Annotated in this window: 104 protein-coding genes, 2 tRNA genes, 1 other RNA gene and 1 pseudogene (2 of these 108 cut by a window edge); 43 read left to right on the forward strand and 65 right to left on the reverse strand. The window is 65.5% G+C overall.

Annotated features, from left to right (window positions below; translation table 11 throughout):
• Together ACFQZZ_RS10775 and ACFQZZ_RS10780 are read left to right on the forward strand one after the other, a co-directional pair.
• Positions 1-77, forward strand: the final stretch of a protein-coding gene (locus tag ACFQZZ_RS10775) for an SRPBCC family protein (RefSeq protein ID WP_378677566.1). 382 nt of this gene lie to the left of the window's left edge; only the last 77 of its 459 coding nucleotides appear in the window; its start codon lies beyond the left edge, outside the window; it ends in the stop codon at positions 75-77.
• 105 nt (positions 78-182) lie between these two features.
• Positions 183-1,394: a low temperature requirement protein A gene (locus ACFQZZ_RS10780; protein WP_378678385.1), complete on the forward strand. Its 1,212-nt coding sequence runs from the start codon at positions 183-185 to the stop codon at positions 1,392-1,394.
• On the opposite strand, the gene ACFQZZ_RS10785 is transcribed toward ACFQZZ_RS10780, so the two are convergent.
• The 5 genes from ACFQZZ_RS10785 to ACFQZZ_RS10805 form a co-directional block, all read right to left on the reverse strand.
• On the reverse strand, positions 1,372-2,217 hold the full coding sequence (locus ACFQZZ_RS10785) for an ion transporter (RefSeq protein WP_378677569.1): 846 nt from the start codon (positions 2,215-2,217) through the stop codon (positions 1,372-1,374). The genes ACFQZZ_RS10780 and ACFQZZ_RS10785 overlap by 23 nt on opposite strands.
• A gap of 119 nt (positions 2,218-2,336) precedes the next feature.
• A complete protein-coding gene (locus tag ACFQZZ_RS10790; RefSeq protein WP_378677572.1) occupies positions 2,337-3,956 on the reverse strand; it encodes a GMC oxidoreductase in 1,620 nt (539 codons plus the stop codon).
• 58 nt (positions 3,957-4,014) lie between these two features.
• Positions 4,015-5,595, reverse strand: coding sequence for an alpha/beta hydrolase (locus tag ACFQZZ_RS10795; RefSeq protein WP_378677574.1), 1,581 nt, complete (start codon positions 5,593-5,595; stop codon positions 4,015-4,017).
• 75 nt (positions 5,596-5,670) lie between these two features.
• On the reverse strand, positions 5,671-5,853 hold the full coding sequence (locus tag ACFQZZ_RS10800) for a DUF1272 domain-containing protein (protein ID WP_378677575.1): 183 nt from the start codon (positions 5,851-5,853) through the stop codon (positions 5,671-5,673).
• A gap of 63 nt (positions 5,854-5,916) precedes the next feature.
• Positions 5,917-6,684 carry a sulfite exporter TauE/SafE family protein gene (locus ACFQZZ_RS10805; RefSeq protein WP_378677577.1) on the reverse strand — a complete coding sequence of 256 codons (768 nt, stop codon included), beginning with the start codon at positions 6,682-6,684 and terminating at the stop codon, positions 5,917-5,919.
• A 272-nt stretch (positions 6,685-6,956) separates the two neighbouring features.
• Here ACFQZZ_RS10805 and leuA point away from each other — a divergent pair, with 272 nt between their 5' ends.
• Positions 6,957-8,750: a 2-isopropylmalate synthase gene (gene leuA, locus ACFQZZ_RS10810; protein ID WP_378677579.1), complete on the forward strand. Its 1,794-nt coding sequence runs from the start codon at positions 6,957-6,959 to the stop codon at positions 8,748-8,750.
• Positions 8,751-9,274: 524 nt separating this feature from the next.
• Positions 9,275-10,840, forward strand: coding sequence for an AAA family ATPase (locus ACFQZZ_RS10815; protein WP_378678387.1), 1,566 nt, complete (start codon positions 9,275-9,277; stop codon positions 10,838-10,840).
• 78 nt (positions 10,841-10,918) lie between these two features.
• Here ACFQZZ_RS10815 and ACFQZZ_RS10820 read toward each other — a convergent pair whose 3' ends face one another.
• Positions 10,919-11,815, reverse strand: a complete 897-nt coding sequence (locus ACFQZZ_RS10820; protein ID WP_378678389.1) for a LysR family transcriptional regulator — start codon at positions 11,813-11,815, stop codon at positions 10,919-10,921.
• 108 nt (positions 11,816-11,923) lie between these two features.
• Between ACFQZZ_RS10820 and ACFQZZ_RS10825 the strand changes: the two genes are divergently transcribed.
• The 5 genes from ACFQZZ_RS10825 (at position 11,924) to ACFQZZ_RS10845 (ending at position 17,649) form a co-directional block, all read left to right on the forward strand.
• Positions 11,924-12,904, forward strand: coding sequence for an EamA family transporter (locus ACFQZZ_RS10825; RefSeq protein WP_378677581.1), 981 nt, complete (start codon positions 11,924-11,926; stop codon positions 12,902-12,904).
• Positions 12,905-13,127: 223 nt separating this feature from the next.
• A complete protein-coding gene (locus ACFQZZ_RS10830; RefSeq protein ID WP_378677584.1) occupies positions 13,128-14,903 on the forward strand; it encodes an FAD-dependent oxidoreductase in 1,776 nt (591 codons plus the stop codon).
• Between the two features lie 82 nt (positions 14,904-14,985).
• Positions 14,986-15,627: a pyridoxamine 5'-phosphate oxidase family protein gene (locus tag ACFQZZ_RS10835; protein WP_378677586.1), complete on the forward strand. Its 642-nt coding sequence runs from the start codon at positions 14,986-14,988 to the stop codon at positions 15,625-15,627.
• A 38-nt stretch (positions 15,628-15,665) separates the two neighbouring features.
• Positions 15,666-16,904 (forward strand): MurT ligase domain-containing protein, encoded by a 1,239-nt coding sequence (locus ACFQZZ_RS10840; RefSeq protein WP_378677589.1) that lies wholly within the window; start codon positions 15,666-15,668, stop codon positions 16,902-16,904.
• Positions 16,905-16,938: 34 nt separating this feature from the next.
• Complete coding sequence (locus ACFQZZ_RS10845) at positions 16,939-17,649, forward strand: type 1 glutamine amidotransferase (RefSeq protein WP_378677592.1); 711 nt, start codon at positions 16,939-16,941, stop codon at positions 17,647-17,649.
• A 2-nt stretch (positions 17,650-17,651) separates the two neighbouring features.
• Here the strand turns inward: ACFQZZ_RS10845 and ACFQZZ_RS10850 are convergent, their stop codons facing one another.
• The 6 genes from ACFQZZ_RS10850 to ACFQZZ_RS10875 all read right to left on the reverse strand — a co-directional run bounded on the left by ACFQZZ_RS10850 (position 17,652) and on the right by ACFQZZ_RS10875 (position 26,829).
• Positions 17,652-18,026 (reverse strand): type II toxin-antitoxin system VapC family toxin, encoded by a 375-nt coding sequence (locus ACFQZZ_RS10850; RefSeq protein WP_378677594.1) that lies wholly within the window; start codon positions 18,024-18,026, stop codon positions 17,652-17,654.
• The gene (locus ACFQZZ_RS10855; RefSeq protein ID WP_378677597.1) at positions 18,023-18,280 is read right to left on the reverse strand and encodes a type II toxin-antitoxin system Phd/YefM family antitoxin; all 258 of its coding nucleotides are present in this window, start codon (positions 18,278-18,280) and stop codon (positions 18,023-18,025) included. Before ACFQZZ_RS10855 ends, ACFQZZ_RS10850 begins: the two co-directional genes overlap by 4 nt.
• Before the next feature lie 86 nt (positions 18,281-18,366).
• Positions 18,367-19,488: a putative zinc-binding metallopeptidase gene (locus ACFQZZ_RS10860; protein WP_378677600.1), complete on the reverse strand. Its 1,122-nt coding sequence runs from the start codon at positions 19,486-19,488 to the stop codon at positions 18,367-18,369.
• A gap of 4 nt (positions 19,489-19,492) precedes the next feature.
• The gene (locus tag ACFQZZ_RS10865) at positions 19,493-20,407 is read right to left on the reverse strand and encodes a transglutaminase N-terminal domain-containing protein (protein WP_378677603.1); all 915 of its coding nucleotides are present in this window, start codon (positions 20,405-20,407) and stop codon (positions 19,493-19,495) included.
• Positions 20,404-23,202, reverse strand: a complete 2,799-nt coding sequence (locus ACFQZZ_RS10870; protein ID WP_378678392.1) for a circularly permuted type 2 ATP-grasp protein — start codon at positions 23,200-23,202, stop codon at positions 20,404-20,406. The genes ACFQZZ_RS10865 and ACFQZZ_RS10870 overlap by 4 nt, the downstream gene beginning before the upstream one ends.
• A gap of 69 nt (positions 23,203-23,271) precedes the next feature.
• Complete coding sequence (locus ACFQZZ_RS10875) at positions 23,272-26,829, reverse strand: DUF2126 domain-containing protein (protein WP_378677606.1); 3,558 nt, start codon at positions 26,827-26,829, stop codon at positions 23,272-23,274.
• A 418-nt stretch (positions 26,830-27,247) separates the two neighbouring features.
• Here ACFQZZ_RS10875 and ACFQZZ_RS10880 point away from each other — a divergent pair, with 418 nt between their 5' ends.
• Positions 27,248-27,892, forward strand: a complete 645-nt coding sequence (locus ACFQZZ_RS10880; RefSeq protein WP_378677608.1) for a hypothetical protein — start codon at positions 27,248-27,250, stop codon at positions 27,890-27,892.
• A 33-nt stretch (positions 27,893-27,925) separates the two neighbouring features.
• Here the strand turns inward: ACFQZZ_RS10880 and ACFQZZ_RS10885 are convergent, their stop codons facing one another.
• From ACFQZZ_RS10885 to ACFQZZ_RS10895, 3 genes are read right to left on the reverse strand one after another with little or no spacing between them, the layout of a single operon-like run.
• A complete protein-coding gene (locus ACFQZZ_RS10885; protein WP_378677611.1) occupies positions 27,926-28,549 on the reverse strand; it encodes a LysE family translocator in 624 nt (207 codons plus the stop codon).
• A gap of 57 nt (positions 28,550-28,606) precedes the next feature.
• Positions 28,607-29,215, reverse strand: a complete 609-nt coding sequence (gene recR / locus ACFQZZ_RS10890) for a recombination mediator RecR (RefSeq protein WP_328408274.1) — start codon at positions 29,213-29,215, stop codon at positions 28,607-28,609.
• A 16-nt stretch (positions 29,216-29,231) separates the two neighbouring features.
• Positions 29,232-29,564 carry a YbaB/EbfC family nucleoid-associated protein gene (locus ACFQZZ_RS10895; protein ID WP_378677613.1) on the reverse strand — a complete coding sequence of 111 codons (333 nt, stop codon included), beginning with the start codon at positions 29,562-29,564 and terminating at the stop codon, positions 29,232-29,234.
• A gap of 203 nt (positions 29,565-29,767) precedes the next feature.
• Between ACFQZZ_RS10895 and ACFQZZ_RS10900 the strand changes: the two genes are divergently transcribed.
• The 4 genes from ACFQZZ_RS10900 (at position 29,768) to ACFQZZ_RS10915 (ending at position 32,342) form a co-directional block, all read left to right on the forward strand.
• On the forward strand, positions 29,768-30,343 hold the full coding sequence (locus ACFQZZ_RS10900; RefSeq protein ID WP_378677616.1) for a hypothetical protein: 576 nt from the start codon (positions 29,768-29,770) through the stop codon (positions 30,341-30,343).
• A gap of 162 nt (positions 30,344-30,505) precedes the next feature.
• A complete protein-coding gene (locus tag ACFQZZ_RS10905; protein WP_378677618.1) occupies positions 30,506-31,108 on the forward strand; it encodes a hypothetical protein in 603 nt (200 codons plus the stop codon).
• 53 nt (positions 31,109-31,161) lie between these two features.
• The gene (locus ACFQZZ_RS10910; protein ID WP_378677620.1) at positions 31,162-31,977 is read left to right on the forward strand and encodes a MerR family transcriptional regulator; all 816 of its coding nucleotides are present in this window, start codon (positions 31,162-31,164) and stop codon (positions 31,975-31,977) included.
• 14 nt (positions 31,978-31,991) lie between these two features.
• Complete coding sequence (locus ACFQZZ_RS10915) at positions 31,992-32,342, forward strand: VOC family protein (RefSeq protein ID WP_378677622.1); 351 nt, start codon at positions 31,992-31,994, stop codon at positions 32,340-32,342.
• A 52-nt stretch (positions 32,343-32,394) separates the two neighbouring features.
• Here ACFQZZ_RS10915 and ACFQZZ_RS10920 read toward each other — a convergent pair whose 3' ends face one another.
• Entirely contained in the window at positions 32,395-32,829 is a 435-nt protein-coding gene (locus tag ACFQZZ_RS10920) for an SRPBCC family protein (RefSeq protein WP_378677625.1), read from the reverse strand.
• A gap of 284 nt (positions 32,830-33,113) precedes the next feature.
• Between ACFQZZ_RS10920 and ACFQZZ_RS10925 the strand changes: the two genes are divergently transcribed.
• A complete protein-coding gene (locus ACFQZZ_RS10925; RefSeq protein WP_378678394.1) occupies positions 33,114-34,553 on the forward strand; it encodes an FAD-binding oxidoreductase in 1,440 nt (479 codons plus the stop codon).
• Positions 34,550-35,866: a class I SAM-dependent methyltransferase gene (locus ACFQZZ_RS10930; protein WP_378677628.1), complete on the forward strand. Its 1,317-nt coding sequence runs from the start codon at positions 34,550-34,552 to the stop codon at positions 35,864-35,866. The genes ACFQZZ_RS10925 and ACFQZZ_RS10930 overlap by 4 nt, the downstream gene beginning before the upstream one ends.
• Before the next feature lie 23 nt (positions 35,867-35,889).
• Here the strand turns inward: ACFQZZ_RS10930 and ACFQZZ_RS10935 are convergent, their stop codons facing one another.
• The 3 genes from ACFQZZ_RS10935 to ACFQZZ_RS10945 all read right to left on the reverse strand — a co-directional run bounded on the left by ACFQZZ_RS10935 (position 35,890) and on the right by ACFQZZ_RS10945 (position 40,846).
• Positions 35,890-39,453: a protein kinase gene (locus tag ACFQZZ_RS10935; RefSeq protein ID WP_378678397.1), complete on the reverse strand. Its 3,564-nt coding sequence runs from the start codon at positions 39,451-39,453 to the stop codon at positions 35,890-35,892.
• Between the two features lie 189 nt (positions 39,454-39,642).
• Positions 39,643-40,305, reverse strand: coding sequence for an SgcJ/EcaC family oxidoreductase (locus ACFQZZ_RS10940; protein ID WP_378677630.1), 663 nt, complete (start codon positions 40,303-40,305; stop codon positions 39,643-39,645).
• A 58-nt stretch (positions 40,306-40,363) separates the two neighbouring features.
• Positions 40,364-40,846, reverse strand: a complete 483-nt coding sequence (locus tag ACFQZZ_RS10945; protein ID WP_378677633.1) for an SgcJ/EcaC family oxidoreductase — start codon at positions 40,844-40,846, stop codon at positions 40,364-40,366.
• A gap of 93 nt (positions 40,847-40,939) precedes the next feature.
• Here ACFQZZ_RS10945 and ACFQZZ_RS10950 point away from each other — a divergent pair, with 93 nt between their 5' ends.
• Positions 40,940-41,392: a MarR family winged helix-turn-helix transcriptional regulator gene (locus ACFQZZ_RS10950; protein WP_378677635.1), complete on the forward strand. Its 453-nt coding sequence runs from the start codon at positions 40,940-40,942 to the stop codon at positions 41,390-41,392.
• A 76-nt stretch (positions 41,393-41,468) separates the two neighbouring features.
• Here ACFQZZ_RS10950 and ACFQZZ_RS10955 read toward each other — a convergent pair whose 3' ends face one another.
• The 3 genes from ACFQZZ_RS10955 to ACFQZZ_RS10965 all read right to left on the reverse strand — a co-directional run bounded on the left by ACFQZZ_RS10955 (position 41,469) and on the right by ACFQZZ_RS10965 (position 48,157).
• The gene (locus ACFQZZ_RS10955; RefSeq protein ID WP_378677638.1) at positions 41,469-43,619 is read right to left on the reverse strand and encodes a 3-hydroxyacyl-CoA dehydrogenase NAD-binding domain-containing protein; all 2,151 of its coding nucleotides are present in this window, start codon (positions 43,617-43,619) and stop codon (positions 41,469-41,471) included.
• Between the two features lie 41 nt (positions 43,620-43,660).
• A complete protein-coding gene (locus ACFQZZ_RS10960) occupies positions 43,661-44,875 on the reverse strand; it encodes an acetyl-CoA C-acetyltransferase (RefSeq protein ID WP_378677641.1) in 1,215 nt (404 codons plus the stop codon).
• A gap of 291 nt (positions 44,876-45,166) precedes the next feature.
• A complete protein-coding gene (locus ACFQZZ_RS10965; RefSeq protein ID WP_378677643.1) occupies positions 45,167-48,157 on the reverse strand; it encodes a DNA polymerase III subunit gamma and tau in 2,991 nt (996 codons plus the stop codon).
• Between the two features lie 459 nt (positions 48,158-48,616).
• Here ACFQZZ_RS10965 and ACFQZZ_RS10970 point away from each other — a divergent pair, with 459 nt between their 5' ends.
• On the forward strand, positions 48,617-49,441 hold the full coding sequence (locus ACFQZZ_RS10970; RefSeq protein ID WP_378677646.1) for a hypothetical protein: 825 nt from the start codon (positions 48,617-48,619) through the stop codon (positions 49,439-49,441).
• 102 nt (positions 49,442-49,543) lie between these two features.
• Positions 49,544-50,851, forward strand: coding sequence for an ammonium transporter (locus tag ACFQZZ_RS10975; RefSeq protein WP_378677649.1), 1,308 nt, complete (start codon positions 49,544-49,546; stop codon positions 50,849-50,851).
• A gap of 238 nt (positions 50,852-51,089) precedes the next feature.
• On the opposite strand, the gene ACFQZZ_RS10980 is transcribed toward ACFQZZ_RS10975, so the two are convergent.
• Positions 51,090-52,016 carry a neutral zinc metallopeptidase gene (locus tag ACFQZZ_RS10980; protein WP_378677651.1) on the reverse strand — a complete coding sequence of 309 codons (927 nt, stop codon included), beginning with the start codon at positions 52,014-52,016 and terminating at the stop codon, positions 51,090-51,092.
• Positions 52,017-52,331: 315 nt separating this feature from the next.
• On the opposite strand from ACFQZZ_RS10980, the gene ACFQZZ_RS10985 reads away from it, so the two are divergent.
• Complete coding sequence (locus ACFQZZ_RS10985) at positions 52,332-53,999, forward strand: DUF2207 family protein (RefSeq protein ID WP_378677654.1); 1,668 nt, start codon at positions 52,332-52,334, stop codon at positions 53,997-53,999.
• Positions 54,000-55,214: 1,215 nt separating this feature from the next.
• On the opposite strand, the gene ACFQZZ_RS10990 is transcribed toward ACFQZZ_RS10985, so the two are convergent.
• The 6 genes from ACFQZZ_RS10990 to ACFQZZ_RS11015 form a co-directional block, all read right to left on the reverse strand.
• A complete protein-coding gene (locus tag ACFQZZ_RS10990) occupies positions 55,215-56,492 on the reverse strand; it encodes an ROK family protein (protein ID WP_378677657.1) in 1,278 nt (425 codons plus the stop codon).
• A gap of 389 nt (positions 56,493-56,881) precedes the next feature.
• Positions 56,882-58,315 carry an MFS transporter gene (locus ACFQZZ_RS10995; protein ID WP_378678400.1) on the reverse strand — a complete coding sequence of 478 codons (1,434 nt, stop codon included), beginning with the start codon at positions 58,313-58,315 and terminating at the stop codon, positions 56,882-56,884.
• 175 nt (positions 58,316-58,490) lie between these two features.
• On the reverse strand, positions 58,491-59,225 hold the full coding sequence (locus ACFQZZ_RS11000; protein WP_378677659.1) for a hypothetical protein: 735 nt from the start codon (positions 59,223-59,225) through the stop codon (positions 58,491-58,493).
• Positions 59,226-59,350: 125 nt separating this feature from the next.
• The gene (locus ACFQZZ_RS11005) at positions 59,351-59,926 is read right to left on the reverse strand and encodes an HhH-GPD-type base excision DNA repair protein (RefSeq protein WP_378677662.1); all 576 of its coding nucleotides are present in this window, start codon (positions 59,924-59,926) and stop codon (positions 59,351-59,353) included.
• Positions 59,927-60,008: 82 nt separating this feature from the next.
• Entirely contained in the window at positions 60,009-60,485 is a 477-nt protein-coding gene (locus ACFQZZ_RS11010) for a DUF488 family protein (protein ID WP_378677665.1), read from the reverse strand.
• Positions 60,486-60,561: 76 nt separating this feature from the next.
• Positions 60,562-60,915, reverse strand: coding sequence for a RidA family protein (locus ACFQZZ_RS11015; RefSeq protein WP_378678403.1), 354 nt, complete (start codon positions 60,913-60,915; stop codon positions 60,562-60,564).
• A gap of 175 nt (positions 60,916-61,090) precedes the next feature.
• Here ACFQZZ_RS11015 and ACFQZZ_RS11020 point away from each other — a divergent pair, with 175 nt between their 5' ends.
• Positions 61,091-62,065, forward strand: coding sequence for a helix-turn-helix transcriptional regulator (locus ACFQZZ_RS11020; protein WP_378677668.1), 975 nt, complete (start codon positions 61,091-61,093; stop codon positions 62,063-62,065).
• Between the two features lie 151 nt (positions 62,066-62,216).
• On the forward strand, positions 62,217-63,023 hold the full coding sequence (locus ACFQZZ_RS11025) for a methyltransferase domain-containing protein (RefSeq protein ID WP_378677670.1): 807 nt from the start codon (positions 62,217-62,219) through the stop codon (positions 63,021-63,023).
• Positions 63,024-63,088: 65 nt separating this feature from the next.
• Here the strand turns inward: ACFQZZ_RS11025 and ACFQZZ_RS11030 are convergent, their stop codons facing one another.
• Together ACFQZZ_RS11030 and ffs are read right to left on the reverse strand one after the other, a co-directional pair.
• Entirely contained in the window at positions 63,089-64,378 is a 1,290-nt protein-coding gene (locus ACFQZZ_RS11030; RefSeq protein ID WP_378677672.1) for an aminotransferase class I/II-fold pyridoxal phosphate-dependent enzyme, read from the reverse strand.
• Between the two features lie 155 nt (positions 64,379-64,533).
• Positions 64,534-64,628: signal recognition particle sRNA small type (gene ffs, locus ACFQZZ_RS11035), an RNA gene on the reverse strand.
• Between the two features lie 121 nt (positions 64,629-64,749).
• On the opposite strand from ffs, the gene ACFQZZ_RS11040 reads away from it, so the two are divergent.
• From ACFQZZ_RS11040 to ACFQZZ_RS11050, 3 genes are all read left to right on the forward strand, one after another.
• Entirely contained in the window at positions 64,750-65,733 is a 984-nt protein-coding gene (locus tag ACFQZZ_RS11040; protein WP_378677674.1) for a hypothetical protein, read from the forward strand.
• A gap of 55 nt (positions 65,734-65,788) precedes the next feature.
• Positions 65,789-65,876: transfer RNA gene (locus tag ACFQZZ_RS11045), tRNA-Ser, on the forward strand.
• 995 nt (positions 65,877-66,871) lie between these two features.
• Entirely contained in the window at positions 66,872-67,945 is a 1,074-nt protein-coding gene (locus ACFQZZ_RS11050) for a hypothetical protein (RefSeq protein WP_378677677.1), read from the forward strand.
• A 56-nt stretch (positions 67,946-68,001) separates the two neighbouring features.
• On the opposite strand, the gene ACFQZZ_RS11055 is transcribed toward ACFQZZ_RS11050, so the two are convergent.
• From ACFQZZ_RS11055 to ACFQZZ_RS11075, 5 genes are all read right to left on the reverse strand, one after another.
• On the reverse strand, positions 68,002-68,259 hold the full coding sequence (locus ACFQZZ_RS11055) for a DUF3558 family protein (protein WP_378677679.1): 258 nt from the start codon (positions 68,257-68,259) through the stop codon (positions 68,002-68,004).
• An 819-nt stretch (positions 68,260-69,078) separates the two neighbouring features.
• Positions 69,079-69,681: a hypothetical protein gene (locus tag ACFQZZ_RS11060; protein ID WP_378677681.1), complete on the reverse strand. Its 603-nt coding sequence runs from the start codon at positions 69,679-69,681 to the stop codon at positions 69,079-69,081.
• Positions 69,666-70,511, reverse strand: coding sequence for a hypothetical protein (locus ACFQZZ_RS11065; protein WP_378677683.1), 846 nt, complete (start codon positions 70,509-70,511; stop codon positions 69,666-69,668). The genes ACFQZZ_RS11060 and ACFQZZ_RS11065 overlap by 16 nt, the downstream gene beginning before the upstream one ends.
• The gene (locus ACFQZZ_RS11070; protein ID WP_378677686.1) at positions 70,508-70,825 is read right to left on the reverse strand and encodes a hypothetical protein; all 318 of its coding nucleotides are present in this window, start codon (positions 70,823-70,825) and stop codon (positions 70,508-70,510) included. Before ACFQZZ_RS11070 ends, ACFQZZ_RS11065 begins: the two co-directional genes overlap by 4 nt.
• Complete coding sequence (locus ACFQZZ_RS11075) at positions 70,825-71,397, reverse strand: hypothetical protein (protein WP_378677689.1); 573 nt, start codon at positions 71,395-71,397, stop codon at positions 70,825-70,827. The genes ACFQZZ_RS11070 and ACFQZZ_RS11075 overlap by 1 nt, the downstream gene beginning before the upstream one ends.
• Positions 71,398-72,390: 993 nt before the next feature.
• Between ACFQZZ_RS11075 and ACFQZZ_RS11080 the strand changes: the two genes are divergently transcribed.
• Complete coding sequence (locus ACFQZZ_RS11080; protein ID WP_378677691.1) at positions 72,391-72,981, forward strand: GNAT family N-acetyltransferase; 591 nt, start codon at positions 72,391-72,393, stop codon at positions 72,979-72,981.
• 219 nt (positions 72,982-73,200) lie between these two features.
• Positions 73,201-74,166, forward strand: a complete 966-nt coding sequence (locus tag ACFQZZ_RS11085; RefSeq protein WP_378677694.1) for a GNAT family N-acetyltransferase — start codon at positions 73,201-73,203, stop codon at positions 74,164-74,166.
• 117 nt (positions 74,167-74,283) lie between these two features.
• On the opposite strand, the gene ACFQZZ_RS11090 is transcribed toward ACFQZZ_RS11085, so the two are convergent.
• Genes ACFQZZ_RS11090 through ACFQZZ_RS11115 form a run of 6 tightly spaced genes read right to left on the reverse strand, consistent with a single transcriptional unit; the run spans position 74,284 to position 78,557 of the window.
• Positions 74,284-75,105 carry a phosphotransferase gene (locus ACFQZZ_RS11090; RefSeq protein WP_378677697.1) on the reverse strand — a complete coding sequence of 274 codons (822 nt, stop codon included), beginning with the start codon at positions 75,103-75,105 and terminating at the stop codon, positions 74,284-74,286.
• Between the two features lie 60 nt (positions 75,106-75,165).
• Positions 75,166-76,779, reverse strand: a complete 1,614-nt coding sequence (locus ACFQZZ_RS11095) for an FAD-dependent monooxygenase (protein ID WP_378677699.1) — start codon at positions 76,777-76,779, stop codon at positions 75,166-75,168.
• A gap of 23 nt (positions 76,780-76,802) precedes the next feature.
• The gene (locus tag ACFQZZ_RS11100) at positions 76,803-77,132 is read right to left on the reverse strand and encodes a ScnB (protein ID WP_378677702.1); all 330 of its coding nucleotides are present in this window, start codon (positions 77,130-77,132) and stop codon (positions 76,803-76,805) included.
• Positions 77,129-77,839: a thiocyanate hydrolase subunit gamma gene (scnC, locus tag ACFQZZ_RS11105; RefSeq protein WP_378677704.1), complete on the reverse strand. Its 711-nt coding sequence runs from the start codon at positions 77,837-77,839 to the stop codon at positions 77,129-77,131. Before scnC ends, ACFQZZ_RS11100 begins: the two co-directional genes overlap by 4 nt.
• Positions 77,836-78,135, reverse strand: a complete 300-nt coding sequence (locus tag ACFQZZ_RS11110) for an SH3-like domain-containing protein (protein ID WP_378677707.1) — start codon at positions 78,133-78,135, stop codon at positions 77,836-77,838. The genes scnC and ACFQZZ_RS11110 overlap by 4 nt, the downstream gene beginning before the upstream one ends.
• The gene (locus tag ACFQZZ_RS11115) at positions 78,132-78,557 is read right to left on the reverse strand and encodes a hypothetical protein (RefSeq protein ID WP_378677709.1); all 426 of its coding nucleotides are present in this window, start codon (positions 78,555-78,557) and stop codon (positions 78,132-78,134) included. Before ACFQZZ_RS11115 ends, ACFQZZ_RS11110 begins: the two co-directional genes overlap by 4 nt.
• Before the next feature lie 504 nt (positions 78,558-79,061).
• On the opposite strand from ACFQZZ_RS11115, the pseudogene ACFQZZ_RS11120 reads away from it, so the two are divergent.
• A pseudogene (locus ACFQZZ_RS11120) lies at positions 79,062-79,718 on the forward strand (dienelactone hydrolase family protein); the annotation flags it as partial.
• Here the strand turns inward: ACFQZZ_RS11120 and ACFQZZ_RS11125 are convergent.
• Positions 79,699-80,820, reverse strand: coding sequence for a CapA family protein (locus tag ACFQZZ_RS11125; RefSeq protein WP_378677711.1), 1,122 nt, complete (start codon positions 80,818-80,820; stop codon positions 79,699-79,701). The pseudogene ACFQZZ_RS11120 and the gene ACFQZZ_RS11125 overlap by 20 nt on opposite strands.
• Positions 80,821-80,946: 126 nt before the next feature.
• Between ACFQZZ_RS11125 and ACFQZZ_RS11130 the strand changes: the two genes are divergently transcribed.
• Positions 80,947-81,306 (forward strand): hypothetical protein, encoded by a 360-nt coding sequence (locus ACFQZZ_RS11130; protein WP_378677714.1) that lies wholly within the window; start codon positions 80,947-80,949, stop codon positions 81,304-81,306.
• A 57-nt stretch (positions 81,307-81,363) separates the two neighbouring features.
• Here ACFQZZ_RS11130 and ACFQZZ_RS11135 read toward each other — a convergent pair whose 3' ends face one another.
• Together ACFQZZ_RS11135 and ACFQZZ_RS11140 are read right to left on the reverse strand one after the other, a co-directional pair.
• Positions 81,364-82,206, reverse strand: a complete 843-nt coding sequence (locus tag ACFQZZ_RS11135) for a hypothetical protein (RefSeq protein WP_378677716.1) — start codon at positions 82,204-82,206, stop codon at positions 81,364-81,366.
• Positions 82,207-82,379: 173 nt separating this feature from the next.
• Positions 82,380-82,826 carry a TetR/AcrR family transcriptional regulator C-terminal domain-containing protein gene (locus tag ACFQZZ_RS11140; protein ID WP_378677718.1) on the reverse strand — a complete coding sequence of 149 codons (447 nt, stop codon included), beginning with the start codon at positions 82,824-82,826 and terminating at the stop codon, positions 82,380-82,382.
• 73 nt (positions 82,827-82,899) lie between these two features.
• On the opposite strand from ACFQZZ_RS11140, the gene ACFQZZ_RS11145 reads away from it, so the two are divergent.
• From ACFQZZ_RS11145 to ACFQZZ_RS11155, 3 genes are all read left to right on the forward strand, one after another.
• Positions 82,900-83,580, forward strand: coding sequence for an alpha/beta hydrolase (locus ACFQZZ_RS11145; protein ID WP_378677721.1), 681 nt, complete (start codon positions 82,900-82,902; stop codon positions 83,578-83,580).
• A 137-nt stretch (positions 83,581-83,717) separates the two neighbouring features.
• Complete coding sequence (locus ACFQZZ_RS11150) at positions 83,718-84,686, forward strand: amidohydrolase family protein (RefSeq protein WP_378677723.1); 969 nt, start codon at positions 83,718-83,720, stop codon at positions 84,684-84,686.
• Between the two features lie 2 nt (positions 84,687-84,688).
• Positions 84,689-85,267 carry a TetR family transcriptional regulator gene (locus ACFQZZ_RS11155; protein ID WP_378677725.1) on the forward strand — a complete coding sequence of 193 codons (579 nt, stop codon included), beginning with the start codon at positions 84,689-84,691 and terminating at the stop codon, positions 85,265-85,267.
• A 12-nt stretch (positions 85,268-85,279) separates the two neighbouring features.
• Here the strand turns inward: ACFQZZ_RS11155 and ACFQZZ_RS11160 are convergent, their stop codons facing one another.
• The 3 genes from ACFQZZ_RS11160 to ACFQZZ_RS11170 form a co-directional block, all read right to left on the reverse strand.
• Positions 85,280-85,447, reverse strand: coding sequence for a winged helix-turn-helix transcriptional regulator (locus ACFQZZ_RS11160; RefSeq protein WP_378677727.1), 168 nt, complete (start codon positions 85,445-85,447; stop codon positions 85,280-85,282).
• A gap of 186 nt (positions 85,448-85,633) precedes the next feature.
• The gene (locus ACFQZZ_RS11165; RefSeq protein ID WP_378677728.1) at positions 85,634-86,446 is read right to left on the reverse strand and encodes a hypothetical protein; all 813 of its coding nucleotides are present in this window, start codon (positions 86,444-86,446) and stop codon (positions 85,634-85,636) included.
• 249 nt (positions 86,447-86,695) lie between these two features.
• A complete protein-coding gene (locus ACFQZZ_RS11170) occupies positions 86,696-88,117 on the reverse strand; it encodes a hypothetical protein (RefSeq protein WP_378677730.1) in 1,422 nt (473 codons plus the stop codon).
• A gap of 142 nt (positions 88,118-88,259) precedes the next feature.
• Here ACFQZZ_RS11170 and ACFQZZ_RS11175 point away from each other — a divergent pair, with 142 nt between their 5' ends.
• Complete coding sequence (locus tag ACFQZZ_RS11175) at positions 88,260-89,912, forward strand: cytochrome bc complex cytochrome b subunit (RefSeq protein ID WP_378677733.1); 1,653 nt, start codon at positions 88,260-88,262, stop codon at positions 89,910-89,912.
• A 102-nt stretch (positions 89,913-90,014) separates the two neighbouring features.
• On the opposite strand, the gene ACFQZZ_RS11180 is transcribed toward ACFQZZ_RS11175, so the two are convergent.
• Positions 90,015-90,224 carry a DUF397 domain-containing protein gene (locus ACFQZZ_RS11180; protein WP_378677736.1) on the reverse strand — a complete coding sequence of 70 codons (210 nt, stop codon included), beginning with the start codon at positions 90,222-90,224 and terminating at the stop codon, positions 90,015-90,017.
• Positions 90,225-90,640: 416 nt separating this feature from the next.
• On the opposite strand from ACFQZZ_RS11180, the gene ACFQZZ_RS11185 reads away from it, so the two are divergent.
• Genes ACFQZZ_RS11185 through ACFQZZ_RS11195 form a run of 3 tightly spaced genes read left to right on the forward strand, consistent with a single transcriptional unit; the run spans position 90,641 to position 92,852 of the window.
• Positions 90,641-91,138 (forward strand): DUF309 domain-containing protein, encoded by a 498-nt coding sequence (locus ACFQZZ_RS11185; protein ID WP_378677739.1) that lies wholly within the window; start codon positions 90,641-90,643, stop codon positions 91,136-91,138.
• Positions 91,139-91,152: 14 nt separating this feature from the next.
• The gene (gluQRS, locus tag ACFQZZ_RS11190) at positions 91,153-92,091 is read left to right on the forward strand and encodes a tRNA glutamyl-Q(34) synthetase GluQRS (protein WP_378677742.1); all 939 of its coding nucleotides are present in this window, start codon (positions 91,153-91,155) and stop codon (positions 92,089-92,091) included.
• 44 nt (positions 92,092-92,135) lie between these two features.
• Entirely contained in the window at positions 92,136-92,852 is a 717-nt protein-coding gene (locus ACFQZZ_RS11195) for an RDD family protein (protein WP_378677745.1), read from the forward strand.
• An 81-nt stretch (positions 92,853-92,933) separates the two neighbouring features.
• Here ACFQZZ_RS11195 and ACFQZZ_RS11200 read toward each other — a convergent pair whose 3' ends face one another.
• Positions 92,934-93,497, reverse strand: coding sequence for a DUF4190 domain-containing protein (locus tag ACFQZZ_RS11200; RefSeq protein ID WP_378677748.1), 564 nt, complete (start codon positions 93,495-93,497; stop codon positions 92,934-92,936).
• Positions 93,498-93,571: 74 nt separating this feature from the next.
• Between ACFQZZ_RS11200 and ACFQZZ_RS11205 the strand changes: the two genes are divergently transcribed.
• Entirely contained in the window at positions 93,572-94,354 is a 783-nt protein-coding gene (locus ACFQZZ_RS11205) for a queuosine precursor transporter (protein ID WP_378677751.1), read from the forward strand.
• 46 nt (positions 94,355-94,400) lie between these two features.
• Here the strand turns inward: ACFQZZ_RS11205 and tgt are convergent, their stop codons facing one another.
• The 5 genes from tgt to ACFQZZ_RS11230 form a co-directional block, all read right to left on the reverse strand.
• Positions 94,401-95,648, reverse strand: a complete 1,248-nt coding sequence (tgt, locus tag ACFQZZ_RS11210) for a tRNA guanosine(34) transglycosylase Tgt (protein WP_378677754.1) — start codon at positions 95,646-95,648, stop codon at positions 94,401-94,403.
• A gap of 43 nt (positions 95,649-95,691) precedes the next feature.
• Positions 95,692-97,605 (reverse strand): ABC transporter ATP-binding protein, encoded by a 1,914-nt coding sequence (locus ACFQZZ_RS11215; protein ID WP_378677757.1) that lies wholly within the window; start codon positions 97,603-97,605, stop codon positions 95,692-95,694.
• The gene (locus tag ACFQZZ_RS11220) at positions 97,602-99,335 is read right to left on the reverse strand and encodes an ABC transporter ATP-binding protein (protein WP_378677760.1); all 1,734 of its coding nucleotides are present in this window, start codon (positions 99,333-99,335) and stop codon (positions 97,602-97,604) included. The genes ACFQZZ_RS11215 and ACFQZZ_RS11220 overlap by 4 nt, the downstream gene beginning before the upstream one ends.
• Before the next feature lie 80 nt (positions 99,336-99,415).
• Positions 99,416-99,955, reverse strand: coding sequence for an RrF2 family transcriptional regulator (locus ACFQZZ_RS11225; RefSeq protein ID WP_378678406.1), 540 nt, complete (start codon positions 99,953-99,955; stop codon positions 99,416-99,418).
• 40 nt (positions 99,956-99,995) lie between these two features.
• Positions 99,996-100,589, reverse strand: a complete 594-nt coding sequence (locus tag ACFQZZ_RS11230) for a TetR/AcrR family transcriptional regulator (protein WP_378677763.1) — start codon at positions 100,587-100,589, stop codon at positions 99,996-99,998.
• 201 nt (positions 100,590-100,790) lie between these two features.
• On the opposite strand from ACFQZZ_RS11230, the gene ACFQZZ_RS11235 reads away from it, so the two are divergent.
• The 3 genes from ACFQZZ_RS11235 to ACFQZZ_RS11245 all read left to right on the forward strand — a co-directional run bounded on the left by ACFQZZ_RS11235 (position 100,791) and on the right by ACFQZZ_RS11245 (position 107,394).
• A complete protein-coding gene (locus ACFQZZ_RS11235; protein ID WP_378677766.1) occupies positions 100,791-103,088 on the forward strand; it encodes an MMPL family transporter in 2,298 nt (765 codons plus the stop codon).
• Positions 103,089-103,298: 210 nt separating this feature from the next.
• On the forward strand, positions 103,299-105,602 hold the full coding sequence (locus ACFQZZ_RS11240; protein WP_378677768.1) for an MMPL family transporter: 2,304 nt from the start codon (positions 103,299-103,301) through the stop codon (positions 105,600-105,602).
• Between the two features lie 793 nt (positions 105,603-106,395).
• Positions 106,396-107,394: a DMT family transporter gene (locus ACFQZZ_RS11245; protein ID WP_378677771.1), complete on the forward strand. Its 999-nt coding sequence runs from the start codon at positions 106,396-106,398 to the stop codon at positions 107,392-107,394.
• A 99-nt stretch (positions 107,395-107,493) separates the two neighbouring features.
• Here ACFQZZ_RS11245 and ACFQZZ_RS11250 read toward each other — a convergent pair whose 3' ends face one another.
• Both ACFQZZ_RS11250 and ACFQZZ_RS11255 read right to left on the reverse strand, forming a co-directional pair.
• Positions 107,494-107,694: a hypothetical protein gene (locus tag ACFQZZ_RS11250; protein WP_378677774.1), complete on the reverse strand. Its 201-nt coding sequence runs from the start codon at positions 107,692-107,694 to the stop codon at positions 107,494-107,496.
• Between the two features lie 236 nt (positions 107,695-107,930).
• A complete protein-coding gene (locus ACFQZZ_RS11255) occupies positions 107,931-108,146 on the reverse strand; it encodes a hypothetical protein (protein ID WP_378677777.1) in 216 nt (71 codons plus the stop codon).
• A 143-nt stretch (positions 108,147-108,289) separates the two neighbouring features.
• On the opposite strand from ACFQZZ_RS11255, the gene ACFQZZ_RS11260 reads away from it, so the two are divergent.
• Both ACFQZZ_RS11260 and ACFQZZ_RS11265 read left to right on the forward strand, forming a co-directional pair.
• Positions 108,290-108,601 (forward strand): DUF6191 domain-containing protein, encoded by a 312-nt coding sequence (locus ACFQZZ_RS11260; protein ID WP_378677780.1) that lies wholly within the window; start codon positions 108,290-108,292, stop codon positions 108,599-108,601.
• A gap of 111 nt (positions 108,602-108,712) precedes the next feature.
• Positions 108,713-109,471, forward strand: coding sequence for an SDR family oxidoreductase (locus ACFQZZ_RS11265; protein WP_378677783.1), 759 nt, complete (start codon positions 108,713-108,715; stop codon positions 109,469-109,471).
• Positions 109,472-109,529: 58 nt separating this feature from the next.
• Here the strand turns inward: ACFQZZ_RS11265 and ACFQZZ_RS11270 are convergent, their stop codons facing one another.
• The 6 genes from ACFQZZ_RS11270 to ACFQZZ_RS11295 all read right to left on the reverse strand — a co-directional run bounded on the left by ACFQZZ_RS11270 (position 109,530) and on the right by ACFQZZ_RS11295 (position 113,074).
• The gene (locus ACFQZZ_RS11270; RefSeq protein WP_378677785.1) at positions 109,530-110,645 is read right to left on the reverse strand and encodes a helix-turn-helix domain-containing protein; all 1,116 of its coding nucleotides are present in this window, start codon (positions 110,643-110,645) and stop codon (positions 109,530-109,532) included.
• Positions 110,646-110,902: 257 nt separating this feature from the next.
• A complete protein-coding gene (locus tag ACFQZZ_RS11275; protein ID WP_378677788.1) occupies positions 110,903-111,316 on the reverse strand; it encodes a type II toxin-antitoxin system VapC family toxin in 414 nt (137 codons plus the stop codon).
• Entirely contained in the window at positions 111,309-111,560 is a 252-nt protein-coding gene (locus ACFQZZ_RS11280) for a type II toxin-antitoxin system Phd/YefM family antitoxin (RefSeq protein ID WP_378677791.1), read from the reverse strand. Before ACFQZZ_RS11280 ends, ACFQZZ_RS11275 begins: the two co-directional genes overlap by 8 nt.
• 270 nt (positions 111,561-111,830) lie before the next feature.
• Positions 111,831-111,921: transfer RNA gene (locus ACFQZZ_RS11285), tRNA-Ser, on the reverse strand.
• Between the two features lie 131 nt (positions 111,922-112,052).
• Positions 112,053-112,487 (reverse strand): nucleoside deaminase, encoded by a 435-nt coding sequence (locus ACFQZZ_RS11290; protein WP_378678409.1) that lies wholly within the window; start codon positions 112,485-112,487, stop codon positions 112,053-112,055.
• Between the two features lie 47 nt (positions 112,488-112,534).
• Entirely contained in the window at positions 112,535-113,074 is a 540-nt protein-coding gene (locus ACFQZZ_RS11295; RefSeq protein WP_378677794.1) for a tRNA adenosine deaminase-associated protein, read from the reverse strand.
• Positions 113,075-113,132: 58 nt separating this feature from the next.
• On the opposite strand from ACFQZZ_RS11295, the gene ACFQZZ_RS11300 reads away from it, so the two are divergent.
• Positions 113,133-114,083, forward strand: a complete 951-nt coding sequence (locus ACFQZZ_RS11300) for a prephenate dehydrogenase (RefSeq protein WP_378677797.1) — start codon at positions 113,133-113,135, stop codon at positions 114,081-114,083.
• A 39-nt stretch (positions 114,084-114,122) separates the two neighbouring features.
• On the opposite strand, the gene ACFQZZ_RS11305 is transcribed toward ACFQZZ_RS11300, so the two are convergent.
• Both ACFQZZ_RS11305 and ACFQZZ_RS11310 read right to left on the reverse strand, forming a co-directional pair.
• The gene (locus ACFQZZ_RS11305) at positions 114,123-114,725 is read right to left on the reverse strand and encodes a putative glycolipid-binding domain-containing protein (protein WP_378677800.1); all 603 of its coding nucleotides are present in this window, start codon (positions 114,723-114,725) and stop codon (positions 114,123-114,125) included.
• 36 nt (positions 114,726-114,761) lie between these two features.
• Positions 114,762-114,813: the end of an ABC transporter ATP-binding protein gene (locus ACFQZZ_RS11310; protein WP_378677803.1), read on the reverse strand. The gene runs 1,997 nt beyond the window's last position; only the last 52 of its 2,049 coding nucleotides appear in the window; the start codon falls outside the window, past its right edge; its stop codon occupies positions 114,762-114,764.

Raw genomic sequence — 114,813 nt, forward strand, 5'->3', positions numbered from 1 at the left:
CGAACGAGGAGGTGGTGGCGAACTTCATCGATTTCGCCGAGCGATTTCCGGAGAACGAAACCTTCGAGAAGGTATAGCGACGGCGTATAAATCCCAGCTCACCGAGGTAGAGCGCGAATCAGCCGACGCACGGCGGATCCGACGGCGCGCACCTGTCGCACAGAGGTGCGAACATGTGCACCATGATCGGTTCCAAAAGGATTCGGCTGCGGCAGGTATCCGAAGGTGATTCGGTAACTCAGCTCGAATTGTTCTTCGACCTCGTTCTCGTCTTCGCGTTCACCATGGTCACCGACCTGGCCGCCGAGGAGACCAGCGCCAAGAACCTGCTACGCGCGACGCTGGTGCTCGGTGTGATGTGGTGGGTCTGGATCGCCTACTCCTGGCTCGGCAATGTCCTGCGCGCCGACGAGGGCATCACCCGGGTAGCCATGTTCGCCGCCATGGGCGGGGTGTTCCTGGCGGCGCTCACCATTCCGGAGGCGTTCCGCGACCTGACAGGCGGTTGGCACGGCCCGCTCGTTTTCGCGATCGCGTATCTGGTCGTGCGACTGGTGCATCTGGTCATGTTCTGGCTGGCCAGCGCCGAGGACGCGCAATTACGCAGGCAGGCGATGAAGTGGGGGGCAGGTTCGATCACCATCGGCACCACCCTGCTGGTGATTGCCGCGACGACCGAGGGGGGCGTGCAGATCGGGCTGTGGATAGCGGCGATCGCGGGCGACATGCTGTGGACCTTCCTCGCGGGTGAGGACTGGCGGGTGAATTCGGCCAGTCATTTCTCCGAGCGGTATGGGCTGATCATCATCGTCGCGCTGGGCGAATCGATCGTCTCCATCGGTATCGGCGTGGCCGGACTGCCCATCTCGTGGCCGATCGCGGTCGGCTCCCTGCTCGGCCTCGGGATCTCGGGGCTGCTGTGGTGGGCATATTTCGATGTCGCCGCACTGTCGGTGGAACACGCACTCGCACAAGCCGAGGGCGAGCGGCAGATCAAGATCGCCCGGAATTGCTACACGTTCTGGCATTTCCCGATGATCGTGGGAATCATCGCGTTATCGCTCGGGCTCAAGAAAGTCCTCTACTACGTGGGGGACGCATCGCACCACACCCTGAAAGACGCGTTGTACGGGGTTCCACTGTTCTGCTTGTACGGCGGCGTGGTGGTCTATCTGCTCGCGCTGGTCGGGTTCAAGCACTATGCGACGGGCAAAGTCACGGTGGTGCGGTTGGTTGCCGCGGTGGTACTGCTCGCGCTGATCCCGCTCGCCGCCGCACTCCCGGCGCTCGCGTCACTGTCGATACTGTGCGCGGTGCTGCTCGCGCTGATCCTCTGGGAGACGACCAGATACGCGCAGCCGCGGCACGAGATCAGGCACGCGGTACACGAGTGAGGTGATGGCGCACCGACGCCTCGGGGCGGCTCGGGCCGTAGACGGACGGCTCGACGCGCACACCGTGGTGCACCGCCTCCCTGATCTGATCGATGTTCTCGCGCAACATATCCGAGACGAGTTCGTCGGTCCGCGGGTCCTCCAGCACCTGGAAGAAGATGCGGAATGTGGTGTCGGCGATCAGCCGGATGATGTCGTCGTGGAACGGGATGAAGCGGACCCGCCCGGCGTGCGGGTCCTTCTTGATGAGCTCGAGGATCATCTCGTCCATTTCGACGCGGTTTTCCTCCAGCGCCGCCGCGATATTGCGGGTGTAATGACCCGAACGCAGCACGTGCGCGACCTCGTCGAGCACGGCGATGGTCATCGGGCGCTTGATGACGTCGACGATGGTTTTCACGAACCGGTTCACCACGGCGGCGGTCACCCGATCGCCCAGCGCCCGATCGGCGACACGGGCGACGCGGACCACGATCACCACGATCCGCAGCAACCGGAACCCGCGGAAGAACGGGCTGGTCACCGGAATCATGCCAAGCACCTCGTACCAGTAGACGAGCGGGAACGTCCACGGCCAGCCGGCCCGGCGCCAGCGCCACAGGAACTCGGCGGCGAAGATCCCACATATCGAGTAGTCGATGATCACGATCACCCGATAGGTCTGCCCGGCAACCGAGAAGAAGGTGATCCAGACGACCAGCGCCACCGAGACGATCGCCAGGGCCAGCATCACGAGGTCGCTCCACAGCGCGGGCGGCTTGCGTGGAAAGTGGTCCGGCTCCGGAGTTTCGTCGATACCCGAGACGGTGGTCGGAGCTGCCACGTGAGGAATCCCTTCGACGCCGAACGATCCCGCCGAGAGTAATCGGCATCGGCCGCGCGCACCGCCCACACAGGCAACGGCTTGATCACCTTCTCGGCGAAGACCCCGCCGAAACGGGGTTATTTCCCGGCGCGAACGATGGCTTCGATGTTCCGCTCGGCCAGCGCCGCGATGGTGAGCGACGGGTTGACCGTGCCGGTGCTGCCGGGAATGGCGGCACCGTCCATCACGTAGAGACCTGGGTGGCCATGCACGCGGCCGTGGCCGTCGGTAGCCCTGCCGAGCACCGCGCCGCCCAATGGGTGGGCGGTGAACTGCGCGTTCGCGTCGTAGCCGAGCGCGCCGTATTGGACGAGAGCATTGGATCGTTCGGCGATGCGCTGGTCGACCGCGCGGGCGACGGCAACCGTTTCGTCCCGATTCTGGGTCGACCAGGACAGCCCGACGCGATTGCTCGCCCGGTCGTAACCGAAGCGGGCCCGTGCTGGATCGAGCACCATGCCGAGCGAGCCGAGCGCGCCGGTCTCGAACGGAATGCCTGGGATGTACCAACTTTCGAGGGTGAGCGGCACCGTCGATTCATCGAAGATCCGACTGACGCTCGGCACCGCCTGGCCGAGGCCGGCCAGCTCGCTCGCGCCGCGGGCGAGCACTACGTCGCCGTTGGTGCCCCAGCCGTCGCCGATGTGCTCGTTGAGGTTCGGCAGTGCTCCGGTGGCCTGAGCACGAACGAGCAGTTCCGAGGTGCCGATGGAGCCGGCACCGAGGAATAGCCGATCACAGGTGAGGGTGCGGGTGCCGAGCACCTCGCCGGTCGGTGCGAGTTTGGTGACGGTGACCGAATACCGCCCGCCGGATTCCTGCGCGATGGCGTCGACCCGGTGGCCAGGGAACACCCCGGACCTGCCGGTACCCTGCGCGTACCGCAGATAGTTCTGGTTGAGGTCGAACTTCGCCCCGTTGGAGTTGCCGAGGTTGCTGCGGGCCGCGATCGCCGATGGGCGGGTGCCACCCGCGAGTTCGCCGCGCAGGATGTCCCAGTTGAATATCGAGTCGTTGGCCAGCGGTTCATAGCCGGCCCTGCGCACCTGCTCGTCCCAGGAGCGGGAGTGGCTGAACGGCGCAGCGCCATAGAGGTCCGCTGGAACCGGGCTGAGCCGCAACATCTCTCGCACCCGCGGGTAGTAGACGCGATCCATCTGGCCGTAGTCGACGGTGCCACCGAAGACGTGGTCGAAGAACCGGCGTTCCGGTGCGACCATCGCGCCGGTGAAGATCACCGAGCCACCGCCGACGGCCGCCGCACGCCACACATCGATACCCGGGTACTCGGTGCAGTCGAGCACACCGCCGAATCTGGCGAACTGCACCGGCACCTTGGTGACGCCGGTGAAATTGGTGCGATGCCAGAAGCCGCGGCCGTCCGGCAGGTCGTCGCCGGTGAAGACCTCCCGCCATGGGTCGTTCGGCCAGCGCGAGCCGCGTTCCAGCACTGTGTTCGCGATGCCGGCTTCGGCAAGGCGCAACGCGGTGACCGCGGCCCCGAAACCGGAGCCGATCACGATAGCGGGCGAGTGCGCGGGCGGATCTGGAAGTGGCGCAAAGATTTCCGGCACCCAGGCCCGAAACAGTCCGTGCCAGACCGGATCCGCCGCGGCAGTCCCCGCACTCAGTGTCGCGCCCGCGGCGCCCAGCAATGCGGCTGTACCAGCTGCCTTGAAGAAGGCACGTCTCTGCACCCAGCCACCTCCTCATCACGCATGGCCGAGCGCAGATTACACCGCTATGACCGCCACGTCACCCGCCGAACGGCGCCCGATCGGCCTTGCAGGAGGTAGCGGGATCCGGGAGCCGCAGGTCGATCAGATAGCGCTCTTGTAGCCGGCGGGTGCAGTCACCGGTCGGATCGTGCCCGTAGCCGTCGACGACGACCAGCTGGGCATTGCCCAACTCCTGCTGCGCACGCTTCGCGAACGTCAGCGGGGTCACCGGGTCGAACCGGTTGTTGATCAGCAGGGCAGGAACCTCCGACCGCAGTGTCCACGGGCCGGTGTATCGCTGCGGATAGCCGCCCCGCGGTGCGGCCCACGAGGCGCACGGCTGCCGCATGTACAGCCAGAACGCGGCGTAAGTCGGTGCGTTGCCGGAGAATTCGCGCGCCAGCGCGGGCCACTGATCCGGCCGCTCGGGAACATTGCTGTCCGCACACGTGATCGCGGTGAAGGAGTCGAGGAAGTCCAAGGTGAAGGGGGCGGCGGCCAGCACCTCGTGCACGACAACGGGATTGCCGTCGGCGCCACGCTCGAGTTCGGCGAGCAACTCGGCGAGCGCGGGCCAGCCCTGCTGCGAGTCGTAGAGCATCATCGCGTGCGCCTGGACGACCTCGTCGTAGTTCACCCGTACGGCGGTATTACCGCGCCCGACCTCGATCGGCCCCTGCCGCAACCGATCCAGCAGCGCGCGGTCACGGGCCCGTACATCCTCGCCCGCGAACGCGCACCTCGGTTGACCCGCCTGTGTGCACAGCCGGACGAACTCGCTGAGCACTTCCTCGGTGCCGATCGCGGTGTCGGCGATCGCGGCGCTGGAGTCGTTCGTGTAGGCGTCCGGATCGATCATCGCGTTGAGCTGCAGCGCGCGGACCCGGTCGCCGAACAGCGCGCCGTAGACCTCGCCCAGATAGCTCGCGTAGGAGCCGCCCGCATAGGTGAGCTTCGCGTCGCCGACCGCGCGGCGCAGCAGATCGATGTCGCGGGCGGCGTCGACGGTCGTGAGATGCGGCAGCAAAGCACCACTGTGCGCGGCGCAGCCGGCCGCCAGCTCGCGACTGCCGCGCTCGGCGGCGCGCTCCTGCTCGGAATTCGCGGGCGGCTGCGGTGAGTTAGACCAGAACCGTTGCTGCGCATCGGGATCGGCGAAGCAGCGCACCTGCGAGCTACGCCCGACCCCGCGCTGATCGAAGATGACAACATCGAATCGACGGCTCACCTCGCCGGGAAAGAGTTCCCCCGTGCGAGCCCGATCGAATCCCGATCCGCCGGGTCCTCCGGCCGCGGTGAACAGCGTGCCGACGCGAGCGGCCCGGTCGCCTGCGGGCTGACGGATGACCGCGAGCGGGATCGTCGGCCCGTTCGGTTGCGCGTAGTCGAGCGGAACGGCCGCGACCGCACACTGGTACCTGCTCAGCTCGGGTTCCGCACACGGCGCCCAGTCCAGGCGTGGTGTCGGTGCGGCATCGGCTTGCGCGATCAGTTCGGCCGCTCTCGACTGCTGCTGCTTCGACTCCTGCTCGGCGGACGTGCCGCAGCCGCCCAACGCGGGCAACAGTGCGATCAGCACACCGAATACGACGATCCTCGACTTACCCACAGCGATCATCCTCTGCCCACACCATTGCCGCGTCGTCCTCCTTTGTGACGAAATCGGCTGTGCCGCAGCATTCGACGAGGTCGGTCAGGCGGTTGCCACCCGCCTCGGCCGTGCCACCAACTCGCCGCCACAGTTCGGGCACACCCCGTCCATGGCCCGACTGCATGGTTCGCAGAACGTGCACTCGTACGAACAGATTCGAGCAGGGCCGTCCGCCGTCAGCGCGACATCGCAGCGTTCGCACACCGTGCGCATCTCGAGAGCCATGCTTCTACCTCCAACATTCACATCCAACTGGAAATCGACCCACCCCGAGGTGGCAACGCCGGATTACGTCATCAGCAGTCGGACGACAGCGATGCTCCCGACAACGACGATCACCCCGCGCAGCACGTTGGGCGGCAACCGCCTGCCCATCTTGGCCCCGAGCTGTCCGCCGATGACCGAGCCGACCGCAATGAGCGCGACCACCCGCCAGTCCACGTCGGCAACCGCCGTGAAGACGACCGCGGACACGGCGTTCACCAGCAGGCCGAGCACATTCTTGACCCCGTTCAGGCGCTGGATGTCCTCGTGCACGAATACCCCGAGCAGCCCGATCAACAGCACACCCTGGGCGGCGCCGAAGTAGCCGCCGTAGATGCCCGCCGCGAAGACCGCGACGAACAAGATCAGTCCACCGTGCTCGGGTTCCGGGCCGGTGTCGGTCTCCCTGCGCTGCTTCACCCACCGTGCCAGCCTCGGCTGAACCACCACAAGAACCAGCGCGGCGATGATCAGCACCGGCACGATCGCCTTGAAGGCCGACGCCGGTAGCGTCAGCAACAGCACCGCGCCGGTGGTTCCGCCGAGCAGCGACGCGGTGCCGAGCCGGATCAGCCTGGCCCGCTGACCTTCGAGCTCACGCCGATACCCGATCGCACCGCTTATCCCGCCCGGGACCAGGCCGATCGTGTTCGACACGTTCGCCGTCACCGGCGGCAGTCCGAATGCGAGCAGCACCGGGAAGGTGATCAGGGTGCCCGATCCCACAATGGTGTTGATGCCGCCCGCCGCGATGCCCGCGCCGAAAACGGCCAGTTGTTCCAGCCAAGTCATATGAACAGTTCCTTCGACGTCCCGTCGGACCGAGTCCGTACAAGCGCTTGTATGCCCGGTCGGAACGCTATCGGCAACGTCGGATGACCGGACGACAGGACCGGGCTTTCGGGCCCGCGACGCGACACGGTAAACTGCCAGGCATCATGCAGCGGGCACTCCTTCTCAGCCGCCGCGACGGGGTCTGATCGGACCGGCCTCCCGTCGCGGGGTTCCGCCGCGCCGGTCGACCCCTATGAATGGGATCCACCACACCTCTCGGAGAAACCGCCATGTCCCCCGCTGACGCCTTCGTATCCGGCTCGCGCACCATCGTGCCCCCGTCGAAGCCTGCCCCGGCCGACCAGCCCGGCTGGAACACCCAGAAGAACTCCTCGATGCCGACCTTCCGGTACCGGCCCTTCGCCGAGGAGGTCGAACCGATCGCGGTGCCCGACCGCACCTGGCCGAACAAGATCATCGATCGCGCGCCCGGCTGGTGCGCCGTCGACCTGCGCGACGGCAACCAGGCACTGATCGACCCGATGAGCCCCGCCCGCAAGCGCCGCATGTTCGACCTGCTGGTGCGGATGGGTTACAAGGAGATCGAGGTCGGCTTCCCTTCGGCCAGCCAGACCGACTTCGACTTCGTCCGCGAGATCATCGAGGACGGCGCGATCCCCGACGACGTCACCATCCAGGTGCTGACCCAGTGCCGGGCCGAGCTGATCGAGCGCACCTTCGAGGCGTGCGCGGGTGCGGCGAACGTGATCGTGCACTTCTACAACTCGACCTCGGTCCTGCAGCGGCGTGTGGTGTTCCGTGCGGACCAGGCCGCGGTGCAGAAGATCGCCACCGATGCCGCGAAGCTGTGCCTGGAGATCGAGAAGCGTTACCCGGACACCAACTGGCGCTACGAGTACAGCCCGGAGTCCTACACCGGCACCGAGCTGTCCTATGCCAAGGAGGTCTGCGACGCGGTCACCGAGATCATCGCGCCGACCCCGGCCAAGCCGATGATCATCAACCTGCCCGCGACCGTCGAGATGGCGACCCCGAACGTCTACGCCGACTCGATCGAGTGGATGAGCCGCAACCTGGCCCGCCGCGATTCGATCGTGCTGTCGCTGCACCCGCACAACGACCGCGGCACCGCAGTGGCCGCCGCCGAGCTGGGCTACCAGGCGGGCGCGGACCGCATCGAAGGCTGTCTGTTCGGAAACGGTGAGCGCACCGGCAATGTCTGCCTGGTCACCCTGGGGATGAACCTGTTCTCCCGCGGCGTCGACCCGCAGATCAACTTCTCCGATATCGACGAGATCCGTCGCACCGTCGAATACTGCAATCAGCTGCCGGTTGCCGAGCGCCACCCCTACGGCGGCGACCTGGTCTACACCGCCTTCTCCGGCAGCCACCAGGACGCCATCAACAAGGGCCTGGACGCGATGAAGGCCGCGGCCGACGCGGCCGAGTCCGATGTGGACGACATCGTGTGGGAGGTGCCGTACCTGCCGATCGACCCGAAGGACGTCGGTCGCACCTACGAGGCCGTCATCCGGGTCAATTCGCAGTCCGGCAAGGGCGGCGTCGCCTACATCATGAAGACCGATCACGGGCTGGTGCTGCCGCGGCGGCTGCAGATCGAATTCTCCCAGGCGGTGCAGAAGATCACCGACGGCGAGGGCGGCGAGGTCACCCCGAAGGAGATGTGGGATGTCTTCTCCGACGAGTACCTGAGCCCGATCCTGCCGCTGGAGCGGATGCGGCAGCGGGTGACCGCGTCCGAAACCGACGGCGGCGTCGACGCTATTTCCGCGATCGTCAAGGTCGACGGCGTCGAGCAGGAGATCAACGGCAACGGCAACGGGCCGCTCGCCGCGTTCGTCGACGCGCTGTCGACCATCGGCTACGACGTGCGCGTGCTGGATTACTCCGAGCACGCGATGTCCGCGGGTGACGATGCCCAGGCCGCGGCCTATGTGGAGTGCGCGATCGGCGACACGGTGGTCTGGGGCGTCGGCATCGCCACCTCCATCACCACCGCGTCACTGCGTGCGGTGGTCTCTGCGGTGAACCGCGCCCACTGATCTCGGTGGGCGGAGTACGGTGAGAGCCGGACGCCTTGGCGCGCAACGTAAAAGTTGCCGAACCTGGGCGTCCGGCTCTCGATCTTGTTGGTAGAGACCGACAATCGGACCCACAATCGACGGCGTGTCCGCATGGCGCGTCCGCCGTACACACCGCGGCGCGGGGCACCGAACCCCGTGCTAGCGTTGATTTGCACTCAAGCGCCGAGCTTCTCTGCTCGAACTCCCGAGCAGATGGGGGAACTGTGACAACAAACGACCACAACCCGACGTCTCCGCCCTGGCTGCAGAGTCATTCGGTAGACACGGCCGACGTCACCACCGAGGCCAACGGACAGCACTCAGCGTCCGGCGAGGGGGGCGAATCTTCCGACGCCGACGCCGTGTCCGCGCCGTCCGGCGAGGCCGAAGCACAGGAGCCAGACGCGGATTCGGCGGACCAGCCCGATGCCGAGCTGCCGGAGGCTTCCCCACAGCCGGAGCCGGAGCAGCAGTTCGCCGGGTTCCCGCCGGGAGCTGGACCGATGGACCAGACCACCTCCTACGCGCAGGCCGCGCCGCAGCAGTCCTACGGTCCGCCAGAAGGATTCGCGCCGCCCGGTGCGCCGGAACAGTTCGCGCCGCAGCAGTCCTACGGTCCGCCCGAGGGATTCGCGCCGCCCGGTGCGCCGGAACAGTTCGCGCCGTACAGCACCGGCCAGTTCGCGCAGCCGGTTCCGTACGCGGCGGAGCCGTACCAGCCGGGTCCTTACCAGCCCGTTGCCCAGGTCGGTCCGACCGAGAGTGGTAGCCACCCGGTGCAACCGAATCCCGAGCAGCACAACTACGGCGAGTACCGACAGGAGATCGGCGCCGACGGGCTGGTCCGGCGGGTGCCACAGGACCAGGCCGCGGGACAGGCCGATCCGAGCGGGCCGATCTACAGCTGGGCGCCGCCGCCACCGCCGATGCATCAGCCCGCGCCGCCGCAGCAGCAACAGCCGATGTACCAGCAGCCAGGCCCGCCCGTCGGACAACCGCCGCTCGGGCAGGCCGGACCCATGGGCCAGATGCCGCCGCCCGGCTGGCAAGGCGAACACAACCCGCATCATCCACAGCAACCCTTTCAGCCGCAGCACATGCCGCAGCCGGGCCAGCCGGGGCATTCGGTCAACGACCTGAACCTGCTCAAGCGCGCCCGCAAGGCTCCGCGCAGCGGCTGGCGCCGGGCCATGCACAAGGCCACCGGCGGTATGGTCAATCCCGGCGAATCCGCAGCCGATGTCGTCCATCGCGACCTCGTCGACCGGGTGAATCAGCCGGTGCGCGGCGACTACCGGATCGCGATCCTCTCGCTCAAGGGTGGCGTCGGCAAGACCACGACCACGGTCGGACTCGGATCGACGTTCTCGACGTTGCGTGGTGATCGCGTGATCGCGATCGATGCCAACCCAGACCTCGGCACGCTCGGACACCGGGTGCCGCGCCAGACCCGCTCCACCGTGCGCAACCTGCTCGAAGACCAGCACATCACCAGGTACTCGGATGTCCGCGCGCACACCTCGCAGGCGCCGAGCCGGCTGGAAGTGCTTGCCAGCGAACAGGATCCGGCGGTCTCCGAGGCCTTCAGCGAGGCCGACTACCGCCAGGCCATCGCCATCCTGCAGTCGTTCTACAACATCATCCTCACCGACTGCGGCACCGGTCTGATGCACTCGGCCATGGCAGGCGTGCTGGACATGGCCAGCTCGCTGGTGCTCGTGACCTCGCCCGCCATCGACGGCGCGCGCAGCGCGTCGGCCACGCTGGACTGGCTCGACCACCACGGATACGGCAAACTCGTCGAGCGCACCGTCGTGGTGGTGAACGCCTCGCGCCGCGGTGCGTCCACGGTCGATCTGGACCAGCTGCGCAAGCTGTTCCTCGACCGCACCCGCGCGGTCCAGGTGGTGCCCTTCGACGACCATCTCGCCGAGGGCGCCGAAATCGACCTGGAATTGGTGAGCAAGCCGACCCGGCGCGCCCTGCTGGAACTCGCCGCGATGGTGGCCGACGATTTCGGCTACGTCGGCGCACAGCAGTACCGGCCCGGCCCGCACGGGCGGCACTAGAACTCGCGAACCCCAGCGGCCCGGCGGCATTACGCCGGGCCGCTTTCGTTCAACGGACGTTGTGTGTGCACGAAGGCACTATTCGGCAGTCACCTGCCGAGCGGCGGTTTCGAAGGCAGTCAGCACAGCGGCGATGGCGGGACGCTTCTCGGCGTGCGGGCGGGTGGCCAGTTCGTAGAGTCGCGCGGCACGAACGCCGGACAGGCGCAGGACCGCCAACTCGGGGTGGGCTACCGCGAAGCGGGGCATGAGGGCTACCGCGTAGTCGGCGGCGACGAGGGTTTCGATTACTCGGAAGTCGTTGAGGCGCTGTGCGATACGTGGCTGGACGCCGGTCATGGTCGCGATCGAGCGGAGCACGTCGTCGACGGGGAAGCCGCCACGGACGCTCAGCCAGGTCTCGTCGGCGAGCTCGGCCGGGGTCACCTCGGAGCGTCCGGCGAGCGGATGTGTCGGGGCGACAACGACATCGGTGGGTTCACGCATGAGCACCCGGGTGGTCACGCGCGGACCGGCGATCGAAGACGCACGCTCGTCGCGATGGGTGAGGACGATGTCGTAGTCCGCGAGCAGGCGCGGTACTTCGGTCGGCGGCAGGTCCACGTCACTGGCGATGACCTCGACGCCGCTGTCGACCATCGCGGGCAGCACATGCGGCAGCAGCAGCGCGGCGCCCGACGGGAACAACGCGACGCGGACCCGTCCGCGCGGCGAGCCACGGTAGTGCGCCATCTCGGCGACGGCCCGTTCCATCGCCGCGAGCACCTCGTCGGCGCGCAAGACAAGCGCATGACCCGCGTCGGTGAGCCGAACCCGGCGGCCGTCGGGCTCCAATAGCGCGACACCAGCCTCCTTGGCGAGCACCTTCAGTTGCTGCGACACCGCCGACGGGGTCATCGACAGCGCCGCCGCGACGGCCGCGATAGTGCCGCGGTCGGCGAATTCACGCAGCACGCGCAGGCGTTCGACCGTCATGGGCGGCCCGACCGGCGCGTTGCCAAGGGGAATCATTCAGGAATACTACATAAATAATGCATATTAATTCGATTGTTCTTATGAGTCTGGCTGCCCACGATAGAAGGCGTGACCAACCGTGACCGCCTGCTCGGCCTTACCGTCGTCCTGCTCTGGGGGCTGAACTTCATCGCCATCCGGGTCGGGCTCGACCATTTCCCACCCTTCTTCTTCGCCGCGCTGCGCTTCGCGGTCATGGCAGTGCCGGTGATCTTGTTCGTGCCCCGCCCGAATGTGCCGCTGCGCTGGCTGTTGCTGTACGGCATCGGGTTCGGCATCCTGCAATTCGCCTTCCTGTTCACCGCGATGCGTGCGGGGATGCCGACCGGATTGGCCTCGCTGGTGCTGCAGTCCTCCGCACCGTTCACGGTCGTCCTCGGCGCACTGTTCCTGCACGAACGGCTCCGGCCGGTCCAGCTCGCCGGCCTCGCGGTAGCAGTGGCGGGCATCGTGGTGATCGGTATCGACCGCACCCAGCAGGCCCCGCTGCTGCCGGTGCTGTTGACGCTCGCGGGCGGGCTCGGCTGGGCCTTCGGAAATATCGGGTCGAGGAAGGCCAGCGCAGGTGGGGGTGTCAACACCCTGCACCTCACGCTGTGGATGACCGTGATCCCACCGATCCCGCTGTTCGCCCTCTCCGCGCTCACCGAGGGCCCGACCACCGGCCTGCAAGCTCTGACCGAGGTCGCCACCCCGACCGGCTGGCCGTCCTTGGTCGCCCTCGCCTACATCGTGGTGCTCGGCACGGCCGCGGGCTCGGGCCTGTGGACCTACCTGATGAGCCGCTACCCAGCAGGCACAGTCGCTCCCCTATCGCTGCTGGTGCCCGTGGTCGGCATCGGCGCCGCGTGGGCCGCCCTGGACGAAACCCCCTCGCCACTGTCGCTGGTCGGCGGATTGATCGTGATCGCAGGAGCATTCGCGGCGACGACCGCCGGCCGGGCTGGCGCGAACAATAAAGCAACGGAACCGGTTTCGACTGACTCTTGCCCACCCGAAGACACACCGGTGCCCGCACCCGCCGGTCGGCTTCGACTGGCGGAGGCCTAGCGTTATTTACCCGGGGCCATCTGTACCGATCAGCAGGGTCATATCGCACGAATCGATCGGCCCACGTAGCACGGGTTCAGTCGTTCGCACCCGGCCTGGCAGGTCGCGGTTTACGGTTAGGCGGCGGTAACCGGGGTGGGGTAGCTGGATCCCGAATAGGCCGCTTTACAGTGTGCAGTGCGTGTTAGACAGGTCCCGAAAAGGCTGGGCAGCAGAGTTGCGCATGGCAGAACAACGATGGTCCGTGTCGCGAAGGACAGTGCTTCGTGGAACGGTTGCGGCGGGGGTAGCGGCAGCGGGGGCCTTGACGGCAGGTGTGCTGAGACCGGCGCCTGCCTCCGGTAGTCCGGGTGGCAGGCGGGTCGCGGTATTCGGTGGTGGGGTCGCGGGGTTGACCGCGGCGCACGAACTCGCCGAGCGTGGTTTCCAGGTCACCGTCTATGAGCGACGCGCGCTCGGCGGCAAAGCACGCAGTATTCCGGTGCCAGGCACCGGGTCGGAGGGACGGCCGGACCTGCCCGGCGAGCACGGGTTCCGTTTCTTTCCCGGCTTCTATCAACACATTCCGGACACGATGCGGCGGATTCCGTTCCCTGGCAATCCGAACGGCGTCTGGAACAACCTGATCGGTGTGCCGGAGGCGCGGTTCGCCAGGCGCGACGGCGACGACTTCCGGCTACCGCTCGGGCCGCGGGCCCGCACGGCATTCACTCCCGAGATGTTCCGGGAGACGGTCGGCGCGGCCATCGCCACGGCGCTGAAAATGCCCGCTGTCGAAGGCATGTACTTCGCCGATCGCCTGCTGGTCTTCAACTCCAGTTGCGACGCCCGCCGGTTCGGGCAGTGGGAACACATGTCCTGGCGCGACTACGTCGGCGGGCACGAGCGCTCCCACGAGTTCCGCGCGCTGCTCTCACGCACCCTGACCAGCATTATGGTCGCCGCCAAGGAAGACGTGGCCAGCGTCCGCACCATCGGCAATATGGGTGAACAGTTCCTCGGCAATCCCTTCGAGATCGGCAACGACGGTGCGCTGGACCGGGTGCTGAACGGTCCTACCAATGCGGTGTGGATCGACCCGTGGGTGCAGCGGTTGCGCGAACTCGGCGTGCAATTCGCGCTCGGCGCCGAGGTGCGCGGGCTAGAGGTGCGTGATCGCCGGATCGCCGGGGCCCGCGTCGTCGACGAGACCGGTGCGCAGCGCAGCGTCGAAGCCGACTATTTCGTGGTGGCGTTGTCCGCCGAGCGGGCCCGCGCGCTGTGGTCGCCGGACGTGCTCGCCGTCCGGTCGGAGCTGGCCGCGATGGACGGACTGTTCGTCGACTGGATGAACGGCATCCAGTTCTATCTGCGCAGGCCCGCGGACATCTCGCGCGGGCACACCGCCTTCATCGACGCGCCGTGGTCGCTCACCTCGATCACCCAGAATCAGCTGTGGACAAGGAAACTCACCGAGTTCGGCGATGGCACCGTGCAGGACTGCCTCTCGGTCGACATCTCCGACTGGAATACCCCGGGCGTGCTGTACGGCAAGACGGCCAAGGAGTGCACGCGCGAGGAGATCGCTCGCGAGGTGTGGGCGCAGATGACCGCGCACCTCAACGACCGCGGTGCGGTGCTGCGGGACGCCGATCTGCATTCGTGGTTCCTCGATCCAGGCATCACCTGGCAAGCAGACCAGCGGCGCAACGCCAACGCCGACCCGTTGCTCATCAATACCGCAGGGTCGTGGGAGTACCGACCGCAGCCGCACGGTGCGCTCGAGAATCTGTTCCTGGCAGGCGATTACGTGCGCACCAATGTCGATCTCGCGACCATGGAGGGCGCCAACGAATCTGCGCGCGCCGCGGTGAACGCGCTACTCGACGTGGCGGGCTCGAACGCCGAGCGCTGCCGCATGTTCACGCTGTATCGCGCCGCCGAGTTGGAGCCGTTGCGCCGGATCGACGCGGATCGCTACGCCGCGGGGCAGCCGAACCTGTTCGACATCCAGATCTGAGTGGCAACGGGTGTGATTGATCTTTCCTCGCCGGAACAGTATTCGATCGCGGGGGTGACGCTGCTGGTGTTTCAATCGAGGTATGCGCGAGATCATCGGCACGGACGAGATCACCAGCCCCACCGACCTCAGGCAGCTGCTCGGCGAAGTCATGCCGCGCGCCGCGAACAAGGAGCGCATCGCACTGCACCCGAGGGACCGCGAATGGATTGCGAATTCGCCGTTCCTGATCATGAGTACCAGCGACACCGACGGTAACTGTGACGCCTCCCCCAAGGGCGATCCAGCTGGTTTCGTGCGGGTACTCGACGATCGAACCCTCGCGATTCCCGAACGCCCCGGCAACCGCCGCGCTGACGGCTACCTCAATATCCTCGCCAACCCCCATATCGGCCTGCTGTTCCTGATCCCCGGCCGCCGCGAAACCCTGCGCATCAACGGCCGCGCCCGCCTGGTGCGCGAGGCACCCTACTTCGACGACATGGTGGTCAAGGGCCATCGCCCGATCCTCGCGGTCGAGGTCCAGATCGAGCAGATCTTTCTGCACTGCGCCAAGGCGTTCATCCGCAGCCACCTGTGGGAGCCGGAGCAGTGGCCGGCCGACACCCTGCCGAGCCCGGCCTGCCTGGTCAAAGAGGTCCACACCGACATCACCGAGTCGGTCGAGGAACTCGAGCGCTACTACTCGCCGGAGAACTACAACGCGAAGCTCTACCGCGACTGACCGGCACGGGCCCCGCACCCACCACATAGACTCGCGGCGTGGCAGATATTTCGGTGCGTGGGCGGCTCGCGCTGCGAGCGGCGGCCGCGGCGTCGTGGGCTTCACAGAAGGCCGGACGCGGCAAAGGCTCGATGATCGGCGGATTGATCGCGCTGAAGATCGATCCGACGGTCATGGATCAGCTCGGCCGTGGCAAGCGCACGGTGCTGGTGACCGGCACCAACGGCAAATCGACCACCACGCGGATGACGACGGCCGCGCTCGGCAGCCTCGGCGAGGTCGCCACACAGGCCGACGGCGCCAATATGGACGCTGGGATCGTTGCCGCGCTGAGCACCCACCTCGGCGCGCCGCTGGCCGCGATCGAGGTGGACGAGCTGCACCTGCCGCACGTCACCGACGCGCTGAACCCGGCCGCCGTCGTGCTGTTGAACCTCAGCCGCGACCAGTTGGATCGGGTCGGCGAGATCAACATGATCGAACGCAAGCTGCGAGCCGGGTTGGCGCGGCATCCCGACGCCGTGGTGATCGCCAATTGCGACGATGTGCTGGTGACGTCCATCGCCTACGACCATCCGAATGTGGTGTGGGTCGCGGCGGGCAGCGGCTGGGCGATGGACGCGACCAGCTGTCCGCGCAGCGGCGAGCCGATCGTGTGGGAGGGCACGCACTGGCGCAGTACCGGCACGGATTTCCAACGCCCGGAACCGGATTGGTGGCTCGACGGCGAAAAACTCTGCGGCCCCGATGAATTGCGATTGCCGCTGCGGCTTGCCCTGCCGGGGCGCGCCAATCGGGGCAATGCCGCGCAGGCGGTGGCCGCGGCGGTCGCGCTCGGCGCGAACCCGGCGACCGCGGCGACCGCGACCGGAACGGTGCGGGAGATCGCGGGCCGCTATCGGACCGTCCAGGTCGGCGAGCACACCGCTCGCCTGCTGCTGGCGAAGAATCCGGCGGGTTGGCAAGAGGCGCTTTCGATGATCGAGCCGACCGCGGCCGGGCTGGTGATCGCGGTGAACGGTCAGGTGCCCGACGGGGAGGATCTGTCCTGGCTGTGGGATGTGCGCTTCGAACACTTCGAGGGCGTACAGGTGGTGGCCGCGGGCGAGCGTGCCACCGATCTCGCGGTCCGCCTCACCTACGCCGGAGTCGAACACACCACGGTTCCGGATCCGTTGCGCGCCATCGCTTCCTGCCCGGCGGGCCGGGTCGAGGTGCTGGCGAACTACACCGCGTTCCGTGATCTCAACCGCGACTTGGAGGGGCGGAAGCCATGAGCGAGCATAGCGTCAGCGTCAGCGAGGTGCGGTCATGACCGAATCGACGGTGCGGATCGGGCTCGTGCTGCCCGATGTGATGGGCACCTACGGCGACGGCGGCAATGCACTGGTGTTGCGTCAGCGGCTGCGGATGCGTGGCCACGACGCCGAGATTGTCGAAATCACGCTGGCCGACCCGGTTCCCGAGTCGCTGGATATCTATACCCTCGGCGGAGCAGAGGATTCGGCACAGCGCCTGGCCACCCGGCATCTGCAGCGCTACCCCGGATTGCAGCAGGCCGCGGCGAAAGGCGCTCCGGTGCTTGCCATCTGCGCTGCCATCCAGGTGCTCGGCAACTGGTATGAGACCTCGTCGGGCGAACGCGTCGACGGTGTCGGCCTCATCGATGTCACCACCGCTCCCCAGCAGCAGCGCGCCATCGGCGAGGTGACCACAACGCCCATGCTCGCCGGTCTGACCGCACCGCTGACCGGGTTCGAAAACCACCGCGGCGGAACCACACTCGGCCCCGACGCGACCGGCCTCGCCCGCGTCACCCGCGGCGTCGGCAACGGGGTCGGCGATGGGCTGGAGGGTGTGGTCCAGGGCTCCACCCTCGGCACCTACATGCACGGCCCTGCCTTGGCCCGCAATCCCGAACTCGCCGACCTGCTGCTCGCTCGCGCCCTCGGTATATCGGAGCTCGCCCCGCTCGACCTCCCCGAGGTCGAACAACTCCGCCGCGAACGCCTGCGGGCCTGACGCTAGATCGCGAGAATGGCGACCTCGTATTTCTGGCAGTAGGGATTTCTTGTGGCCAGCGTGAGGCCTTCACACTTCGCTTGAGCTACGAGCATGCGGTCGAACGGATCCCGATGGATCAACGGGAGGCGCCCGGCCGCGATGGCGTGATCGTGGTTGATCGGCAGCGGAACGAATCCGCTGTCTCGGACACGTTCGGCCAGATCTGCAGGGCCCTGCAGCTTTCCACTTGCTTGCTTGATGGCGATTTCCCATATTGTCGCGGAGCTCAGATAGACATCCAGATCATGGTCGAGCCGTCCCTTCAGATCATCCGACAGCGCAGGGTCGTCGTTCAACCACCACAACACCACATGGGTGTCCAACAGCAAGCTCATGGCAGCACACCGAAGCCGTCGGCGATTGCGGCATTGGTCTCCTCGGAGTCCCAGTCCGGAGCGAGCACTAGTCGGCCGCGCAGCGAACCGCGGCCGGTGCGCTCGGCTCGGCGGACAAGCGGCACGACCTTGGCAACGGGGTGACCGGCACGGCAGATGACGATTTCCTCACCGCGTTCGACCCGCTCGATGATTCGCGACAGGTTTGTCTTGGCTTCGTGGATATTGAATTGTTCCGCCGCGTTACCCGACATGACGCCTCCTTAGCTAAGAGGTTAGTCCAGTATGCGTCGAGAATGCCAGAAAATACTGGCGGCGCCCCAAGGCCGGACCCGATCGGTCAGCTGACCGCGGCGCCACACAATTCGTGGACCAGGCGCATCTTCTCCAGAACCGGGTCGGGCAAGACGAAGGGGTAGAGGTCGGGGTGTCCCATGGAGCGGTTGACCAGGTTGAGGGCCCAGGCCAGTGGCAGCCAGAGGTCGATGATTTTGTCGAAGCCCGCGCGGCCCACTTGCGGGCGGTCGAGGGTAGCGCCCGCCGGCGCGAAGCCGAATGCCGCCGCGGTGTCGAGGGTGTCGCGGATGTGCAGGTAGTGGGCGAAGGTTTCGGCCCAGTCTTCGGCGGCGTGCATGGTGGCGTAGGAGGAGACGTACCTGGTGTCCCAGCCGGGCGGGGCGCCCTCGACGTAGTGGCGATCCAGCGCGGCCTGATAGTCGGCGAACGGGTCGCCGAAGAGATTCCGGAAGCGTTGCAGCGCATCGTCATCAGCGACGAGAACAGCGAAATAATAGTGGCCGATCTCGTGACGGAAGTGACCGAGCAGGGTGCGGTACGGCTCGTCCATTTCGATGCGCAGCTGCTCGCGATGCGGATCGTTGGCCTCGGCGAGGTCCAGCGTGATCACGCCGTTCTTGTGTCCGGTGGTGACCTTGTCGGTTGCGCTCGACAGCAGGTCGAAAGCCAGACCGGTGTGCGGGTTCTGGTCGCGGCCGACGATCGGCAGTCCGAGTTCCGCCAATTCCATGATCAACCGTCGCTTGGCCGCCTCGGCCTCGGCGAAGGCCTGCAGTCCCGCCGCGTCGTCGTCATTGGGACGGATGCGGGTCAGCCGACAGGACTCACAGAGCAAAGGACCACCTCTGCGGCGAAGCGGCGCGCCCGGCGATGCCGAATCCTGCTGCGAGGGCGAACCCCCGGCCTGGTCGCCGGAAGCAGACGGGTTGTCGGAGACTTGCACCAGCCAATTGCATTGCGCCACATGCAGGTTGTCGCACAGTTGGAAGATGCGGCCATCCACCGCACCAGCCGGATGACGGTTCGACTCCTCAGGGGTGGCAGCCGATATCACCAGTAGTGCGCGATCGGCGAGGCTGAAACCCAGTGGGCTGGAACAGGACAGGCACACCGAGTTCTCGAAGGCCAGCTGCTGGCCACAATTGGGGCAGGTGAAATCGCGCACGGCGCTACCCCGCTACCGGAGCGACATCGACCGAGACGGTAATGGAGCTCTCCTTGGCGTCGGTGTAGATGATGCCGCGCAGCGGTGGCACGTCGGCATAGTCGCGGCCCCACGCCACAGTGACATAGCGCTCGTCGGCGAGCTGATCGTTGGTGGGGTCGAAGGCGATCCAGCGACCGGTCCGGTCGTATGCGGCGTCACCGGGCACCCACACCGCCGACCAGGCATGCGTGGCATCGGCGCCGACCATCCGTTCCTTGCCCGGCGGCGGATCGGTTGCGAGATAACCCGATACGTATCGGGCGGCAAGGCCGTGCGAGCGCAGGCAGGCGACACCGATCCTGGCGAAGTCCTGACAGACACCCGCCCGCGCGGCGAACACGTCGGCGACCTTGGTGGAGACGGTCGTGGAGCCCGACTTGTAGGTGAAGTCGGCGTAGATGCGGCTGTTCAACTCTCGCACCGCTTCCAGCAGCGGCCTTTCGGGAGTCAGGGATTCGGCCGCGTACGCCGTGACCTCCGGGGTGATCTCGGGCGGTTGCAGGTCCAGGGTGAACTCGAACGCCAGCGGTCCGTTGGTGGCAGTCGGACGGGCGTTCTCCCATGGGTCGGCGGCCGGGCCGATATCGGTATGGTCCGGCCTGTCCACCTCGACCACGGATGCGCCGGTGACCACGAGAGCCCGATGTTCGGCCGTGACATGGAAATACGAGGTGGTGTTGCCGTAGACATCGGTCCCGATCGACCGATCCGACGGCACCGGATCAATGTCGATCTCATGCGAAAGCAGTCGCTGCCCTGGGTATTCCCGTGGCGTCAGATACGCGCGCCCATACGAACTGGTCACCTCGTCGGAGTACGAGTACGTGGTTCGATGCGCCACTCGATAGCGACGAGCGGAACCATTGCCGCTGATCATCCGACAACCCGTGTGCTGCCCCACAGCGGCTGTATACCCGCCGGCAGCGCCAATCTCGTGGTCTCGAACGATTCGGAAATTTTCCGCAGCCGCAAATGCACACCCTCCAGGAGCTCCGCCAATTCGGTCCGCTTACCGTCGGCATCGGTGACGTCCAACTCGTCCGGGTCGACCCGGCGCAGCATCCGCTGCGCGTCGGCAAGCAACCGTTGTGGCCGCGACGATCCGGACGTCGCGGGCAGCGCCTGGAAGTCCACCTCGAGTTGCTCCAGCTGATAGGCCAGCGATCGCGGATTGGCCTCGTCGAACAACAACAGCCCGGCGACCGCCGAGACGCGCACCGAATCCCGGTGCCGCCGACGGTAACTCACCGAGGACTCGGTGGATCGCAGCACCGCTTCGGTCACCATCCGCTCGGCCTCCGCCGGGTAGGTCTCGGTCAACGCCGCCGACAACAGCGCGGTGAGCGCTATTCCGCGTTCGATGCGCTTGCCGATATCCATGACGTACCAACCGGTGTCGCGCACCAGCGATTCGGCGCCGATCCCCGACAGCGACAGCAATGCCGCGAGCGACAATGAATGCACCGCCGACAGCGCGGTCTCCTGATCTCCCCCGGTGCCGCGGTACTCGTCCAACGCGCGATCGACCGCACTCAGAATCATCCAGGTGTCAGCGGACAATTGATCACGTACCGCCCGGGCCGCCGACCCGTACCGGTCGATCGCGAAGGCCAGCGAACCCGGGGTATTCCGATCGATGGTGAGCCGCACGAGGTAATCGTGCCCTTCTCGCGAGGCACCTGCGACCGCCGGCCGGCCGCCGGCCGCCGACTCCGCACTCACCGTCGGACTCGATGACGCCGACTGTTGTTGCACCGCAGAGCTGCTCGCTGCCTTCGGCTCTTCGGTCGAATCCGATTCCGCCCCTTCGGCATCGGAGAAGCCGTCGTCCGGGGCAAGCGTGCCCGTGGTCCGAGCCAGGGCAGACATGAGGGCGGGCACCGCGTCCGCACCTTCGAGCCACGGGCGGTAGCGGAAGTCCTGGTATTTGTCGTGGGTCGCGATGAGCAGGCGCACCACCGATTCGGCTCGTTCGCTGTAGCGGCCCATCCAGAAGAGGTCGTTGAGTACGCGGGGTGAGCTGACAGTTTCGAGGGCGGGGGCACGGCGCTCGCGTTCCTCGTGAACGGGCTCGGTGGCGATGGCAGCGACAGCGGTGGGGGCGGCGCGAACCCAAATGTCTTTGGCGGCAACCTTGATGACCACCCGCTCCGGCTGCAAGCGCTGGCGCAATTGACCGAGTCCGCCCGCCATCGCCGTATAGCCGCCGCGCCTGGCCAGCGAGAACAGCCGCATCCCGACCGGCGCCGAGGCGAGACCGCCGTAGCCCTGTACCGCGGGCGCCACCGAGAACTGGGCCGGGTCCTGGCCAACCCATTGCCAGCCACGGGCCTCGATCCGCGCCGCGAGTTCCGCGCGTTGCTCGGCGGAAAGTTCGGGACCGAACTTGGTGGACCCGTCGACGGCCGAGCGAATGATGAGGCGATCCAGGTTCGCGATCAGGTGCGATCGCTCGGCGTCGTCACCACCCCAGTACGACGGCGCACTGTCGAGCGTCAACTCTTCGCCGAGCAGTGCCCGCGAGATCCGCGGCAGGAATCCGGTCAACGCGGGATTCTCCAGCAGGCCGCTGCCGAGCGTGTTCACCACGGTCACCGCGCCTCTGCGCAACACCTCCACCAAGCCGACCACACCGAGCCGGGAATCGGGGCGCAGGTCGAGCGGATCGGAGAATTCGGCGTCCACGCGGCGCAACACCACATCGACTCGCTTCAATGTGCCGAGTGAGCGCATCCACAGCGCACCGTCACGCACCACCAGATCCGCGCTCTCGACCAGGGGAAAGCCCAATGTCGATGCGAGATAGGCCTGATCGAAGGCGGTTTCGGAGTGCACACCCGGACTCAGCACCACGACGACGGGGTCGTCCTCGCCGGTCGGGGCGGATTCGATCAGCATCAACCGCATCGCCCGCGCGAACGGGGTGAGTGGACGCGGATTGGAATGCTCGAACGCCTCCGGAATCGCGGTGGAGACCACCCGGCGATCCGCCAGCGCGTAGCCCGCGCCGGACGGCGCCTGCGCCCAGTCGGCGATAGCGCGGAACTGACCATCGCTCCACCTGCTGATATCGCAGGCATGCAGGAACAATTGATGCCGCCCAGGCACCGTGATGCCGTGCGCGGCTCGAACGTAGCCACTGTTGCCGAACACCACCTCGGGCGGCAGCAGGCCCGAGGTGATGGTGCGCCGTGCGCCGTAGATGTCGGTGAGCACCTCGTCGAGCACTCGCGAGCGCTGCACCAGGCCCGCCTCCAGCCGGGTCCAGTCATCCGCGGAGACCAGCAGCGGAATGGGGTCGAGCCGCCACGGTGTCGGCAGCGCCGGGTCCTGCGGCGAGATCACCTCGGTGTAGTAGATGCCGTCGTCGTCGATCAGCCTGCGCACCCGGCTGTCGAGCCTGCCGAGCCCGGTCGTGCCGAGCTCGACGAAGTCGGCCGAGAGCTCCGACCACATGCGCCGTACTCGGCCGTCGGCGTCGACGAGCTCGTCGTAGTAGCCGTTCATGGGTCGGCCGCATTCGTCGAATGCCGCGCTGTCCACACCCTCCGCGCGGTAGCGCGCGAACTGTTCGGCGATCTGTTCGCGCACGTCGAGCTGGTTGTCGTCGTGTGGCGGCTCCAGTCGAGCAGTATCCCCCTTGGCCTCCGCACGCTGCGCTTCGTCGCGCATTGTCACCGCGCCGACCTCACTTCCGCTGCCAGAGGTTGCCGTAGCACGCCGGGTGGACGCACATCCGACCTACCGATCGCTGACCAGTCCCCACACCGTCCGGGCCCGACGAAGGTCGAGAATGCCCGGCGCACCGATGTCGGTGGACTGTGCTGCCATCTTCGCACGTAGTTGCCCCGGATCGACCCGAGCTGTGGTGTGCCCGGCCGCCTCGAAGCGACGGTTGCGGCGCGATTGCGCGGCAACGGCGTTCACCGGCGGGTCGTCGAAGGCCATGCCACCGGGGTGCGCGACATGATAGGTGCAGCCGCCACGCGACAGCCCGGTCTCGGCGTCGATCAGGTCGAAGACCAGCGGCGCGTCGACGGTGATCGACGGATGCAGTGAGTTCGGCGGCTGCCAAGCCCGGTAGCGCACCCCGGCCACCTGCACATCGGCCTTGCCGGTGGCAAGCAGCGGTACCGGCATGCCGTTGCAGGTCACCACGTAGCGGTCGCGATCGGCACCGACCACTCGCACCTGCAACCGCTCCACCGAGGAGTCGACGTAACGGGAAGTGCCGGTGGCAGAGGTCTGCTCGCCGAGGGTGTGCCACGGTTCGATCGCGCCGCGCAGTTCGATCTCGACATCGCCGAGCACGACGGTGCCGATGCGCGGGAAACGGAATTCGGTGAACGGGTCGAGCCAGCTGGTGTCGAAATCGATGCCGTACTCGCGCAGGTCCGCGGCGACCTCGGCGATGTCGGCCATCAAGAAATGCGGAAGCAGGTAGCGGCCGTGCAGATTCGCGCCGTGTCGAATCAGCTTCGCCCGCAATGGTTGTGCCAAGAACCGGGCAACCAGGCCGCGCACCAGCAGCGACTGCACCATCGCCATCTGGAAATGCGGTGGCATCTCGAAGCCGCGCAACTCCACCAATCCGAGCCTGCCCCTTGCGGTTTCGGGGCTGTAGAGCTTATCGATGCAGAACTCGGCGCGGTGGGTGTTGCCGGTCAGGTCGGTGAGCAGGTGGCGCAGTGCGCGATCGACATACCAGGGCGGGGCGTCCTCGGACACGGAATCCTTGCTCAGCCGGGCTATTTCGGCGAACGCGATCTCCAGCTCGTACAGTGCGTCCTCACGACCCTCGTCCACGCGCGGGGCTTGCGAGGTGGGACCGACGAACCGGCCCGCGAACAGGTAGGACAACGCCGGGTGCCGCTGCCAGTAGGTGAGCATGGATACCAGCAGGTCGGGGCGGCGCAGCAGTGGCGAGCGAGCGGGCGTCACGCCGCCGAGGGTGATGTGGTTCCCGCCACCGGTGCCGCTGTGGCTGCCGTCGACATCGAACGACTCCGTGCTCAGCCTGGCCAGCCTGGCCTGCTCGTACAGCGTCGACAGCAGCTCGGACTGCTCGGCGAACGAGACCGTCGGCTGCACGTTCACCTCGATCACCCCGGGGTCCGGAGTCACCGACAAGGTGCGCAGCCGGGCATCGACCGGCGGTGCGTAACCCTCCAGCACCACCGGCTGACCGGACGGACCGAGCCCCGCGGCGGCGGTCTCGACACGTCGCACCAGATCGAGGAAGTCGTCGAGTTCCTCGAGCGGCGGCAGGAAAACATGCAGTCTGCCGTTGCGCACCTCGCCGACCAGTGCGGTGGTCGGTTCCCAGTCCGGGTCTTCGACCACCGCGGGCGGTTCGGCCCGTGCGATCTGCAGTGGTCCGACGAACAGCGGGTCACGGTCCGGACGCGTGCGCGGCGTGTGCCAGGAGACGGAATCCAGCGGCAGTCGCAGCCCGGCCGGAGAATCACCGTCGGACAACACGATTCGACCCTCGGGGTGCTCCGGCGACCCGCCCCGCCGCAACCGCCAGTCGCCGCTGGCCCACCCGGAGCCGTCCTCGCGGCGATACAGCGGCAGCACATATGCGGCGGGTTCGGTCACCGCGGCATCGAGCTTCGCGAGTAGCTCCCGGCGCGCCTGCGCCGAATCCTCATCCGGCTCGAGATCGTCGAAGGAGGCCACCGGGTCACCGACCGGCGCACGAACCACACCCGCCAGCCGAGCAAGCGGATCCTCGAAGGCCGGCCGGACCTGCGTATCCGGCAGACCGATACTCGCGGCGACATGAGCGATCAGCGCACGCGCCGAGCCGGGGTCGGCGGGTGCGGGAAATGGCGTGCGCCGAACCGCCACACGGTCAACGGACCTGTTCCCCGCGCACCCATCCGACTCCCCCGAACCCGCATCGAACACGACCGAGGTATCGACCACGCGCACTGCATTGCCCTCCAGCGCCACATGTTCGGCCATCGGCTCAATGCTCAGCACGACGCCTTCCCGCGACCGGTCGATGTGCCGCGGTGCCGACCACGGGTCGATGAGCAGATCGGGCCGGGTCCACACCGGCTCGTCGTCGGCGCGCCAGGCGACGGCGATCTCCCAGCGCGGCAACGGTTCTCCCGGGTACCACTTGCCCTGCCGATACTGGACGAGACCGGTCGGGGCGTAGATCCGGCGCAGCCGGTCGGCCAGATCGATTGCGCGTTCGCGCTTGTGCGTGCCGTCGGCCTCGGTCGTCCATTCCGGGCTGGTCTGGTCATCGATCGAGACGAAGGTCGGCTCGCCGCCGATGGTCAGACCGACCTGTTCGGCGGCCATCCGCGCGTCGACCGCAGCACCGGCCGCGGTGATCCGCTCCCACTGGGACCCGGTGTAGGGCAACGTGACTCGCGGGTCTTCATGGACCCGCCGGACGGTGTTGGCGAAGTCCATGGTCGCCTCGGTCGGTCCGGTCGCACCGGTGATCGCGGCCGACGAGGTCGGATGCGGTGTCGCGGCCAGCGGAATATGCCCCTCGCCCGCGAACAGACCCGAGGTGGGATCCAGCCCGACCCAGCCGGCACCGGGCAGATACGCCTCCGTCCACGCGTGCAGATCGGTGAAATCGGCGGGCGGACCCGACGGTCCGTCGAGTGCGGGAACGTCCTGGGCCAACTGCACCAGATACCCCGAGACGAACCGAGCGGCCAAGCCGAGTTCGCGCAGGACGGACACCAGCAGCCAGGCCGAATCGCGGCACGACCCGATCGCGCTGCGCAACGTGTGGTCGGGCGACTGCACCCCGGGTTCCATCCGGATCGTGTAGCCGACATCCTGACGCAACGCCTGATTGATCGCGACCAGGAAGTCGATGGTGCGCGGCTGATCGCTCGGCGCATGGGTGCGCACCCAGTCGCGAACCAACTCGCCTGGCCCCGAGCCCGGTCCCGATTCGTCCACCGGCCGCAGATACGGCTCCAGATCCGCGATCAGTTCCCTGTGGTAGCCGAACGGAAAGTGCTCGGCATAGTCCTCGATGAAGAAGTCGAACGGGTTGATGACCTCGAGGTCGGCGATCAGCCCGACGGTGATGGACAACTCGCGGGCCGGATTCGGAAAAACCAGCCGGGCAAGGAAATTGCCGAACGCGTCCTGCTGCCAGTTGCGGAAGTGGTCGGCGGGCGTCACCCGCATCGAGTAGGCGTCGATTCTGGTCCTGGAATGCGGCGCGGGCCGCAGCCGCACCACGTGGGGATGAATCTCCACGAGACGGTCGAAGCTGTAGGTGGTCCGGTGTTCGAGTGACACCTTGATGCCCATGCAGCAAGTTCACCACACCACGCCGCGCACGCGGAGGGACATGGATCGCCAGTGTCCGGACAGTCGCGTTCTCGATGCCGCAGCGCGACACGCAGCCGACCTCCCACCGCCCGACTCACATGGGTGCTATGACCGAATTACGAACCGATCTCGTCTGGAGGTCACATGCGCGCACTCACGTGTCGATCCTGCGAAACCGCCGTCGACCACTGCCACGGCACCCTCATCGTCCACCTGAGCCGGATCGCCGAATGCACTGATGAAAACTGCATCGATCCAGACCACGCCCGCCACACCTTCGTTGTCGACTGTGCCGATGTCGCGGGTGGTTGCGCGTGCGCGGCACCGGCCATCGACGCCACACGCTCCGCCTGAACGCGTGGGTGGCCCGCGATCCTCGCCCCCGTACCCTGGCCGGGTGAACTACGACCTCGTCTTGTTGCCATCCGGTGCCGCTTCGACGCTCGCGGAAGTGGACACCTACCTGTCCACCCAGCAGGGGCTGGCCGAGACGGACGTGGTCGCGATGCTGGCGGCGGAACTGAACAAACGCAATGCCGAATTACCCGAGGAAGACCATTTCCTCGGGGCGGATTCGGTCGGTGGCGCGGCAACCGGCGCGGTACTGCACGTGCCTTGCCCCTATGACGCGATCGGATATGTCCGCCAGCTGCTGTTCGCGCTCGCGACACCGCTGAACTACGCGATCTACGACCCCCAGCTCGCCTGGCTGATCGATCCGGCCGGGAGCGTTCCTGCCACGGTCACGCACGGCGGCGCTGGCGAATTCCCCTATCTCACCGAGGCACTCGCGCAGCTGTGGGTTTCCGAGCTCGCCCCGCCGAACCCCTATCTGATCGTCGAGCGCGCCGACCAGGTCTACATGCAGACCTACCGCGCCGAATCGGGGATATTCACCGTGGAGTACCGAGATGGCGCTCCCAACAAGCACTTCGGCACCACACTCAGCGACGCCTCGGCGGTCGCGGCCCTGATCTGGGAGTGGGCCACCGACGACCGCACCCGGCTGCAGACACTCCCCTGGACCCGAGTCGAGCTCTGATCCGAATACGCATTCCGGCACAGCGCCGGCGGCTCACTGATTTTGGACGGCGAGACGACCCGCAAGCGCGATGAAGGACGCGCCGAAGGCGCGCCGCATCCAGGTGACCACGATCGGGCGGGAGATGACGTGGTTGCGCACGGCCGCGGCGCAGGCGCCGTACACGGCGAACACGACGAACGTGGCGAGCATGAAGATCGCGCTCAGTTCGAGCATGCGCGCCAACGCATTCGGCGCACCGGTCGGCACGAACTGGGGCAAGAAGGCGAAGAAGAAGATCGTCAGCTTCGGGTTGAGGATATTGAGCAGCACCGCCGCCGTGATCACCTGGCGGGCCGACGGCGCGGTGCGCCCGGCGGGCGCATCCTCCGGTACGGCGAGAGCCCCCTTGTCACGGAAGGTGTTCCATGCCATATACAGCAGGTAGGCGACGCCGAGGTACTTCAACGTCTGGAAGGCGACCGCGCTCGCGTTGAGCAGTGCGGCCAGACCGGTCACCGCCGCGATCATGTGCGGGACGATGCCGAGCGTGCAGCCGAAGGCCGCGATCGCGCTGGCCCGTGCACCACGTGATAGCCCGGCAGCCAGCGTGAAAAGCACGCCGGTACCGGGTGTGGCAACGATGACGAGCGTGGTCAGCAGAAACTCGATGCTCATCCCCGACACAGTAACCCGCGTCCGGCGAAGCGCAACCCCTTCGAAGCACGGCTCGAACTACAGCGCGCGACGCCCCGACAGCGCGCGACCCAGCGTCAGCTCGTCCGCGAACTCCAGATCGCCGCCCATCGGCAGCCCGGAGGCCAGGCGGGTCACGCTGAGTCCGGGGAAATCGCGCAGCATCCGCACGAGGTAGGTGGCCGTCGCTTCGCCCTCGGTGTTCGGGTCGGTCGCGATGATCACCTCGGTGACGTCGATGCCGTCTTCCTGATTTCCGATGCGCGCCAACAGTTCTCGAATCCGCAGCTGGTCCGGACCGATGCCACTGAGCGGATCGAGCGCACCGCCGAGCACGTGGTAGCGGCCGCGGAACTCGCGGGTGCGCTCGATGGCCTGCACGTCCTTCGGCTCCTCGACCACGCAGATCATGGTGCGGTCACGGCGCGGGTCGGCGCAGATGCGGCACATTTCGTTATCGGAGACCGTGCCACAGACCACGCAGAACTGCACGCCGTCGCGCACCTTCTGCAACGCGGCCTGCAACCGGTCGATCTCCGGCGGCTCCACCTGCAAAAAGTGAAAGGCTATGCGCTGCGCGCTCTTCGGACCGATGCCGGGCAGTTTGCCGAGCTCATCGATCAGATCCTGAACCGGACCCTCGTACAACTGCTACGTCCCCGGATCAGAAGTCCGGCAGACCGGGCAGCGAGCCGCCACCCGCCAGCGGACCGAGCCGCTCGGACGCCATCTGCTGCGCATTGGCCATCGCGGCGTTGACCGCACCGATCACCAGGTCCTGCAGTCCCTCGATATCGTCGGGGTCGACGATCTTCGGATCGATGGTCAGCGAAATCACCTCGCCGGAGGCTTTGATCGTCACCTTGACCAGTCCACCGCCGGCTTGACCCTCCACTTCGGTCGCCGCTATCTCGGCCTGGGCCTCCATCACCGCCTGCTGCATCTGCTGCGCCTGAGCGAGTAACTGCTGCATGTCGAACTGACCACCGGGCTGCACGGCTTGTCCTCTCTGCGGAAGTGTCGCCGTCCAGCGTAGCCCCGGATCGATCGTGCCCCGGATCGGCATGGTGCTCGTCTTTCGCCGTCCCGCGTTCGCCCGCCTGGAGTCAGGTAACGGATTGGTTGCCAAAGGTCAGTCGCGAGGGTTGTCGGCCTACGATCGAGGCGGCCAGAGACCGGTGTGACAAGTCTGGAGGCAGCATGAGCACAAACCGAGCACTCATTCTGAGCATCCTCTCGCTTTCCCTGGGATTTTCCAGCGTATTCGCTGTTTCTTCGGCAACGGCGGACTCCGGAGTCGGAGGTGTATCCGACTATGGCGGAGGGTGCCTGCTCGATCCGGGCAATCGCGCAGCGACAATAGATTCGCTGCGATTTCGCTGCTCCGCCGATCAGCAGGATGCGATCTTCAATGACGCGCCACGCGGCGCGGTTCCGATGGGTGCGAAGAACGGCTGGGTCATCCGCCCGGTGGACATGCGGTCCTGGACCCCTGCCGTCTGGATCGGTAAGACCTTCTACACCAGCTCCGACGGCGGCTACCTGATGAACAGAATTACGGGTGCGGGCATCGAGGGCTGGCGCGCCGATGTGTACAGCGCCCCCGCGATCCTGGACGGCGGGCCGACCTGGGCGCTGAACTATGCCCCTTCCCCGACGCCGCAGGTCTACGACGAGATCCGGGAGATCACACCGGGCGTCTGGTTCGGTTACTCGTGGTGGCGCGAATCCGCCTCACCGAGGATGATGCTGAGCTTCGCCCTCGCGACGCCGTAACCGTCGCCCGCGACGTTGAACCCGGGCCCCGGCGAACAATTTTCGAGTTCATACAGATCTCGAGTTGGACACTCCTATCGGCGATCCCCGATCCAACCGGCAGCTCCGCCTTACCCTCGAACTGCGGCGGAGACCTGACGCGGTGAGTTTCTGGAGACAGCTGTGAGCACAAGCCGAGTAGTCCTGCTGAGCGCCCTGACATTTTCCCTGGGCTTTCCGAGTCTCTTCCTCGGGTTCGACTCCCCCGCAGCCTCGGCGGACTCCGGCGTCACAGCGGACTCCGACGTCGCGGCGGCGGCAGACTACGGCGGTGGCTGCGTCCTCTATCCCGACAACCGCGCCGCGACCATCGACTCGCTGCGGTCGCGCTGCGGGCCCGCGCAGCAAGACGCCATCTTCCGTGACGCGACGCAGGGCGAGGCCCCGATGGGTGTGAAGGACGGCTGGGTGATCAGACCACCTGCCGTGCAGTCGATCGCCCGCACGTTCTGGATCGGCAAGACCTTCTACACCGGCCCCGACGGCGGCTACCTGATGAACAGAATTACGGGTGCAGGCATCGAGGGCTGGCGCGCCGATGTGTACAGCGCCCCCGCCATCACCGACGGAATGCCGACCTGGGCCCTCAACTACACCCCATCCCCGACACCACCCGTCTACGACGAGATCCGTGAGGTCACCCCCGGCGTCTGGTTCGGCTACTCCTGGTGGCGCGGCGCCCTCCAGACCACACTGCTGCTGACCTTCGCTATCGCGACACCGTAAGCCGGACTGGGTCGCTTGACTCTCCCCTCACTGGAGGGTGTTCGCTGAGAGGCATGACAGCGACCGTCTCCATCGGGGAGTTCGCCAGGCTGACCTATTTCAGCGTGAAGACGCTCCGGTACTACCACGACATCGAGCTGCTCGAGCCCGTCGCGGTCGATCCTGGGTCCGGGTACCGGAGGTACTCGACCGATCAGGTCGCGCAGGCCCATTTGATCCGGCGACTGCGCGAATTGGATATGCCGCTACCCGAGATCAAGGGCCTACTGGCCGCCCCGGACGAGGGCGCCAGAAACGCCGCCCTGCGTGCGCACCTGGCACGAATGGAAGCGGAACTGCAGCGCACGAGAGACGTGGTCGCCTCGTTGCGATCGCTGCTCACACCCGCCGCGCCGATCGCCGTCGAATACCGTTCGATTCCGGCGGTGCCGGTCATCGCGTTCGTCGACACGGTCACCAGGGCGGCAATCGGCCCGTGGTGCGAGTCGGCATTCTCGCTGCTATACGAGACGCTCGAGGCCGCGAAGGTGGCGCCGGCCGGTATCGCGGGCGCCACCTACTCGATGGAGTTCTTCGCCGACGAAGAGGGCGAGGTCGTCGCCTTCGTCCCGGTCCCCGTGGGCACCCGGATAGACCTGCCGGAGGAACTCGCGCTCATCGAACTACCGGCCCGCCGATTCGCGGTCGCCGTGCACAACGGATCGTTCGACGATTTCGATCGCACCTACGGCGCGCTCGGCAGCCATGTCGCCGAAAACGACAGTGCGCTGGTCGAACCCGTCCGTGAGCTGTATGTGCTCGGCCCCGGCGATATCGACGATCCCCGTGCCTACCGAACCGAAGTCTGCTGGCCCATCGGCCTGCTCTGAATAGGAGAATCTCGATGACACTCGCACTCGGACACGTCACATTCGACTGTCACGACGCCGCCGCCCTTGCGGGCTTCTGGTCCGAACTGCTGGACAAGCCGGTGGATCCGGAGGCGAGCGTCCAGTTCGCCACGGTGGGCAGCGGCTCCGGTCTGTCGCCGATCCTGATGTTCATTCAGGTGCCGGACAAGACGCCCGGCAAGAACGTGATCCATCTCGACTTCCACGCCGCCGACTGGCGCGAGCAGATCGATCGGGCAATCAGCCTCGGCGCCAAGCACATCGGCGACTTCGACGAGTTCGGCGCGAAGTGGGCGACGCTGGCCGACCCGGAGGGCAACCTCTTCGATATCGGCGCGGCGTAATCCACGACCCGACACCGGAGCCCCGGCTTTTCGCCGGGGCCCTCGGTGTCTGTCAGGCCAGTTCGCGCTGCAGGTTGCCCAGCACCTCGGCCTGAATCTTCTTCAGGCCCAACGGCGCGAAGATTCCTTCGAAGATGCCGGCGACGCCGCCCGCACCCTTCCACGACGTGCGCAGCGTGACCTGCGAACCCGAACCGTCGGGGGTCACTGTCCAGGTGTTCACCATCGTCGAGTTCGAATCACGCTCGGTCACCATCGAATCCGACACCGAGACAACGGCATGTACGTTGCGGGTGCGCTTCTCGGTGGCCTTCAGCGTCCACTCGGCCACGGTGCCGGCACCCTTGCCGCCCTCGATGACCTTGTAGTCGCTGTAGTGCGGAGAGAGGATGCGGGGACGCACCGTCTCGTAGTCCGCAATGGCCTCGAGCACACGCTGCGGATCCGCCGAGACGGCGATCGAACTGCTGGCGCTGACCTGTCCCACAATGAGCTCCCTTGTCCGGATGCGGCGTATTTCGAGCGACCTGCAAAGCAGTCGCAAGTGGTGCCCACCCCATCCTGCCCTGTCCCGCTCCCCGCGCGCCGTTCAGGTTCGGCTGCGCCGCACCTGCAGCACTGCTAGGCTCCCGCCAGGTGCACCGGGAGGGTACCCGCCACTGTCGGCAGAGCCCCGGTATTCCCGATGCAACAGATGCGTGACATTTATCCCTCGTCAGCGGCCTCACGGTGGCTGAGCATTGAGGTGCGTACTAGCGTCGAGGGGTGGCAGTGAGTCTGTTGGGGAAGGCCGGACACGCATCGGCCGCACACGAATCAGGGTTCGCCGCGCATCGTGCGGGAGTCGACCGCCTACTGGCGAGTTACCGCGCGATACCCGACGCCGCGAACGTCAGGCTGGCGAAGAAGACATCGAATCTGTTTCGGGCCAGAGCCAAGAACCCCGCGCCCGGCCTCGACGTTTCCGGCTTGGCCAAGGTGATCGCGGTGGACCCCGTCGCGAAGACCGCCGACGTGGCCGGGATGACCACCTACGAGAATCTGGTCGCCGCCACCCTGCCGTATGGGCTGGCGCCGCTGGTGGTTCCGCAGCTCAAGACGATCACCCTCGGCGGCGCGGTCACCGGCCTCGGCATCGAGTCCACCTCGTTCCGCAACGGCCTGCCGCACGAGTCGGTGCTGGAAATGGACGTGCTGACCGGCGCGGGCGAGATCGTCACCGCGACACCGAACGGCGAGAATGCGGCGCTGTTCCGCGGCTTTCCGAACTCCTACGGCACGCTCGGCTACACCGTCCGTCTGAAGATCGAGCTCGAGACCGTCCAGCCGTACGTGGCGCTGCGGCACCTGCGCTTCCACGACCTGCGTGAGCTGGAAGCCACGCTGGCCGAGATCGTCACCGCGAAGACTTACGACGGCGAACGCGTCGACTACCTCGACGGTGTCGTGTTCACCGCCGAGGAGAGCTACCTGACCCTCGGCAGGCAGACCGACGAGCCGGGCCCGGTCAGCGACTACACCGATATGGACATCTACTACCGGTCCATCCAGCACGATTCCGCCGAGCCGAAGCATGACCGGCTGACCATCCACGACTACCTGTGGCGCTGGGACACCGACTGGTTCTGGTGCTCCCGCGCGTTCGGCGCGCAGAACCCGAAGTACCGCAGGTTCTGGCCGAAGCGCTACCGGCGCAGCAGCTTCTATTGGAAGCTCATCGCGCTCGACCACCGTTACCACATCGGCGACCGGATGGAGGCCCGCCAGGGCAACCTGCCGCGCGAGCGCGTCGTGCAGGATATCGAGGTGCCGGTCGAGCGGACCGCCGACTTCGTCGAGTGGTTCCTGCGCGAGATCCCGATCGAGCCGCTCTGGTTGTGCCCGCTGCGGCTGCGTGATACCGGCGAGGAGGCCAGGGCCGGGCGACCGTGGCCGCTGTACCCGCTGGAGCCGAACCGCACCTATGTGAACGTCGGATTCTGGTCGGCCGTTCCGACCATCGCGGGTCAGCCCGAGGGTGCGGCCAACCGCGCCATCGAACAGACGGTCACCGAGTTCGACGGCCATAAGTCCCTGTACTCGGATTCGTACTACGGCAAAGATGAATTCGCGGCCCTGTACGGCGGCGAGATGTACACCGAATTGAAGAAGCGCTACGACCCGGACCAGCGGCTGCTGGACCTGTACTCGAAGGCGGTGCAACGCAAATGACTACATTCAAGGACCGTTCCGATGTCTTCGCCGATCTCGGAACCAAGCTCAGCATTGCCGAGGTTTTCGAAACGCTGCTCGACGGCGACATCCCGATCCGCTTCACCGCCTACGACGGCAGTGCGACCGGCCCGGAGGACTCGGAGTTCGCTCTTGAAGTGAAGACCCCGCGCGGCATCAATTACCTGGCGACCGCCCCCGGCGATCTCGGTATGGCCCGCGCCTACATCTCCGGCGACATGACCGCCATCGGCGTGCATCCCGGCGATCCGTACGAGATCCTCAAAGCGATGGAAGCGCTGAAATTCCATCGTCCCTCGGCGCTGGCCCTGGTGACCATCGCCCGATCGCTCGGCTGGGAGCGGCTGCGCCCGATCGCGCCGCCGCCGCAGGAGACCCTGCCGCGCTGGCGTCGGATCGCGCTGGAGGGCCTGCGCCACTCCAAGACTCGCGACGCCGAGGCCATCCACCACCACTACGACGTCTCGAACACCTTTTACGAGTACGTCCTCGGCCCGTCGATGACCTACACCTGCGCGGTCTACGACGACGAGCAGTGGACGCTGGAGCAGGCGCAGGAGAATAAGTACCGCCTGGTGTTCGACAAGCTGCGCCTGAAGGCAGGCGACCGGCTGCTCGACATCGGCTGTGGCTGGGGCGGCATGGTCCGCTACGCGGCCAAGCGCGGCGTCAAGGTCATCGGCGCGACGCTCTCGGCCGAGCAGGCCGAGTGGGCACAGCAGAGGATCGCCGAGGATGGTCTGTCCGAGCTGGCCGAGGTTCGCCACTCCGACTACCGCGATATCCCCGAGGTCGGCTTCGACGCCGTGTCCTCGATCGGGTTGACCGAACACATCGGCGTGCACAACTACCCGTTCTACTTCGAATACATCCAGGGCAAGCTGCGTGACGGTGGCCTGTTCCTGAACCACTGCATCACCCGCCCCGACAACCTACGCAGCACCAAGGCGGGCGACTTCATCGACCGCTATGTGTTCCCGGACGGCGAGCTGATCGGTTCCGGCCGCATCATTTCCGAGATCCAGAACGTCGGGCTCGAGGTGGTGCACGAGGAGAACCTCCGCGAGCACTACGCGCTCACCCTGCATGAATGGTGTAAGAACCTGGTTGCCAACTGGGATGCGTGCGTCGAGGAAGTCGGCGAAGGCACCGCCAAGGTGTGGGGTCTGTACATGGCAGGCTGCCGACTCGGCTTCCAGCGCAACGTGGTTCAGCTACACCAGGTGCTCGGCGTGAAGCTGGGCCCGAACGGCGAGTCCGGCTTACCGCTGCGCCCTTGGTGGCAGGGATAGCATCACGACGCCCAGCTGCCCGCTCAGTCCAGGAGTTCATCCAGGAACAGAGCGGGCAGTGCCGTATCTTCGTATTGTGCAGAGCCCGAACGCATTTCGGTGCGCAGCACCCGCATGATGGCGAGGACCCCTGGGCCTGCGTCCAGTAGCGGCCGGGTCCAGCCGAGGTCCGCACAGGTGACGGCGGCGGGTAGCAGCAGTCCGGTGGCCTCGCCCACCCAGCCGGAGGCCGCGAGGCACTCGGCGAGCAACAGTGCGGTATCCAATTCCGCACGGGGACGGTGCTGTTCGACCATTCGGGCGTGCAGCGCGCGGGCCCTGCGCACCGAGCGATCGTCGGAGCGGAGCTGGCGTTGGGCGAGCAGCGCCCGGATGGCGGCGATCTCCTCCGCCTCGGCGGCCAGTGCGGCCGTACCTGTCATCCGGTGGGCGTGGTGAATGGTGCCGGAAGTATCGGACTCGTAGCCCGCCGAGTCGACCGCACGCCGGGCCGCGGTATCGGTGAGCAGGCCGAGCCGCAGCCGCTCGGCGCGAATGTGGGCAGCCAGCCGAGTCAGCCTGTTGTCGGCGGCAATCCGGTCGCCCTCATCGAGCCGGGCGGTGGCGGTGTACATATCGCCGAGTACCGCTTTGACCCTGGCGCCGATGACGAACGTCGAGATCAGGAAGTCGACCGGGCCGACCCGGGCGACCAGCTGATGGCTTTCGTCGAGCAGCCGATCGGCTGCCTCCAGATCGCCACGGCGGTAACATAATTCGCCGAGCAGTGCGGCAGCCACCCGCACCGCGTGCGAGCGCGGACCGGACCGGACGCTCGCGGTCTCGAAAGCCTGCTGGAAACATGCGGTCGCAGTGTCGATGTCGAGCTGTTCGTATGCCGTGGCGCCCTGCACGCAGAGTCCGAACACCGCACCGAGCGGGTCCTTCGATCGTTCGTGATACTCCGAGGCCCAATCCTGGATCTCGCGGACGCCATCGAAATCGAAGTCGCACAACCGCACGAACGAGGTCAGATTCGCCGCGGTCGACACTGTCCAGGCGTGCAGTTCATCCGGCTGCCGCAGGCAGTCGGCCACCTGGTCGAGCACGCCTTCGGTGTGGTCCCTCGCGACCGAATCCGCGGCGGCGAGTACCGCGGCCTCACAGCGCTGACGAATCACATCGGCGTCGGCGGACGACCCGCGGGCCAGCACATTGGACAGTCGTCCGAGCGCGGTGCGCGCCGCGCTGGACTGCTGCAGATTGACATTGGCGCGCGCGACCGCCATCAACAGCTTGGATCGCGAAGCGACCTGCTGCATAGGCAGTTTCGATACGGTGCCGAGCAGGGTGGCCAGCCGGGACTTGTCGATCAGATCCATGCCGCCGCCCTCGAGCAGGTCGAGCGCCATCTTCAGATCCGTTGCCGCCAGCGCATGATCGACCGACTTACGCAGCAACTGATGCTCGGCATACCAGCGAGATGCCTTGCGGTGCAAAGCCTTCAGCCGACCCGGGTTGGCACGCTCCAACCGGGCGCGCAGATGTTCGGCGAACAGCGGCTGCATCCGGAACCACTCCGGATCGTGCGCGATGCGCTGCACGAACAGCTCTCGCTGCTCCGCCTGCTCCAGCAGGTGTTCGCTCTCGGGATCCTCCGACAGCGCCGCGGCGAGCGAACCGCACACCCGCTCGGTCACCGAGATCGACATCAGGAAGTCGAGCATCTTGGGATCGAGTGTGTCGAGGACGTTCTCGGCCAGGTATTCCCTGATCCCGTGATTGCCTTCGGACAGGTTGGCGATCAGCTGGTCCGGATCGGCGTTGCCGCGCAACGAAAGACTCACCAATTGAATGGCGGCGGGCCAGCCGTCGGTAGCCGCGTGGATCTGTTCCACCTGTGCATCCGTGAGTGCGAAACCGTTGCGCTCCACCAAAATCTGCCTGGTCTCCGTGGCGGTCAGGCGCAGCGCCGACGACCCGATCTCGACCAGTTCGTCGTACACCCGCAGCCTGCTCGTCGGCAAGCCCGACTGCTCCCTGCTTGTCACCACGAAGCGCAAGTGGTGACATCCGTTGTCCAGCAATGCCTCCATCGCCCGGTGCGCGCCCGCGTCGGTGACCCGATGCCAGTCGTCGACGACCACCACGATGGTGGAGCCCGCCGCGTGGATCTCGTCGATCAGTGTCGCGATGACGAACGCGACGGCGTCGGCGGGCCGCTCCTCCAGCACCTGGTCGAGCCCATCGCCGATGTCCGGACGGACCCGGCGGATGGCCTCGATGAGGTGGGCGAGAAACCAGATCTCGTTGTCGTCGTCGCGATCGACGCCGATCCAGGCGACCGGGACACCGCCCTCGGTCAGCTCGGCGCGCCACTGTGCGGCCACCGTGCTCTTCCCGAACCCGGCGGGTGCATGGATCACCGCGAGCCTGCGTCGACCGCCCGCCCGCAGTGTGTCCAACAGCCGGGGACGTGGAACCGGGTCCCTGGCCGGAGTCGGCGGGCGAAACTTCGTGGCCGCCGTCGGCGGCAGCGTGGTCGTCGTCGGCCCGTTCGTCCCGGGGTACTGCGACACCGCGGGCCGCAGCGTCAACGGCCAGGTGCGCCGCGCGGTCACCGCGGGCCGGGCCACCGTCGACTCGGCGCCGTTGATGTCGACCGCGTCGGGCTCCACGACGGTATCCAGCAGCGCCATCTCGTCGGGCACTTGATCGTGCTCGCGTTGCACCGTGCGCAGCATTTCGCCGAGGTCGTAGGCCGAGTCGGGACGTCCGAGCGGGTCGGTGGACATCGCCTGCTCGATCGCGGCGGCCAGATCGGCCGGAATGTCCTGGGCGCGTAGGTCGGGCAGCGGTTGGGTGGTAATCCGCAGGAACTGCGCGACGACCTTCTCCCCTGCCTGCCTTTCGTAGGCGGCGTGTCCGGTGAGCAAGGCGAACAGCGTGGCGCCGAGTCCGTACACATCCGAGCGGATGGTCGGGTCCGCGCCCTTGAGTACCTCCGGCGCGGTGAACGCGGGCGAGCCGGTGATCAAACTGCTCGAGGTCTGAAAGCCGCCAGGAATCCTGGCGATCCCGAAATCGGTCAGCTGCGGTTCGCCATAGCCGCTGAGCAGCACGTTTGCAGGCTTCACGTCGCGGTGCAGGATCTGAGCGCGGTGCGCGCTCTCGATCGCGCCTGCCAGCTTCACCCCGGCGCGCAGTGAATCCGCCCAGGTGAGCGGTCCACGATCGCGGATGACCCGCTCCAGCGAACCGCGCGTGCAATAGGGCATGACGATGAACGGCAATCCGGTCGCGGTGACATCGACCTGCAGAATGTCGACAATGTTCGGGTGGCCGGACAACCGGCCCATGGCCTGCTCCTCACGCAGGAACCGTTCGCGACTCTCCTGGTCGATTTCCGACGACAGCACCTTCACCGCGACCACCCGGTCGAGCGCCTGCTGAATGCAGCGGTAGACCACCCCGAAGCCACCCCGGCCGATCTCGACAGCGCCGGACAGGCCCATTGCCTCCAACTCGTCGGCAATCCCGATGGGCGGATGTCGCTGCGTGTCCGATTCGGCCGGAGTCGATTCGGGGCTTACCTTGCCCGAACGCATCTGTGGATTCACGTGACCACCTCGAATTCACATCGAATCGGCGTCACCGGCGATCGTGCTGCGCGGACGTCGGACATCGCGAAGAGTTCTCGCGATGTCCGATATGTCTGCGCATACTCCAACGTAGCGCGGGATGACACCGAGTGGGTGGCTTTCGAAACGGCCGGGTCGGCCGCCGAACCGGTCGGCTCAGCGCTCGGCCGCGGGCCTGGTATCCGGGTCGTATAGAAACGAGATTCGCTCCATGACATTCTTACGCTGAGTGTTATGGAAAGCGGCGATCCGCCAGTGACCGTCCTGCCGAACCACGGTGTAGGTCTGGGCCTTGGACAAGTCTTCGGGACTTTTCCGATCGCCTTTGTAGGTGTCGCCACGACTCGTGACCACGGCGGTGTCCGAGCCGTAGAAGCGGATGCCGAGGATCGAGTCGGCCAGTTCGGTGCCCTTCACGAATCCGCCGAACAGGGCACGGTGACCCTCGGCGATATCGGTGCGGCCCTGGTAGTAGGTGCCCATATAGCTGGTGTAGGTAGCGTCCTCGGTGAACAGTGCGCCATAGGCGTCGGCGTCGCCGCGACCCCAGGCGGCGGTGAGCTCGTCGAGCAGATCGCAGATGTCCTGGACCGACTGTGGCGAGGGGACGGCACCGGAGGGAGTGACGGTGGTGCATGCGGTGGTGCCGAGGTTGTGCACGTCGGAGGTCCGGTCCAGCCACAAGTAGCCGCCACCCGCGGCGACGCCGATGGTGATGGCGGATGCGGCGAGGACACGGGACAGGATGCGACGGCGCGGGCGGGGCTTGTTCGCGGCGGTCGTGATCTCGGGAGTCGCGGTCGAGGTGTCGGGGTGCATAACGGTTCCTTCGAGTGGAAATGCTTGTGTGGGAAGAGATCTCAGCGCTGGGAAATGCTCAGCGCTCGGCGGCGGGCCGAGCTTCGGGGGTGAACAAATACGTAAAGCGTTCGAGCAGCTTCTTGCGCTTGGTGTTCTGGAAGGCGGCGATCAACCAGCGCCCGTCTCGGCGAACCAGCGTGTAGGTCTGCGTCTTGGACAGCTCGTGCGCCCGCTTCGGCCTGCCCTTGTAGGTGTCGCCTCGGCTGTTGACCACGGCCGTGTCGGGACCGTAGAAGCGGATGTCCAGCACGTCATCGGCGAGTTCGGTGCCCTTCAGCACCCCTCCGAACAGGGCACGGTGCGAGGTGACGATGTCGCCACGGCCGCGGTAGTAGGTGCCGAGGAAGCTCGTGTAGGTCGCGTCCTCGGTGAAGACCGCGCCATAGGCATCGGCATCGCCGCGCCCCCATGCGCCGGTCAGTTCCGCGATCACTTCCCGGATTTCCCGGCTCTGCACGCCGCCGGCGGCGGTATCCGAACTGGTGTCGTCGCTGCTCATGATGGTCCTCCGTGATAGATTCTCTTCTTAGGAGAGCTTTCTTCATTAAAGAAGTATCTTCGTTAAGGAAGAAATTAGAAGATGGAGGTATCCGTGTCAACACCATCGATGCGCCCCGACGCGAGCGAGGTCTACCGCCGCTATCTCAGCGCGGTCATGCTGCACGGACAGGCCGGCGCCCGCGCTGTCGACCTGGGTGCGACCGACCTCTACGCGCTCAACATCCTCGAGCTCACCGGGCCGATGACCCCCGGCGAACTCGGCGCCCGCAGCGGGCTGACCACCGGACCGACCACCCGACTGATCGACCGCCTCGAGGAAGCCGGCTATGTGCGCCGCGTACCGGTGCCCGGCGACCGGCGCAAGGTCACGGTCGAATTGGTCGACAAGCCAGCGGATCTCGATGAGATCCTCGCCCCCGCCCGACGCCGGATCAGCGACATCATCGCCGGGTATTCACCCGAACAGCGCGAGGTACTGTTCGACTACTTCACCCGCGCCGCCGACGCATATCGCGAGGCCGCACAGGAGCTGCGCACCTCTTGACGAACGCAAGAAACGACGAAGCCCGCCATCGCGAAAAGCGATGGCGGGCTTCGTCGTCAGTTCAGAGCACGGGCTCCTACTTGCGCAGCGAGGCCGGGACCTCGAAGCGCTCGCCGTAGGTCTTGGCGAGGTAGTCGGCGCGAGCCACGAAGGCCTCCTGGCCGCCCGGGTAGCCGACGATGAACTGGTGCACGCCACCGGTCCAAGCCGGGAAACCGATGCCGAAGATCGAGCCGATGTTGGCGTCGGCGGTGGTGATCAGCACGTTCTCGTCGAAGCACTTCTGAGTCTCGATCGCCTCGATGAAGAGCATGCGGTCGATCAGATCCTGCAGCGGGACAGTGAAGTCCGCCGTGGTCTTGAAGTGATCGCGCAGGCCCTGCCAGATGCCGGTGCGCTTGCCGTCTTCGTCGTACTCGTAGAAGCCGGCCTTCTCCAGACGACCCGGACGACCGTTCTCGACCAGGTAGTCGATGACATCCTGCGCCGGGTGACGCTTCTTGCCCAGGGTGGCGTCACCGTGCGCGGCAGCCTCGAGGGTCTCCTTGGCGATCTTCTGCATGAGCTTCAGGTTCAGCTCATCCGACAGCTGCAGCGGCGCGGCCGGGTAGCCCGCCTGCAGACCGGCCTGCTCGATGGTCGCGGGCTCGATGCCCTCGGTGAGCATGGAGATCGCTTCGTTGACGAAGGTACCGATCACGCGCGAGGTGAAGAAGCCACGGCTGTCGTTGACGACGATCGGGGTCTTCTTGATGGCGAGGGTGTAGTCGAACACCCGGGCCAGCGCCTCGTCGGAGGTCTTCTCACCCTTGATGATCTCCACCAGCGGCATCTTGTCGACCGGCGAGAAGAAGTGGATGCCGATGAAGTCCTCCTGGCGCTTCACGCCGGTCGCGAGACCGGTGATCGGCAGGGTGGAGGTGTTCGAGCCGAGCAGCGCGTCCGCGTCGACGATGTCCTCGATCTCCTGGAACACCTTGTGCTTGAGCTCGGTGTTCTCGAAGACGGCCTCGATGACGAAGTCGACACCGGCGAAGTCGGCCGCATCCGCGGACGGCTTGATCCGGTCCAGCAGCGCCTTCGACTTCTCCTCGGTGGTCTTGCCACGCGATAGGGCCTTGGCCTCGATCTTCTCGGAGTAGTTCTTGCCGCGCTCGGCCGCCTCGATGGTGACGTCCTTCAGCACGACCTCATAGCCGGCCTTGGCAGAAACGTAGGCAATGCCCGCGCCCATCATGCCCGCGCCGAGCACGCCGATCTTGCGGATCTCCTTCTTCGGGACATCCTTGGGCCGCGAACCACCGTTGTTGATCGACTGCAGGTCGAAGAAGAACGCCTGGATCATGTTCTTCGCGACCGGGCCGGTCAGCAGGTTGACGAAGTAGCGCGACTCGATGAGCGACGCGTTGTCGATATCGACCTGCGAGCCCTCGACCGCGGCGGACAGGATCGCCCGCGGGGCAGGCATGTTGGTGCCCTTGAGCTGCTTGCGCAGGTTGGCCGGGAACGCGGGCAGGTTCGCCGCGAAGGCCGGGGTGGAGGGGGTGCCGCCGGGGATCTTGAAGCCCTTCTTGTCCCAGGGCTGCACGCCGCCCTCGGGGTTGGCCTTGATCCACGCCTTGGCGGCGGGCACCAGCTCCTCGATCGAGCCGACGACCTCGTTGATCAGGCCGATTTCCTTGGCCTTGCCCGGGCGGTACTTGTTGCCCTGCAGCAGGACCTGCATGAGCGCGCCCTGCAGGCCAAGCATGCGCACGGTGCGGATGACACCGCCGCCGGCAGGCAGCAGGCCGAGGCTGACCTCGGGGAGGCCGAGCTGCACGCCGGGCACGTCCGCCGCGATGCGGTAGTGGGTGGCCAGGGTGATCTCCAGGCCGCCGCCGAGCGCGGCGCCGTTGATCGCGGAGACGACCGGCTTGCCGAGGGTCTCCAGACGACGCAGCGCACCCTTGATGGTGGCCAGCTCGTCCATGAGGGCCTGGCCGTCTTCGGGTCCGACCTTCATCATGTTCTTCAGGTCACCGCCGGCGAAGAAGGTCTTCTTCGCAGAGGTCAGCACCACGCCGGTGATGTTGTCCTTCTCGGCCTCGAGCCGGTCGACGGTCGCACTCATCGACGTCTTGTACAGCTCGTTCATCGTGTTGGCGCCCTGGTTCGGGTCGTCCATCGTCAGTACGACGATGCCGTCCGAATCCTGTTCCCAACCGATCATGTTGGTCTCGCTCACTGCTCTGTGTCTCCTTGTGGAATCTGAAGTCTCGGTTGGGGTTAGACGCGCTCGATGATGGTGGCAACGCCCATGCCGCCGCCGATGCACAGGGTGATCAGCGCGTAGCGGCCGTTGCGGCGCTCCAGCTCGTCGACCATGGTGCCGGTGATCATCGCGCCGGTGGCGCCCAGCGGGTGACCCATCGCGATGGCGCCGCCGTTGACGTTCAGCTTCTCGTCCGGGATGTTCAGGTCCTTCTGGAACTTCAGCACCACGGAGGCGAACGCCTCGTTGATCTCGACCAGGTCGATGTCGTCGAGGGTCAGGCCCGCCTTGGCCAGCGCCTTCTTGGCGGCCGGGGTCGGACCGGTCAGCATGATGGTGGAGTCGGCGCCGCTGGTCGCGGTGGCGACAACGCGCGCACGCGGGGTCAGGCCGGACGCCTTGCCCGCCTCTTCGGTGCCGACGAGCACGAGCGCGGCGCCGTCGACGATGCCCGAGCTGTTGCCACCGTGGTGGACGTGGTTGATCTTCTCGACGAAGTGGAACTTCTGCAGCGCGACAGCGTCGAAGCCACCCATCTCACCGACAACGGCGAAGGACGGGTTCAGCTTGGCCAGGTCCTCGGCGGTGGTGCCGGGACGCATGTGCTCGTCCTTGTCCAGCACGATGATGCCGTTCTGGTCCTTGACCGGGACGATCGACTTGGCGAAATAGCCGCCGGTGGTGGCAGCGGCGGCCAGTTCCTGCGAGCGCACCGCGTAGGCGTCGACATCGTCGCGGCTGAAGCCCTCGATGGTGGCGATCAGGTCGGCCGAAACACCCTGCGGGACAAAGTAGGTGTCGTAGTTGGTGGCCGGGTCGAGTGCCCACGCGCCACCGTCGGAGCCCATGGCGACACGGGACATGGACTCGACGCCACCGGCGATGACCAGGTCGTCGAAGCCCGAGCGGACCTTCTGTGCGGCCAGGTTCACGGCCTCGAGGCCGGAGGCGCAGAAGCGGTTGAGCTGGAAGCCGCCGACGGTGTCCGGCAGGCCCGCCACGGTCACGGCGGTGCGCGCGATGTCCATGCCCTGGTCGCCGACCGGGCTGACAACGCCGAGGATGAGATCGGAGATCCGGTCCTCTTCAAGGTTCGGGAAGCGGTTACGCAGCTCCTGGATCAGACCAACAGTCAGGTCGATCGGCTTCACCGAGTGCAGCGAACCGGTCTTCTTGCCGCGGCCACGTGGAGTGCGGATGGCCTCGTAGATGTAGGCCTCTGTGGTCATATCGGAGTGTTTCCTTCCTTGGGGTGCGAGGGCCGAACTTCCGTTCGTCCAAGCGCTCTCTGCGGTGGCGCCGCATATACGGCGCGGCCGCGGGTAACCTCGTCGACCGATCCTTCGACCGACCGTCCTGACGCTGTATAAAACTCGGCAAGCAGCGGCGGACGAACATTCCGGACGCCCAGACGCCTGGGCATACCATAGAACTTCGCCATACCGGAGCTCACGGCCACCCGTTCATATTACCGTGGTGTGCGAACTCCGGTTAACTTAACGTCGTCGAGGCGGTGCTTGTCAACCATCCAGCCGTGTGGCACCGAGCTCACTCCTGAGCAATTCCAGAGCGATCTCATCGGGGTCGCGCCGCTCGCCCGGGGCGACCGGCGTCGCGGACTCGGCCAGCATCTCTTGCTCTTCCTCCGGAGTCGCGGCCGGCGGCACTCCGTCCACCGGCGCATAGTCGACCGGCCCCGGGTCATCGGGTAGGTCGGGGAAGTCGGGCGGCGGAATGTCGTCCTCGGCCGCGCGCTGACGCACGTCCGGACTATCGCTCGGCCGGTGGCCACCCCCGCCCGCCGCGGGATCGGACGCCGCGCCACGAGCCTGGCTCGGCCGCGAGAATCGTGGCGGTGCAGCAGCATCCGAGCTACGGCCCGCCGCACCGCCGGGTTCACGTGTCGACGCGCTCCCGGATTCGCGACCGCCCGCACCTCGCGTGCGACCTGCCCCGGAAGCGGTGGCCGCGGGGCGCGGCGCGGGCGCTCCCGCCTCCCACCGCACCTCGTGATCGCGGCCGAGCACGGCCCGCACCGCGGATCGGACCGCCTCCAGATTCCGCGGGTCGGAAAGTCGCTGCGCCAACGGCGCATGCTGATGGGCGAACACGATCACGTTCCCCTCCAGCCGCGACACCGACGCCCCGGACAGCAGGGCCTGCACGGTGGGCCCGAACTCCCGGACCTTCGCGCGAATGTCCGCCCAGGCCGCCTCCACCGCCCGCAGCAGGTCCGCCTCCTGCTGGGCGGGAGCCGCCACCGGAGCAGGGGCAGGGGATTCCGACTCGACCACCGGACGACCCGCTGCCGGTTGCGGCGAAATCGATTGCGCTGCAGCCGATTCCGAATATCCCGTACTCGAGGCACCCGTGGCCCGTTCAGCGGCCGCGATCGGTTCGCTGACAGCGCTCGACTCGGCGGCCGAAGCCTGCCCTGCGCCCGGAGCACGCTCAGCAGTATCGGCACCCGAGGCCTGTCCAGGGGCATGCCCAGCAGCCGGGGCACGCTCAACGACCGGCTCCTGCCCAGAGACACGCTCGGCAGCCGCAGCACGCCCAGTGACCTGAGCACGCTCAACAACAGCAGCACGCTCAGCAGCCGGGCCCTGTCCAGGGGCATGCCCAGCAGCCGGGGCACGCTCAACGACTGGCTCCTGCCCAGAGACACGCTCGGCAGCCGCAGCACGCCCAGTGACCTGAGCACGCTCAGCAACAGCAGCATGCTCAGCAGCCGGGCCCTGCTCAGGGACACGCTCAGCAGCCATTGCCTGCCCGGCGACCTGAGCGCTCTCGGCGGCCGAGGCGTTCTCGGCAACAGGAGGCTGTTCAGCGATCGGCGATCGGTCGGACACCGAGCCTTGCCCCGCGGCCGGGGCACGCTCGGTAGCCGGGGCCTGCCCAGAGGCCAGGACCTGCCCATCTTCGGGAGCGCGCCCTACAACTGGAGACGAGCCGGGGATAGGAGCACGCTCGGCGACGGAAGCCGACTGCGGAGCCGCGCTCGCCTGAGGGGCCGCACCTGTCTGAGAGGCCGCGCTCGCCTGAGGGGCCACGCCCGTCTGAGAGGCCGCGCTCGCCTGAGGGGCCGCGCCCGTCTGAGAGGCCGCGCTCGCCTGAGGGGCCACGCCCGTCTGAGAAGTCGTGCCCGTCTGAGAAGCCACGTTCGCCTGAGAGGCTGCGCTCGGATCTGGGACCGCGCCCGCGCCTGCAGCACGCGTCTCCCGGCGTGCCGCCGCCAGCAGCTCCGCCCCACGCCGACGTGGGGCTTCGGCGGCCGAGCCAGGAGCCGCTGCCTGGGCACCTTGCGCCGAGGCGGGCGCAGCGGCGACCGCACCGGTGGCTCGCGGAACCACGCCACCGGCGATGCCGCGTTCGAGTTGCTCGATGCGCTGCAGCGTCGCCGATTCCGCATCCGAGACCGAGGGCAACAGCATTCTGGCGCAGACGATTTCGAGGAGCAGCCGAGGAGCGGTCGCGCCGCGCATTTCGCCGAGGCCCTCGTGCAGCAGTTCGGCATGGCGGGCCAGGGTCGCGGGGCCGAGGCGCTGCGCCTGGTCGCGCATCCGCTCGAGGACGTCGCCGGGGCCGGAGACCAGGCCGCGGTCGGCGGCATCGGGGACGGCGCGCAGCAGGATCAGGTCGCGGAGCCGTTCCAGCAGGTCAACGGCGAAGCGGCGGGGGTCGTGGCCCGCCTCCATGACCCGATCGATGGTGCCGAACAGCGCGGCGCCGTCACCGGTCGCGAGGGCATCGATCGCATCATCGATCAGCGCGACGTCCGTGACACCGAGCAGGGAAACGGCCCTCGGATACGTGACGCCTTCGGGGCCCGCGCCTGCCAGCAGCTGGTCGAGCACGCTGAGACTGTCACGCGGTGAGCCGCCGCCCGCGCGAATCACCAGCGGATACACCGCCTCGTCGACCGGGACGTTCTCCTGCTCACAGATCTTGCCGAGGAGCCCACGCATGGTCGCGGGCGGCAGCAGCCGGAACGGGTAGTGGTGGGTCCGTGAGCGGATGGTCGGCAGCACCTTGTCCGGCTCGGTAGTGGCGAAGATGAAGATCAGGTGCGCGGGCGGCTCCTCGACGATCTTCAGCAGCGCGTTGAAGCCAGCGGTGGTGACCATATGCGCTTCGTCGACGATGAATACCCGGTACCTGGACTCGGCGGGCGCGTAGAAAGCTCGGTCACGCAGCTCGCGAGTGTCGTCGACACCGCCGTGGCTCGCGGCGTCCAACTCGATCACATCGAGGTTCCCCGGCCCGCCGGGGCCGAGCGCCACGCAGGACGGGCACACGCCACACGGCTTCGAGGTCGGGCCATGCACACAGTTCAGCGAACGGGCGAGAATGCGAGCCGACGAAGTCTTGCCACATCCACGCGGGCCGGAAAATAGGTAGGCATGACTGATCCGGCCGGTGTCGAGGGCGATGCTCAGTGGGTCGGTGACGTGCTCCTGGCCCACCACCTCAGCGAATGTTGCCGGTCGGTACTTCCGGTACAGAGCCACGGCCAGAGGTTACCGGCGTGCACCGACAAAGAACATTCCCGCAGGCGCACGCACCCGGCGCGGCGCGGCACCTGCCGATTCACAGCCATAAATGTGACGTAGATCACTAGCTGCACGGAGACTATTTCGCCCCCACCGATCAGCGGCGAAGGCGGCAACGCGAGAGCAATCGCATGCGTAAGGGGGGTTGAACCCAGGATCTTGTCGTTTGACCACCCCCCTTGGCATGGGTTAATTGAACTCACACCCTGGTTCGCCGCCTATATGTGGAGATAACGAAAGGATCAACGGAAGTGACATCTACGCAATCGGCTGGCTACCGTGGTTATCGGCAACTTCGGTAGCCAAACCTTCATCAGGTTGGTGGCCCCGGCCGGTCCCTCATCCCGACCGGGGCACAACCTGGACCTCACAGGCAATCTTCGCCGAACACATCTTCCACCGGAGGGCCGTTCTACCGTGCCGTCTTGTGACGACATCGCCGCCGCCTGGCTTTCGAGCACCGACTTCGCCGACGACCACGCCGCCGTCGACCTGCTGAGTCGCGCGATCAGCCCACAGGATTTCGCGATCAAACGCGACTCGCTGCCGGTGGCCGCTGCCGCCGATCCGGCGACCGCCGCGGCGATTCTGGAACTACTCGAGCGCGGCCAGGTGCCGACCATGGCCGCCATCCGGACCCTCACCGCACAGAACGAGATGCGGCGCGAGGCCGAGCGCATCGAGCGTCTCGGCCGCCGCGCCCAGCGCAGCATCGACGATTTCGGCCGTGTCCTCGCCCAGCTGGCCCACGACCACTGGACCGAACACGGCACCGGCCCCATCCGCCGCGACGTGCTGCAGTCCGAACCGGTGATGACCCTGATCAGGGAGCGGATCGGCGATATCGCACCCACCGCGGTGAAGCACCTCTGGCTGATCGAGCGCGCCCAGCGCGCCGGGTGGATCGCTTCCAATGCCGAGCCCGGATCGCTGTGCGCCGCACGCCGTTTCCACTCGGCCAAATACGGCAACCGGGTATCGCTGCGACCGGTCAACAGCATCGGCACCATGGTCGCGGGCTTCCTCGACCAGCACCTGACCGAGCACGATCGCCCGCCCCGCTGGTCAGTCCTCGCTCGCGACCTGCGCGACGACCGCGGCCGCCGGATCTTCCACGACACCGCCGATGCGCGGGCTCAGCAGCTGTGGCTCACCACCGCCGAATGGATGGCCGTCCGCGACGACCTCCCGGTCCCTGGCCGTCGCGGTACGCGGGCGCTCGCCCGCAAGTCTCGGCGCTGACCCACCTGGCCCGGTTGGGCTAAAACACCTGGTGGTGCACGGGCAGGCGGTGAGCATTCGGTAATTTCCTTGCGACGCATTCCTGCGTGAAAGGAGTTACCCGTGTCTGCAACCATCGATCCCGCGGCCACCGCCTGGCTGCTCATCAGCACGGCCCTGGTGCTGCTGATGACACCGGCCCTGGCCATTTTTTACGGCGGGATGGTGCGCTCGACCGGCGTACTCAACATGCTGATGATGAACTTCATCGCCATCCCGCTGGTGACCGTGGTCTGGTTGCTCGCCGGCTACAGCCTCGCCTTCGGCGAGGACGCGGGCGGTGGCCTGATCGGCAACCTGGACCACTTCGGCATGGCGGGCATCGACCCGAACAGCGTGCGCGGCTCGGTGCCCGAGCTGCTGTTCGCCACCTTCCAGCTGACCTTCGCGATCCTGACCGCGGCACTGGTCAGCGGCGCCATCGCGGACCGCGCGAAGTTCGCAGGCTGGATGGCGTTCGTGCCGCTATGGGCGCTGGCGGTGTACGTGCCGATCGCGCACTGGGTGTGGGGTCCGGACGGCTGGCTGGCCTCCTTCGGCGCACTCGACTACGCGGGCGGCTTGGTCGTGGAGATCGCCTCCGGCGCGTCCGCGCTGGCGCTGGCGATCGTGCTCGGCCCGCGCATCGGGTTCAAGATCGACGCCATGCGTCCGCACAATCTGCCGTTCGTGCTGCTCGGTGCGGGCCTACTGTGGTTCGGCTGGTTCGGTTTCAATGCCGGATCGGCACTGTCCGCCAATGGTGTCGCGGCAGCGGTATTCCTGAACACCTTGGTCGCGGGCTGCCTCGGCATGCTCGGCTGGCTCGCGGTGGAACAGACCAGGGACGGGCGTCCGACCACCTTCGGCGCGGCCTCCGGCGTGGTGGCCGGCTTGGTCGCCATCACACCGTCCTGCGGTTCGGTGAACACGCTCGGCGCGCTGATCGTCGGGCTCACCGCCGGTGTGGTGTGTTCGTTCGCGGTCGGCTGGAAGTTCAAGGCGGGCTATGACGATTCGCTCGATGTGGTCGGTGTGCACTTCGTCGGCGGCGTCGTCGGCACGCTGCTGATCGGCCTGCTCGCCAACCAGGTGATGACCGGCGGCGTCGAGGGGCTGTTCTATGGCGGCGGTTTGGCGCAGCTCGCCAAGCAGCTTGTCGGTGTTCTGGTGGTCGCGGCATACGCGTTCGGTGTGACCTTCGCGCTCGGCAAGGGCATCGACCGCGTCATCGGCTTCCGGGTGACCGAGGACGACGAGACGGCGGGCATCGACTTCGCGTTGCACGCCGAGACCGCGTATGCCGAAGGTGTGCACGGACATTCGCCCCGCCGCTTCGGTGAGGGTCACTTCGGCAACCCGAACCGCGGCACGGAAAACCGGGATCACTGAGAAGAGCCGAGCACCTGGCTGCCGCACCGGTTCGGTGTTGTGTAGGACGCCCGTTCAGAACGACAGCCAGGTGTTGCCGTTTCCGGGCGCCGCACCAGAGTGATGTTGTTACGACACTAATTCCAGAGACGACGACCATGTTGAATTTCCGGCCTGGCACCAACTGGCGTGGCAACAGCACGGATTCCACAGATGACGAGGCGCTGCATTCTGGCCCCGCACCCGTGGTGAGCCGTCGTCAGCTCACCGCACTAGCCGGAGCGGTGAAGGTGTTGCACTGTGCCGCACGGTTTTTGTCGACACCGATCTCGAACCAGGCGCCGCCGTTCTCCGCGGTGCCGTGGTCACGCATATCGCCGCGCTGATCACCGCGGCCGTGCGCGTCGCGCTTGGCAAGGCTGATCTGGGTGGAGGTCAGCGAGCCGCCGCCGGATGAGGAGGACAGGTACATGCCGTCGAAACAGTTGGCCTGCAACTCGACTCGGCGCGAGAGTTCCAAGCCTTTTTCGCTGCGCACGCCCGCGTCGACGCGATCACTGTTGGCCTTGCGCAGGATCCCCGACATCGCCTGGATGTGATGGCCGTACTCGTGCGCGAACACCGATAGGTAGATCACCCAGTTGTCTTTGAACATGTCGGTCTGCAGCTGGCTGATCGGCATGTAGATGGTCTTGTTCGCCGGGCAGTAGAAGGCAGCGAAATTGCTGGTGGTTCCGGTGCACGGGGTGGTGATGCCCGAGGTGGTCGCACTGACGTTGAGCGACGGCGGCTGGAACGGCAGATTCGACTTCGCAAGCACCGGTTTCCATGCCGCTTCCAGGCAGCCAGCGGCCGACTCGAAGAACTTGCGCGCCGTGTCCACCTGGGTGCCCCAAGGCGAGTAGCTACAGCGGGCCGGAATCAGGGTGGCGCTCGGGTCGGTCAGCAGCGGGTTGGTCCCCGTCTCGGCGCGTCCCGCCGCGCCGCCGGGATCCGGGGTGAAGGTGAAGCTCGGCGCGGGTCCCGTCGAGTTGTTGCTGTGTCCTGTCGAAATCGCGTAGCGCACCAGGGAACCTGCCACTACGAACACGATGACGAGCAGCAGCGCGGTCAAACCACCACCGCCACGCTTGCGCGGCGGGCCGGGCGGACGGCCCGGCGGGCCGTACGGCATCGGCGGTGGCATGGGCGGGCGGAATCCGGGCGGTGGATAACCAGGGGGCGCACCGTAACCCGGCGGCGGGGCATATCCAGGTGGCGGTGCATATCCAGGTGGCGGTGCATATCCAGGTGGCGGTGCATATCCAGGTGGCGGTGCATATCCAGGGGGCGGGCCGTAACCGGGCGGGGGTCCGTACCCAGGCGGCGGTGGAACCGGACGCCCACCAGGCGGAACCGGTCCATAACCGTACGGTGGTTGTGTCACTCCCCCGTACCCCCTCGTCTCATGATCTCCGACAGCCGCTGACGCAGGATAGCAACATGTCTAGAGTAGGCAGCCATGCTGACTTTTCGGGGGGGCGCCGCTAGCGACTGCTTGCAGGTCGCTCGAAAGCGCACTACCGCAAGCGCGCTTGTTCTCGCCATCGCGGGAATGATTGCGGCCGCACCGATTGCTCACACGGAGCCCGCACCCGACGGCGTGCACATCACCGCCGATCTGAAACTCAGCACCCAGGGCGTACTCGAGGTCGTCGAGACGGTGGTCGTACCGCCCGACGGCGAGTTCAAGATGTCGCTTCCGCTGCGCCTCAAGGTGGGCGAAGACGTCGAACGCGTCTTCAAGGTCACCGATGTCGACGCGAAAGGCTCGGGCACCGCGACGGTCGCGAACGATCAGCTCACCATCGATGCCAAGCCGGGTGAGTCCTCTTTCACCTACGCGATCCACAACACCGTCAGTGATGCGCCGGGCACCCAGGTCTTCCGCTGGCTCGGCGTGATCAACGCCGACGTCGCCTCGATCAGTGCCTCGCTGATCAGCCCGTCCTACGAAATGGGCATCGTAGACTGCAAACTCGGCCCGCCGGGAAACCTCAGGCAGTGCTCCGACCTGCAAATCGAGGCAGACGGGGTGCTCTTCTGGGAGCAGACCGACCTGCGCAAGGGCGACACCATCGACCTGACCTTGCAGCTGCCGCCAGGCACGGTGCCGACCAACGCCGATGTCCGCGGCGGTGGTGATCACGGCCCCTTCGCCGTCACCACACCGGTTCTCGTCGCCTTCGGAGTGCTACTGCTCGCGCTGGCCGGACTTGCCGCCTTCGTACTGAAGGCCAGGCGCGAAAACGCCTCGGCCGGAGCCGGATCGAACACGATCGACCCGTTGCTGCGCGAAGGTGACCGGGTACAGTTCACCTCCCCCGACGGCATCCTGCCCGGCGAAGCAGGCCTGGTGCTCGACGAGCACGCCGACCCCGCAGACATCGCGGCCACCGTGGTCGATCTCGCGGTGCGCCGGTACTTGTGGATAACTCCGATCAACGACTCCGACTGGCGAATCAACCGAGTCAACGCTCCGGACGACCAGCTGCGCGACTACGAGAAGGTGGTCTACCAGACCCTGCTTCCCGAGGGCACAGATTCGGTCACCGTCACCGAGCTGCGCGCGCCGGGCCGCGTGCAGGCCGGTCCTATCCGCACCGCCCTGGTCGCCGACGCGGTCGCCCGCGGCGCGTTCGCCGAACAGTCTCGCTTCGGTCTGGCGACCTGGCTGGGTGGTGGCCTGATCATCGCGGGTATCGCCACGACCATCGCACTCGCCGCCACCTCCGGGCACGCCCTTGTAGGCGTCGCAATCCTGCTGGCAGGCATCGCAACTCTGCTGCTGCCCCGCTACCTCCCCGCTCGCACCGCGCAGGGCAGGGAGCTGGCCGGACAGGTCCGCGCATTGCAGCGCGGCCTCGATACGATTGTGCGCGAGCAGATCCCGCCCGCCGACCAAGAGCTGGTGTTCTCCAGGGCGCTGCCGTTCACCGTGATCAGCGGCCGTGCCGACAACTGGATCCGAGCCTTCCGCGACCTGAACCCCGCCGCCGACTCCCAACCCGGCCTGTACTGGTTCGGCAGCTTCGAGCGCGACCGAAACCTCCAACGCTTCGCAGGTCACTTCCCCTACTTCATCACCGCCCTGGAAGCCCTCTTCGCCACCTCGACCAGCAACAGATAGCCCTCCTCCCCCTAGCTGCGGAAGACCCAGTCGGGTACGGCAGCTCGGTCTACCGAATCCAGGGCACGCTTCCCACAGCTCTGGGTTACTCCGGTGAGTTCCACCGGGCACCTCAGAGCGGTGTGCTCGGTTTACTGAACCCAATGCGCGCACCCACGGCTCTGGCTTACTCCGGTGAGTTCCAGCGGCACCTCAGGGTGGTGAGCTCGGTTTACTGAACCCAGGGCGCGCTCCCCAGTTTTGGTTGCATCTCCGTGGTTTTGCCGGGGGCAGTGCTGGGCGCGTCGGGTGCCGTACCCGACCTGGTCTTCCGCAGCTTTGGGCAGGCAGGCACACGGCTTCCAGCGTGAGGACTGGCTGTGGTTGCGTTCTCGAGCGGTAAAGAAATCCGTCCTCACACCCCGTGCTGTAGCCGCACACCCGGTATACGGGGTGTTCGGCTGGGACACAGGGTATTCGGACGACAGTTTGATCTTCCATAGCTCTTCGAGACACGCCCACGGCTTCCGGCGTGAGGACTGGCTGGGTTGCGTTCCCGGGCGGTAAAGGAATTCGTCCTCACACCCCGTGTCGTAACTGCACACCCCGTATACGCGGTGTTCGGCTGGGACACGGGGTGTTCAGACGACAGTTTGGCCCTCCACATCTCGTGGAGGCAGGCGCACGGCTTCCAGCGTGGGGACTGGCTGCAGTTGCGTCTCGGGCGGTAAAGAAATCTGGCCTCACACCCCGTGTTGTGACTGCACATCCCGTATACGCGGTGTTCGGTTGCGGCGCGGGGTGTTCGGACGACCGTTTGGCCTTCCGCAGCTCGTGGAGGCAGGCGCACAGCTTCCAGCGTGGGGACTGGCTGCAGTTGCGTTCTCGGGCGGTAAAGAAATCCGGCCTCACACCCCGTGTCGTAACTGCACACCCCGTATACGGGGTGTTCGGTTGCGGCGCGGGGTGTTCGGACGACCGTTTTGGCCTTCCACATCTCGTGGAGGCAGGCGCACGGCTTCCAGCGTGGGGACTGGCTGCAGTTGCGTTCCCGGGCGGTAAGGAAATCTGGCCTCACACCCCGTGTTGTGACTGCACACCCGGTATACGGGGTGTTCGGCTGGGACACGGGGTGTTCGGACTGCGGGAGGTGACCGTGTTCGCTACCGGACTTCGCTGGTAGGAAACACACTGACGGCCGGGCTTAGCCCGGCCGTCAGCTCTCAGCGATAGCGTTCAGTCGATGGCAGCGGCGCGACGCATTGCGGACAGGGGGTCCGCGTAGAGGGCGCTGAGTGAGGTGACGACGGCGGCGAATTCCTGGACCTTGCCGCCGAATCCGCTGATGCGGATGTCGGTGGGTGGCAGGCTGGAGGACTGCTGGAATGCGCGCGCCACGTGGGCGACGGCCGGGCGGTATCCGGTGAAAGCCTGGCCGCCCAGGATTACTCGGTCCGGGTTGAGCATGTCCCGAACGAGCGCGACGGTCTGGCCGAGGGTGGTCGCGCGTTCCGCGAGCAGTTCCCGTGCCGGCTCGGAACCCGCTTCGGCCGCCCGGTACAGATCGGCGATGGTCGAGCCCGCGGTGCCGTTGTACGCCGGAATGATCCCGCGCCCGACAGCCCTCGCGTGCAGCGACCGGTCACCGACCGTCACCTCGAGGCAGCCGCGCCGACCGCATGGGCACACCACATCGGAGCCGGTCGGCAAGTGCGCGATCGAACCCGGTCCGTTGCTCGGGGTATGCACGCGACCGTCCAAGGTGACTGCCACACCGGCGGTTTCGCGGACGTAGAAGTACAGGCTGCTGCCCCGCTCCGGTCCGGCGCCGCGCGCGTCACGCTGGTCGGGAGTCGGCAGTAACAGCTCGGAGGCAGCCATGGCCTCCACGTGCGGCGCGACCGAAACCGGCAGCTCGAGCACCTCGCCGAGCACCGCGCCGATCTGCGCGCCCTTCCATTCCAGCTTGGGGTGGTCGACCACACCGGTGAGCGGGTCGACCCGGCCGCCGATAGCGACTCCGGCCCACAACGCCTTTCGGCGATGCCAACGCTGCAGGAAGGCCTTGGCGCTGCGGGCCACGGTGGTGGTCGCGAAGTCCTGACCGGTCTGCGGCGTGGCAATGGCGAGGCCGCCGAGGATCCGGCCGCGCAGGTCGGCCGCGACGATCTTGGTGGCCGCGGCGCCGATGTGGATGCCGAGGGTCAGGTAGGCCTCGTGGTCGATCTCGAAGGGCACCCGCGGACGACCGACCGCACCCGAAGCGGTCAGGTCGGGGCGCTCGCGCAGCAGGCCGGCGGCCAGCAGCGCGGACACCTGACGGTTGACCGTTGCAATGCTCAAACCCGTTGTGCGCGCGGCATTGTCGCGAGACACCGGACCACCCGTCGCGGCGCGCAGCACGGCTGCGGCCGGGTTGTCGGCGATGCGGAGTTCCGGTGCGACAACCGGACGTTGAACACGAACACGACCGTTCGCAACCCGGGAGAGGGGTCGCTCGAGAGTGAGGGACATATGAAGATTCCTTGCTGAAGTCCCGCAATTACGGGACATGCCTACACGTGTGGCGACGAGGCAGCGCGCGAGCCGAAAGAATCGCTCAGCTGCGGCGGCAGGAACGACACAGTTCCCGCGTCAGCGGCAGCCGCAGACCCAGTGCGGCAGTCACGTAAGTGACCCGCAATGCGGTCGGGCGGCTAGTAGACATGGGATCAAAGTTAACACCGAAACCCCCGCTCACCAAGCCCCCTCGACAGGCCGTGCGCTCCCCGGTACGGCGTTTCGCGCCGAAATCCTTGCCCCGCACCGAGTTCCGATCCACTGTGGCCCAGCGCACGATTTGTCCAGAAAAAGCCGAATGGGGCCGCCGATACGGCGACCCCATCGGGTGACTTGCTTTCCCCTTACGCGGCTTCGGCGACCACCTGACGGCGGGCCAGCAGCGCGGTGGCCGAGGCGACCAGCCCGACCAGCGCCACCACGGTGACCAAGTACAGACCCGGCCGGTACTGCGCGATGCTGGTTGCGGCGCCACCGCTGATCAGGCCGGTGACGACGGCGAGTACGACCGCCCCGCCGATCTGGCCGGAAGTCTGCACCAGACCCGAAGCCAGTCCCTGCTCGTGGTCGGCGATGCCCTCGGTGGCCTGGACCATGGTCGAGGAGAATCCGAGCGCGAAGCCGAGGCCGAGCAGCAGGAACGCGGGCAGGTAGTCGACGACGTAGGTCGGGTCGGCGCTGCCGCCGAAGGCGATGAACCAGAGGTAGCCGAGCACGAACGAGGCCATCGAGGCGATGATCATCGGGGTGGTGCCGTAACGGTCGATGAACTTTCCTGCGACCGGCGACAGAATTGCCACGATGATGCCGGCCGGAGCCAGCGCGAGCGCCATCTTCAGCGGCTCCCAACCGAGGGTGTTCTGCAGGTACAGCGACACGATCGTCTGGAAGCTGATGTAGGAGCCGAAGATCGCCAGCGCGGCCAGGTTGGCCCGCACGATCGACTTGACCTTGAAGATGCTCAGCCGGACCAGCGGATGGGCGACCCTGTTCTCCACCACGAAGAACGCGCTGAGCAGCGCGACCGCGACAACGGCGGTGGTGATCACGCTTGCGGTGAGACCCTTTTCGGGTGCGGTGACGATTGTGTAGACGCCAGCGAGCATGCCACCGGTCAGCAGTGCGGCACCGGCGAAGTCGATACGTCCCTTTTCCTTCTCGATGTTGCGCGGCACCACGATGTACGCGGTGACGACCACAGCGGCGACGACCACGACCGGTACATAGAAGGTCAGCCGCCAGTCGATGCCGGTGAGCAGACCCGAAACGATAAGACCCGAGGCGTATCCGGTGGCGCCGAAGACCGTGAAGATCGAGAGCGCGCGATTGCGGTCGTGACCTTCCTTGAATGTGGTGGTGATGATCGACAGGGCAGCCGGTGCGGTGAACGCGGCGGCGATGCCCTTGATGATGCGGCTCGCGATGAGCAGCGCGCCGTCGTCGACGAGTCCGCCCGCCAGCGAGGCGAGTCCGAAGACCACCAGCGCGGTCAGGAAGACCTGGCGGCGGCCGAGCAGATCGGCGGCCCGTCCGCCGAGCAGCAGCAGGCCACCGTAGCCGAGGATGTAGCCGTTGACGATCCACTGCAGACTCTCGGTGTTCAGACCGAGCTCCGATCCGATGGACGGGAGTGCGACTCCGACCATCGAGACATCCAGTGCGTCGAGGAACATCGCCAGGCCCGCTACGAACAGCACGGCCCACAGCTTGGGTCCCCAGCGACCGGGGACGTGATCGGCAGATGAAGTGTTCAGCGCCTCTGGGGCGGTAGCTGTCATAGTCACGTCGGCTAATTTAGATGCACACGCATTAAATGTCAAAGCATCTAATGCAGGTGCACAAACCTCCTGGTCGGACGCGCAGCGAAAGGCCCCGCCCAGCGAGAGGTGCTGGGCGGGGCCTGTTTTCCGCAGCGGTGGCGGCCGCGGATGCCGGGTGACCGGATCGACCTACTTACTTGGCCGGAGCGGCCGGTGCGGCCGGAGCGTTGAATGGCTGGTTGATGGTGGTGAAGTACTGGATCGCGGCGCCGATCGCGACCGGAGCCGTGATGAAGATCTGACCGAGAACGGTGCCGATGGCGCCCACAAGGGCAATACCCGCGATGCAGCCGACCGCCGCGGCGGGCAGGAACGGACCGAACAGACCGACGATGGTGCCGAGGGCAACCGTGCCGGCGAGGATACCGCCGAGGACGCAGCCGATGGCCGCTCCGCCGAGGCCACCGACCAGGGTGCCGATGGTGGCGCCCATAGAAATGGTGCTGGTCAGACGGGTCCAGGCGGCCGTTTCACGGTCGTACTCGGTCTTCCATGGCGCCTTGTCCTCGTACGGCAGGGCAACCGGCTTGTAGACCGCCTTCGCCGGATCGACCTGCGGAGTAAGAGTCGCCGTACGGCCGGAGATTTCAGCGGCGATCGGGAACTCGAACTCGTCGATCCGGAACGTCAACGAGGTACCCGCGACCACGGTGCCATCGGCCGCCTTGATCTTCAGGGCCTCGTCCTCGACAACGATCGAACCCGCGTCGGTCGTAATGATCGACTGCGTTTCGGTGGCCTGGGCAGTGAAATTAATTGCGTCGCCGGTCTGTTCGGCCGCCGCGGGCGCCGCGCCGGAGGTGCCCGCAGCCACCCCGGTCGCTATGGTCACCAGCGCCGCGACGACGGCGAGCTTCCTCATCCTCATGTACTGCAATCCCTCATCTCAGGTGGAGCTTCCGAGGGCAAAGCATCAACGAGAAACCCCTCGGACACGAGGGAAAAACGCAGACAGATTCCAAATAGGCAAACCCGGAGCGAACAGAATGGAAACTACTTCGCCTTCGCGGCAGCCTTGGCCTGCTTCTTGAATGCACGCACTTCCAATAGCGATTCGGCATCGACGATATCGGCGGCGGAACGACGAGACCCTTGCTCTGAGTAGGCTCCCGCCGCTGCTTCCCAGCCTTTCGGCCGCACCCCGAGCTGCTTGCCGAGCAGCGCGAGGAAGATCCTCGCCTTCTGATCGCCATAGCCAGGCAAGGCGTTCAGGCGCTTCAGCACCGCTTTTCCGTCCGGATCACCCGCGGTCCAGATCGCCTCGACATCGCCGTCATAGTGCTCCAGCACATACTTGGCGAGCTCTTGCGTGCGGCGCGCCATCGACCTGCCGTAGCGGTGGATCGCGGGCGGCGTCGCGCAGAGTTCCTCGAACTCGGCGGTATCGGCCTCAGCGATCCGGTGGATGTCCAGCCCGCCCATCCGGTCGGCGATCTTCTTCGGACCGCGGAACGCGTGCTCGAGCGGAAACTGTTGATCGAGCAGCATTCCGACCAGCAGCGCGAAGGGACTCTCCGACAGCAGCTTGTCCGCCTCCGGGTCCTGCGCGAGGCACAGCTTCACAGTCACGGACTTTCCTTTCCCGAGTGTTCGACGGCCGATCGAGATGTCCTCGATCATCTCACCATCCGGCATCTGAGGAATTCCCGCGTCACAACGGGCGCAGGTGCTCGATCGTGACGTGGTGCCGCTCGGTCAGCCGCTCGGCGATCAACGAGCGGTGGCAAGCCTCAGGGTCGCGCTCTACGCAGAGCAGCGCTGCGGTCCCGCTGCTCGGCAACACCGTGACGATCGGGGCGAGGTCGGCGCGGTCGAGGATCTCGGTGGTGTAGCGGCGGGTGTACTCGGCAGCGAGTTCACGGCGCGAGCGCTTGCCGACCCCTTGGCGGTCATCCTCGGCGTACTGGAGCTGGCGTAGCTCGGTGGTAGGGGCGAGTTCGCGGTGGTGCTCGTAGGCGATCCCGGCTTGAGCGAGGGCCTCTTGCAGCCGCTGTGAGTTCGCCCAGGCGTACTCGGGTCCGCGGACACCGCGGCGCTGGCGAACATCGAGCAGCAGGCGGACGTCCGCGTGCCGTAGCCGTTGCACGAAGGACTCGCCGTTGAAGCCATAGACGCCGATTGTCACCATGCTGAGCACCGGGAATTCACCAACCTTCCTACTACTCGCCGCCTCCGGCAGCCCTACCGGAGGCGGCGAGGTGGCATCATTCGACGGCGGTTGCCTCGAGCTCGACCATCTGGCCGGGGATCGCCAGCCGTGTGACCCCGAGCATCGTCGTAGTCGGTGTCACCCCGGAAGCGCCCAACCGCGACGCCAGCACGCCGTAGTGCTGGAAAAGCAGATCGACGTCGGTGGTGTAGACGTTGAGCCGGACCAGGTTCGTGAGGGACATGCCAGCCTCTTTGAGCACGGCCTCCACGTTGTCGATGCTCAACGCCAACTGTGCCGCCATGTCACCGGCATGCTGGGGCTTGCCGTCGCCGCTCATCGCGGTCTGCCCGGAGCAGTACAGGGTCCGGGTGTGCCCGGAGACGAGCTCACCCTGGTTGAATCCCATCTCCACCGACCACGTCACCGGGTTGACTGCCGTTCGTTCCGCTACCACATCAGCTCCATTCGATTCGGTGAAGTACGTACGTCCATCGGCTCCGTAGCCGCTGTTGTGACGCCGTGGTGGTAACCCTCCCAGCGAATCACGACATCCTGTGTCGTGTATTCGATAAAGTTTTCGTATGCGCGCCGACCGGTTGGTGTCGCTGGTGCTGCTGCTGCGCCAGCGCGGTCGGCTGACTGCGGCCGAGCTGGCCGACGAGCTGGAGGTGTCCACCCGCACCGTGTTGCGCGACATCGAGGCGCTGTCCGTGGCCGGCGTCCCGGTCTTCGCCGAACGCGGCCGGCACGGCGGTTTCGCGTTGTTACCTGGGTTTCGGACCGAGCTCACCGGGCTGAACCACGACGAGGCGCTTGCCTTGCTTGTCGCCGGATCGCGGCGCGGCGCGCAGGCATTCGGCCTCGGCTCGGCGCTTGCTTCGGCGATGCTCAAGGTGGTTGACGCGCTACCCGCAAGCTATCGGGACACCGCTGCTGACGTGGCCGAGCGATTGCTCATCGACCCGGAGACCGATCTGCTGTCGCGTCGGCTGGTCGCTGAGGAGGTGCCCGGCACCGTATTGGCCGAGATCCGGCGCGCGGTGTTCGCCGGAAACAAGCTGAGCATCCACTACGCGGCTGTCGACCAGACCCCGAAGTGGCGCACGGTGGACCCGATCGGCCTGGTCATCGTTCGCGACCGGGGCTACCTGCTGGCCACGAGATCTGGCGCGGACCGCACCTACCGGCTGTCGCGGGTGTTGGCCGCAAAGGAACTCCCCGAACCGGCACAGCGTCCAGACCGGGTCGATCTGGACCTGGCCTGGCAGGAACGCAGCACGCAGTTTCGGACCGGCGGCGACCAAGTCACCGTGCTGGTACGGGTGAACCCGGCGCGGCGGGAGGACCTGCTGGGCAACGCACTGGCCGTGTGCGCCGAAGAAACCGACGCAGACGGCTGGCTGCGGCTGGAGGTGACCTTCCAAGATTCGAGACACGCCGAATGGGCGCTGTGGCAGCTCACCACGGACGCGGAAGCCCTGGCCCCGCAGTGGTTGCGCACTTCCCTGCGCAACCGAGCCGCCGCGATTGCCACCCGCTACGGAGTGTCATCCTGAGAGGTGGCCTTCTGCCAGGCGCCGCCGCGATTAGGTGACATCCCCGAACCGTGACGCACCTCACAGACCTACCGTGCGATGCGGTGGACCCCCGCGTAGGCTCTCGGCCATGCCTCAGACGACGGCCATACCGAGGGACGGAATCGGGCCCATGAATTTGCACGGATTGCGCCCAGATCGCTTCGATAGCGCGGGCCACGATCAGTTGGTCGACGTACGCGATCTACAGGCGGCACTGCCCGGTATCCGGCGTCTGCGGGACTGGGCCCACGACGCACTCGCACTGCAGCCAGGCGAAAGCGCGATCGACATCGGCTCCGGCTCCGGCTCGGAGGTGCTCGCTTTCGCCGATGCGGTGGGACCGACCGGAACCGCTATCGGCGTCGAACCCGACCCGCACCTGCTCGCTGCCGCTGAACGCCGCGCGAGCCAGGCCGGGTCACCCGCCAAGTTCCATTCCGGCGACGCCTACGGACTGCCCTTCGGCGCCGACAGTTTCGACGCGGCCCTGTGCGAGCGGGTCTTCCAGCATCTGACCGCGCCGATCCGCGCCGCCAACGAGATCGCGAGGGTGCTGCGGCCCGGCGGCCGGGTCGTGGTGGTGGACAGCGACTGGGGCACGGCGATCGTGCATCCCGGCGACCGCCAAGTAGTCAGGGAGGTCGTCGACACGCTGGCGTCGGCAACAACCAATCCGTTCTCCGGCCGTCGGCTGCCCGGGCTGCTGACCAAAGCTGGCCTCGTCATCGATGAGGTCGGCTCGCATGCGCTGGTGCAGGACCGCAGTGTCGGCGCAGGTTCGCTGGTCAATCGGATTTCGGCGATGGCGGTGGCGCGCGGTGTCATCACCGAGGCCCAGCGTGATCAGCTGATCGCGGACCTGGAGGCGGGCGCCGAAAGCGGCGATATCCATCTATCGGTCACCATGTTCGCCGTGCTGGCACACAAGCCGCACTGACCTACCCCGACACGGAAGCGGGCGCACACCCGGATTCGGTGTGCGCCCGCTTCGGTTCGTACGGGTTACTTGTCGAGCAACTTCTCGGTGGCGGCAAGTAGCACGCAAGTGGCCAGGCCGTCCATCGCCTTCTCCAGTTCGGCTTCCTTCGGGAAGCTCGGGGCGATACGAATGTTCTTGTCCTCCGGGTCGTTCCGGTAAGGGAACGCCGAACCCGCTGCGGTCAGCGCGATTCCGGCGTCCTTGGCCAACGCGATCACCCTCGCCGCAGTGCCCTCCAGCACGTCGAGGCTGATGAAGTAGCCGCCCTTCGGCTCGGTCCAGGACGCCACCTTCGAGGCGCCGAGGCGATCCTCGAGAATCCGCAGCACCAGCGCGAATTTCGGCTCGAGGATGGCGCGGTGCTTCTGCATGTGTGCGCGCACACCGTCGGCGTCTTTGAAAAAGCGCAGGTGACGCAGTTGGTTGATTTTGTCGGGGCCGATGCTCTTCTTCGACGCGTGCCCGAGATACCAGTCCAGGTTGGCCGTCGAAGCGCCGAGGAAACTGACTCCCGCGCCCGCGAAGGTGATCTTGGAGGTGGAGGCGAAGACAATGGGGCGGTTGGGGTTTCCGGCCGCGGCGGCCAGCCCGAGCACGTCGATGACCGAAGCCGCGGTGTCGGTCAGTGGATGCACCGCGTAGGCGTTGTCCCAGAACAACCGGAAGTCCGGCGCCGCGGCGGGCATCGAAACCAGTTCCCGGACAATATCTTCGGAGAAGACCACACCGGTCGGGTTGGAGTAGTTCGGCACCGCCCACAGACCCTTGATCTGCGGGTCGTTCGCCAAAAGCTCGGCAATGGCGTGGGTGTCGGGGCCGTCGTGGTTCATCGGGACCGGGATCATCTCGAAGCCGAGCGCCTCGGTGATCGCGAAGTGCCGGTCGTAACCGGGGCTCGGACACAGGAACTTCAGCGTGGGCTCGGCCGCCCAGCGCTGCTTCGACTCGGGGACGCCGTGCAGCATCGCATAGGCGATGACGTCGTGCATCAGCTCCAGGCTGGCGTTGTTGCCCGCGATCAGGTTGTCCACCGGAATGCCGAGCAGCTCACCGAATATGGCGCGCAGCTCCGGGAGTCCGTGCAGCCCACCGTAGTTGCGGCAGTCGGTGCCGGTGCCGTCGCGGAAGTCGCCCGCACCGGGCAGCGAAAGCAGTTCCGTGGACAAGTCGAGTTGTTCCGGCGAGGGTTTTCCCCTCGTCAGGTCCAGCGTGAGCTTCTCGGTCTTGAGCGTCGCGTAATTCGCGTGCTGGGTCTCGTGTTCCGACACGAGCTCCGCGTGGCTCATCAAACCGATCTGCGTTTGCCGGGGCATCCTGGGCAGCCTTTCGAAGCAGCAAAGGGGCGAGGGGTGACGTCCGGCCGATGTCCGTGTGACCGTCGGCGGACCGCTGTTCACGTTACCCGGCGGTTGCTCCGAATTGGAGTGGATAAGCGGCTCGGGATATCCGTCCGTCCGAGCGCCGAAATTTAAGGGGACCCCGCGCACCCGGCAGAGCCCGTTGACCCTTGCTGCCTTCCGGCCCTGGGGGAGTTCACAGGATGCGCGCCGCGCGGGATCCGTGGGCCAGTGTAGCGGCTCGTCGACCACACCCCCATATCCGGGGCCCACGCGCACTCGCGAGCAGTGGCTACGATCTTTCCAATACCGGAGGGGCTGCCCCCACCGCACGAGGGGATCGACAGGTGACAGACAAGAATCCGCCGCACGGCGGCCACGAGGTGCCGCCACTGGGATCGCCGGGCGACGCGGAGCCGACACCCCAGTGGTGGGAAGCTCCGAGCACCAGCGACAGCACCGGCTTCGCGTCTGGCGCCGACCCGACACTGGTGCGCGGACCCGGACAATTCGACGCCTACACGCCACCACCGCAGCCTTATGCGCCGCCGCAGCAGCCATACGCGCCACCACAACAGCAGTACGCGCCGCCGCAGCAGCCGTACGCACCACCGCAGCAGCCATACGCGCAACCCGCTCCCCCGCCACCTGGGCCGCCAAGTTATCCACAGCAGCCGCCCTACGGCACCCCCTACCCGGGCACACCGCGACGGCGTTCCAACACGGGATGGATTGTCGGCGGTATCGCCGCGCTGATCGTCGTGATCGCCCTGATCGGGGGCCTGATCGTCGCGGTGAAGAGCATCGGCGGTGGCGACAAGTCCTGGGCAGGCGATTACGCCATCGACAAGGTCACGGACTCGTGCAGCCTGGTCACACCCTCGATACTCGCGCGGTGGGCGCCCACCCAGAAGGAGCTCACGCACACCGAGAACCAACCCGACAGCAGTTTCGGTGGCGGTTCGCTGAATTGCAACGCGAAGTACGAAGGCTCTGGAATCAACGACGCGTCCATGACCATGGACGCAGACCTCGAAAGCAAGTACGGATCGCCGTACTACACCATCTGGAAGGACATCGACACCGGCACCTCGGGCACCGGACGGGCCTCCGGCGCGGTGAGCGGCCTCGGCGAGGAGGCGTACTTCGCCTCCCGAGAGGATTCGTCGTCGTCCTTCAACTCGCTGGACTACACGATCGGCGTACTCGACAGCAATCTCTCGGTCCAGGTCGAGATCACCATCTATTCGAAGACCCCCATAGACAAGGCCGCAGTCGCCGCCGCCTGCGAGGCACAGGCCCGGCAAGTCATGGCCGGCCTGCGGAAATAGCTGCCGAGAGGGCCCATTTGGCGACCGACGGGGTGCACCCGGTATGCTGCTCCACGGAGGATTCGCCTAGTGGCCTATGGCGCTCGCCTGGAACGCGGGTTGGGTTAACGCCCTCAGGGGTTCAAATCCCCTATCCTCCGCCACGGCAAACGCCTCTGATCAGCCTAACTGGCTGGTCAGGGGCGTTTTTCGTTACACCTACCCTTCCCGGTACGCAATCAGTGAGATGGTTACGTTCCTGTAGGCACACGCGATAAGCAGTCGCGACATCGACACCGCAGGCAACCTTCCTGCGGTTACCCGACAACAGCGAATGCTTGAACATGGACAACTTCGATCTCGTGCGGCCTACCGGAATCGACTCCCAAGCGTGGGCGGCGATCGTTCGCCACCGCAACCGACTTAAGAGCGCCATTGCAGGCGCCGATAGATCGCTGACGCTAGGTCGAGCCAAGGAGCTGGCCGAATCCGTCGCATGAGCAGTCATCACTGAACGAGGCGAAGTCGCCCGCCAATATGGGCTTCCTCACCTGATCGATACCGCGCACGTCGCGCTGCAGCGCCAGCCGGGCACCGATCTCTCGCAGGACACCCGTCCGCGATCAGAAGGCCGAAATCGACCGACTGACCTTACTGCTCGGGCAGAACCCGATCAGTACCAGCGACTGGAACAAGGACTATCCCCTACACCAGCAGGCGCTCGCACTGGCCAAGAAGTTCGACCCGCAAGCCAGCCTGCTCTGGACGAAGATCGCTGACCTGTTCGAGCCTGAACCTCCCTTCTGAGAAGACCACGGTGCATGCGGTCGCAACGGGCCGTCGTCGTGCCAAAACATCGGATGCTTTGCCGGTCACCGCTGCCTTGCCCTCGGGCTTCCCACATCAAGATTGTCGGCTGGCACTCCAGACATCCCCGAGCAAGCTCTGCGGGCAGCGGGACCTACCGGCACCCGGCGGTTGTGGGCAACCGGCACAGGGAAGCTCGACAATCCGAACCGGCAGAAGACCCCGCCAATAGTGTTGTAGTTACTACTCTTTCGTTGTGATGTCGGCGGGTTGGATCAGTCGGCCCACCAAACAGCAAGGCACCAACAACTCCTAGGGTTCCGACAAGCTCGAGTAACGATGAGAGACGCCTATGCCAGATTTGCTCTACTACCCGAGGATCAACGCCCCGAGGGCGGTGATCCACCAGGCGCTGCTGTACTGGGATCGCCTGGCTACTGTCGTACCGCGCGGATCCCTGGAAGAGTTGCTCGACCCAGCGATGCGCCAAGTCCACTCGGCGGGACTGTACAACCCGGTATCGGCAGATCGCTGGCCGACCGAACGTGAAGGCATGGAACGAGCGCTACGGCGGTTGACACATCTGCTGGATCAAATCCCTGCTGACGATCTGATCCCGCAGGGCGGCCCGGATAGCTATCTGTACAGCGCCAAGCTTTCCCATGAGATCTTGCTGGAGTTGGAACGCCGCCGACTGTCGCTACCCATGGGCGATGACGGACTCCAGATCCGTGTGTCGGCCGCGACCCAGCTTTGTTTGATAAGTGTTGCGGCACGAGATATCGCCCAGCAGTACCGAGCGCGCGACGGGCACCGCGGCAGGCACGCGCTCTACCCGTACACCGACAGCCCTGCCGCGCACCTCTTCGCGCACACGCCGTTCGCCGCCGACTATCTGCCGCCCAGCAGTGACCTGCATCCGGAACGTGACCCGCGGAGAGCGCAACACATCTACTTCCCAGGCCCTCGCACGACACCCTGTTGGGAGGTGCAGATCGGCAGGCTGCTGCCGGTGCCTCGCGATGAGGTGCTCATCGATGACCTGATCGCATTTCGTGAGCGTTACCACGATGAGCGGCAACGCCTCATGATGGCGATCGACCTTCTCGTGCACGGGCTTCAACTGCACTACGACCACCCCCAGGACGTGCTGCGCGCCGTCCAACGAGAACTCGAGGATGCGCTAGCCGACCTGACGGCCGCTGGGCGATCGGCCCGCATCGGCTGGATCCGGCAGTCGGTCACCGTGACAATCGCCCTCGCCGCCGGGTACGCCGGTCAGAAGCTATTTCCTGAGGCCGGATGGGTACTCGGTGCGATCGGTGGCGTGGCGATCAACGTAGCAACCAACCAGACCAGTCCCTCTGGCAAGGGACCAGCGGAAGACTTCAGCTACCTCCACCGCGTGCGTTCCGCACTGGGTTGAGCACATCCTGAGCCCGAACAGCCGAGACCTACGCCTCGGAATCGGCGTTGCCCGCGTCAACACCTGCCCGAACCTAACGATGTCAGCAGGGCCGAAACGACGAGGTCGAAGTCTGCGTTGTTCCAGCTGCAGACCTTCCAGTCGGACTCTTCGACGCCGGCGATGCCGGACTCCTTCGTGGCAGGGTTGACTCCGACCTGTTTGAGCAGTGCATCGGACACCTGCGTGCACGGATCCCACAGCGCTGTTGTTGCGGCCGAGGTGTTCGTGGTGCCGGAACTTGGCCCGGCTTTTCGAGCAGGTGGGTTGGCCACAGAGTCCAAGTGCGACCGCTCGACGGCACCGCGTGCGGTGCCAGTTCCAAGCGCCCGGGCTCTATTACCCGAGGTAGTGGGTCAACCTGATGCAGAATTCAGCAACCTGCCGTAGCTGTTCATCGGTAAGGCTCAGGCGGCCACTGGGAGTTCGTGCGGGCTCTTCATGTATTTGGATGACCCCTTCCCGCTCTTTGCTGCGGGTTATGATTCCGACAAGTCCCTGGGGTCGATTATCGAAGAACCAGGCCGATTCCGACGTGCCACTGATCGGTTTCATCATCGGGCTGGAAGACCAAGTTGTGCTTGGATTAGCGATGCGCGTGATCGAAGCATGTCCGACCATTTCGGAATTCGAATCAACGAAACAGTCTCCCGCACCGTAGATTTCCGATCCAAGATCCCGGCCCGCCCTGATCCTTATGTCTTGCACCTTAAGATCGTTTACGAAGAAATCTGACAACGCATTGCACAGATCTTAGACTGTGGATGCGGCTGGCGCAGTTGTGACCGCCGGTGCGACATTAGTTCCCGGTCCGGATGCAGGTTCTGCGCACGCTGACAGGCCTAGGATGACAGCACCATGAGCAGATAATGTGAGTTTCTTCATTTAGCTCGTTTTGGCCTTCCAGTCCGAGCCATCGCCATCAAGTACGCTAGCGTCGTTGAAGTCAAGATTTTCCTTAGCGGGCTTGCCTTCGCTGTCGACTCCTATGGCCTCGAGCTGGATGGATGGCCATTTGTTGAACGGCAGACCAGATTGCGTTGAGACATCAGCGGCAAATAGTGTAATTCCAGCAGCGTGCGGAGCGGGAGCGATCAGCCCTTCAAAGTGCGGATCATGTCCACCAGTACTTGCGCGCCCGCTCGCGTCGGTTGGTCATCTCGCGTCGTTTGGTCATCGGTTTCCTTGAAGTGGAGTTCGCCCTCCCAGCCGTCGAGGCTGGCGGTGAGGTCGACGTCAAGCAGCGTAGTGGCGGGATCCGCCCCCTTGGGCAGTGGCTCGGTGACGACCTTGACGGTCATGCCGTCCACGGTCAGAACCTTGGTTGGGTAGTTCTCGTTCGCCGGCGGGGGTGTGGACAGGGTGTGATCACTGTCGACGATGCGAAACAGCAATGCCGAACCGATGTACCGCCGGTCAGGCTGATCTCGTTCACGCAGGTAGTAGGAGCAGTCGTTGCCGGTGCCGATCTTGTCGGTCAGAGGCTTCTTGAGCCCGGGTTCGACCTCCAGAGCTGTATCGGCATATCGGGTAGCGAAGAATTTCCTCGGATAATCGCACAGTTGTTGGAGCGTGTGATCGCTCGTCCGTACCTTGTACTTTTCGGGATCGGCATGCGGCACCAGATCGCAGCTCGACAGCATCAGTATCAGCACCGAGAGGATCGTCAGCCGCCGCAGGTTCATGTTGCCTGCCATTCGGAGCCGGGAGAGTTGATGTTGAAATCGTCCGAAGCGCTTCTCGGCCAACGGTTGTTGTGGAGCCCTTTCTGATGCTCTGTCGATTCCTCGATATTGTTGATGCTTTGCTTTTGAGAAAGGAGGGACTTCGCGAGTGCATCCGTATACGCGACGGCGCTGCTGATTACCTTTCCGAGGATATCGATCGCGTCCGAGACCCCGACCGGAGCGGCGACGAAAGTGGCGATTTTAGCGATAGCCGACCCAAGCTTGATGAGCAGATCCGCGACATCCTTGACGATGTTGGAGTAGAAGTCCCATGCCGTATCCGATATCTTGGCGAGCGCATCCTTCATCTTGTCGCAGGTCGATTTCGCGGAGTCCATTGCGGTGTCCTGGAGTATCCGCGCCGCCGTGTACTTGAGTGCCGCCGCTCCTGCCCAGTAGCCGGTGATACTCCCGTTGTTCACCTCGTTGTTCTGCGCCTCGCCGATCTTGGACTTCAGCGTCGACCATGCTTCGCTCGCCTGCAGGAAGGCGATGGGCGCCTTCAAACCGTCGACCGCGCTCTGCAGTTTGTCCAAGAGCTCCTGGATCTTTTTCTTGATCGCTTCCTTGTTGTCCTGCATGTAGCCGGTGAAGTCATCCTCGGTTATCGCGCCGTAGACGGCGCCAGCCACCGCACCGGCTAGTCCGAAGAATGCCGCTGCCTCGACCTCGGCGGCGGCGATCGCAGCTTTCCTGAACGCCTCATCCACCTTGGCGGGCTGGTCTCTGATCTCCGCGATCTGGTCCGAGAACTTATCGAGTACGGTGTTGATCTCGTCCAGAGATTTGGTGGCACTCATTGATAATCGTCCTCCAGTTTGATGAGGACGTTCGCGAAGTTCTGGTCCTGCTCCTGATGGACCTTAGCGACATGGTCGAGAACCTTTGCGATGGAGTCGGTTTCATTTCTGCCCTCGACCATTCTGTCGTACATATATCGTGCGGCCGCTGCCTGGGCGTCCCAGGCATCCTGGAACAGCCCCCAGACGACGTCCTGGTGACTGAAATGGATACTCTGCGCCTGCGTCGCGGCGACGGTGAGCGTGTCCGACGCGTGGTCCCAGGCTCTGGCGGCTTTAATCAGTTGGTTCAGATCCATGGAAAAATTGACCATTACGAGTTCCTCATCAGGTAGCACTTGTATTCCGCGAGTTCGCGTTCGAGCTCATCGTCGGTGCGGTCGGCCCATGACCCGTCTTCGTGGAACCGTGGGCGCTGTTGCCGGATCTGATTCGCGCAGTCGAGGATGTCGTGCGCAATGTAGGACGGGCTGGCCGTGGTCGCCCACCGTGGATCGATCTCGATGCTGCCGATGCGAGAGATGCTCGCGACCACCGTGATCGAGGGCACTCCGAAGTCGGTCACCGGCCCTCGCCCGACGAATTCATCACTCAGCCGCAATGATCGTTCGACCATCTGGAATTCGGCGAGCGACCGGGTGTCGAGGAGCGTGATCAGTTCTGTGCGGCGAGAAGGAGATACGGTCAATTCGGTCCATCTGCCCGATGCGATGACCGGCGCGTCACGCCGCCACAGCGCCACGTAGTAGCCGGTCATCGCCGCCGCGGAGAGATCCGGTGGATCCATACGGTCGTGGATATTCCGGCTCACATCGACATCTACCGGAAGGCGACCTTCGTCGAGATTCATTGTGAACAGGCCGACTCCGATCAAGCCAGTGGCCACTGTTTCCCCTTCTTCGGTCTCCACTGCAGTGGGATCGTTCCGCCGAATGGCCGCTATCGAATCAAGTGACAACGGACTGCAAGTCATCCCGGACCCCGCAAGTCACCAGCCCCCCTCGCGGCCAGCCGTGGTGCACCAGCAATCCAGTAGTTCGTCCCCTCAGGCTGTTGCCGGACAGACACTACCGTTCTGTTTGTCGCCCCGGCAAGGGTGGCGTCACTGCTTGGACGGTCGGTCCTGCCACAGCGTGCTTCGAAGCGAAAACCACACCCGGACAAGACATAAGCCTCCGCAGTCTCACGCCGAGGCCGAGCCTCGATCGCGTGCGGGGCTGGGCAAGTGGCGGGTGGGTCGTTGAGTTGGTATCCGAGCATGCCTATTTCTGATCCGCGAAGTGGTCATTGAAGGACGAGAACTACCTCCGGGCGTTCTTCATCGCGCGGGACGGCCATTGGCACCAAAATCTGACCCTCGTCCGCTCCGATCCAGACAACTGCCGGCTCGCCGCTACACGGGTGTTCGCTATCCAGCAGGCACCCGATCTTCAGCACATCGACAACGAGTTCCATGGCCGCTTCAGAGACCCAACATGGAGGACCTGACACGACGACTCCGCATCTCCGAACGCGCCACTCGGTGACACACCCACCGCCCGGTGTGACAGCTCTCCCGCCACCGAGGGCAAATGACTCGAATGCGGCGTTGACCGCGTCAACTCCTGAACCCAACGTTTGCATCCGCCAATTGGGCGGAAACAGCCTGAATCGCAACGAAACTGGCTGGTCGTAGAGTTGACCTGCGGAAGCGGATGGGTTCAAATCCCTATCCTCCGCAGAGGATACGCAGTCAACCAGCGGTCGGCGACCCGCTGCATCTGGGGATATCGGCGCACCATGTAAGCCCGAGCCCGAAGGTGAAACATGTCGATTCGAGGCTTTGGCTTGTGCACGGCTTTACACGTGTCGAATGGGTGCGCCGGGGACAATGTGGAGTATGCCTGAGTTGATGCCCGCGGTCGTGGCTGCCGGGAAGTTTGCCGAGGTACCGCAGCCCACGCTCGTGACGCTCGACGGTTTGGTACTGCGGCCATGGACTTCGCAAGACGCGCCGGCAGTGTTCGAGGCGTTCCAGGATCCGGCGATCCGTCGCTGGCACGTACGCACGGCGGAATCGGTTGCGCAGGTGCGTGACTGGATCGAACGATGGCAAACCGTGTGGACGACGGGTAACGGACAATGGGCGGTGACAGTCGCCGGTGAAGTCGCCGGTCGCATCGGCCTACGCCACACGGATCTCGCCGACGGCACGACCGAGCTGGCGTACTGGACGATGCCAGCGTGGCGTGGTCGTGCCATCGCCCCCCGCGCGGTGATCGCGCTGACCCGCTGGGGATTCGACGAAATCGGTTTCGACCGAATCGAACTCACCCATTCGGTACAAAACCCACAGTCGTGCCGGGTGGCCGCCAAATGCGACTTTCCATTCGAGGGAACGCTACGCGGAGCAGGCAGACACAGCGACGGCCGCCACGATATGCACCTGCACGCGCGCATTCGGCGTGATGCGGATCCGTTCGAACAGTGACCTCGCGCTCGGCTACCGACCACGAGAAGGCCATCGCTGATCTCAGGTCAGCTCGTCGCCGGTGCCACCAGTCGCCCCAGGCCGATGTCGGATGCCTGCAGTACAGTGAGTTCCGCGCTGGTCCACCGTCTGGACGAGTCCGTCGCGCGTGTCCATCGGGAAGCGAGGCGCGTCGGGGAACCGGTACGCATACGCAAAGACCGGTCAAATGTCCGAAGGTTGCCCGATACCGCAGGTGATTTCACGCACGTAGCGTCCTGCCTGGGGTTGCCGGACCTCAACTCTGGCGCTGCCACGCTCGACCCGATCATCGGAAGCGCGTGGTCAGGCATCAGCTGGTCGACGCAGGCGGAATACCTTCCCGCAGAGCGAGATTCCTCGCCGACCACTTCCTTTGATCTAGCGGGAAGCGACCCCTTCATGACCTTCCAACTCGATCGAGTCGTTACCGACCTGGTGGTCGAGCCGTTGGTCGCTGGGCTGACAAGATGTGGTGATACCGTCGGCTGGGGCTATGCACGTGTCAGCGGGACCATGCGCCATATGGTCATGCAAACCGGCGTCAGGGATGCCGACAACGCAAACGCATTTGTCGGGCGCAGCGAACCGGGCGCGAATGAACCCTTCACACCCGACTACCTGAAGCCACATCGGGGCGACGCGGCGCAACCCCTGGAAACAGTGACGGTCGATCGAGCTAGGCTGCAGGACTCGTCGGGCATCGCTCGTTCGCACGTGCTCGGCATTCGGCGCGCCTATCAAGATCTCGCGGTCCAAGGCAGACTTGACGAGTTCGCACTGAACCTCGGAGAGCGCAGATCCAGCTTCTGGCGACATCAGGTGGCCGAGGGTGAGACGATTTTTGTCGCGCGATCGGCCGACGGCGACGTCGCGGGCTTCATCCACCCGCAGCGCATGGACGACGGCACGGGTTACATCGATGCCTGGTATTTACGGCCGGAGTGGCACCGTACCGGCGTATCCGAGCTCCTGATGCGCCAGGCCAGGGAGTACCTGGGCCCGGTAGACATCAACCTGCATGTGGTCGAAGGGACCGCGGCCGTGCGCGCGTATGAGAGGCGTGGGTTCGTCAGAACCGGGGCTACCCTGCCCACGGCGCCACAGGCGACCGCCTACGGCATAGTCGCACCCATGATCGAGCTCGTCCTCCGTCATACCGACTGAGACCTCACACGCGTGCGGGGCGCAAATTCCAGAGGGGGCAGTGATACCGAAGGCGTCGATCGTCTACTCCGGCAAGTGCGCTCCGGTGACGACCAGTCCGAAAACTCTGAGTCGGCGCTACCGCGATCTGGGGATTGAGGCTGCCTGGATCGCTCGATGCAGCCTGTCGAAGAGTTGCGTGGCGGCCAGTTCGGCGTTGCCGATGTGAACTCGTGTTCGGTACGCCGCCAACAGACGTTCGGCGATGTCCGGAATGTGCGGCTGCGCGGCCGAGCCGAACCGATGCCAGCAGACGACGTCGTGCAGCAGCGGTCCCCAGCTCGGCGTGCCCCAGTCGATCAGTGCCAGTTCGCCACTGCCCGTCTTCCGCAGTATCTCGGGCGCCGGGTCGCCGTACAGCACGCCGTAGCTGAGCCCGATATCGCGATCGAATTCGCGCACCGCGGCAAGGGCGTCGTTGAGCGCGTTGCCCTCTCGCCCGCCTATCCTGCCCGCTTCCGCGGTGTAGAAGTCGAGTAGCTTGCCTGCCGGCGTCACGTCGCCGGCCTCGAGCAGGATCCGGTGCACTCGGCCGAGCAGCTCACCGCACAACTCCGGTTCGGACCAGTCGAATGGTGTGCCCTCCACCAACTCGAGCACGGCCAGCGTCCATGAACCACGCCACCGGTACACCTTGACGCATAACGCACCGTCGACAGTGGTCACCGGAGCGCCAGTACTGATGCCTGCGCGGTCCACGACCGACGCGATTCGCAGACCGGGCTCCACGTACCCGCGCCCATCGAAAGTCAGCTTCGCGACGTAGTCGCCGGAGTTCGTGCGCACTCGCCAGACCCTGGCGCGGTCACCGAGATCGGTCAGCTCATCAACAACCCGAACACCGGAGAACGGCCACGCACCGAGCAACCGGGGCAACCGCTGTGCGATATCGCTACCCATCACGCTGTCATCCTGGTCGACTCCGCGTGCACAGACGACTGATTTACACCCTGGCGGGTTTCAGCTGAAGGTAGATCCGAGGTACTTCGCAAGGTCCTCCGCCGAGGCGGCGTGCCGCGCGTAGCCGAGGTACCCGTCGGGTCGGACGACGTAGGCCGCTCCGCCCTTGGCGCTGTAGGCGTGTGCGAACTTCGACTCGTCGTCGCGGATCACCGGCAGAACTGTCCCGTCGACCTCGGCCCCTGGCGCCGCGACGAGATACACGTCCATCTGCCCGTGCGCCGTGCGGCGGGCGGCGTCGGCAAGGCTCTCCAGCGCCCCTATCGCCTCGGCCCCGGTGCCGGCATCGGCGTAGAGGAGGGTGGTGTGGTTCGTCCGCCCGAGCAGCGAGAACAGGCGGAATGCGGAGGTGACAGCGTCCCGCGTCAGACCGGTGGCGTCCGGTGCCCGACCGCCTGCCCGCGGGCCCGCGGAGCCGTCGGCCGAGTTCGCGACGATGGGACTGTCGCCGTAGTCGATCAGCAGTTGAGCCTCGCGCTGGATGACGTAGTCCGGGTCCGATTCCCCCGCACCGATGCCCTCCCTGGCACTGCGCACAGTCCGCCCGACCACTTCCACGCCGACCGGACGACGTTCGGCGTCGTAACTTTCCGGCAAGCCCGAGGCGCCGTCGCCGGTTACCGCCAGCGCGAGTTTCCATGCGAGATTGTGCGCGTCCTGGATGCCGGTGTTCATTCCTCGAGCCCCGGTGGGTGGATGGATATGTGCCGCATCCCCTGCGACGAAAACCCTGCCACGACAGTATGAATCAACAATCCGGTGACTGATCTTGAACACCGACGACCAACGTAGGTTCGAAGCGGTGGCAGGCTCTGGTGCCAACCGATCGAGCACCGCCTGAATATGCCGGAGCTCCGGCTTGCGGCCACCTTCGAAACCGTGCTCGACATTGTCGGCGCTGGTTGTTCCCGCGAGTTCGGCGGGAACCAGCGTCGACACCCGATACCGGCGATGCCCCGGCAGCGGTATGCACACCAGCAGGTCGCTGGTGACGCCATCGGTCTGACGCATCGACCTGACGCCGTAGCCGCGTGGCAGTGACCAGTCGAGCTCGACATCGCCGAGCATGTACTGCTCGGCGAACGCCGCGCCTTCGAAGGAGAGGCCGAGTGTCTTACGGACGACGCTATGCGCTCCGTCACAGCCCACCAGGTAATGCGCGCGGACGGTACGCTCGCCGTCCGCGTCGGCGAGCACGGCGGCCACACCGGCATCGTCCTGCTCGAAGGTCGTAAGCTTCGTGCCGCGCTCGACCCGAGTCCCCATCGAGGCCAGGCGCTCCCGCAGGATTCGCTCGGTCTCGTATTGGGGAAGTCCGATGAACCCGTAGGGCACGTCGGCGGGCAGCGTCAACTCCATCCTGGCCGCCTCGGCACCATCGAGGTAAACCAACTGACCGCGCAGCTGGATCGAGGCGTCGAGCACCTGCCGAAGCACCCCGGAACCCTCGAACACTTCGAGCGTTCGCGGTTGGATTCCCACCGCCTTCGCGTACTGCGGCGGCTCGGACAGCGCCTCGACGATCCGGCAATCGACGCCGCGTCGAGCCAATTCGATTGCCGCGGTCAATCCGACCGGACCCGCGCCAATGATGAGCACCTCTGTGTCAACCATGCGACACCGCCTCGGATCGTCGATTACTCCCGGTTGAACCGCGCCCTGATCACCTCCATACGCGCACGCAACTCCTCCGGGGTGATCAATCCGCGATCCATCAGCGTGTGGGCCGTCACGACAACCGATCGGGTCCGCACGGGGAAGTCGTGGTAAACCGTCTCACCGAGCGCATCCTCGACATGGCGACGTTCCAGGTTGTCCAACGTGCCTCGCCAGGACAGGCATTCGCACGTTGCCTGCATGCTCGACTCCCACGGGTCGGGCTTACGGTCGAGTTCGGGAAGCGTGCTCTCCCGGCGCGACTCGGGGTCCAATGTGTGCAGCAGGACTTCGTACGGACCACGGCTCACCGCTGCCCATCCCTTCCCGTGGTGGCTTCGACCTGGTCCGGCGGCGCCTGCGCGGTCCAGTCGACCTGCGGCAGTGCCACACCGATCATCGTGTCCCTGGTGACGATGGCCGCCAGTTGTTCCTCGGTCCAGCCCTCGGTGCCCTCGGGGCGCATCGGCATCACCATGAACCGGGACTTCTGATTCGAGTCGTGCACCCGGACCTCGACGTCGGGCGGAAAGTGCAGGCCGAATTCGGCGAGCACCTCGCGGGGCCAGCGCACCAGGCGCCGACGGTAATTGGGGGTGCGGTACCAGTCCGGAGACATACCGAGAACCGGCCGTGGGTAGCACGAACACAGCGTGCACACGATCACGTTGTGCACCTCGGGCGTGTTCTCCAGCACGTAGAAGTAGGTGTAGTCGCTCGGCGTTCCGGATCCGGTCGGGTCACGCCAGTCGATGCCGACCTCCTTGCACGTCTCGGTCCCGTCGGCGAGCAGCCGCGCCTTGAAATCGGGATCCGTCCACGCCTTGGCGACCAGTTTCGATCCGCCGTGCGGACCGACCGATTCAGCCCACTCGGAAAACCGCCGGTGGTCTTCTTGTGAGAAGAGGCCCTTTTCGATGGCGAGTTCACGAATCGCCGTCTCCAGGATCTCGAACTCGCTGATCTCTCCGGTCGTCTGGATCGGTGCGTGCGCCCCGTGATCGTGGGTCTGACTCACTTGGCATCCTCCTCTGCGGGCTCGAGCCAGCGCTCGGAGACCTCCGTCTCCAGGGTGTCGACGTCGAAGCCGGTGTATTTGGGCCACAGGTCTTTCTGGCGGAACCGCACCACGTAGAACGGTTCGAAGCGGCCGTCGTCGCGTCCCCACGCCTCGTCCTCCGGGATCACCCACTCGGGCCGGTGTTCGACGACGACACCCGTCTGCCCGCGGGTGTAAGCCTGGGTGCGGGTGTGGAACATCGACGTCTTGTTTCGAACCCTGACGCGATCGCCGATCTCGTACTTCCTGGTCATGCTCGCGCCTCCATCCGTGCGCGTACCTCGTCCAATTTCGCCGACAGTTCGTCGGGAGTGATCAAACCCTTGTTGATCATGACCTTCGCGGCGACGGTCGCCCAGCGCGCGTAGTAGGGCAGACCGAAGTACAGCGTCGCGCCGAGGTCGTTCTCGGCTCGTCGGCGTTCCTCGGAATTCCACATGCCACGCCAGCCGAGGCATTCGCATGTGACGTAAGTGTTCATCTCCCAAGGCTCTTCGTCTTTTTCCTTGTACTCGATCGGCACATCCGGTTGTCCGCCGACGTCGTGCAGGACGTGCCGGAGGGCGGCAAATAATTCGTTCGAGATCTCGTACGGCGAGTCCAGTGGCTTACGGAACACTGGGGCGATATCTGCGACGCGACTTTGTAGTTCGTCGAATCGGTTCGGTGAGCTCATGAGGTCTCCGTTGGGACGGATCCGATGTCCCCCCGACAGGGTGTGGCATATGGCGCACACCCGGCTGTAGCCGACTGCGTGGCGGCCGACCGACGATCCGGCCGGTGAACCAGGCAGCAGAAGATGTGATACCCATCACAACTACGTCATCCGATTGACAGGGTACACGCCAAGATCACTCAGTTGAAGCTACGGCTCCGCGCCGCTCGATCAGAGCGTGTCCCGGCAGCAGTTGACGTGCCGAAATACGGACATATTCATGGGTCGCCAGGTATTGACTGGGGGCAAATCTGGAGGAGACTATTCATTACACCGGAACACCGGAGAGAGTCACACTGTCGGCAGAGACGTCTGTCAACTTTTGATGATGTTTTTCCAGGATCTGGCCAAGCCCCCGGCAAGCCAATCGAATACCGGAGCTGTCAGCGACGACTGAGGCTCATGGTTTCGATGGAGACTACCGGGGACTGTCTTGTGTGGGGGTGTTCTGGAGCAGCCGTGCAACCCGATCCCTTGACGCGGACAGAAGAGGTCATCGTGCCGTCGGAGCCGATCCGGCTGGCAGGGATACTGGCCGTCCCGCAGAACTCCACCGCCCTGATCGTCTTCGCGCACGGGAGCGGTAGCGGCAGGCACAGTCCGCGGAATCGTTTCGTCGCCGACGTGCTGAATCGGGCGGGGCTCGCGACGATGCTGGTCGACCTGCTGACCGCGGACGAAGAGGGTGACCGTACCCGCGTTTTCGATATCGAGATGCTCGCCCATCGCCTCGTCGACGTGACCCGCTGGCTGCGCACGCGATCGGCCCTGAGCAGCCTTCCCACCGGATATTTCGGGGCGAGCACCGGTGCCGGTGCCGCGCTGTGGGCGGCCACCGAACCCAGCACCGAGATCGCGGCCGTCGTCTCTCGTGGCGGCCGCCCCGACCTGGCTGGTCCGCGACTCGCGCGGGTCCGCGCACCGACGTTGCTCATCGTCGGCGGTAACGACCAGCGGGTGCTCGAGCTCAATCGTGAAGCCCGGCTGCAGATGCCGTGTCCGAGCGAGATCGATGTCGTCCCCGGCGCGACGCACCTGTTCGAGGAGCCCGGCGCACTAGAGCAGGTGGCGGATTTGGCACGCGACTGGTTCCGCCGCCATCTCAGCGTTGTGCGGCCTTGAAGACCACAGGCAGGTCGTCGGACCGCGCTGCGACGCGGGTTCCGAAACCGCGGCTGATGTGCTCGATCGTCTCGCACAGCCATCGGGATTCGCTGAGCGCGGCCGATTCGAGGCGCATGCGGCGTACCTGAAGCGGAATCATTCGCACCTCCACCGCACCGGGGTCGATGGACACGAGATACATCAGACGAAGATCGGTGCGGAACCGCTCGTGACCACGGATGCCCTCGTAGTCGTCGATGACGTCGCCGCATCCGTACAGAATCGGTTTCCCCCGGTAGATCTCGATCGGCCGCGGATGGTGTGCGGAATGCCCGTGCACCAGGTCGACTCCGGCATCGATCAACCGATGCGCGAACTGCGTTTCACTCAGCGCCACCCCGTAGCCCCAATTGGGTCCCCAATGCACCGAGACGATCGCGATATCTTGATCGCGCTTGTGCGCCAACACTTCTGCCGCCACCTCGTCGGCGGCACGGACACTCGGCGAATTGCCGACCCACCACAGCCCCGGTCGATCATGATGCGCCGCCCAGTATTCCGGAACCCCACTCGATCCCGCGGCGACCGAGAAGATCACCACCCGGCGTCCGTCGTCGAGTTCCGATAACACCGGAGCTCGGGCATTGTCGAGATTCGCGCCGGCTCCGGCGCGTTGGATGCCTGCGGTATCGAGCGATTCGAGGGTGTCGGCCAGCCCGTGGATACCGAAATCGAGAATGTGATTGTTGGCCAGCGCGCAGACGACCGGTGCGATCACGGTCAGTACCGGCAGGTTGTCCGGGTTCATCCGGTAGTGGATGCCCTTGGCGGGCTCGAAAGCACCGTCGGCCGTGATCGCGGTTTCCAGGTTGATCAACCGCACATCCGGGTCGACCTGAGCGAGGATCGGCAGGAGATCACCCCACAACCAGCGGAAATCCACTGGACGGTCAAATGCGCCGTGCACGCGTTCGGCCAACTCCACATACGTCCGCGCATCGTCGACATACCGTTCGCGCAGCGCGGGATCGCCGGGATGCGGCAGGATCTGGTCCACTCCGCGACCCAGCATGACGTCACCGCCCAGCAGCACCGTCGCCATACCACCATTGTCGGTCATTTCTGATCGCCCGGTGGTAGCGGTGACCGGCGGCGCGGTCCTAGTATCAGGAGTGTCGGGGAATACCAACGAACTCGACAATCGGCGAGTCAGGTCCGCGCGACGAACTTGCCGGAAGAAGGAATCATGATTACCGACAAAACCCACAGCATCGGCACGTGCCGACTGCTGGCGACGGTCGCGGTTGTCGGAGCCGCGATGGTAGTTCCAACGACGGCAGTGGCGATTCCCGCCATGGCGGCGCCGACCGGACCCGGTGTGGTACAGACGGATTACCCTCGATGCGACCGCTACGACCAATGGTGCGGTCGCGACGACTATCGGTGCGATCGCTATGACAACTGGCGCTACGGCTACAACGACTGGCGCTACACCGACAACGACTGGCGCTACCGCGACGACCACCGATGCGACCGTGGCTGGGACCAAGGCTGGGATCGAGGCTGGCACAACATATTTCCCCGCGGCTGGTTCGGCAGTAGCTGACCGAACGGATTCGGGCGTGCGAACCAGGGCCCCGGAGCGGGCGACTATTTCGGCAGTTCAGGAGTGAGGTTCAAGAGTTGACCCCGTTGGGACGGGGTCAACACTTGCGGCGACTGCCGGTGCGATCGGGGTATGGAGACGGCCGCGAAGTGACGACAGGGAAGGGCCACTGTAGGGGGATGGTTCGGTCGTGCGCCCACGAATCCACTGGGCGATAGCAGCGACGGCCGAAACCAGCGATATCGCGCCGGCGAGCCACGCCGTAGAAGTGATACTGGCGGTGGCGTACGAAACTTGGCGCGCACCTGGCAGCGGGAATTGGCCGTTGCCGGAGGCCCAACGCACCAGCAGCCCGACCTGGGCACCCACATCCCGAGGGGATCCGTACCCGACCATCGCCTTCACTTCTGCCGCCTTGCCGTTCAAGTGGGCCACGGCGAAGACTACGAAAAGTGCTAGGGCTACGGAGGAACCGGCCGCCAAATGAGCAAGCGCCTTGGTGCGTGCCCGAAGATTGACCAGTACAGCGAAGACGGTCAGGGCGCAGGCGGCGGTGGCGAGGACGCCCCAGTTGCCGTTGACATCCGCGGCCGGCGGTGGTGATCCCGACCACAAGGCCGCGAGGGACGTGGATATTTGGAGACCCCCGAAGGGGTCGGCGCTGATCGTGCCGTCGGTGCCGGAAGCGGTGAGCCACGGATTGAACAGCAGGAGGAATGTGATGATGCTCCCGGCGGCGGCGAACAGGTAGCCCGCGTTGCCTCGAAGCGAGGCAAAGACTTTCGCGACAACTTTCGCGACTTCGACCCGATGCTGTGGGGTACGGCCTGCTGCACCCCTTGGCGATTCGGCCGATCGGTGGCTGGTTTTGCTTGCTTGCCAGGGAGTCGGCTGCACCATGAACTCAGCCTAGGAGTCGGACAACCAATGCTGCCGTTAAAGTCCGTCAATTTTCCGATGCAGGCCGTATATGAAACGCAAATATCGTGTCCAGCTGCTCGTATTTCACGCTGCCATTCGCGAGCAGCGCGGCCTCCTATGCGCATCCCGAAATCCGTCCCTGCAAGGAGAATTCATTCCTTCAGCCCCCTCAGGATGATGTGCAGGCCGGAGCGGAATTCGTCTTCCGGGTCGCTGCCGGTGGCGGCGTGCGCGATCTCGATCAGTTTGGCGAAGTTGTCGGAGGGCAAGGCTGCGACCCGGTCAGTAATGGTGGCCGAATCTGGGTTTCGAGCCGCGGAGAGTGGGCCGGCAAGTTCGGCTTGTGCGAATCCTGCGATAAATCCGGAGACCACGCGGAATGCGATCAGGAGTTCAGCACCGGATCTGCCGCTACGGGCAAGAGCCCGCAGCAGCGCTTCGGCGGTCGTGAGCGTGGGCAGGTCGAGACTACGGCGAGTGAGGAGCAGCGGGATGGCGTGCGGGTGCGCACGAATGGCGCGCCACATACCCTCGGCCACCGCGGTGATCTCGTCGACCCAGTCGCCGGACGGTTCGGCCGACCAGTGCGCTTCCGCCATCACGGCCCCGGTGACCAACTGCTCGAGCCCCTCCCGCCCGTTGACGTAGTCCGGCGGTCTGCCCCGTCAGCTGGTGAGCCAGCGCCGCTACGCCACCGATGTCGACTCCGCGCTCGCGTTCGTACGCTCACATCCAGAACTCGATTCCGGACGGATCGCGTTGTGGGGCACATCGTTCGGAGCGAGTCACGTACTCGCCGCGGCGGCCCGCCACCCCGAGATCAGCGCGGCGGTCGTCCAGTGCCCGGTACTCAGTGGGCGCGCGGTCGTCGCCCGGGCCGGCATCCGGCATCTTGCGCGGTTCACCGGACCGATCATCTCCGATGTCGTGCGCGCCGCACTGCGCTTGCCCCGGCGATACGTGCAGCTGGTCGGCCGTCCGGGCGAACTGGCTTTCGTCAATCAGCCCGGCGCACTGGAGGGCTGGCAGTCGGTCACCCCGCCCGGGGACGAGTTCGACAACCGCATCACTGCCGGCTCGGGCTTGGGAATGTTGTTCTACAACCCCGCGGCTCGAGCGTCGCGCGTGCGTTGCCCGCTGCTGCTGTGCGTCTGCGACCGCGAAAATCTCATCGATCCCTCAGTAGCAGAGCAGGTCGCGACCGACGCCCCGCATGCCATCGTCGAGCACTACGACGCTGACCACTTCACCGTCTACCACCCGCCGATCGCGCAGCGAGTCGTCGCCGACCAGGTCGACTTCCTGACCGAACACCTCGCACCTGCGGGATCGACGCCCCGCTCTCGGAGCTGAGTCGCTCGTCGAACCCGTTGCCCGACAGGGCTATCGCCGCATTCCGACCAACGATGACGAGCCGCAGACGCGCCGCCGGACCAAGAAATGGTGGTATACATTCTAATGAATGTCGACCTTCGCTTTTGGAGTACACGATGCGCACGATTGCACTCGAGGAGCACTTCGCGACGCCTGCGTTCCTGTCCGGACCGGGGCGCGCAATGGCCGAACAGGCACGGTCGTTCGCTGGCGCAAAGATCATCGAAATGCTGGGCGACCTCGGCGAGGGTCGGATTGCGGCGATGGACCGAGCTGGTATCGACCTACAGGTGCTTTCGCTGACCGCACCCGGCGTCGAACAGACGGACGCCGCCGATGCCGTACCGCTGGCCAGGGACACCAATGACCTCCTGGCCGAGGTCGTCCGCAAGCATCCGGATCGGTTCGCCGGTTTCGCCACTGTCGCGACAGTGGCGCCGGAGGCGGCGGCCGAGGAGTTGGAACGCGCGGTACTGACACACGGATTCAAGGGCGCCTTGATCAACGGCCACACCCGAGGCCGGTATCTGGACGACGAGTTCTTCTGGCCGATCCTCGAGCGGGCCGAAGCGCTGGGTGTGCCGATCTATTTGCACCCGACACCACCACCGCGGCGCGTGGTCGAGGCATCCTATGTCGGCAACTATCCGCCGGAAGTGGCCGATGTTTTCTCGACAAGCGCGTGGGGATGGCACATCGAGACCGCGACCCATGTGCTGCGCATCGTGCTCAGCGGCGCGTTCGACCGGTTCCCGGATTTGCAGCTCGTTGTCGGTCACATGGGTGAAGGCCTGTCGTTCATGATGCCGAGATTCGAGCAGGTCATGTCCCATGTCGTGAAGCTGGAACGTCCGGTCGGAGCGTACTTCGCGGAGAACTTGCACTACACCTTCGCCGCGTTCAACTGGACACCGACGTTCCTCAACCTGCTGATGCAGGTCGGCGCCGATCGCATCCTCTTTGCCACCGACCATCCCTACGGCTCGATGGGCGCCGCACGATCCTTCCTCGATCAACTGCCCGTCAGTGCCGCCGACAAGAAGCGCATCGCGCACGGCAACGCCGAGCGTCTGCTGAGGTTGTAGCCGTGGCAGGACTACGAGAGCGGAAGAAGACGCAGACCCGCGTGGAGATTCAACGGCATGCGCTGCGACTGTTCCAGGAGAACGGGTACGAGCACACGACGGTCAAGCAGATCGCCGACGCGGCACAGGTATCGGAGAGCACATTCTTCCGCTACTTCCCGACCAAGGAGGAGGTCGTGCTCTGGGACGAGTTCGACCTCTCGTTCGCCGCGCGATTTCGTGCTCAACCAGCCGCGGTGAATTCGATTGCGGCGCTACGCACGGCGCTGCACGACACCTTCGCCGAGCTGTCCGCGGCGGAGCGGCAACACGTCCAAGACAGGGTCGGGCTGATGATGTCCGCGCCACCGCTGCGCGCATCGCTACTGGATCAGCTCATCGGTGCGACACGGGTCATGTCCGGCCTGGTGGCCGAGCGATCCGGCAGAGAGGCCGGAGACCCGGCGATACGCGCACTCGTCGGAGCGGTCATCGGCGTTGGCCTCGCGGCAGTGACTGCCGCGCAGGACGACCCTGCCACCGATGTTCTCGCGCTGCTCGATGAAACGATGAGCAACCTCGAGCACGGACTGCGACTGTGACGGCACGGTTCGTCAACGGACGGTCGAGTCGGGATTGTCGGCGTCCCACCGGGTTCGCGACACCATCACGTCGTCGCGGTGTTCAGCGGCCCAGTCGACGACGGCCCCGAGCACAAAGGTAAGGCTGTGGCCCATGGGTGTCAGTGCGTATTCGACCTGAGCGGGGACGGTCGTATACACGGTCCGTTCGACGAGGCCGTCGCGTTCGAGTCGGCGCAGGGCGGGCAGCAGGACGCCTGGCCAGGCTCCGTCGAACGGGCCCGGTCCGCTTGATCGAAATCGACGACCCGGCAACCCTGACGCAGGGTATACAAGGCGCGGACACCATGCTGCTCATCTCGGCCGGATATGTCGAGGACGATGTGGTCAGCCGCGGAAGACGCTGGTCATGATCTCGGTGGCCCACTTGTTCATCGGGGTCACGATATTCGTGTAAAACCAGCGGGCGGGGCGGGTGACTGTTGCCTGCCAGGCAATGGCGAGCGCGGTGAATATCGGGCGCAGGACGGTGCGGTGGATGGCGCGGCATGGGATCACTATCAGGACGCCGACGATGATCGTGACTATCCGCCAGGCGTAGATAAGGACCGCGCGCAGCAGCCGCCACAGGGGGAGCAGGATCCAGCGCCAGAGTTGGTAGAGCGGCCAGGCGATCACGTACTTGGACACCGTGTAGAGCACCCAGAGCACGGCGGACGCGATCGGGAGCAGTACCTGCTTCGTCAGCCACACCGCCGCCGGACGCAGCACTCGCCGCCAGAGGAACTCCTCCACCGCGCGGCGCAGCGGGCGCAGGAGGAAGTCGAGCAGCAGTGCGCCGATGGGGGTGAGAACCATGCCCCACAGCACGTGCTGGAGTAGCCAGCCCCAGAGGAAGTCCTTGGCGAATGCCCATGCGGGGCGGATCACCCAATGCCAGGCGATGCGGCAGACGGGATCCAACAGTTGGGTCCAGATGAAGTGCAGGACGGCGAGGGCGATGCGGCCGACTAGTTTGACGCTCTCCCAGAGCACGCGCACCGGGATCAACACCACGATGGCGATGGCTCGCGCGATCCACTGGCCGACCGAAATGTGCTCGGACGGATTGGTATTCGGTGTCGACATGCCGGTGCCCCCTACTGTGCGGCCGATCATGCGGCGATCGGTGACGGCCGGATGAAAAGTGCTGGCGTCCAATACATTCCAGCATGCGAACAAGTGCCGGACATGAGTAGAAGTACGGCACATCCGGTCCCACTATGCGACGGACTCTCTCCTCCGACTGGGCTGAGAGTGCGGGAGCGACTTTCCGGTCGCCCGGATCTGCTCATCCGCGCCGTCGAAAGCGCGCGACGCGCATCCGACCGCCTCGACGGCAACCCGGCGTAGGCACACGCCGATCAGCGGACGAACTCGTCGATGGCCGCGTGCGTTGCCACTGCCGGATCAGTCGACAACTCCATCGGCGGGCGCGTGGGCTGCCGCTATCTCGCCCAACGCCTCGGCAAGCAGATCTGAATAGGTATCGATATCCGGCAAGGCCGCCGCGTCGGCATGGATCGAGATCGTGACCGTCGCACCGCGACCGTCGGCATCGTCGCCGAGACCGTGCACGCCGTGGGTCAGGTGCATGACCGAGCCGAGCGCGGGAAAGCCCGCGGTGAAGCGCACTCGGCCGCCACCGAAGGTGAGGTCGGCGGTGCCCCGATGGACGCTCGAGACCACGGTGTGGCCCGCGATCGAGTCGGGGACGGTGTCGATCGGGTAGCGGTCGATGTCGCGGCGCAGCAATACGGCAGGGACGACAGCGGTGACTCGATCCTGCGCGGCGAGCAGCGGATGCCGGGCGCGGGTTACCCGGTCGGCGAGCGCATCGGCGATTCGACGGGAGCGCAGGCGGAGATCGGGTTCGTCGACGAACAGATCGACGCCGAGGCTGCGGTAGTTGTTGCGGGGCGCGGACAAATCCTGGTCCGGCAGTGCCATCGGCACCTGCGCGCCGAGCCGATCCACCAAGGCACCACGCGACTCGAGGTAGCGCGCGAGCGCGAGCGATACCGCGGTCAGCACGACCACCGTCACGGTCCGGTCGGGGATGCGCAATTGGTCCGCCGCACAAACGATCATGCGAACCCGATGGTGCAACCCGTCGACCTCGATCGAAGGGTTGATCAGGCTGGGTGTGAAGTCCGGCCCCGGCGCGGGCAAGTGCCCTGTCGAGGTCAGTTCGGCCAGCTTCTGCTGTGCCCGGTAGGCGTGGAAGCCGCGCACGGCGGTCCGGGTCACCTGAATCGGCGTGCGCAGCAGGCCGAGCATCGAATCCAGCAGCGCCGAATCGACCGAAACCCACTTCGGCAGCGCAGAGGCGGTGCCCACCTCATGGATCGTGCCGGACTCCGAGAACAACGCGCGAGCGATCCGCGCGGCACGTCGCCCATCCGCCAGCGCGTGCGACATCTGGAGCACCACCACCGTGGCAGGCTCTGCCTCGGGCTGCGGCCCGGGTGCTCCGGAGATAGCGCGGAAAATGTGCAATCGCCATGGACGAACGGCCGCGTCCAACCCGGTACCGAGTAGTTTGCCGAGTGCGACCAACACAGTCGGCCAATTCGATTCCGGCAGCGGGTGTTCCATGAATTGCTCGGCAGCGAAATCGCAGGGTATCCACGATGGGTAGTCCAGATCCCCGGGCACTTCGCGCAAGCGGACCCGCAAGTCGGGTATCCGCGCACTGCGCCGGGCGACCATCGCACGTAACTCGGCAGTGGGGCGCCCGGAGTCGGCGAAGCAATACAGCAGGAACAGATCGTTCTCTGTGCGCTTCGACAACCAGTACATCGTCGCGTCCTGGGGTGCCACCGAGCTCACCACTCGACGATATCGGCAGCTGTTCGCGACGGCCGTAGCGGCATCGACGGTGTTCGCCGAAACCTATCGATTCCGCCGAGATCCTCTGCTACCGTCTGTAGTAGAACAAGTAACACTCACCCGAGGGGCCGGGGTGTCGATCATGGCTGGTCAGATAGTTAGCAAGCTCAGCGCGCAAGCCGATTCGGCGGATGAGCGATATCGGGCCGCAGCCTTCGTCAAACGGTCGATCAACAAGGTTTTCCCGACACATTGGTCGTTCCTGCTCGGCGAGATCGCGCTCTACAGCTTCATCATCCTGCTGCTGTCCGGCGTCTACCTGACCCTGTTCTTCGATCCGTCGATGGCCGAGGTCGTCTACAACGGCGCCTACCAGCCGCTGCGCGGAGTGACCATGTCGCGCGCCTACGAGACCTCGCTGAACATCTCCTTCGAGGTACGCGGCGGCCTGTTCGTCCGACAGGTACACCACTGGGCCGCACTGCTTTTCGCGGCGTCGATCATCGTGCACCTGTTCCGCATCTTCTTCACCGGCGCATTCCGCAAGCCACGTGAAGCGAACTGGGTCCTCGGCTCGCTGCTGCTCATCCTGGCGATGTTCGAGGGGTACTTCGGCTACTCGCTGCCCGACGACCTGCTGTCGGGCACCGGCTTGCGCGCGGCGTTCTCGTCGATCACGCTCGGCATGCCGATCATCGGCACCTGGTTGCACTGGCTGATGTTCGGCGGCGACTATCCGGGCACCATCATCATCCCGCGCCTGTTCATCGCGCACGTGCTGCTGTTTCCCGGCATCATGCTCGCGCTGATCGCCGCCCATATCGCGCTGGTCTGGTACCAGAAGCACACCCAGTTCCCCGGCCCGGGCCGCACCGAGAACAACGTGGTCGGCGCGCGCATCGTGCCGGTGTTCGCCGCGGATCAGGGTGCGTTCTTCGCATTCACCCTCGGGATCGTGGCGATCATGGGTGGCCTGCTGCAGATCAATCCGATCTGGAATATGGGCCCCTACAACCCCTCTCAGGTATCGGCAGGCTCGCAGCCGGACTTCTACATGATGTGGACCGACGGCATGATGCGCCTGATACCGCCGTGGGAGCTGTATCTCGGCCGCTACACGGTGCCCGCGCCGGTCTGGGGCGCGCTGATCATGGGTTTGGTGTTCACGCTGCTCATCACCTACCCATGGATCGAGAAGCGCCTGACCAAGGACACCGTCGCCCACAACCTGCTGCAGCGGCCGCGAGATGTGCCGGTGCGCACCGCGATCGGCGCCATGGTGATCGCCTTCTATGTGGTGCTGACACTCTCCTGCGTCAACGATATCCTCGCCTACAAGTTCGACATCTCGCTCAACGCGACCACCTGGATCGGACGGATCGGCATCTTGATCGCACCGCCGATCGCGTACTTCATCGCGTATCGGATCTGCCTCGGCCTGCAGCGCGCCGATCGGGCGGTACTCGAACACGGCGTGGAGACCGGCGTGATCAAGCGGCTGCCGCACGGTGAGTACATCGAAATCCACCAGCCACTCGGCCCGGTGGACGAACACGGCCATCCGATTCCATTGGAATATCAAGGTGCACCGGTACCGAAGAAGATGAGCAAGCTCGGTGCGGCGGGTAAGCCCGGCACCGGCGCCTTCCTACGCGCCGATCCGTGGCAGGAGTCCGAACGCAATCTTGCCGTCGAGCACGAGGAAGAGCGCAAGCAGCTCGCGGTGCTGCGGCGGTATCAGGAGCAGACCAACGGGCACGGCGACAACGTCCACAGCGGTGACGGGTCGCACTGAACAATGCCGCGAGGTCTGGGCAGCACGACCCCTGAACAGCGCGAAGGCCCCAAGTCCGTTTCGACCCGGGGCCCGTGCTGGCTGGTTCGGACGCGACTGCAGTTAAGCGCGACCGAACTCCCCCGCCGCTACCCCGGTTAGGAATGCGTCCCACTCACCCGGTGCGAACGCCAACGCCGGGCCATGTCCATTGTCCTTGGTGTCACGAACCGCTACGTTGCCGTCGCCGAGAAATGCGACTTCCACGCAGTTCCCGTCGGGACCACTGTGTGTGCTCTTACGCCACACAGCGCCCGTAAAATCAACCTCCACGGCACTAGCTCCTTTGCTGCGTCGAGAACGAGAATTCTTCTGACATCGTTCTAACTAGCACCGGCACTCGGCGGGAACGCCGAATCCCGTGGTGCGCCTAGTGGTAGCGCGCCGCTTTCACGGTGCGTCGTGATCGCACTGCGCTCGAGGTGGAATACACCCCCGGGGTTACCCCCGCGGTGCAAAGACTAGCAGGTTCAACGACCATTTGCCGATCTCTTGCCGGTCCGATCATCGCATTTGCCAATCTTGCGAAGATGAAATGTTGCGGAGACATTGCCAGTCGGTGACTTTCATTCGGGCAGCCGATCCGTCGCTAACTTTTGTGTCGATGTGATTACTCCGTGATCCGTCAATTAATCACCAAGGGCGCCCTTCCCTCGACAGCTTCGCAACAGGCCATGGATCATGGGGGCATGGTCGAACGCCCCCGCGACGAGGCAGGTCGTGCCCGCAATCCCCGCCCACGCGACAGACTCGGGCGCCCGCTACCCCCCGGCAGCCCTGGTATACCGCGAATTCCGGATGACCTGAATCTGCCTCCCCAGCAAACTCTTTCCTACGCTCAGCAACTGCTGGATGACGGCTTAGCATTCAACGCACACGAGGTATTAGAGGCCGCATGGAAGAACGGGCCGTTCGCCGAGCGGATGCTGTGGCAGGGTCTCGCGCAATACGCGGTCGGTCTGACGCACATCCAGCGCGGCAATCGCAAGGGCGCGCGTACCCTGCTCACCCGCGCCGTGACCCGGCTGAGCGCCTACCAACCAGACGATAGCGGCGAAACGCATACCGACGTGCCGTATGGCATCGACCGCCCCGGCCTGATCGCGCACGCCGAAGCCTTACTCGCCGAGCTGGATTCCGCGACGCCGATCTCCGCCGAGCGGCTCAAGCCACAGCTGCTCGGCTGACCACGCCACCTACTATGACAAACGTGCGCATTCCGAATGTTGCGACCGGCGCGGGCCGGTACGCACCGAGCCCGTCGGGCGATCTGCACGTGGGAAACCTGCGCACCGCCCTGCTGGCCTGGCTGTTCGCCCGCTCGACCGACAGGCGCTTCCTGATGCGCGTCGAGGATCTGGATCGGGTGCGCCCCGGCGCCCAGGCGCGCCAGCTGGCCGATCTCGCCGCGATCGGACTCGATTGGGACGGGCCGGTGATCAGGCAATCCGAGCGACTGCCCGTCTACCAGGCTGCCATCGATCGGCTCAGCGAGGCCGGGCTCGTCTACGAGTGCTACTGCACCAGAAGGGAAATACAGCAGGCTGCCACCGCACCGCACGGGCCGATGGGCTCCTACCCGGGTACCTGCCGGACGCTGACCGACGCCACGCGCGCCGAGCACCACGCCAACGGCAGGCCCGCCGCGCTGCGGCTGCGCGCCTCGGCAACGGAGTTCGAGATCGTGGACGAACTGCACGGGCGCTACCGCGGCCAGGTGGACGACGTCGTGCTGCGCCGCGGCGACGGCACGCCCGCCTACAACTTGGCCGTGGTGGTGGACGACGCGGCGCAGGGAGTAGATCAGGTGGTGCGCGGCGACGATCTGCTGCCATCCACGCCCAGGCAGGCTTATCTGGCAACGCTGCTCGAGCTGCCGATACCGCAGTACGCCCATGTACCGCTGGTATTGAACAAGAACGGAATACGGCTGGCCAAACGCGACGGCGCGGTGACCCTCGCCGATCAACTCGCACTCGGCAACACGCCCGAGCGGGTTGCCACGGCACTGGCCTGCTCACTCGGATATCCGCCGTTATCGCCTATCGAGCTCCTTGACAGTTTCACTCCCACCCATCTGCCGAGCGAACCATGGATACTCGACGAGAATGGGTTGTTGCAACGCAGCCGATGTCCGTAACGTACGCAGTCGACCGATCTACTGATCACTGACGAGGACTGAATATGACAAGCGGTGGGTACGACCCCAACAAGCATCCGCAAGGCGGGCAGCAGTATCCGCAAGGCGGCCAACCGGATCCCTACGGGCAGCAGCAGCCCCAGTACGGCCAGCAGCCGCCGCAGGATCCCTACGGCCAGCAGCAGCCGCCCCAGTACGGCCAGCAGCCGCAGTATGGGCAGCAGCCGCCGCAGTACGGGCAGCAGCCCCCACAGCCCCAGTACGGCCAGGACCCCTACGGCCAGCCCTACCCGCAGCAGCCCCAGTACGGCGGGCAGCCGGGCGGCGGCTACGGCGGCCAGCCCGGCGACATCGGGACCCGGATCGGTGCCCGTGTCATCGACCATCTGATCGTCGGTATCCCGGTCTCCATCATCATTCTGCTGATCTTCGGCTTCAGCAACACCGGCCAGTTCATCAACGGTGCGGTGGTTTCGCTCGCGCTGCTCGGCTACTTCGTCGGCATGGAGACCACCCAGGGCACGACCCTGGGCAAGAAGATGCTCGGACTCAAGGTCATCGCGCCCGGTGGTGCGGCGAAGATCGATCCCGAGACTTCGCTGAAGCGCAATATCTACGTCGCGGCGTCGATCATCCCGTGCGTCGGTGGCCTGATCTCGCTCGGCCTGATCATCTACATGATCATCTCCACCTCGCAGGACCCGAACAAGCAGGGCTGGCACGACAAGTTCGCCGGTGGCACCCAGGTCGTCAAGGCCTGACACCGCCTCGCACGACCACGACAAATGTCAGGGGCGCACCCGATATCGGGTGCGCCCCTGACGTTTTCGGATAGTTCGAAGTTAGGTACTGCTGCCGACCAAGACGATGACGAACCACAGCACGGACAGCAGGATGACGCCGACACCGATCCAGATGGCCGCCAGCGCCATGCCGCGGCCCTCCTGCCCGGATTCCTTGATCTGATTCAGCGCGATGGCGCCGAGAATGATCCCGACGATCGACCCGATGCCACAGGTAATGAACCCGACCAGGGACGAGATCAGCGCGCCGATGGCCATGCCGCTCGTGCCCTGCGGCTGGGGATAACCGTAGGGCTGGTACGCATTCTGGTAGGCGTAGTTGGGCGCCTGCGGATATGGCTGCGCGACCGGCGGCGGCTGGTAGTTCGGGTACTGCGGCTGCGGCGGCGGTGTCATCTGCGGCGCGGGCTGCTGCGGGTACTGCGGAGCAGACGGCTGCGGATACTGCGGAGCGGACTGCTGCGGATACTGCGGAGCCGACGGATATCCGGACGGTTCAGCGGTCGGAAATTGCGGTACCGAGCTCGGGGCGCCAGCCTCCGGCGACACGCCTTCGCCGCCGTACTGCTTCCACCACTCGTCGGAATCGCCGGGCTTCGTCATTGCTACAGCCTAATGGGTACAGCCGCAGGTAGTCCGGGCGAAGTCGGCAGCCACCTCGTGCACAACCTGGTTGGATGAAGCGCGTGAGTGAGTCGAATAGAACCGAAGAACACGAGAGATCTGGGCGCCCCGCGCAGGAACATGCGGCATTCGCCCAGGTCGCGCGGGGGTATTACACACCGATTGTGGCGTTGTTCACCGCAACGCTGATCATTTCCAACATCTGTGCGACAAAAGGCGTCCAGTTCTTCACCGATCAATCGGTGCAGCTCGGGCCGCTGGAGATACTGCCGATCTCCACCGATGCCGCCTTCTTCCTCTTCCCGCTGGCCTACATTCTCGGCGACGTGCTCAGCGAGGTGTACGGCTTCCGCGCCACCCGCAGGGCCATCTATTACGGATTCGGCGCCCTGCTGCTGACCGTCCTGTGCTTCAGCATCGCCATCCGGCTCCCCGCCGCGGTGTTCTACGAGAACCAAGAGGCATTCCGTACCGTCATCGGCACCACGCCGCAGCTCGTGGCCGCCGGCCTCGCCGGATATTTCGTCGGCCAGCTGCTCAACTCGGCAACGCTGGTGCTGATCAAGGAACGGACCAGGGAGAAGCATCTGTGGGCCAGGTTGATCGGCTCCACCATCGTCGGTGAGCTGGCCGATACTCTGATCTTCTGCTCGATCGCGGCCACCGCCATCGGCATAGACAGCTGGCGGCAGTTCGTGAACTACGTGATCGTCGGCTTCCTGTGGAAGACGCTGTGCGAGGTGTTGGTCATGCCGGTCACCTACCGAGTGATCGCGATCCTCAAGAAGCGTGAACCGAGCTACGCACCAAGGGAATCCGACCCGCTGCACGTCTGATCCGCGCTCCGTTGTCCCAGCGCCGGCACCCGTCGGCGGCTGGGGCTCACGGAGTCGCGATGCGGCCCTTCCAAATGCCGAGGGTTTCGGCCTTGTAGTCGTCGAAGTAGCCACCCTCGATGCTTTCCCGAATGCGGTCGACCAATCGAATCGTGTAGCGCTCGTTGTGGATTGTGCACAGCGTCGACGCGAGCATCTCCTTCGCCTTGAACAGGTGATGGATGTAGGCGCGCGTGTAGTGGGCGCAGGTGTAGCAGTCACAGGTGTCGTCGATGGGAGTGAAATCGCGACGGAAACGGGCGGTATTGATATTGAATCGCCCCTCGGCGACGTAGATGGCGGCATTGCGGGCGACCCGGGACGGGTTCACGCAGTCGAAGGTGTCCGCACCGTTTTCCACAGCGGTGAAGATGTCCTCCGGCTCACTGATGCCGAGCATATGGCGCGGCTTGTCCTCGGGCAGTTCGTCACAGCACCAGCCGACGATGGCGCCGAGGTTGTGCTTCTCCAGCGCGCCGCCGATGCCGTAGCCGTCGAAACCCGTTCCGGCACTGCCCCGGATCGATTCCAGCTCGCGGCATGCCTTGCGGCGCAGATCTTCGTACTGTGCGCCCTGGATCACCGCGAACAGTGCCTGATACGGGCGATGGGTGCGGGCCGCAGTCAGCCGCTCGTGCTCGTCGATGCAGCGCTGCGCCCACTCGTGCGTGCGCTGCAGCGACTTCTCTTGGTAGCCACGGGTATTGAGCAGGGTGGTCAGCTCGTCGAAGGCGAACATGATGTCCGCGCCGAGCTGATGCTGGATACCCATCGACACTTCCGGCGTGAACCGGTGCTTGGACCCGTCCAGGTGCGACCGGAAGGTGACGCCATCGTCGTCGACAGTCGCCAGCCGCTCCTTGCCCTTGGCGATGACATCGTCGCTGCGCACGTCGACCGCCTCCATCGCCAACACCTTCTTGAAGCCGACACCCAGCGACATCACCTGGAAGCCGCCGCTGTCGGTGAAAGTGGGACCGGGCCAGTTCATGAACGTGCTGAGCCCGCCTGCCTCGTCGACGATGTCCGAGCCGGGCTGCAGATACAGGTGGTAGGCGTTGGCCAGCAGGGCCTGCGCACCGAGTTCCTTCATCGTCTCGGGCAGCACCGCCTTCACGGTCGCCTTGGTGCCGACCGGGATGAACGCGGGCGTCGCGATCGAGCCGTGCGGTGTGTTGATCACGCCCGACCGACCGTGCCGCCCACTATCCAGGCGGTTGTCGACGGTGAACGAGAAGGATTCGGGATCAGACACCCCGCCATCCTCCCAGGAGGAAATCAGGCGGGGCGCTGGACCCTCAAGCGTCCGCCGCGGCCGCGGTGAACTGGGCGTTGTAGAGGCGGTAGTAGGCGCCGCGCTCGTCGAGCAGGCGCTCGTGGGTGCCGTGTTCGACGATGCGGCCCGCTTCCATGACGACGATCAGGTCGGCGTCGCGGATGGTGGACAGGCGGTGCGCGATGACGAAGCTGGTGCGGTCGCGGCGCAGCGCGGCGGTGGCATGCTGCACCAGCGACTCGGTGCGGGTGTCCACCGAACTGGTCGCCTCGTCGAGTACCAGAATGGACGGCTTCGCCAGGAAGGCACGGGCGATGGTGATGAGCTGTTTCTCGCCCGCGCTCACTCCCGAACCCTCCTCGTCGATCACCGTGTCGTAGCCATGCGGCAGCGCGTGCACGAAGCGGTCGACATAGGCGGCACGGGCTGCGGCGAGAATGTCTTGCTCGCTGGCGTTCGGATTGCCGTAGGCGATGTTCTCCCGAATCGTGCCCTTGAACAGCCAGGTGTCCTGCAGCACCATGCCGATACGCGAGCGCAGATGATCGCGGGTGATGTCGGTGATGTCGACATCGTCGATCGTGATGGTGCCCGCGTCCAGCTCGTAGAACCGCATCAGCAGGTTCACCAGTGTGGTCTTGCCCGCGCCGGTCGGGCCGACGATGGCAACCACGTGCCCCGGCTCGGCGACCAGCGACAGTCGCTCGATGATCGGTGTTTCCGGTTCGTAGCGGAACGAGACGGCTTCGAATTCCACCCGGCCGCGGTCTACCGGACGGACGTTCTCCATCACCGGGTCGGGCGACTGCTCGTCGGCGTCGAGGATCTCGAAGATCCGTTCCGCCGAAGCCACTCCGGACTGCAGCAAGTTGGCCATCGCGCCGATCTGGGTCAACGGCTGGCTGAACTGCCTGGAGTACTGGATGAACGCCTGCACCTCACCGAGCGAGATGTTTCCCGTCGCGACCCGAAGACCGCCGACCAACGCCACCAGCACGAAGTTCACGTTCCCGAGAAACATGATGGCGGGCATGATCAGGCCGGAGATGAACTGTGCCTTGAAGCTGGCGTCGAACAGCTCGTCGTTGCGCTTGTCGAACTCCGCACCGACCTCGCGGTTGCGACCGAACGCGGTGACGACCTCGTGGCCGGTGAAGGCCTCCTCGACCTGGGCGTTCACCATGCCGGTGTATTTCCACTGGTTCACGAAGTGCGGCTTGGACCGCTTGGCGATCTGCGCGGTGACAATGACGGCCGCCGGGACGGTGAGCAACGCGATCACCGCGAGCAGCGGTGAAATCCAGAACATCATGATCAGAATGCCGAGCACCGAGAATACCGAGGTCAACAGCTGACTCATGGTCTGCTGCAGGCTCGTCGAGACATTGTCCACGTCATTGGTGACCCGGCTGAGCACGTCGCCGCGCGGCGCGGAATCGAAGTAGCTCAAGGGAAGTCGATGCAGCTTGTCCTCGACATCGCTGCGCAGTCGCTTCACCGTCCGGTTGATGACGATGTTGAGCAGGAAGCCCTGCAGCCAACCGAACAACGCCGCGCCGATGAAGAGCAGCAGCACCAGGATCAGCACCCGGCCGACCGCGCCGAAGTCCACGCCGACACCAGGGATGACGTCCATCGCGCCGAGCATGTCGGCAAAGGTGTTGTCGCCCTTGGCCCGCAGCGCCTCGATCGCCTCGTCCTTGCTGATGCCCGCGGGCAGCTGCTTGCCGACCACACCGTCGAAGACCAGATTGGTCGCCTTGCCCATGATGTACGGACCGAGCGTATTGAGCACCACCGCTGTGATGACAAGCAGCACGATCAGTGCGACGTATACCCGTTCCGGGGCAAGCCGGGCGAGCAGCCGCTTCAACGACGGTTTGAATGATTTCGCCTTGGCATCCGGCGCACCGGGACTCGGCATTCCTGGCCTCATCGCACCTCCTCCGCGCTGAGCTGCGACGCGACGATTTCCTGATATTCCGGACAGTCACGCATCAACTGTTCGTGGCTGCCGATCCCGGCCATCGCACCGTCCTCGAGCACCACGATCTGGTCGGCGTCTCGGATTGTCGAAATCCGTTGCGCCACAATGATTACCGAAGCGTTCCTGGTCACCGGCCGAAGCGCGTCGCGCAGTCTGGCATCGGTGGAGACGTCCAGCGCGGAGAACGAGTCGTCGAACAGGTAGATCCGCGGCTTCTTCACCAGCGCCCTTGCGATCGCCAGGCGCTGCCGCTGGCCACCCGACACCGTGGTGCCGCCCTGCGCGACCGGCGCCTCGAGCCCGAGCGGCATATCTCGCACGAAGTCGTCGGCCTGCGCGATTTCCAGTGCCCGCCACAGGTCCTCGTCGGTGGCTTCCGGATTGCCGTAGCGCAGATTGCTCGCCACCGTCCCGGAGAACAAGTACGCCTTCTGCGGTATCAGGCCGATCTGCTGACGCAGCAGCTCGACGTCGATGTGACGGACATCGGTCTCGCCGACATAGACGGCGCCGTCGGTGACATCGATCAGCCGGGGAATCAGATGGAGCAGTGTGGTCTTGCCCGCACCGGTGGATCCGACGATCGCGGTGGTCGTGCCCGGTTCCACCTTGAATCGAATGGCCCGCAGCACAGGCTTCTCGGCGCCGGGGAACGCGAACTCGGCGAACGCGATGTCGATCGATCCGGGGTCACCCTTGAACGGCTGCGGCAGCCGCGGTGGCAATACCGAGGATTCGGTCTCCAGCACCGCACCGATTCGGTCGGCCGAGACCGCGGCGCGCGGCGCCATCATGGCCAGGAACGAGGCCATCATCACGGCCATCAGGATCTGCATGATGTAGGACAGCATCGCGGTCAGCGAGCCGATCTGCATGGTGCCCGCGTCGATCGCGCGGCCACCGAACCAGATCACCGCGACGGCGGTGACGTTGCTGATCAGCATCACCAGCGGGAACATCAGCGCCATCAGTCTGCCGACCTGCAGCGAGGTGTCGGTCAGCTCGGTATTGGCGACACCGAAGCGCCAGGTCTCCTGCCGCTCCCTGACGAACGCGCGCACCACGCGGATACCGGTGATCTGCTCGCGCAGTACGCGATTCACCTCGTCGATCTTGGCCTGCATGGCACGGAAGCCGGGCACCATCCTGGCGACGATCAAGCCCATCGAGATGGCAAGGGCGGGTACCGCGATGAGCAGCAACCAGGACAGGCCGAGGTCCTCACGCAACGCCATGACGATGCCGCCGACGCACATGATCGGCGCCATCACCAGGATCGTCGCGGACATCACGATGAGCAGCTGAACCTGCTGCACATCGTTGGTGGTGCGGGTGATCAGCGACGGCGCACCGAACACGCCGACCTCGCGGGCGGAGAAGGTGCCGACCCGGTGTACCACGGCGCCACGCAAATCCCGACCCGCGGCCATCGCGGCCTGCGCGCCGAGATAGACCGAGAACGCGGACGCGACGATCTGCGCACACGTCACCGCGAGCATCCATAGCCCGGTAGTCCAGATGTAGCCGATATCACCTTTGGTGACGCCGTAGTCGATCAGATCGGCGTTCAGACTCGGCAGGTACAGCATCGCGATGACGGAAATCAGTTGGAGGACAACGACCCCCGTCAATTGCGCCCGGTAGGGGTACAGATATGTACGCAGCAGTCTGATCAACATGATGATTGGCAGGCTACCTGCAAACGCCGAGGTGGGTCGCGATGATTATCGACCAGCGGAAATGTGCTGCAGCCGTGGCATTACCTACGCGCCCATGCCCCGGGATCCTCGGTGAGCGCCTCCACGAATCCGGGTAGCCGGTTCTGTGCGATGTCGTCGATGGACACGTTCTCGAGCACCGCGCGAATGTTCACCCGCAGCGCGATCCACACCCGCTGCAACGGCTCGGCCGCGCCCGGATAGTTCACATCCTCCGGGCGCTGACCGCGCACCGAGGCGAGCGGCCCCTCGATCGCCCTGATCACGTCGGCAATGGAGATCTCGGCGGCCGGGCGGGCCAGCCAGTAGCCACCGTCGGGGCCGCGCCTGCTGATCACCAGATCCGCCCTGCGCAGTTCGGCAAGGACGGTTTCCAGCACTTTGGGCGGAATACGCTGAGCGGTCGCGATCGCATCCGCCTTGACCACCGCGGCCGCGGTGATCACCGGGGCCGCTTGCGCGAGCGGGGTCGCGTCCAGCGCCGGAACTTCGGCCGCAATCTGGAGCTGACTCACCCGCGGCGCGCGGGCGATCTCGAGCAAGGTCCGCACCGCGTAATCGACCTTCGCGGTGATGTGCACAGCCACCTTCTCCCTGAACTATCCGATGACCTGGTCGAATTTACGCGGTACCGCAAGCGGTCAATACACAGGTCGCCGCGTCCAGCAGTGTCGATTCCACCAGGGAGTCGGCGGCGCCCGGCACGAACTCGTTGGACAACAACGCCACTCCGAGCACTTCCAGCGCCGCGCAGGCGCGCAGCGTCGCCTCGTCGTTCGCGTCCGGTCCGGCCAGCCAGGAGCGCAGGCGTCGATTCGAATCCATCAGGTCGGGATAACGATCGGCCATCGCGTTGATGATCGCCACGGTGTCGCGCAGGCACAGCGCTCCGGCGTCACGGTTACGGATCATGCCGCGCAGATAGGTGCGCAGCACGGCGCGTATGCCCTCCGCATCGTGCGGCACCGCATCGATGTCTTCGACGACCGCGCGCATGTGATCGATGATCGGATCGATGATCGCGAGGAGCAGATCGAGCTTCGAAGCATAGTGATAGTAGAGCGATGCCTTTGTGATTCCTACCGCATCTGCGACTTCACGCAGGCTCGTCTGCTCGAATCCTTTGGCTCCGAACAGCCGCACCGCGGCTTCGCGAATCGCAATTTTGGTGCCGCCACCTGCGGTAACGGTGTCGGACACGGCACGGTCGGCCATTGGATGATCCTCTCATCACTCGTGCGCTGAGCTAACGTTGCCACCAAAATTGAGGTTGTACCTCCGGTTAGACACTAGGTAGTCTACCTACCGCACGGTAGGCAGAAAGCGTCAGTGGAGGCGGGGACGGCAGGGTACCCCGCGAGTGCTGTCTACAGGCCGAGAACCAGCACACCCCAGTCATCGCTAGGAGAATCCCTCGTGTCCGTTTATCTGTATAGATGGGGAAAGTTCGCTTTCCGCCGGAAATGGATAGTGCTTCCGGTCTGGCTCATCCTCTTCGTCATCCTCGGCGGCCTCGGCACGCAGTTGAAGGAGCCGATGAGCAACGACTTCAGCATGCCGGAGCTACCGTCCGCTCGCGCAAACGACATCCTCGACAAGCACTTTCCCGGTGCGTCCGACGCCTTCAAGTTCGACGCGGTCACCGGAACGTATGTGATCGGCGCGCCCGAGGGGCAGAAGCTGACCGACCCGGCCAACCGCGCGGCGCTCGAAGCGTTCATCGCCAAGCTCGGCGAGCTGAACATCGTCGACCACGGCAAGCCGGTCACGAACCCGATCGAAGCGGCCGACAAGATGGGCTGCCTGGCCAACCCCGATCCGTCGCAGTGCAGCGGCGCTCCGTTGAACGTGCTGAGCAAGACCGCGCCCGATTCGGTCGCCTTCATGAGCGTGCCCTTCACGATCAAGAAGTTCACCGACGTCACCGACGAGCAGCGCACCGCGGCCTATGACGTGGCCAACGACGCGCGCAACGCCGGTCTCACCGTCGAAATGAGCGGCTCGATCGCGACGAAGCAAGAGGGGCCGAGCGGCCAGTCCGAGCAGATCGGCATGGGCATCGCGCTGATCGTCATGATTGTCGCGTTCGGCGCTATCGTCGCCGCCTTCGTGCCGATCATCACCGCGATCGTCGGACTCGGTGCGGCCACCTCGCTGATCTTCCTCGGCACCTCGGTGATCGAGGTTCCGAGCTTCACCACCTTCCTGGCCTCGATGATCGGTATCGCGCTTTCGATCGACTACGCGCTGTTCATCGTGTCCAGATACAAACACGAACTGGCAGTGCAGGATTCGCCGGAGGAAGCCGCGGGTACCGCGCTCGGCACCGCCGGATCGGCCGTGGTGTTCGCCGGTCTCACCGTGATCATCGCGCTGGGCGGTTTGAGCATCGTCGGGGTCGAGTTCCTGACCTTCATGGGTCTCGGTGGCGCGATCGCCGCGGCGTTCGCGGTACTCACCGCCATCACCCTGATGCCGGCGCTGCTCGGCGCGTTCGGTCGCTTCCTGTTCAAGCCGAAGCTGCCGTTCGTCGCCAAGCATGATCCGGAGGACGACTCCTCGGTCAGCAACGGTCAGCGCTTCGGCAGGCTCATCGGCAAGGCGCCGGCCTTGACGCTGATCCTCAGCGTCGTCGTGCTCGGCCTGCTCGCCGCGCCCGCGGCCGGTCTGAACCTCGGCCTGCCCGGCGATGACAGCATGCCGAAGACCTCGACGGTCCGAAAGGCCTACGAGCTGCGCACCGAGGGCTTCGGTGAGGGCAGCAACGGCGTGCTGAACGTCGCCGCCGACCTCAGCAATGTGCCTGCCGAGCGCCGGGTGGACGCGGTCAACGCACTGCGCAGCAAGCTCGCGTCCTACTCCGGCATGGACTACGTGACCGAGCCGCAGTGGAGCGGCGAGGACAAGGCGGGCGCACTGCTGGACGGCGTGCCCAAGTCAGGTCCGAACAACCAGGCCACCAAGGACCTGGTCAGCGACGCTCGCGACGCCGAGGGATCGTTGAAGTCCGAATACGGCATGGAGTACGGCATCACCGGCACCACGGCGATCTTTGCCGATGTCGACCACGTCTTGCTCGGCAAGATCGTGCCGTACCTGGCCATCGTCGCGGGCGCCGCGTTCCTGCTGCTCATCCTGGTGTTCCGCTCGATCCTGGTGCCGCTGACCGCGGCACTCGGCTTCCTGCTTTCGATGGCAGCGACCTTCGGTGCGACGGTGCTGATCTTCCAGGAGGGCAAGTTCGGGCTGATCGACGACCCGCACCCGATCATCAGCTTCCTGCCGATCATGTTGATCGGTCTTGTGTTCGGCCTTGCCATGGACTACCAGGTGTTCTTGGTGACCCGCATGCGCGAGGAATTCGTGCACGGCAAGTCTCCGAAGGAGGCGATGGTCAGCGGCTACCACCACGGCGCCCGTGTGGTCACCGCGGCCGCGGTCATCATGATCTCGGTGTTCGGCTCGTTCCTGCTGGAATCCGACGCGACGGCGAAGTCGTTCGGGTTCGCGTTGGCGGCGGGCGTGCTGTTCGACGCGTTCATCGTCCGGATGGTCCTGATCCCGTCGCTGCTCGTCCTGATGGGCAAGTGGGCCTGGTGGATCCCGAAGTGGCTCGACCGGATCCTGCCCGACATCGACGTCGAGGGCTCGAAGCTGCGTGAACTGCAGCAAAAGCCCGTCGATCTGGACAAGGAGCCGGTCCCGGTCGCCTGACCTATCCACACCTGAACACCCGCTCGGCCCCGCACCTGAAACAGGGGTGCGGGGCCGAGTGCTTTTCAGCCAGGTTCTTGATCTTGTGCGCGCTCGGCAGCAGACTCAGGGATTGTTCGACTCTTCAGCTCGGTAGTCCACCGGCGCAGTCGGTCGGTGTTGATGTTCGCGAATGAACCGGCACAACCCGATCACCGCGAGGAGAACCCTGTGTCCGTGTATCTGTACCGGTGGGGAAAGTTCGCCTTTCGCCGCAAATGGATAGTCCTGCCCGTCTGGATCGCCCTGTTTCTGATCCTCGGTGCACTCGGCACCCAGCTGAAGGAGCCGATGAGCGACGACTTCAGCATGCCGAACCTGCCGTCGGAGCGGGCTACGGAAATCCTCGACAAGCATTTCCCCGGTATGTCCCAGGCCTTCCAGTTCGATGCGGTCACCGGCACCTATGTGATCGGCGCTCCGCAGGGCCGGCAGCTCACCGATCCGGCCGATCATCAGGCGATCGAGGCGCTCATCGAGAAGCTGAACCAACTCGGCATAGTCGACCACAGCAAGCCGATCACGGACCCGATCGCGGCCGCCGAGAAGATGGGCTGCCTCACCGGAGCGCCCGACCTCTCGAAATGCAGTGGCGCACCGTTGAATGTGCTCAATAGGACCGAGCCGAATACGGTCGCCTTCTTCAGCGTGCCGTTCACGATCAAAGAGTTCAGCGATATCACCGCCGAGGATCGCAGGGCCGCCTACGACGTGGCCGATGCGGCGCGCGATGCCGGGTTGACCGTCGAGCTGAGCGGCACCATCGCGATGGAGCAGGAGGCGCCCAGCGGAAAGTCGGAGCTGATCGGCATGGCCGTCGCGCTGGTGGTGATGATCATCGCGTTCGGCGCTATCGTCGCCGCCTTCGTGCCGATCATCACCGCGATCGTCGGCCTCAGCGCGGCCACCTCGCTGATTCTCCTCGGTACCTCGTTCCTGTCGATTCCGAGCTTCACCACCTTCCTGGCCTCGATGATCGGTATCGCGCTGTCCATCGACTACGCGCTGTTCATCGTGTCCAGGTACAAACACGAACTGGCAGTGCAGGATTCGCCGGAGGAAGCCACGGGTACCGCGCTCGGCACCGCCGGATCGGCGGTGGTGTTCGCGGGCTTGACGGTCATCATCGCGCTGATCGGACTCGGCATCGTCGGCGTCCGATTCCTCACCTTTATGGGCTTGGGTGGCGCGGTCGCCGCGGCGTTCGCGGTACTCACCGCCATCACCCTGATGCCGGCGCTGCTCGGCGCCTTCGGTCGCTTCCTGTTCAAGCCGAAGCTGCCGATCATCGCCAAGCACGACCCCGAGGACGACTCCTCGGTCAGCAACGGCATGCGCGTCGCGCAGGCCATCGCCAAGGCGCCCGTTGTGACGCTGATCCTCAGCATCATCGTGCTCGGCCTGCTCGCCGCACCCGCCGCAGGACTGAACCTCGGCCTGCCCGGCGAAGACAGCATGCCGAAGAGCTCCACCGTCCGAAAGGCCTACGAGCTGCGCACCGAGGGCTTCGGTGAGGGCAGCAACGGCGTGCTGAAGGTCGTCGCGGACCTCAGCAATGTGCCTGCCGATCGCCGCGAGGCCGCGGTCGCGGCATTGCGGGACAAACTCGCGTCCTACTCCGGCATGGACTACGTGACCGAGCCGCAGTGGAGCGGCGAGGACAAGGCGGGGGCGCTGCTGGACGGTGTCCCCAAGTCGGGTCCGAACAACCAGGCCACCAAGGACCTGGTTCGGGACGCACGCGATGCCGAGCCGCAGTTGAAGTCCGAATACGGCATGGAGTACGGAATCACCGGCACGACCGCGATCTACGCCGACGTCGACCATGTGCTGTTGAGCAAGATCGTGCCGTACCTCGCTATCGTCGCGGGCGCGGCATTCCTACTGCTGATCTCGGTGTTCCGTTCGGTCCTCGTACCGCTCACCGCCGCGCTCGGCTTCCTGCTTTCCATGGCGGCCACCTTCGGCGCCACGGTCTTGATCTTCCAGGAGGGCATGTTCGGACTCATCGACGATCCGCACCCGATCGTCAGCTTCCTGCCGATCATGATGATCGGCCTTGTGTTCGGCCTTGCCATGGACTACCAGGTGTTCTTGGTGAGCCGTATGCGCGAGGAATATGTGCACGGCAAGTCACCGACGGACGCGATGATCCGCGGCTACCACCACGGCGGGCGAGTGGTAACTTCCGCCGCGATCATCATGATCTCGGTGTTCGGATCCTTCCTGTTGGAATCCGACGCCACCGCGAAGTCGATGGGTTTCGCGCTGGCGGCGGGCGTACTGTTCGACGCGTTCATCGTCCGGATGGTCCTGATCCCGTCGCTGCTCGTCCTGATGGGCGAATGGGCCTGGCGGATGCCGCGGTGGCTGGACAAGATCGTGCCGGATATCGATGTGGAGGGCGCGAAGCTGCATGCGCTGCGCGGGCAGCCGCGGCCTGAGTCCCTGAAGGAACCAGCCGCCTCCGGCTAACCGGTACGACGAGACTCCCGCGCCCCCATCCGAGCGGGTGGGGGCGCGCTCACGTCGGGTACCGCTACTGGCTGGGTTGCGGCAGCTGGCAGGTCGAGACGGTTGGGTTCAAACCCATGTAGTTGAGTGGGCCTGCGAGGGCGGTGACGGCAACAGTGCCCCAGCCAGCGCAATTGAGTGGGCCACTGTCGAAATAGTGGCGCTGACCGGCGGCGATCAAGCCGACAGCCAACCAGACCAGCAGTAGCGTACTGAGCAGCCGCGTACCCCTTTGGTGTACCGGTCGTGCGTTGATCGTTCGCTCGCGCATTGTCATCGCCTCTTTCCGCACTCGCGTACTCCTCGCGAGTACCCCCGTTTACGCCGATCACTCCGCGCGCGAGGCAACACAATCTGCGATACAGTCCGTCACATGCACACCGCCTTTGAGCAACCGACCAGTCTCTTGCCGGTCACTTAGAGCGCTTATCTTTCCCGCTCGTGAAGGCACCGTCGCCGATTGCGAACCCGATCCGTTCAGCCGGTATCCGCGCCGAAACCGGCACAGGTCGGCCACCGTCCCACACCACCTCGACGTCCGTCGCATGACGGACCCTCCAGACTGAAATCCCGGACATCCCCAGCCCATTCGTGACGATACCGAATGCGAACCAACCTGGGTGATCACGTGCGCTGTCAGCGCGCGCTCATTCCCACGGACATGTCCATTCTCCCTCCCGCACAACCGATTACCAACCGCGCACCACCGGCACACACCGGTGAGTAGGCGCGTGTCCGCAGAATGGAGTCACCCGTGGTTATCGCCCCGGTCAAAGAAATCCCACCGGCCGCATTGTCACCACACTCACACACTGGCAGGTCGGCGTTCGGCAGCGTGCCCACGCCCGCCCTCATCCTCGCCGCAATGCTCAGTATCCAATTCGGCGCGATCATTGCCAAGCACCTGTTCGAACTGCTCGGCTCGGGCCCGACCGCAGCCCTGCGACTACTGGTCGCTGCTGCAATCGCGATGGCGCTGTGGCGGCCTTCGCTGCGCATCGATCGTCAGGCACTACCGGGCATTGCCGGGCTCGGAGTGTCTGTGGCCGTGATGAATTGGAGTTTCTATGCGGCCATCGAACGCATTCCGCTCGGCATCGCGGTCACTATCGACTTCCTCGGTCCGCTCGCCGTCGCGGTTGCCTCGTCGCGTCGCGGCCGCGACCTGGTATGGGCGCTACTAGCCGGCGGCGGCGTGCTGCTACTCATGAAAACCGGTGGGGCCGTGTCCTTTACCGGTGTGCTGTTCGCGCTACTCGCGGCTGCGGGTTGGGGCAGCTACATCGTGTTCAGCAAGGTGGTCGGAGAGCGTACCTCCGGCCATGACGGACTGGCATTGGCCTTGGGGTTCGGCGGAATTCTCGCGCTACCTCTCGTCGCGGCAGACGCGAGCTCGGCGCTGCTCGACCCGATGGTGCTGCTCGGCATCGTCGGTATCGCCGTGCTGTCGTCTCTCGTACCGCACGCAATCGAACTCCAAGCGCTACGCCGAATCACTGCCTCGACATTCGGCGTGCTGATGAGCTTGGAGCCGGCCGTCGCGGCCGGGGTAGGGCTGCTGCTACTCAGTGAGGGGCTGCATCTCACTCAGTGGATCGGAGTCGGCCTGGTCATTGCGGCGGCAGCCGGAGCCGCTCGTCTCACCGGTGAACCGAAAACACCACGGCCGCAGTCGCAGTCGCAGTCGCAGTCGCAGTCGCAGTCGCAGTCGCAGTCGCAGTCGCAGTCGCAGCGAGAGATCATCGCGGCCTAGATCGGCGCCGCCTACCGCACCCGTTCCGGCGAGCAAGAATTCTCCTGCCCGCCGGAACGGGGCGGGTCCGTCGATCCCGCGGACAACGCCATGCTGCGACTACGAACTCGGTTGCGGCACATTACAATCCGCGACCTTCGGGTTCACACCCATGTAGTTGAGCGGGCCGACGATCACGGTCAGCGCAATCGAGCCGAACCCGGCGCAGTTGATCGGACCGCTGTCGAAATAGTCGCGCTGGCCCGCCGCGATAATGCCGATGACCAGCCAGATCAGGACTAGAGCAGTGCCCCGTTTCATGTTTCACCCGCGCATCGTCGCTGTGCGAGGCCGTTCGACGACGCATCCTGATCGCGTCCGTCCTCACGCTTCCTATCGAGCGGATACCCGCACGTCTGCCGATTATCCGCATAAGAACGCGACCCGCCCACGTGTTCGCAATTGTTTGCGCGCCGCGCCCTTCGCCGCGCTGGTCACGCAACTGGACCGGCAGACCACCCCGAACCGGGGATCCGCTGGCCCAGCAGTCCTACTTGTTACGAACTCGGTTGCGGCACATTACAATCCGCGATCTTCGGATTCACGCCCATGTAGTTGAGCGGACCCGCGATTATGGTGACGGCAATGGTGCTGAAGCCAGCACAGTTGACCGGACCGCTGTCGAAGTAGTGGCGCTGACCGGCCGCGATCACGCCGATCACCAACCAGATCAGTACCAACAGGCTTCCTATTCTCATATAACTCTCGCTCATGTATCTACCGCGCATCGATCCCGCGCGGACTATTCGGCGGCGCATTGTCATCGCGTCCTTCCGCAATTGCCTACTGGGCGTATACCCGCGAATCCGACAATCACCCAGGGAACTCCGCCGGATTTCGAGTCGTTGCACCCGACATGGAGGCGCTGCTGCAGTGGAGCATTCCGGGCTGGATCATCCTGCTGATGCTCGTCGCGCTCTACGAGGCGCTGACCAGGAAACGCCGCAGACGCCGCAACCCCGTGTCGAGCACCTTCACCGACGAGTTCACCGCGCTGTTCTACGGCACCAAGCGCATGGAACTCGACCACCGCGACTCGATCGCGATGCTGCGCGACGAACAAGCCAAGAGCGAGCCCCCGCGGCTCGGTGTCGATCTGAACAGCCGAACCGTTGTCCTCCGCGCGCACGAGCCGCCGCCCACGCAGCCCAGCACCAAGCCCGAGTAGCCGGAACTCCGCACAGCCGCGTCGGCCTTCGTACCCGGGCGAACGCACCGATGTCACACTCCGACGCCGCACTTCGTCTGTTCGTCAGAGGACTGAACAAGGGAGCAAACGATGAAGATCGCAGTAGTCGGAGCAAGTGGACGAATCGGCCGCGAGGTCGCCGACGTGCTGAAGAACCAGGGCCACGAGATAGTCGCAATCACCCGCTCCACCGGCGTCGACGTCTACACCGGCGACGGCCTCGCCGAGGCACTGACCGGTGTGCAGATCGTCATCGACGCGGTGAACGCCACGACCACGGAAACCGACGCGGTGACAGACTTCTTCAGGACCATCGCCCGAAACTTGCAACAAGCGGCGGCCGTTGCCGGTGTCACACGCATCGTCCTTGTCTCGATCATCGGCATCGACCCGTTCACCGCAGGCCACTACGCCGGAAAACTGGCCCAGGAGCGCGCCCTGACCGAAGGCCCAGTGCCCGTCCGAATCCTGCGAGCCGCACAGTTCCACGAGTTCACCGAAATGATGTTGGAGTGGACCACCCAGGGTGACGTCGCCTACGTCCCCGCAACGCGCACCCAACTCGTCGCCGCCCGCACCGTCGCCGAAAAACTGGCAGAATTCGCCATCGCCGAAACGACCCCCACCGCAGTGATCGAAGTCGCCGGACCGGAAGAGCTCAACCTCGCAGACGCCGCATCAAAGGTGGCCGCCCGCCGCGGCACCCCGTCCCGCGTGAAAGAGGTCACCAACCTCGACGACCCCAACCACGAACTCCAGTCCGGCGGCGCCCTGCTCCCCGGCCCCGACGCAATCCTGGCCGGCCCGACCTTCGCCGAATGGCTGGACCAGCACTACCCCACCCGGTAGGCGCCAGCCATCAGCCAGGTCCACGCTAGGTGTGGACCCGGCTCACAGGCGCATCAGATCAGCGTGTGATCTCGTCCATCAACATCCGCAACGTCAGCGAATGCTTTTCAGGTGGCAGCGCATCGAGGGCCACGCGCGCCAGCTTCACACCTTCGGGTTTGCCCCCAGCACGCACCAACATCAGCCCGCGATGCATCTCGAGATGAGTAGCGAACCGGGGCAACGTGAGCGGGAGCTCGGCCCGAGCGTCGTCCTGAGCCTGGACGGCTATCCGTTCGTCACCGAGGCGCGCCGCGAGCAGGCTCAGAAACACATTGACCCGCCACCACGGCACCGCGTAGTCGGAAGTCTGTTCATCAGACCCTGATCGGTCGAACGCTCTGCGTCCATCCATGATCAGCTGCCGTGCTGTCCGGGCGTCGCCTTCCAATGCTGCGGCGTGCGCCTTGCCCCAGGTGGCGTTGAGCCTGCCGAGACTCGGTCCGCCGGTGATCGCTCGAGCCTGATCGGCGAACATGTGCGCCATCGGCAGGGCCGCACCTTCGTAGCCGAGCGCGATCGCCGCCCGGCCACGCACCCATACGCGCATAGTGACGTCTTCTGATCGGTCGGCAGCCTCGGCAGCCATCCGATACCAGTTCACAGCCTTGTTGCCATCGGAGCCTGGATAGGTTTTCGCATACAGGGTCATCAGGCGTGCAGCCACCGCCCACATTCGCGGGGTGTCCAATTGTTGTTGCAGGACAACGAGATCAGCAGCCAATCGTCGCTGAATATCAGCAGCACCCATGCTCATGTAGTCGGTGCCGTAGGTGATGAGTCGGCCCTCCCAGGCCTCGACGTCCGGCCCGGTGGAGTGCAGGCGGGCCGAAAACCCTTGCGCCAACAGTTCGGATGCGACGACAGGCGCGACGGATGTAGCGGCGAGGTGGGAAAGAAATTCACGCCGGTTCACGTCGGCCTCCAACATCGCGGGCGGGCAGTCCAGAACAGCGGCCAGGTGTGCCAGCCAGAACTGCGACGGCTCGGTCGCGCCGGATTCCCAACGGCGGGAGATGTACTCGCGACTGATGTTGGCCCCGGAGTGTTTGCACAGTTCATCGGCGAGCCTGCCTTGTGACCACCCTTTAGCCAAGCGAAGTTCCCGGATGATGGCGCCGGTGCCGCTGCTCATGTGTCGATCATTCCAGGAGGAATACCGCAGGCTGGCTTTCCTGCAGCGAGCTCGTTGGCTGTGGCGGAGGGATTTGAACCCTGCCGTAACCGCAAGCCAACCGCGTGACCAGCCAAAATCGGCGTGTTCAGCATGTTTCGGGGATGCCGACGGCGCGGATCAGGTCATCGAACCTCAGCGGTATGTGCCGCGTGCGCGGATGACCGCTTTCAGGGCGTCGGGATCATCGGGAGTCGGAACCAGGCGGACGAATGTTGCTACACCGCGACGATGTTCAGCAGCGGTCCGAGCCCTTTGAAGTCGTCCGGGTTGCGGGTGTACAGCGGCAAGCTGTACTGGACCGCTGTAGCCGCTATCTGGAGGTCGGCCACTCGCCCTCGGGGTTTACGCCCGATCTGTTCGAGGAGAAAAGCCAACGACCCGTACACGTTGGCCGTCTCGGCGTCGAACGCGAGTGGGTTGAACGATCTCGCGACCCACTGGAACTGGAGCTGGCGTTGGGCTTGTTTCATCGGGTCTTTGGTGGAGTGCAGTCCGGCGGCGAGTTCGGCAAGACTTATCGCACTGATGGCGGCTTCCGCTTCATCGGGCAGCGATGTTCGCACCTCGAGGTAATCGATGAGGACCGATGTGTCGAGCAGCACCTGCCGGGGGATGGTGGGTTCACTCACGATCAGGGATCTCCTGGTCGATCGTCGCATCCATGTCGGCACGCCATTCGTTGTAGTCGATGCGCGGTAGGTGGGCACTGGTGTGGGCGAGTTCGGCGATGGGCACGAAGGTTCGCCGTGTCAGGGGCTTGAGTTCGGCAACAGGTTTGCCATTGCGGGTGATGGTGAAGCTCTCACCGGCTTCGACTGCGGCGAGGACTTTGCCGCTGTCGTTGCGGAGGTCGCGTTGCTGGATCGTTTTCATAATCCCAGGCTACCTAAACTGCTACGTGGTGTACAGAGTGCTACATGCTGCTATGAGAGCAGGGTTGCGGCACGCACTCCAGGTCGGGAGGGCCAGTCCCACAGCTGCGACAATGCGAGGAATCCAACGCGGACCCCACCCAAGGACTCGGTCCGGCAACTGTCCGATTTCATCGTCGGCATGTGTTGACCGGTCAACACAGCCAGTCCGAATCCCGCCTACTGCGGAGAATAAAATAGCCCCTCACCTGCGCGAACAGGTGAAGGGCTTTGGCGGTGGCGGAGGGATTTGAACCCTCGGAGGGGGGTTACCCCTCACACGCTTTCGAGGCGTGCTCCTTAGGCCGCTCGGACACGCCACCGCCGACAACCATACCGGACGCCCGCCGGATCGATAAATCGCCTGTAGAGGCGGGAAATATGCGCAGGTTCGGCGGGTCTGCCGCGCACGCTTCAGCTCAGCCCGCGTGGCAGAGATCAGGAGACGGGCAGATCAACGTTGCTTTCGGAAGAAGTCGTCGAGTAGTGCCGCGCATTCCTGCTCGAGCACGCCGCCGCGCACCTCGGGCCGGTGATTGAGGCGACGGTCACGCACTACATCCCAGAGCGAGCCGACGGCGCCGGTCTTGGGCTCCCAGGCACCGAATACGACGCGGGCGACGCGGGCCAGCACTAGGGCGCCCGCGCACATGGTGCACGGTTCCAGGGTGACGGCGAGGGTCATACCCTCGAGTCGCCACCCATCGCCGTGCACCTCGGCGGCGCGGCGTAGCGCGAGGATTTCCGCGTGGGCGGTCGGGTCGCCGAGGGCTTCCCTGGCGTTGGCCGCGCGCGCGAGTTCTCGGCCTGCGGAATCGAACACGACGGCGCCTACCGGCACGTCGCGGACACCTGCGTCGCCTGCGGCGGCGATCGCGGCGCGCACCATGTCGGAGTCGGAGGTTCCGTCTCTCAGCAAGCCCACGTCAACCGAGGTCAGCGCGGCAGCTTGTCCAGCACCGCCGACAGTTCGTTGGCGAAGCCGAGGCGCTGGGCGATCATGCCGAGCTGTTCGTCCGGGTACAGGTCGGTCTCGGCGAGGATCACGCTGAGCACCGGCTCGGGCAGGCCGAGATCGGCGAGTACGGCGAGGTCGCCTTCTTCCCACGGCTCGATGTCGTCGAGCTCGTCGGGGTCGATATCGGGGATTTCGACATTGAGGGCCTCGAGCACATCGGCGGCGATGTCATAGTCGATCGCGGCCGTGGCATCGGAGACCAGCATCCGGGTTCCGCTCGGCGCGGGCCGGAGCACGATGAAGAACTCGTCATCGATGTCGAGCAGTCCGAACACCGCGCCGGAGCTGCGCAATGCCTTGAGCTCGTTTTCCGCCGCGGACAGATCGGTGAGTGCAGCCGAACTCAGCGGACTACACCGCCATTGTCCTTCTTCGCGGACAACGGCCACTGCGAACCCTTCCACGTCGTCGTAGTCGTCCGACGCCGCCCTGTTCGTGCCCGAGCGCTGTGCTGCCATGGCCGCAACGGTAGTCGGCTCGAGCCGAAATGTTGAAGTCGTATGCGAATCTGTTCCGGTGACGCGTGACCAGAAAGCACCCGTGTGTGTCCTCGGGGCGGGCTTGATCGGTGGTTCCCTGCTGCGCGCTGCTGTCGGCGCGGGCTATGACGCCTGGGGATACAACCGGTCGGAGCCGGGTGCGCTGGCCGCACGCGTCGACGGATTCGACGTCACCAGCGACCTGCTCGGCGTGTTGACTCGCGCCGCGGACACCGACGCACTGATTGTCGTCGCGGTGCCGATGCCCGCGGTCGACCACATTCTGGCGCAGGTATCCACCTTCGCGCCCAGGTGCGCGCTGACCGATGTGGTGAGCGTGAAAGCGCCGGTCGCCGCGGCAGTGCACAAGCATGGGCTGTCCACACGCTACGTCGGCGGCCATCCGATGGCGGGGACCTCCGAATCCGGCTGGGCCGCCACGGACCCTGGCCTGTTCCGGGGTGCCGCGTGGGCGGTCGGAGTGGATGAGGGTACGCACCCTGAACCATGGACGCAGGTGGCGCGGCTGGCGCTGGCCTGCGGCTCGGTGGTCGTGCCGGTTGTCGCGGACGAGCACGACCGCGCCGTCGCCAGGATCTCGCATCTGCCGCACGTGCTGGCCGAGGCGCTCGCGATCGCGGGTGCGGGCGGCGGGGACCTGGCGCTCGGGCTTGCCGCCGGATCATTCCGTGATGGCACCAGGGTGGCCGCGACCGCGCCCGCTTTGGTGCGCGCGATCTGCGAACCGAATTCCGAGGCGCTGCTTGACGCGCTGAACGACACGCTCACCGTGCTGGCCGCGGCCCGCGACAGCCTGCGCGATGCGGGATCGCTTGCCGATCTCGTCGACGCCGGGTTTGCGGCCAGGCAGCGCTACGACATGGCGCAGCGCTGGGAAATCACCGATATCCGCCCGGGCGACCACGACTGGCTCGAGCAACTGCGCGAAGCGGGCCGACGCGGCGGCGTCGTCACGAGCCTGGACTGATGTCCCGGTGTTCGGGTCGCCCGACACCTGGCAGGTCCGTCAGATGCGCTCGGCCAGGCCCGGATAGTCGAGAAGGAAGCCGTCGGCGTCGACCGTGACGGTGGCGCTGGAGACCGGGGACAGGACGCTGATCCCGTCGGCTCCGCCGCTGTAGGTGAGGCTGGCTTCTTGGACGAGCAGGTCGGGGAGCCGCACGTAGACGACTGGGACCTGGACGTCGCCGACCGCGTGCTGCAGACCGAAGCGACGGATCGGCAGGGTGTTGAAGAACGGGCTCAGCACCACATCGACATCCAGGGCGCCCGCGAAGGTGGAGCGCACATGGCTGCCGCCCGCATCCACCAGCCAGTAGTTCTCTTCGTCCCGTGCGATGGACGCGTGCCGCTCCCCCGCCGCGGTGGTGCTGCGCAGCGAAAGCCGCTTGGTGGCGCCGTTCTCGTCGGTGACCAGGTCGTAGGAGGCGCTGAACGGGGGATGGTCGTCGCAGGCGCCACCGATCATCCGACCCGCGGCGCGGATGCGGTTGCCGTTGAGCGTCACGCGCACCGACTCCATCCGCACCGCGTTGTGCGCGCGCCAGGTGAGAATCGCCGGCCACCGTGATGTCGGTTGGCTGTCAGGGCCAGAGGCTGGGTTCGTCACGTATCTACCGTAAGGGACGCAGCCGCTGCCCCCACATCACACCAGTGACTCGCGCCATGCCGCATGCAAGCCTGCGAACCGTCCGGTG

Origin of the sequence: Nocardia sp. GCM10030253 (assembly GCF_042675075.1) — a bacterium.
GTDB lineage: Bacteria > Actinomycetota > Actinomycetes > Mycobacteriales > Mycobacteriaceae > Nocardia.

What these genes read in the sequence shown, in the direction of transcription:
- ACFQZZ_RS10780 (WP_378678385.1), top strand. Translation starts at nt 183, where the DNA reads ATGATCGGTTCCAAAAGGATTCGGCTGCGGCAGGTATCCGAAGGTGAT.
- ACFQZZ_RS10795 (WP_378677574.1), bottom strand. Translation starts at nt 5,595, where the DNA reads ATGATCGCTGTGGGTAAGTCGAGGATCGTCGTATTCGGTGTGCTGATC.
- ACFQZZ_RS10800 (WP_378677575.1), bottom strand. Translation starts at nt 5,853, where the DNA reads ATGGCTCTCGAGATGCGCACGGTGTGCGAACGCTGCGATGTCGCGCTG.
- ACFQZZ_RS10805 (WP_378677577.1), bottom strand. Translation starts at nt 6,684, where the DNA reads ATGACTTGGCTGGAACAACTGGCCGTTTTCGGCGCGGGCATCGCGGCG.
- leuA (WP_378677579.1), top strand. Translation starts at nt 6,957, where the DNA reads ATGTCCCCCGCTGACGCCTTCGTATCCGGCTCGCGCACCATCGTGCCC.
- ACFQZZ_RS10815 (WP_378678387.1), top strand. Translation starts at nt 9,275, where the DNA reads ATGGACCAGACCACCTCCTACGCGCAGGCCGCGCCGCAGCAGTCCTAC.
- ACFQZZ_RS10820 (WP_378678389.1), bottom strand. Translation starts at nt 11,815, where the DNA reads ATGACGGTCGAACGCCTGCGCGTGCTGCGTGAATTCGCCGACCGCGGC.
- ACFQZZ_RS10830 (WP_378677584.1), top strand. Translation starts at nt 13,128, where the DNA reads ATGGCAGAACAACGATGGTCCGTGTCGCGAAGGACAGTGCTTCGTGGA.
- ACFQZZ_RS10835 (WP_378677586.1), top strand. Translation starts at nt 14,986, where the DNA reads ATGCGCGAGATCATCGGCACGGACGAGATCACCAGCCCCACCGACCTC.
- ACFQZZ_RS10845 (WP_378677592.1), top strand. Translation starts at nt 16,939, where the DNA reads ATGACCGAATCGACGGTGCGGATCGGGCTCGTGCTGCCCGATGTGATG.
- ACFQZZ_RS10850 (WP_378677594.1), bottom strand. Translation starts at nt 18,026, where the DNA reads ATGAGCTTGCTGTTGGACACCCATGTGGTGTTGTGGTGGTTGAACGAC.
- ACFQZZ_RS10855 (WP_378677597.1), bottom strand. Translation starts at nt 18,280, where the DNA reads ATGTCGGGTAACGCGGCGGAACAATTCAATATCCACGAAGCCAAGACA.
- ACFQZZ_RS10865 (WP_378677603.1), bottom strand. Translation starts at nt 20,407, where the DNA reads ATGATCAGCGGCAATGGTTCCGCTCGTCGCTATCGAGTGGCGCATCGA.
- ACFQZZ_RS10870 (WP_378678392.1), bottom strand. Translation starts at nt 23,202, where the DNA reads ATGCGCGACGAAGCGCAGCGTGCGGAGGCCAAGGGGGATACTGCTCGA.
- ACFQZZ_RS10875 (WP_378677606.1), bottom strand. Translation starts at nt 26,829, where the DNA reads ATGGGCATCAAGGTGTCACTCGAACACCGGACCACCTACAGCTTCGAC.
- ACFQZZ_RS10885 (WP_378677611.1), bottom strand. Translation starts at nt 28,549, where the DNA reads ATGAGCATCGAGTTTCTGCTGACCACGCTCGTCATCGTTGCCACACCC.
- ACFQZZ_RS10900 (WP_378677616.1), top strand. Translation starts at nt 29,768, where the DNA reads ATGAGCACAAACCGAGCACTCATTCTGAGCATCCTCTCGCTTTCCCTG.
- ACFQZZ_RS10910 (WP_378677620.1), top strand. Translation starts at nt 31,162, where the DNA reads ATGACAGCGACCGTCTCCATCGGGGAGTTCGCCAGGCTGACCTATTTC.
- ACFQZZ_RS10915 (WP_378677622.1), top strand. Translation starts at nt 31,992, where the DNA reads ATGACACTCGCACTCGGACACGTCACATTCGACTGTCACGACGCCGCC.
- ACFQZZ_RS10930 (WP_378677628.1), top strand. Translation starts at nt 34,550, where the DNA reads ATGACTACATTCAAGGACCGTTCCGATGTCTTCGCCGATCTCGGAACC.
- ACFQZZ_RS10935 (WP_378678397.1), bottom strand. Translation starts at nt 39,453, where the DNA reads ATGCGTTCGGGCAAGGTAAGCCCCGAATCGACTCCGGCCGAATCGGAC.
- ACFQZZ_RS10940 (WP_378677630.1), bottom strand. Translation starts at nt 40,305, where the DNA reads ATGCACCCCGACACCTCGACCGCGACTCCCGAGATCACGACCGCCGCG.
- ACFQZZ_RS10945 (WP_378677633.1), bottom strand. Translation starts at nt 40,846, where the DNA reads ATGAGCAGCGACGACACCAGTTCGGATACCGCCGCCGGCGGCGTGCAG.
- ACFQZZ_RS10960 (WP_378677641.1), bottom strand. Translation starts at nt 44,875, where the DNA reads ATGACCACAGAGGCCTACATCTACGAGGCCATCCGCACTCCACGTGGC.
- ACFQZZ_RS10980 (WP_378677651.1), bottom strand. Translation starts at nt 52,016, where the DNA reads ATGCCACCGCCGATGCCGTACGGCCCGCCGGGCCGTCCGCCCGGCCCG.
- ACFQZZ_RS10985 (WP_378677654.1), top strand. Translation starts at nt 52,332, where the DNA reads ATGCTGACTTTTCGGGGGGGCGCCGCTAGCGACTGCTTGCAGGTCGCT.
- ACFQZZ_RS10990 (WP_378677657.1), bottom strand. Translation starts at nt 56,492, where the DNA reads ATGTCCCTCACTCTCGAGCGACCCCTCTCCCGGGTTGCGAACGGTCGT.
- ACFQZZ_RS10995 (WP_378678400.1), bottom strand. Translation starts at nt 58,315, where the DNA reads ATGACAGCTACCGCCCCAGAGGCGCTGAACACTTCATCTGCCGATCAC.
- ACFQZZ_RS11000 (WP_378677659.1), bottom strand. Translation starts at nt 59,225, where the DNA reads ATGAGGATGAGGAAGCTCGCCGTCGTCGCGGCGCTGGTGACCATAGCG.
- ACFQZZ_RS11010 (WP_378677665.1), bottom strand. Translation starts at nt 60,485, where the DNA reads ATGGTGACAATCGGCGTCTATGGCTTCAACGGCGAGTCCTTCGTGCAA.
- ACFQZZ_RS11015 (WP_378678403.1), bottom strand. Translation starts at nt 60,915, where the DNA reads ATGGGATTCAACCAGGGTGAGCTCGTCTCCGGGCACACCCGGACCCTG.
- ACFQZZ_RS11020 (WP_378677668.1), top strand. Translation starts at nt 61,091, where the DNA reads ATGCGCGCCGACCGGTTGGTGTCGCTGGTGCTGCTGCTGCGCCAGCGC.
- ACFQZZ_RS11025 (WP_378677670.1), top strand. Translation starts at nt 62,217, where the DNA reads ATGAATTTGCACGGATTGCGCCCAGATCGCTTCGATAGCGCGGGCCAC.
- ACFQZZ_RS11030 (WP_378677672.1), bottom strand. Translation starts at nt 64,378, where the DNA reads ATGCCCCGGCAAACGCAGATCGGTTTGATGAGCCACGCGGAGCTCGTG.
- ACFQZZ_RS11050 (WP_378677677.1), top strand. Translation starts at nt 66,872, where the DNA reads ATGCCAGATTTGCTCTACTACCCGAGGATCAACGCCCCGAGGGCGGTG.
- ACFQZZ_RS11060 (WP_378677681.1), bottom strand. Translation starts at nt 69,681, where the DNA reads ATGGCAGGCAACATGAACCTGCGGCGGCTGACGATCCTCTCGGTGCTG.
- ACFQZZ_RS11065 (WP_378677683.1), bottom strand. Translation starts at nt 70,511, where the DNA reads ATGAGTGCCACCAAATCTCTGGACGAGATCAACACCGTACTCGATAAG.
- ACFQZZ_RS11070 (WP_378677686.1), bottom strand. Translation starts at nt 70,825, where the DNA reads ATGGTCAATTTTTCCATGGATCTGAACCAACTGATTAAAGCCGCCAGA.
- ACFQZZ_RS11080 (WP_378677691.1), top strand. Translation starts at nt 72,391, where the DNA reads ATGCCTGAGTTGATGCCCGCGGTCGTGGCTGCCGGGAAGTTTGCCGAG.
- ACFQZZ_RS11090 (WP_378677697.1), bottom strand. Translation starts at nt 75,105, where the DNA reads ATGGGTAGCGATATCGCACAGCGGTTGCCCCGGTTGCTCGGTGCGTGG.
- ACFQZZ_RS11095 (WP_378677699.1), bottom strand. Translation starts at nt 76,779, where the DNA reads ATGGTTGACACAGAGGTGCTCATCATTGGCGCGGGTCCGGTCGGATTG.
- ACFQZZ_RS11110 (WP_378677707.1), bottom strand. Translation starts at nt 78,135, where the DNA reads ATGACCAGGAAGTACGAGATCGGCGATCGCGTCAGGGTTCGAAACAAG.
- ACFQZZ_RS11115 (WP_378677709.1), bottom strand. Translation starts at nt 78,557, where the DNA reads ATGAGCTCACCGAACCGATTCGACGAACTACAAAGTCGCGTCGCAGAT.
- ACFQZZ_RS11125 (WP_378677711.1), bottom strand. Translation starts at nt 80,820, where the DNA reads ATGACCGACAATGGTGGTATGGCGACGGTGCTGCTGGGCGGTGACGTC.
- ACFQZZ_RS11130 (WP_378677714.1), top strand. Translation starts at nt 80,947, where the DNA reads ATGATTACCGACAAAACCCACAGCATCGGCACGTGCCGACTGCTGGCG.
- ACFQZZ_RS11135 (WP_378677716.1), bottom strand. Translation starts at nt 82,206, where the DNA reads ATGGTGCAGCCGACTCCCTGGCAAGCAAGCAAAACCAGCCACCGATCG.
- ACFQZZ_RS11140 (WP_378677718.1), bottom strand. Translation starts at nt 82,826, where the DNA reads ATGGCGGAAGCGCACTGGTCGGCCGAACCGTCCGGCGACTGGGTCGAC.
- ACFQZZ_RS11150 (WP_378677723.1), top strand. Translation starts at nt 83,718, where the DNA reads ATGCGCACGATTGCACTCGAGGAGCACTTCGCGACGCCTGCGTTCCTG.
- ACFQZZ_RS11175 (WP_378677733.1), top strand. Translation starts at nt 88,260, where the DNA reads ATGGCTGGTCAGATAGTTAGCAAGCTCAGCGCGCAAGCCGATTCGGCG.
- ACFQZZ_RS11185 (WP_378677739.1), top strand. Translation starts at nt 90,641, where the DNA reads ATGGTCGAACGCCCCCGCGACGAGGCAGGTCGTGCCCGCAATCCCCGC.
- gluQRS (WP_378677742.1), top strand. Translation starts at nt 91,153, where the DNA reads ATGACAAACGTGCGCATTCCGAATGTTGCGACCGGCGCGGGCCGGTAC.
- ACFQZZ_RS11195 (WP_378677745.1), top strand. Translation starts at nt 92,136, where the DNA reads ATGACAAGCGGTGGGTACGACCCCAACAAGCATCCGCAAGGCGGGCAG.
- ACFQZZ_RS11200 (WP_378677748.1), bottom strand. Translation starts at nt 93,497, where the DNA reads ATGACGAAGCCCGGCGATTCCGACGAGTGGTGGAAGCAGTACGGCGGC.
- ACFQZZ_RS11205 (WP_378677751.1), top strand. Translation starts at nt 93,572, where the DNA reads ATGAAGCGCGTGAGTGAGTCGAATAGAACCGAAGAACACGAGAGATCT.
- ACFQZZ_RS11215 (WP_378677757.1), bottom strand. Translation starts at nt 97,605, where the DNA reads ATGAGGCCAGGAATGCCGAGTCCCGGTGCGCCGGATGCCAAGGCGAAA.
- ACFQZZ_RS11220 (WP_378677760.1), bottom strand. Translation starts at nt 99,335, where the DNA reads ATGTTGATCAGACTGCTGCGTACATATCTGTACCCCTACCGGGCGCAA.
- ACFQZZ_RS11230 (WP_378677763.1), bottom strand. Translation starts at nt 100,589, where the DNA reads ATGGCCGACCGTGCCGTGTCCGACACCGTTACCGCAGGTGGCGGCACC.
- ACFQZZ_RS11250 (WP_378677774.1), bottom strand. Translation starts at nt 107,694, where the DNA reads ATGAAACGGGGCACTGCTCTAGTCCTGATCTGGCTGGTCATCGGCATT.
- ACFQZZ_RS11255 (WP_378677777.1), bottom strand. Translation starts at nt 108,146, where the DNA reads ATGAGCGAGAGTTATATGAGAATAGGAAGCCTGTTGGTACTGATCTGG.
- ACFQZZ_RS11260 (WP_378677780.1), top strand. Translation starts at nt 108,290, where the DNA reads ATGGAGGCGCTGCTGCAGTGGAGCATTCCGGGCTGGATCATCCTGCTG.
- ACFQZZ_RS11265 (WP_378677783.1), top strand. Translation starts at nt 108,713, where the DNA reads ATGAAGATCGCAGTAGTCGGAGCAAGTGGACGAATCGGCCGCGAGGTC.
- ACFQZZ_RS11270 (WP_378677785.1), bottom strand. Translation starts at nt 110,645, where the DNA reads ATGAGCAGCGGCACCGGCGCCATCATCCGGGAACTTCGCTTGGCTAAA.
- ACFQZZ_RS11280 (WP_378677791.1), bottom strand. Translation starts at nt 111,560, where the DNA reads ATGAAAACGATCCAGCAACGCGACCTCCGCAACGACAGCGGCAAAGTC.
- ACFQZZ_RS11290 (WP_378678409.1), bottom strand. Translation starts at nt 112,487, where the DNA reads ATGGTGCGCGCCGCGATCGCCGCCGCAGGCGACGCAGGTGTCCGCGAC.
- ACFQZZ_RS11295 (WP_378677794.1), bottom strand. Translation starts at nt 113,074, where the DNA reads ATGGCAGCACAGCGCTCGGGCACGAACAGGGCGGCGTCGGACGACTAC.